This window comes from Amphibacillus cookii (assembly GCF_016908375.1).
Taxonomy (GTDB): Bacteria; Bacillota; Bacilli; order Bacillales; family Amphibacillaceae; genus Amphibacillus_C; species Amphibacillus_C cookii.
Genome location: NZ_JAFBDS010000005.1, coordinates 230,685 through 312,532 on the forward strand (window position 1 = coordinate 230,685; position 81,848 = coordinate 312,532).

The following is an 81,848-nucleotide window of genomic DNA, read 5'->3' on the forward strand; positions in this document are numbered from 1 at the left end:
TTAACCATCCATGTAATTCTGCCTTGACTAGCAACGGCTTGTTGGTACCATTCTTCTTCAGTAAGCTCCTTACTCGCATGGATAAAATGAGAGTTGGTGATCATTGGACGCTTCATATAAAATTGAATATTATCAATTTCATCATAGTATTTAATGTAATCTTCAACGATCGGATATCTTGAATAAGCATTGTACATGTCTAATGTATTTTCATAGTCTGTATTTAATAAATCATCCATATCACGGCTCAAATAAATCAAATCAGAAATATGGGTGATTCGATTTAATACGTTCTCCAATTGAATTCCCATTTTATCTAGATTGGATTCCGTTTCAAAAATAGCATTATTCAACATGACATCACGCATAGCTAAATTCAAGTAGGCACCAACAAATATTAATGGAATAGCTGTGACAAGCAGGTAAATCCCCATTAGTTTATAGCTAATCTTTGAATCTAATATTTTTCGCCAAAGCCACCTCATGTTGCTTACAACTCCTCATTATTTAGACAAACACAGATGAATTCTTTATGCCATTCCACTTATAACTTGATTTCAATATGATTAGGGTGATTTTTAGCCAATTGGATAACTGCTTCACCGTGCATTCGCCCCTGAATGCTAGCTTCCGAGAATAAGGGTAGCTTTACTTTTAGCTGATGGTCTAGACAACTGACTAGTGTTAGTTTAATCATACGCTTAGTTAAATCCCAAGCTAACTCGACAACCTCGATTTGATCTGGCAGTTTTACGCCCTTAATAACACCTCGATCTAAATCATCTGGCAAGGCTTGTAATAGATATAACGTCTGATGATGATAGTCGACTAACATTTCATGTATCACCTGTGGAAAAGCACCATTACCATCGACATTGAATACTTCCAAGTTATGATAATGACTCATCATTAATGAAGGATAGAAACAATTATTTTTAATCACAAGCATGATCACTTCTTTTATTAATTCTGGCATATGAAATTGAGTCGCACATAATGCTGTATGCATACGTCCATGTGTTGATGTCGTATCGCCATCATCATTTAATAGCCATGCCTCCAACCGTTTTTGAAACGCTTGACGACTTGCCTCAAACATCACTGGATCTGTCTCTGCAGTAAATTCACGACTTTGAAAAATCGGATATAAATGAGAAAAGTGGCGATGATTATAGTTTTCAGCTTTCCCTGGGGTTAACCACTCTTTTAAAGCACCATCTTCATTAATCTGATACGCTGGTAATTTATTAAGTATTTGACGCCATTTTGTTATTTTTTCTGAATCGATTGCTAGTACTTGATATCCCTCAATTAAATGGTTTAACACTTCTTTAGCTACGGCAACATCTTGTGTTGCGTTATCACCACAACCATTCTCAGCAGAATATGAAGGGATAAAGCGGTAGTCACCATCTGGATCTTCAACTAAGAAATCTTCATAAAACTTAGCGACTTCTTCAAGATAAGGGAGTGCCACCTGTTGTAAAAACTGTTGATCACCAGTATAACGATAGTACTGATAATACCAATGTCCAATCCACCCAGCCCCACACGTCCAAAAATGGAGTGGCCACTCCTGATTCCAGTGCAAGTGTTGTCCATAATTACTTGCATGGACAGGTATCATAATACCCTTACAACCATAATAATTCTTGGCATTTTCCTTAAACCCAGGTAGCAACGCGTCAATCAGGTCAAACAAACCATGTAAACCTTCGGAAAGATTACTTGATAAGGCAGAAGCAATTGATAATTGTACATTTGTATCAAAAGTATAATCACCACTCCATGCCGGTTCAAACGTACCACTCCATATTCCTTGCAAATTGGGGGTTGATTCACCTGAACTACATATATACATAAATCGGCTTGCATCATAAACTTTTTCAATAAATACTTTTGATAAATGTGGTTGTTGCTTCGCTTCTTCTAGCAAAGTTGTAAAATTCTTAGCCCTCTCATCGTTATCCGTTAAATCTAATTGAACACGGTCAAATTTTTCTTGATGAATCCGTTGATGTGCTTGATATAAAAGTTGATAAGGTGTTAAATGATCAGCTAACGATTGATCGGATAAATTGGGGATAATTCTTATAAGTAATCGGACTTGATGAGTATTGGTTACCGATATCACTTGACCTTGATTATCAATTAAAGCATTCGGCGCAATAATTTGTCCTAGAACCGTATAACCTCCACTCTTTTTTGTATATTGATATTGCCATTTAAAGTGATTATCTTGAATATCAAAAGTCCCATCCAGTTGTGGTATTTGGTAAATATCCAGTTTAAGCTTTAATTTAAGCTTTCGATTGAAATTTTCAATTTGATAAACGATTATATGATCTGCTTGTGAAACAAATGATCTGCTTTGATATTGATCACCATCACCTCGATAATTAACAATGATTTCACCCGTTTGATAGTTTAAGCTTCTCTGGTAATGATCGACACTTGCAATACCTGTTTCAATAAATAAATGAAAAGCTGGATGGTAAGGATCACTCATGGTTAAACCTTGATATCCTCTTGTGCGTGCTTGTTGATAATGAAAGGCTAATCCTGCTTGATAACCTTGCTCGGTTATGATCTTTCTTAATTCGGGTAACAGGTCACTTAAGTCTGGTACCGCAAACGTATTTCCCATTGGTAAAAATAATTTGCTATGATTACCGATCAATGTCTCCCGAATGGGATGGCCATATGTAATCAAACCCATTGTCCCGTTACCCGTTAGAAAACCTTCTTCCCACTTGTCTGCTGGTTTATCATGCCATATTCCCTTTAACGGAATCTGATTCTGACATTTTATCATTACATCTACTCCTTTATTACAAAAAGCAACACTTAATTGACAGCGTTTTCAAAATTGAGTTTGATGGAGTTTTATCACTCAAATTATAGCAATCCGTATTAACTTTGTCTATATAATAAACAAAGTTAATAGAATTGTTCCGTCGATTATGATACAGTATAAATACACAGATAATTCTATAAAGATAGTGAGTGAATAAAATATGAATCGGACTTGGAATCAGTATGTCGTTAAGCAAGAGAATAAAACATTAGTTTTATCAACGATTATCGATCAAACCCCTATATCTAGAGCAAGTGTTGCTCAAGTTACTGGTTTGAATAAAGGCACAGTCTCATCACTTGTAAGCGAATTAATTGATGAAGAACTTGTCGAGGAATCAGGGCCAGGTGAATCAAATGGTGGTAGAAGGCCTGTTATGCTTTTGTTTAATGGAAAAGCCGGTTATTCTTTAGCGATTGATCTTGGGGTTGATTATTTATTGGGAGCCATTATCGATTTAAATGGTAACATCATTTATGAAGAAAAGCGTCAACTTCAATCAACTGATTTTGATGTGGTCTTCCCGTTTCTTACTCGTTTTATCAACCATTTAATGGAACAAGTGCCAAAAAGTCGATATGGTATTATCGGGATTGGTGTGGGTGTTCCAGCGGTCATCAGTCACCAAGGGGAAATTTTGTTAGCCCCTAACTTAAATTGGAAGAAGATTAAACTCAAGGAGCAACTAGAGCAACAATTTAATATCCCGATCTATATTGAAAATGAGGCTAATGCCGGTGCGTATGGTGAAATGCGTTACGGCTTTGAACAAATGCCAAAACATATGGTTTATGCAAGTATTGGGATTGGGATTGGTGTAGGAATGATTCTTGACGGACAATTGTACAATGGTTTAAATGGCTTTGCAGGTGAAGCAGGTCATATGACGGTAGTAAAGGATGGAAGAACATGTCGTTGTGGCAATCTTGGCTGCTGGGAACGCTATGCTTCTGAGCAAGCACTTATCGATGAAGCAGTTGATCGACAGTTAATTGAACACAATCAAGTCGAACCTTTTCAAAAATTAATTGAATTAGCCAATCAACAAAATCAAGCGGTCATTAATCTTTTTGAGGAAATCGGCACCTACATTGGAATCGGGTTAACGAATACAATTAATATCTTCAACCCAGAACATGTTGTCATTGGCAACCAACTCATTGATGCAGAACAATGGATTTCGCCGGCTATTGGAGCATATATCAATAAGCATGCGATTGGCTTTCATCAAAACGACCTTAAAATCAGCTTTGCTAAACTACAAGCTTATTCAACTGTTCGAGGTATGGCAGCATTCACCATTGAAGGATTCTTACTTAAGCAGCGAAACGCATGACTCGACACAGGCATAACCAAAAGAGAACTGAACACAATTGTTCAGTTCTCTTTTTAATCTATTCTTACTAATATATTCTTTTAGTTTGGCTCAATCAAACCATATTTACCATCATGTCGGCGATAAACAACATTGGTTTCACCTGATTCTGCATTTGTAAAGACATAGAAACTGTGACCTAACATATCCATTTGAAGAACGGCTTCCTCAGAGTCCATCGGTTTAAGATCAAAACGCTTAGTACGTACAATGTCGAGACCCTCATCTTCAAACGTTTCACCGTTTTCATCAAGTAAATCTTTCTCCATTTCAGCAAAAACATGTTTAGGTGCACCTTTTTGACGTGTTCTTCGATTGATCTTTGTTTTATACTTTCGGATTTGACGCTCTAGCTTATCTACTACTAAATCAATTGCTGCATATAAATCCGTGTGCTTCTCCTCTGCTCTAAGTAATAGATTAGGCATTGGGATAGTAACCTCAATCTCTTGTTCGTCATTATAGACACTTAAATTAACATTTACATCTGATGTTGGAGGCGTTTGGAAATAGCGCTCTAATTTGCTAACTTTTTTCTCAATATAGCTTTTTATAGCTCCAGTCACCTCGATGTTTTCTCCACGAATGTTATATTTCATAAAAGTGTCCTCCTTTCTATATCTATAATTCTCTATTACCCTTAAAATGTCCTGCCTAAACCGTAATATGTAACCGGTTTTTAAAATATTTATGAATTGACTGAAAAATTATGCCATGATATGATTAATTCTCATTATTCTGACTAAATAACTCAGAATTGTGCAAGGGCGAAAAATGAAAAAACATTTTCACCAACTGCCTTTGTTAGGTCAGCTCAGTCATTACAAATAAATGACCTTCAACTGATGCGATGCACTATTATTCGCAAGCCACACGTATTGCCTTAACATCCACATTAATATTTTTACGGATATAGCGTAACTCGCTTGTCCATGCACTGCTCTATTCAGTCCGTATTATTGCAGGGCGTACCTATGAAAGTATGACAATGTATATTTCAGCAGCTCTTATTTATCACAGAAACCGTACGTAAACCCCATCTTAAAATAGAGAGTAGAGCGAATCGATTGAGGGGGGATAATGGGCGCTCATGTCCTCATTCACTCAACGACCAAGTGTTTATCTGGATAGAAAAGAGATATAGACATAATAGATTTCCTAACACTATCTTACACAAAAAAGGCTTAAATGTTTGCTTTAATAAACATTTAAGCCCTCTCCTTACTTTTTCTTATCCCAATAAGAGCCATCATTTGTTGCAACATTTCGATAAGGATCAAGATATTGCTTAGTTGATGTTGTCTTCTTTTTATTATTACGAATATCACTTTTAAGCTCTAGAAACAAATGATTAAGTCTTAGTTGAATGGCTTTATCTTGTTCCATAATGTCAATGCCCAGTTGTTGTTCTTCCTTCGTATAAGGAGGTTGAATAGCCTTTAACAATTGTTCACGCCGATCAAGTTTTTCTTGAACCTCAAGGAGAACTTGATCACGATTTTTAGCTGAAACAGGCTGTTCAATTAATGCCGCTAAAGCTTCCGTTACACCTTTCAAATCCGTTAGTGCTTTCATTACGCTTTCGCACCTTGTGTATATTGCTGTGTTCGTGTTTGCTTTAGCACTTCTTTCCATGTATCACGAAATTCTTCTACCACACGATAAGCTTCCATTAATGGCTCTAAATCATTTTTTATGTTTGCTTGAATTAAACAATGATTAACATAATCATAAAGTGACATCATTTCTTTCGCAATAGGTGCACCTTGGTCTAACGTCACCATCAGTTCATTAATAATATCTTGTGCTTTTTGGATATTCGTGTTCTTTAATTGAATATCGCTCTGTTCAATACCTTTTTTGGCATATTTGATAAATTTCAAGCAACCGTTATAGAGCATTAATGTTAATTCCCCAGGCGAGGCTGTATTAACCGAGTTATTCTTGTATGCTTGATAGTGTTGTTGCACCATTAAAAGACACTCCTTATTTTATTGCATCACTTACATTTGATTAAACTGTTGGAACATGTAGTTGGATTGGTCATTCATTTGTTGAATCGCACGTTCCATTGCGGTAAACTGTCTCCAATAACGATCTTCTGTTTGTTGCAAACGTCTTTGAAAATCAACCATACGTGTATCCATTTCCTTCAGTCGACGTCCCAATGAATATTGCTCTAAATTCGATGTACTACGTCCAGCACGCTCATTAATTTGTTTTGTTGTCCGATCGACAGCATCATCTAAGCGATGGGCAATTCCTCTTGATCCATCATCAGAATTATTGACAAATAATTTTTGAACAGATTGAGAGTCTGTTCTAAGTGCTTCACGCAATTTGTTTTCATCGATTTCTAACTTACCGCCATCCATGTAATTAGAGGTAGTGGTAATCCCAATTTGTGATAAGTGCTTAAATGCACCATCTGTTTCAACAACACTATTCAAGCTTGAGCGCATTCGGCTTAAAGAAGTTGTTAAAATCGAACTACTTCTAAGCATACCATTTTTGGCTTGCTCTTCCCATTTTTCAATCTCAGACTCTGACATTTCTCTTCTTTGTTCAGTCGTTAATGGCGGATAATCACGATTACGTTTTTCCGTTGTCTTTCCATTAACGAACTCAACCAACTCATTATATTTCTCAACAAATTTTGTAATCGATTCTACCGATTTATCAACATCATTATCAACAGTAATATAAGCTGGAGAGTCCATGACATTGGTAAAGTTGTAGTTAATCCCGTTTAATGTAGCTGAATTCGTTGTTGATGAGAAACCCGTTACACCATTATAACTATATTCCGCATTTGTCCCGCCTGTTTCCCCATCTTGGGTCAGTCCCAATACTTCTGTGAAAAAACTACTGGATTCATTGCCATCAAAATCAAATTCAATCTCATAACCATCTTGATTATGGTCACCAGTCTTAATGGTTTCCATAACAACTTTATCGGAATTGACATCATAGAATGCACGAACGCCATTATCCTGATCTGTTATTTTCTTCAGAATATCATTAAGTGAATCCCCTTCTTCAATAGCAATCTCATGAGTTTCTTCACCATTGTGATAGGTTTTAAAACTAATCTTTTCAGGAAGCTCAGTTATATCACCATTTAAATTGTCCAGTTGGTTTGCCAAGTCATCATTTGCGTCGATCTTCGTATCACCAGAAATACCTTGTTGAGATGCGTTAATCGCATTTCTCGCTAATTGTGTGACTTGAATACTATAGCTTCCTGGTTCAACACTTGAAGATGCTGTTGCCGAAATCGCATCTGGTTGTGAAGAAATGGCTGTTTTACTATTATACGTGCTTGGTCGCTTCATGACGTCATCTAATAATAAATTTAACTCTGCATATAGTGCATTGACTTCACGATAAGCATCACGTTCCCATTCTAACAGGGTCTTATCCTGTTCCATCTTATCTAATGGTATACGTTCTGCCGCCATTAAATCTGCAACAATACCATCAATATCCATGCCGGTTGCTAATCCACCGATTCTCATACCCATTTTTCAACACCTCTTCTTATATTTTTTCGTCGACAATTAATCCCATAAACTCAGCCATCGCCGCATACATATCTAACATTTGCTCAGGCGGAATTTCTCTAATAATTTCATCTGTTGATGAATCGACAACCCTTACATAATATTTCTCTAATTTTTCATGCATTTCAAACTTAATCGATGTTCTGACAGGCTCTAGAAATTCATTAAGTCCTTCAACCATGCTTTCTAATTCGACACGATCGACAAGCTCTATGTTGCTACTAACAATAGTTGCTCGAACTTGGTGATTTGATTTTTCTCCTGCTTCTGTCGCAAGGTCATTTCGGTCTGATCGTTGTGTTAAAGTCGTTCCAGAAACTATTCTACCGACATCCATCGCAATGCCATCTCCTCTACATGTTTACTTTTCCTTTATATCGACACTTCTTAAAAATTATTAACTTTTTTTATTGATTTTTATGGAAATCGATTGAGAGTAGATGGCCTAATCGAAATCTAGTATCTCGAATTGATAGGCTTTCAGTTAAATATGTTTTAATAGAATCACTTAATTCCTCAGTAAAAAAGTGTCATATGACCATGAACTATCGGTGCACAACGAGGATATGTCGTAAAAGCATATTGATGTTTTTGTTTTTTTAGCACTTGGTGGATCGGTGAAAAGGTTCGGGTGACCTATCGCTCTAGCCACTCAGTTCGCCTTTTGTGTTTACAATTCAAGGACAGAAAGAAAAATGCACAGAATCAAAACCACCAGTGTGAACTGGTGGTTTGCTCTGCGGCTGAAAGCCTTTGTTACCGGCCTCGGCCTAAAAGGCCCACTGAATGGGTTTCCCTTTTGCACCACACTCACTCACTGATTCTAAAAGAATCTCTTAATTCTTCTTATTTTTCTCTCCAGTGAACGGATCAAATTCTTCAAATAAGGTTAACTGATCACTCATGTAATCCTCTCTTAGCTGATTTCTAATATATTCTTGAATTTGATTTTTATTTCTTCCCACTGTATCTACAAAGTAGCCTCTACACCAAAATTTGCGCTTACCATATCTGTACTTTAAATTGGCATGTCAGTCAAAAATCATTAAGCTGCTCTTGCCCTTTAAGTACCCCATGAATTGAGATACACTTAATTTTGGTGGAATGCTTACTAACATATGAATGTGATCTTTGCATGCATTAGCTTCGTGTATTTCGACTCCTTTCCTTTCACATAGTTCTCTCACTATTTCTCCGATACTTCTTTTATATTTTCCATAGATTATTTGCCTTCTATATTTTGGTGCAAAAACGACGTGATACTTACATCTCCACTGTGTATGTGCTAAACTATTCTTGTCCTGCATTGGACATGCCTCCTTCTTTAGTGAGATTTGGTGGTCGGGAAACCAACCTTATCTTACCAGAAGAGAGGCTTTTTTGTGCCCCCACGCTAGAAGCTCTATGGAACCCCAGGCATAGCCAGGGGTTTTCGAAGACCATAACAAAAGCGCTAACGCGCCTAATCACGCCTCAAGTAAGTATTAATCACCTCGTATGTCTCTCGCTTCTATCATGCAATATGTACAATGCAACTCAACTTCTACCTCTTCTGCTTTATCCACACTAAATTTGCCAATGTTGTACTCTGGAACTTCGTCAGTTTTCTTGCAGTCATGACATTTAAAATCACAAGTAAAACAGGCAATTTTCAGGGAGAACTTTTAGCACAAGATACACATTTATAACGCGCAAATCCTAAATCACTAAATCCACAGCGTGTATTCTTCTCAACTGTTTCCTTAATATCGTTACGATAACTTTCTATCCTGTAAATACCAAAAGCCAGCAAAATGATCGTTTAAAACTTGCTTTATGACATCAGTACTTTTATTAAGTGTACCATTTAGAAGGTGTTTTATCATGTCTCATTTAGCTAGATTAGTCTAATTCATTATATTTTTCACCTATCTATATCGACAATATAAATATTCATATATGCTGGATGATCTAACAGTCCACCTCAACAACGGACTGTTAGATTTATGGAATATCATTTAAAAAACCAAAATAGAATAGGAATCATTAATATAATAATTGTTCCTCCAGCAGTTAGGAATATAACTTTAATTAATTTTTTTTTCAAGAAAAAACACCACCTAATAAAGTTTTTGATTATTTTAAATATAATACTATCATTGTTTTTAAAATATTCCTATCTTGGTTTATAAGCCACTTTTGGTCAAACATTAATTTAGACGCAAAGTAAAAGTGAACTTTAGGTAGTATACCCAATAAGAGTAATCCTTCTTTAAAAATCAATGTGTATTTGATTTCTTCTCATATTTTGTCGGAAACGCACGATTTTTTTCCATATTATTACACTCTGAGTTGTGTTACGATTAAAGTGTTACCAAATATATGGATAAGGGAGAGAATTGTATGCGTTCATGGAGAAAAGTGATTTTAATTGTAATGGCTTCAGTATTAGCCTTTTTGGGAGGAGGAGGCTCAACATTTGCATCTAATTTTCAATCAGTGAGTGAAAGTGAAATTGTTTATCAAGATAGCGATGTAGAAAATGCATTCAAAAAAATGAATGATCTTGCTAGTACTACAAATGAAGTTAAAGATACTCAAAGAATTCAAGATATTAAAAATATGTCTAAGGATGTTATTTCGGAAAAAAAAGTAGTTTTAAATAATTCAAATGCTAATTTAGATTTTGATAATGCTAAGTATTTAGATATTACCAAAGATAATATGACATATACATCTATTACAGTTCCTATTACCGGGGAAGGATATAGTTTTACAAGTAATTTTACGTTAGTTTTTGATTCACATAATAAGGTCATAAACTATTCAGAAGCATTAATTACAAAAAGTGATAGCAATAAGTTTGTAATTACTACTTATTCAGATGGAGAATTAGTTCAAAATAAAGAAACTGATTTGGATTACATTAGCGACAGTGAACTTAAAAGAGGTTTAGAAGTTATAAATGAAGATGGTTATCAAATTATGGGTGTTAAAAAAATTGCTGCTTGTATTGCAGCGATTGCTGGAGTGAATGCAGTAGTTGCATACTTAATTGCAGGTACTTGTGTTGCTTCTTGTCCAGCTGTGCCACCAATTTGTGCTGCTTGTATTGGGGGAGTTGCTACTATGGGGGCAGCTGATATTGTTGGTATCATGGGTTGTTTTAAATTATAGAGTATATAGACTAGGAGGAAAAATTATTTCCATAAAAAAAATTATATCGATAATCCTACTTTGCTTCTTAATCATTATGTTATTTATTTATGTTGAATCAAGTAAGGCTTCGGGGTCACTTATCTCTTTAGATAGTCAAGAGATTGAAGAACATATAAAAAATAAAGAGAATTTGTGGATATATATCGGGAGACCGACATGTCCAGAATGTGAGAAACTTTCTCCAGTTTTAAAAGAAGTTCTTGAAGAAAATAACAAACATGTTTATTATTACAATACTGATGAAGCAAGAAAAGAAAATGAACAAGAAATGATTACCTTGCTTGAAAAGTTAGAAGTTAAATTAGTTCCTACCATAATTCACTTAAAAGAAGGTGAAATAATAAAAACGAGTGTCGGTTATCAAGATAAGACTAGTCTGGAAAAATTGTTGATTGAGTAGAAATTCTATCTATAGTTTATTGATATGATAAACTATGGGCGTTGCCAGCAACCTTTCATTACCTTTGCTACTTTTTGATTAGTCATCATTAACGGTGGAGTTTTTTATTGGGCTGGCAAAGCCTTTTTTCTATTACAATAGCAAGATTCTAAAGTTTTCTTTGCAATTCTCACTATTTCTTACTACTCTCTATTTTGAGCTGAGTGTTTTATGGACGGTTATCTATGATAAAAGGCGCTATCTCCCCTTTATTAATTTGCCTTGCTCCATTCGATACACGGTATCACAATACTTCAATAGGCTTTCATCATGAGTAACCATTACTGCAGCCTTATCTTTTTCCTTAACCTCTTTTGCCATCAATGCAACGATTTCATCACTGCGGGCTTGATCAAGATTTGCTGTCGGTTCATCAGCTAAAATAATATCAGGGTTATTCATAAATGCTCGTGCAATCGCAACACGCTGTTTCTCTCCACCAGAAAGTTGGTGTGGATAATAATTTACACGCGCTTTTAAACCCACACTTTCAAGCAGCTGACCTAACCGTTGTTTAGCTTCACGATCCCAGTCACCTTTCATTTGAGCAACAAGCTTTAATTGTTCGTTAACCTTTAAATAAGGAACAAGATTAGCTGCTTGAAAGATATAACCAATTGAGGTTAAGCGGACATTGGCCAATTTCTTATCTTTGTAAGAAGCTATCGATTGACTGTTGACGAACACCTCTCCTTGATCAGGCGTTAACAATGCACCAGCAATTGACAGAAACGTACTTTTCCCCGATCCAGACGGACCAATCACAGCGGTAAACTTTCCTTTCTCAGCTGTGAATGAGATATCTTCGAGTATATTAATGTATTGTTCGCCATCTTTAAATGCTTTCGTCACATTTTCCAGCGCTAATGGTGCTGTTATCATTATTCCGTCCTCCCCATTGCTTGTTGTGGATCAACCTTAACAATTCGTGTACTTGATAATAATGAGCCTAATAACGAAACGATTAAAATTATAATTGAATAGCTTGCGATCAATGATAAATCAAATTCAAACGGCATGCCTTCTGGTAAAATATTTGACACAAATATGGTAAAGCCTGTAGCCAATATTAAACTAATCATAGTTAAGCAGAAAACTTGTAACAATGTCGCCCCGACTAAAAATATATTTTTTGCTCCAATTGCCTTTAATACACCAAATTGATTAAGCTTTTGAATGGTTAATATATAGAAGAAAGCAGCTAAAACAAAAACGGCGATAACAATAAGGAATGCAATCATCATCATAAGAGACATTTGTTCTGAAGAATGGCCTGGTACTGCTTGAATAATAGCATCTTTCTCAACCCAATCCCCGTCATTAAGCACTTGATTAATGTCAGCTTGTAATTCCTGATTCACTTCTTCAATCACAATCGCATTAGCGACTTGATGTGGCGTTAAATCTAAGTTATAAAATGCCGATTCAGCGACATAGATAATCGGTGAATGGCGGTATGTTTGATTTTCAGTGAAACCAACTACGGTAAAAGTTAAGTCTTGATCTGCTTCGTAAAGTGTATCACCAATCTCTACCCCGTCGGCTTTCATGGTTTGGTCAGCAACGATTTCTAGCGCATCCGAATCTGTTAAATTTTGCCCTTCGATGACACCGGGATAGAGAAAAGCTTCAGGATCAATCGGGATAAGTGTGACATCTAATAAGGTCTCACTCGACGCTGCATCAAGACGATACATTTGTGTAAGGAGGGGTTGCCACCCTGCCTCTCGCGGTATTTCTTCTTCTAATTCATCAATAATATAACCCGATTGATCAAGCCTGTTCTCGGCATCTTCCTGTAAATAAAATCGTGCGACTGACATATCCTCCAATGCTGCAATATTATCATTTGATAACCCTTGTGCCAGTCCACTTACAATAAAAACAAGTGAAGCCATTAAAAACAGAATAAAGGCAATTAGACTATATTTCAGTTTAAAAAAACGAATTTCTTTTAATGCTAAGGAAAACATAAATTTACTCCTCTCTTTAAATCAAGTCTAGTTATAACAAAACGGTTTAATTTTAATCCGCACATATTTACATAATTCACCTTACAAACTATTTTAACTTTTATATATAAAAAATGCGAACCAAACTTGATCATCATTAATTTTAACAATAAACCTCCAAACAACCTTAATGGTATCAATTTAAAGACTTATTCTAAACAAACTGACTCAATTTTATCATCCTCTTTCGGTACAAAACGAACCTTCAATCAGTCGGCGTTTTAAGGATGATTATCTGTAGCTTTGCTCCTTTCGCTAAAGAAGAAATTCTATTAATCGTGCGAGCGGTCTGATCACTAAGGTCATGATATGCTTCGTTAGCGGTGTTGATTCAAGCTGATCCGTTGAGTCAGTCTCTCCTTGATTTACTAGCAGACTATTAGAAAGGTACTCTTCGTTTGTCAATGTTATGATCTCATCTGCCAAACCTGGACTATCGATTACAACCATCGATTCGGTATTCAGAAAAGCACTACGCGCATCAAAATTAAAAGAACCCACTGCCGTAATTTGTTGATCAATTACCATTGACTTCATATGTAGTGATTGATCAGGTCTTTGAAATTCATATAAAGATAAATCCGAACCAGCCAAGGTTTGGCGATGATTACGATAACCACTATGCGCCATAATATTAGGTGTAGCCGCTAAGGCATTAGTTAACAGCATACCATCATCAATATCAACTCGAAGTTTATCTAGATCTTCACGGATAAGCCGACTAGGAATGATATACGGGCTTTGCACAAGTGCTTGTTGCTCTGCCTGTTCAATCAGCACTAACATTTCTAGCCAAACATCAGGTTGCTTATAAAATCGCTCGATTGAATTATGGACAAAGAAACCACCATTTATCTGATGGGCTTGATCACGCCAAGGGTTCATCTGCTCAGATTGATCACGTGATGACGCTTGATAGCTTTCGTAACAGGTTTCAAGGTTTATTTTTTCCGCTGTCGCACGTCGTTTGCCCCAGCGAGTCAGGTCTTTATTCGTTTGTAATACTGTAAACTCATGTGACCAAAGATAATCAAAATAATCGCTAATTTCCGAGGTCAAGTTTGACTGTTGCTGATTTTCATTAAAAATTAGAACATCTCGATCTTGAGAAACACCTTGATAATCATCTGGTGCAAAATATTTGTCACCAATATTGCGTCCCCCGATTAATACATATGCTTGATCAGCGACAATAAATTTATCATGGAGGCGATTATGCCACGTCCATGGGCGAGCAAGATCAAGTGGTTCATAAAAGCTCAACTCCATATTAGGATGTTCATTAAAAACACGAATAATATCTCGTTGACCAAACCTCATATTATGAAAAATCCCATCAATTAAAAAGCGCACCTGTACTCCTCGATCGGCTGCTGCAAGGAGATGAGCATGAAAGAGATCCACAGTCTCCCCCCCTTGCATCGCATAATAAGAAATATCAAGTGAATGTTGTGCGGATTCAATCAAATCCATTCGCACCTGCCAAGCATCTCCGCGATCCTCAATCAATGTAACCTGCTCTGTTGTTTCACTGATCCATCGTTGCTGATCGAAATTCAGATCGCGTTCAGGCGGTGTATAAATACCAAAGGCAAGCACAGCGGTTAGCAAGACATAAATAAAATAGCCTAACAAAACGTATTTTGTTAGGCTTTTCAAATGTAAATCCTTCACGATATAATCCCTTTCTGCGCTTTAACGACGGCGCCCGAAGATCATAATAAATTTAAGCAACTGTAACACAGCCATTAATGTGCTTGCTACATAAGTCAATGCTGCTGCATTCAATACTCGGCTAATTCCTGCTTGCTCACTATTAGTAACAAGACCTAGTTCCAATAATTGATTTTTGGCTCGCCGGCTCGCATCATATTCAACAGGTAAAGTAACCAGTTGAAATAACACCGCAGCAGCAAACAAACCAATTCCGATACCAATCACCTGATTTCCTAGAACCGAACCTGCACCAAAAAACAGGAAACCAACTAAGAATAGGAGCGGTGCCATTCTTGACCCCAATTGAGCGGCTGGGAATAGTGCCGTTCTAAATTTAAGCATTGCATAGCCACGACCATGTTGAATCGCATGTCCAACTTCATGGGCGGCAATGGCCAAAGAAGAAATTGAAGAACCACTATAAACCGGACCTGATAACCGAACGGTTTTAGCCCTTGGATCATAATGATCAGATAAATCGCCTCGATTAGAACGTTCAATCATTACATCATGAAGTCCATTTTGATCTAAAATCCGACGAGCGACTTGAAGTCCAGTAATTTGCGCACTCGCTTGGACCCGAGCGTATTTATGAAAGTTATTTTGTACTTTTGACTGTGCCCACATCGCTAAACCTAACGCGATAAATATTAAAATATCCATAGGATGAAAAAACATACTGCACCACTACCTTTACTTATTTTTATTTTTTTTACAAACGACAGCATTAACGCCTTCTTCTTCACATAACCATGCTGCAATTCGTTCCATTAAAGACTTTTCTTCTGTTATTAAGTAACCTTTATTATTACGCTCTAGACTTATCAATAAGTCAAAGTTAGCCAACTCAGTCACCTCATTTTATTGATTTGCTCTTAGTATATACGACAATTATGAACTGAATATGAACTAACGCGTTTTTTTTTCACTCCGAAGGCAGACGTATAAAAAACGTTGTTCCTACGCCTATTTCACTGACTACATTGATAGATCCTCCATGTAATAAAATAATCTTCTTGACAATCGATAAACCTAAACCATTACCTGAATGGTTGTTAGAACGTGCCTGATCGACTTTGTAAAAACGATCAAATAAATAAGGAAGCGACTCTTCTGGAATACCAACACCTGTGTCATTAACTCGAATCACATGATTGTGCTCTTCGATGTAATTAGAGATATGAATGTCCCCACCCTGATGATTATATTTTATCGCATTAACAAGTAAATTCAACCAAACTTGTTCCATCAAATCTTGATCAGCAACAATATCACGATCCATTAAATCAAGATGAATGGTTATATTTTTTTCTTGCCATAGTAGTTCTGTTGATAATACAACACGTCTAATCTGTTCTGCTAATCGATAACGTTCCGGTTGATAAGGATGTTTTTCCGAGTCTAATGAAGCCATTCTTAATAAATTATCTGATAGTCTTGATAAACGATCGGCCTCTTGGTAAATAATTCGCAAATACTCTGTTTGATTTTCCTGATCAATTAGGCCATCTTGTAATGCACGGGTATAGCCTTTAATTGATGTTAACGGTGATTGAATCTCATGAGAAACGTTACTAACAAAGGTTTCACGTACTTCATCCATATTTGCTAATGCTTGAGCCAAATCATTGAAGCTTCTCATTAAACGCCCAACCTCATCTTGCCTATCAGTCGATAATCGAACAGTAAAATCCCCTGTCGCCAACTGTTCTGCAGCCGTTGTCACTGAGCGAATACTCCCCACAAAATAACGTGAGACCCAGATAATAAAACTACTTCCAATTAAAAGTGTCAATAATAATGCATGTAATGTAAGTCGCCTTGAACCTGCTATATTATCAGTAAAGTCAACATTAACAAACAATAAATAAGACTGATCTTGATAATAAATCGTCGTCCCGATAAATCGTTTCATTTGGCGACGATCTGGAATAAATGTCGCGACTTCAGAATCATCGATAGCCTTGACCTGTTCAATCATCTCTTCATTAATAAAATCGATATTCATCTCAGGTAAAAAAGGTTGACCAGCATAATCAAGAATGACGGTTTCAACGCCGGCATCATCTAACAATTGTAACAACCTCGGTAAATCTTGGGTGTCCACTAGTGTTAATAATTCAGCAATATAATCCGAGGTTTGTTCTATTTCTTGTTGATAAATATATTCATCTTGAAAGAAAAGAGCAGTTATTAAATACGAAGCAAGTAAGCTACCTATTACCCCTGTTATAAAAGTGAAAACAAATTTCCAATAAAGACTTCTGCTCATTTAAGTCACATCCTCTAATCGGTAGCCTAATCCTCTAACAGTAGTTATTTTCAATTGCTTAAAAGGCTCCAACTTTTCACGTAACCGTTTAATATGAACATCGACCGTCCGTTCATCACCTTCATAATCAAACCCCCAAATTTTCTCAACAAGTTGAGCCCTTGTGAAAATACGACCGGGCTCATGTGAAAGTTCAAAAAGTAATTCACATTCTTTCCGTTTTAATTCTATCGACTGACTCTGATCAGATACAGTTAGACGATCTAAATCGACTTCTACATCGCCAATGCGATTGCATTTTTCTAAACTTAAATTGTACCTTTTCAATAACGCATTTACACGTAGCACGAGTTCAACTGGATCAAATGGCTTGACTAGGTAATCGTCAGTCCCTGCTTGAAAACCTCTTACCTTATCTTGTGATTCACCTTTTGCCGTTACCATTAAAATTGGTATTTGGTAAAAGCCTCTAATTTCTTTCGTTAATGTAATACCGTCGACTTCAGGCATCATCACATCAATAATAGCAAGATCAATTGGCTCTCGCTCCATTATTGTTAAAGCCACCTCACCATTTACAGCTTCTAACACGCGATGTTGTTTATCGGCTAAGTATAAGGAAATTAATTTGCGGATATGCGGATCATCATCTACTACTAATATAACAGCCACCATTCACACCCCTAAATCGTATCGTCTCTATGTTAGATTATCATGTCTTTCAATAAACTGCTATTGTTAGCCTATCACATTTAATTAAACAGCAAAACTCGCCCGAAACATCCGGACGAGTTGATTAAAATGACATTTATTTTAATAGCCTTTTAGCTTATCTACTTGATTCAAAAGGGGTTGACCGGACTGATAGCGAATGATATTCTCTTTAAACAATGCCATAATTCGATCAATATTTTGCTGAGATAAATAAGCCTGATGCGGTGATATAATAACTTGATCCATATGCCAAAATGGATGGGTAGCAGGTAATGGTTCGACTTGAAAGACATCTAGTGCTGCCCCGCTAATCTGACCATCATATAAAGCATCAACGAGGTCTGATTCAACAATAGCATTTCCCCTACCTACATTAATAATAACCGCTCCCTCTTTTAACTGGTTGATACGCTCACTATTTAAAAAATCATCGGTTTCTGGTGTTGCTGGCAAGGCCAATACAATATAATCCGCTTCTTGAATCACTTCATCTACACGGTCCATCCCAACAATTAAGTCAGTAAAAGGATCAGATTGATCAGTTGGATGACGACGACAGCCACTAACCTTCATTCCAAATGCTTTACAACGTTTAGCAATTTCATAGCCAATTTGACCATAACCGACAATACATACACGTGCATTTAGTAAATCTGTAACTGGAGCTTTTTTCCACAACTGACGTTGCTGATTAATACGGAGCTCTGGGAGACGTTTCGAAAAAGCCAGGATCATTGCCATCGCATGTTCTGCAATTGGCACCGATGTACACCCTTTTGTATTGGTAATCAATAGATCATTATTTTGAGTGTCATCATTTATCAAAGCATCAACGCCCACACTTAGCGATTGCACCCATTTCACGTTAGGCGCCTTGGCCAATATTGATAAATCATCGATAAAACCTAGCGTAAATATAATCTCACAATCCGTTAAATCTGCATTTGAGATCGGTTCTGCTTCTCCAATAGTCCAAGGTTCTACAATGATTTGTTTACACTTTTTTTCAAAATACTTTTGATAATGTTCTGGAATGTTAACACGAAAATAAACGGAGGGCCATTGTTTCGTTGTTTCTGTTACAACACTTTGCATAAGCATTTCCCCCTAACCTATTCTGTTATCCTCTATACTATTATGATAATTTTTCTCGCAAGAATAACAACAGGTTTGTTAAGAAATTTAACAAGGTTTACCCTAATTAGGTCAATTAATCTATACTGTCTGACGTTCAATTAATTTAGGAACAAACTGATGTTCACTAATATGATCAGCTTGTAATGCTTGTTGAAATAATTGTTGTCCCATTTGGAACAATGGGAGTTGAACTGTGGTTATCTCCATAAACTTAGCAATCGGTTGATTATCAAACCCAATTAAAGCTAATTGACGAGGGATATCAATATGATGCTTTTGACAAACGGTTACCATCCCAGCAGCAATTTGATCATTTGCGACTAATAGCGCTTCAGGTCTATTCTTTTGCTCTAACCACTTCAAGGCAACATTTGCACCATCTTCAAATTGATAGCAATCGTAATAGGTATAATCCGGATTGTATTCTAGTGCATTTTCTTCCAAAAAATCTTGATATGCTTGCCACCGCTGTTTACTATTTGCACCGTTTTGGCGTCCTACACAATAACCGATCTTACGATAACCTTTGGCATACAAGAACGATAGTGCCTCACTAAACGCTTGATAATGATCAATATAACTTGCAGAAAACGTTTGTGGATTCGTTTTTTCTGCTAAAACAATTGGACCGTATTCCTGATAATCCAGCAAGAGTTTCCAATCTATTCCTCTAGAACAGAGGATCAAACCATCCAATTGCTTATACTTCAACATATCTAATGCTTCTTGTTCCCGCTCTAGCTGATAATTCGTTTGAAATAAAATAATTTTATAATTGTCCTGACCTGCTTGTTCCATCATACCTTCAACTAATTTACCGAAATAAGGGTGATTAGTAAACGGTACCACTACACCGATAATATTTGTTTTACCCGTACTTAAATGGATAGCATTCATATTCTGATGATAATTCGTTTGGATCATAGCTGTTTCAACAGCGCGACGTTTCTCTTCACTCACATAAGGATGATGATTCAAAACACGCGAGACGGTCGAGACGGACACACCAGCAATTTTAGCAATATCTCTTATGTTTGTCATATTAATCACCTGCTTTTACGGATTCATTAACTATTATAACGGATTTTCATTAATTAAATAATGATAAAATTTGAACTGAAACGCGTTTCATGCGCTATAATGGGAGCTGTGTTGCTAGATAGATGAGCGTTACGTAACCAACGGCGTTATGATCTATCTAGCACCCCTTTTATGGAAAAAAGGGAACTCCTTTTTCAGCTTTCGTGCGATCTCCGCATACTTTCATGCGAATTTTCCTCTTTTCGTGCGATCGCATGAAAACGATAAATAACTAAATCGAAAGTAATTTAGAGCATTTATACGAATACTTCTTCTCATTCATCAGTAGCAACACACAGAGTTCTTGAAGACCGATAACATAAGATAAATCCGGTTTATCATAATATAGTCCTATGTTAAAATTTATCATATTGTAAACAACCGAAGGGGGCGTTGACAATTTCATTTGAGATGGCACCAAAAGGAAAAACTTGCCGGCTCGTGACAACTGTACAAGTAGGAGAGGACATCCAAGTGACTATACTACACAAAGATAACGGTTTTATTTATTTCATGCTATCTGAAATCAAACAGCAAGCTCATGATATTCAAATTTACATCAATAAACTAATACCGAAAATAAAGTCAGGTAAATATCAAGCAGAGTTAGTGGAAATGGAAAAAGAAGAGATCTGTTGTTAAATAAAGTGTAACCTTAAAAGCCATTTGCTTCTTCATAGAGCAAATGGCTTTTATCATTATATCGATTTAATCGCCTGATCAATGGGCTGGGAACCAGATACAACTTGGAACTCTTTATTTATCGTCGTATTATTGATTAAGCTTGCTAAGATAACCTCAGCTATATCTTGACGTGGCACTTCTCCTCGATCAACGGTTTCTGCTAATTGAACTTCTCCTTTGCCGGAATCGTTCGTTAAGCCACCTGGATGGATAATCGTGTAATCTAAATCACTTGCTCTTAACCACTCATCCGCATAATGTTTTGCTACAACATAAGGAGCGAATGATGCCGGCGAAGATTGGATTGCTTCTCTTGTCGTATCAAATGAACTAATCATAATATAACGCTTTACACCAGCCTTTTTAGCTGCTTCTATCGTTTTGACAGCACCATCCAAATCAACCATAATCGTTTTATCTTTCCCTGTATGCGGTCCTGATCCAGCTGTAAAGACAATTGCATCTACATCATCAGCCGCTTGAGCCATCGCATCAATACCACCTTCTAAATCAACCACTACCGTCTCAGCGCCTAATTTTTCAAAGTCATCCGCCTGTTCAGCTTTCCGAATCATTGCTTTGGCTGTAAAATCATCACTACTTTGAATTAAGGAAACAAGGTGTTTTCCAATTTGACCATTCGCTCCAATGACGAGTACTTTACCCATTAAAATCATCCTTTCTAAACATAAGAAACGTTCTCTTGTATTATATATCCATTAAAACAATAGACTAAACATAATCCATCTATCCGTTTAACGGACATCCCCAGCGTTTTCACGTAATGAATGTACCTTGTTGAATCTTTTCCAGACAAGATATAATATCATCAGTTACGTGATAGGTCTTCATTTTTAACATTTCGGCCGGTTCAATATCATTAGTTAACGAATCACCTACCATTAGCGTCTGTTCCGGTTGAAATTGATTAGCTGACATAACATGTTCAAACGCCTGTAAGTCAGGTTTCTCATAGCCAATTGCTTCTGATATATAAATCGGGCAGATATCTGTTAAACCTAATAATTCTACCTTTGCCTGCTGTTCTTCGATTAAACCGTTCGTTAAAATGACTAGATCATAATCCACTTTCAATTCCTTTAAACCATCAATTACCTGTTGATTAGGTTGAAGTTCCGCTAGTAATAACTGAAAAAAATCTTGATAGAAAGCATCACCTTCTAATAAAGTGAAATCCAAATTAAAGGTCTGTAGAGTTAAAGAAATCCGTTGCCTTCTTAGGTCTGCCAAAGTGATTTGTTTTGCTAATAGCTTCTCCCATAACAATGCGTCTATCTTTCGGTAAATCGTCATAAAACCATCATATGTGGTAAATTGATCAAATCCACGTTCAAAAAAAATCTGACGGTGCGCTTTTTCCCAACACGCATTAAAATCAAATAGCGTATTATCTAAATCAAAAATAATATGTTTTACTTCCGTCATCAATAACTCAGCTCCTTTTTTATTAGTTGACGTGCTATAGGTAAAGCAAAGTCTTTAATGCCACTCGCTAGATCATTTCTGTTTCCGCTCTTAATAGCTACCCATTCAAATGCTAAAATTTCATTAGCAACTTCCAATCGTGCCACATGCTCAACCAAGTATAAATGTGTAGTTAATGTTACATCTTCAAATTGTGAAGGTGTAGTAAATGTTTGTAAAAAAGTAAGATTTTCCATGCTAATCCTTAAGTTTAATTCCTCTGCTAGCTCTCGTATTAATGCTCGCTCTGCTGTTTCATTGTTTTTTAATTTTCCACCGGGTAATATAAAGTGAGAGGGGTGCAACTTCTTCTTAACCGCTAAAAGGGATTGATCTTTTATAATAAGAGCTGAAGCTTTAATCACCACATATAACCTCCTCTTCCTCTATCCCCTCAGTTAATAGTGTTATGTACTCATCACATAGATGTATTTTTTCACTCATATATTCGTAAATCATCTTATCGGTCGGTTCAGAAAATGAATCACCAAAAATAGACACACCTTCTAAAGATTTATTTGATATACCAAAGTCTAATAATGCATACTTTACTTGCTTCCTTGTGCCAAAGTGATAAATTGGAGAATCATATGCAATGCCGTATTTATACTCATAATTTTTAAAAAATTGCATGGCTACAGTTTTTTGTTCGACAAGATCATCTTGATATTTAACAACACCATCTACTAAACGATAGATCTGATTTTGCAAGCAATACACGGTAGCAGCTGCGTGAATAGCCATCTTGTCACCTAATAAAACCATATTTACTCCCCATCGCTTTATATCTGATTCAATATCTTTAATGGCTATTCTCCTAAACAAACCACTTGTCATTAAAATAACTCTCGATATAGATACACTCGGAAAACGATCAACGATTTCATTTACTCTAAATTGTGATAATTCACTTTTAATACCAATACCGCTATTACATGTTATTAAATGAACCTCCCTTCCTTTTGTTGCTTCTAAGCATGCTACTAACGATGAATCTTTTCCTCCAGTAAATAAAACAGCAACCTTTTCATCCATGGATAACACGACCCTCTTTCCAATTTTAAACATATCCTTAAATTAACATATGCTCTTTGTGTCAGTCAATTAAAAAGCGAATGAATCTATAAATTAATAATTCAATGTTCATATTTTAATGATTAAACATCAATAAAAGTTAAAAAATATATCAATATGACATTAAAAGTCGAATAATATCGATGGATGCCAATTATTGAATAATCATAAATAAGTGAATATATTCGCCCTTCTCTCACTGATTGTTAGTTAAGTGAACAAGAATACTAGCGGCCGTTAATGCCCGTCTAAATACACGACATCTCCTCCCTATTTTGAAATGAGTATTTTATGGTCACGTATCTGCAATAAATGTATTTTTTCAATTTCTTAACAAGGACTTTACACGTTCTCTAAATTGCTTTGATACGCTAAAAGTAATCCAATCATACATCTATAGAGGAGTGTTCACATGCGCATCGCTATTTTCACTGATACTTATACACCTGAGATTAACGGTGTTGCTCTTACTTTGGAACGTTATGTTAACTATCTAGACAATCAAGGTATTGAATACCGTCTTTTTGCCCCAACCTCCCCTAGCCCTGTCCCAAACGCACCAGAAATTCTACGCTTAACGAGTGTTCCCTTTTTGTTGTATCGTAATTGTCGCCTGGCTCTGCCAAATCCAGCTCCTATCAAACAGGTTTTAGATGATTTCAAACCCAACTTAATTCATATTGCAACACCGTTCACTCTCGGACTATGTGGTCTGCATTATGGAAAAAAACATCAAATACCCATGGTGGCTTCTTATCACACACATTTTGATAACTATTTAGAATACTACCACCTTCATTTCCTTAAATATTACGCCCAGAAATACTTGGATTGGTTCCATCGCCCTTTTGAAAAAATCTATGTCCCATCACAAAGTACCAAAGAGAAATTGATACTGCAAAACTCAAATCAAAGCTATGAAATATGGAGCAGAGGCGTGGATCATCACTTTTTTTCACCATTTAAACGTTGTAAACATTTATTTAAAGAACACTATCAAATCTATGAAAATAACATTATCCTTTATGTAGGACGAATCGCGGCTGAAAAGGATATTGATATTGTACTAGAAACTTTCGAACACCTTCCTGATAAAGTGAAAAAAGATAGCCACTTAGTGATGGTCGGTGACGGTCCATTATTCCCTGCATTATCTAGTGCACATCACGATAAAGTGACATGGACTGGGTTTATTAAAGGAGAAGCTTTAGCACAAATTTATGCATCTAGTGATCTGTTTCTGTTTCCATCTCCTACTGAAACCTTTGGAAATGTTGTACTAGAAGCGCTTGCTTCAGGCTTACCTGTTATTACTGCAAGTACAGGCGGTGTCAAGCATTTAGTAACAGATAAAGTAACTGGCTATTTATGTGAGCCAAAACAGGTAGATATGTTTGTTGAACGAACCACAACATTATTAAGTAACCCTTCACTACGACATCATTTTTCTAAGGCTGCTCGACAGTTTGCTATGACTCAATCATGGGAACATATTTTCCAACAACTAATCGCAAGCTTTAGAGATATTACAAAAGAAAACCAAGAATTCTCGCCTATTGTAAAGAAAATGAGTGTTTAGATTTATAGCATTTCTAGATGAATTTGCACCGATTAGCTATCTTAATTATTTAATAACTTCAATCCATCCTCATAGTGAAAAAAGCCATCTCATCTTTATTCTCTTTTTTAGTCACCCTGCTTTCATTTTTAGTTTTTCCCTATAACACTTAAAACATATTTAAAATTCTAATTTTATTGATATAGTATAAATATAGCGAGTTCCACAAGAGAAAAGAAAGGGCGTGTACCTTATCAAAACTAACGGTTTACTTTTTATTAGCATAACGTTTTTATTAGTTTTGTTCTCCTGTTCTCATCAATCTGTTCAAGAAGAAGTGGTTATTGGTGAAGGATCGGCCTATCCACTGGAAGGTATCTTAACCCTACCTTCAGCTCATGAACCTGTTCCGGCTGTCGTGTTAGTCCATGGATCAGGTCCAAGCGATCGTGATCAATCTGTTTACAGCTACAACATATTTAAAGATTTAGCCCAGGCTCTTACAGAACAAGAAATTGCCGTTTTGCGCTATGACAAACGTACTTATACCTATCAAGATTCGTTCACCGAAGAAGACTTACTCACCTTTACCGTCTATGAAGAGACCGTTGAAGATGCTGTCCGAGCAATCCAACACTTACAAAATGATTCGCGTATAGATAATGAAAAAATCTTTCTTATTGGACACAGTCAAGGAGGAATGCTCGCCCCGCGTATTTATGACGCTAGTGAAAACCTAGCTGGATTAATTATCATGGCTGGTTCACCAAGACCTTTATGGGAAATTATTTACGATCAGAATTTAGCTATACTAGAAGACTTGGATCCGGATAGCACGCTATACGAAACGAATCACCAACAGCTCATTACAGAATACGAAAAAGCACAGCAACTTGCTGACCTAACACTTGAAGAAAGTATTAATGAGACGATCTTTGGCTTACCGGGCTACTATTTAAAAGAAATGGAGAGTTTCAACAGTGAAGCAGTACTACGAGAACAATCCGTTCCCCTTCTTATCCTACAGGGTGAAAAGGATTTTCAAGTCAATGTTGAAAAGGATTTTGAAGCTTATCAATCTCTTTTAGCAGATCGTGATCATGCGCATTTTATTTTATATCCTGATCTCAACCATTTTTTCATCAATTATCAAGGAGAAGGTAAAGGAACGATAGAAGAATACCATCAGGGCGGCCATGTCGAGGATGTTGTAATAGATGATATCGTTAACTGGATAAAACATACCAGCGATTAAACCATTATCATAAAGGGAGGTTGTAAAGTAAATGTTTAAAATTAACATTTATCTGTTCATCATATTTAGCGCTATTGTTATGGTCGGTTGCCAAGAAAATAGTGATCGTCTTGTAGACCATAACGATGAGATCATTAATATAGCCAAGAACTTTATTGAAGCACTTAATAATGAAACATACCATGAAGCCAGAAACGATTTAGATACTACAATGCAGGAAGTCTTACCTGTCGAAACACTTGAAGAATTATGGACTGAACTTACGGCATCAGTTGGTGATTTTATCGAAATTAAAGATAGTAAAATGACAACGGATGGCGATTATCGAATTATTTATTTAGATGGCATGTTTGAAAACGATGTGGTTCGCTTTCAATTAGCTTTCGACCAACAAGATCAAATTGCTGGTTTTTACATTCTTTAACTGATGGTAATCAATCACAAAAAAATCCTTGCTCGAATGTTGATACAAATAAATTTAATTTTACGCTAATTCTTTGCTGTCTGCTTGTAATCAACTTGATTTAAACGATCTTTTTTCTGAATGAATTTTATACAAAATAGCTATCAAACATTTTTATAAAATACACGCAAACACCCTTTATATCTCTCAAATCCTGTGTTAAAATTTAAAGTATTTTAGAGGTACTTATTTACTACTTTTTCACATTAAATTTACGCCGATAATCACTTAAGGGGGAGATGACGATTTCATTCGAGATGGCACCAAAAGGAAAGGCATGTCGACTCGTTGCAACGTCTAAAACAGAAGAAACGACTCAATTAACTGTTCTACACAGAGAACAAGGTTTTATTTATTTCAATCTTGCTGATTTAAGCGAGCAAACACATGATGTTCAGGCTTATATTGAAGCACTAATTCCTAATATTGAAGCTGGTAAATATCAAATGGAATTAGTTGAAATGAATCAAGAAGAAGTTTGCTGTTAAGCACCTATATTTTAGGTGCTTTTTTTCGCAAATTAGAAAAATCACAGAAAATTCTAATTAAAACATCAAAATATAAAAAACGAACATTTAATTTAAAAAGAACGAAAAAGTTAATAAAAAATTATTTTTTTCACAAATTTTCTCACAATTAAATCAACAAAGTTCGGCATTTACAAATTTTTTTGTAAAAAAAGTTCACAAATCTATCGCCTAAATGTTAAAAGTATAGTAACATAGAAAACAACGATAAATAGCACGGATGATTATTATGGGAGAGCGTATAGGTATACCACCGAAGGAGCAAGCTCATAAAAAAACCTTATGAGACAATCTCTCAGGTAAACGAACCATAATAGGACGACACTCTGGAGAGCGCATGTCGATGCCACCAAAGGGGATGCTTTAAACAAAGCGAAAACTCTCAGGTAAAAGGACAGAGAAGGGTAGAAGTAATCAGCCCTTCCCTGTCCTTTTTTGTACGCTCTATTTCACCTGTACATACAAAAAAGAACATTAAGGAGCAAGGGAAAAGCATCATAAAACGAACCTTCAATCAGGGGGGCGTTCTTCTCCCACTAATTGGTCGTTGAGTGAGCCAGGACATTAGCCGGTGTTTTACGGACGGTTATCTATGATAAAAATAGTATTGGAGGTGGTGTCACACATGAGTGACAAGCCATTAAAACAAACACCGCTCTTTAGTCTTTATCAAAGCTATGGAGCTAAAAAAATCATTGATTATGGCGGATGGGCTTTACCTGTTCATTTTTCCAGTATTATCGATGAACATCACGCCGTTAGGCAAAAAGCTGGACTCTTTGATGTCTCACACATGGGTGAAATATGCATTGAAGGTAAGGCTGCTGAAAAGCTTGTCAATTTATTAATGACAAATGACATAACAAGCCTTGAAATAAATCAAGCACGGTATACAGCAATGTGCTATCAAGACGGGGGCACGGTCGATGATTTGTTAGTCTATAAACTAGCAGACCAGAAATTTTTACTTGTTGTCAATGCCGCTAATATTGATAAAGATCTCGATTGGATCCATTCACATCGCATGAATGATGTTACCATCACCAACCTTTCTGAACAGATCGCGCAACTTGCCATTCAAGGTCCAGAAGCGGTTAACATATTACAAAAACTTACGGATACTAATTTGACTGAGATCAAACCATTCCGATTTGTCCAAAATGTTCAACTTGCAGATATCACTAATGTTTTAGTTTCAAGAACCGGTTATACCGGCGAAGATGGTTTTGAATTGTATGCTCCTCACCAACAAGCACAAGTACTTTGGCGAGAACTGTTGCGAGCGGATGATCGACTCCAACCGTGTGGACTTGGCGCTCGTGATACCCTTCGCTTTGAAGCAAAACTCGCTTTATATGGTCAAGAATTATCATCATCAATCACGCCTTTTGAAGCCGGAATTGGCTTTACAGTCAAAATAGACAAGAGTAGCGATTTTATTGGAAAAGCAGCACTAACGCAAGAAAAGCAGAATCAACCGGCTAGAAAGCTCGTTGGCTTAGAAATTATCGACAAAGGGATTCCAAGACATGGATACAAAGTATTTTCATCAAGTGATCAAGAAATTGGTTTTATTACTTCAGGCACCCACTCACCTACTATACAAAAACATCTCGGCCTTGCTTTAGTTCAGGCTGAATATGCAAAACTAGGAACTGAGGTTCAAGTACAAATACGTTCTAGATTAGTGAATGCGGTCGTCGTTGAAACACCGTTTTACAAAAGAAAATAAGCGACTGCGTATCATCAAAACGATTGATTTTAAATGGGAGAGGAAGATAGACATGACAAACACACAATTAAGATTCACTAAGAAACATGAATGGGTTTTACCATTAGATGAAGAACGCGCACGTATCGGCATAACCAATCATGCACAAGAAGAATTAGGCGATATCGTTTTTGTCGAAAATGCAGAAATAAACCAACAAGTTAACGCCCACGATTCACTTGGGGTCATTGAATCAGTCAAAGCCGCTTCAGAGTTCTATGCGCCACTATCGGGAGAAATTGTTGCGATTAACGAGCAGTTAGAAGATGAACCTGAGCGAATTAACGATGATCCTTATCAAGATGGTTGGCTCGTCGAAATTGCCTACAATAAGCCTCAAGAATTAGAAACACTGTTAACTGAAGCAGACTATCAAGCTTTCCTTAGCGAGGAGGAATAAGATGGGATCGACATTTCGCTATTTGCCTGATACAGCGCAAGATCAACAAGCGATGCTGGATGCGCTAAACATCGACTCAATTGCCGACTTGTTTGATGACTTACCCACTTCTATTCGTTTAGATGGTGAGCTCCCAATCGAAAAAGCGATCCCTGAACCGCTTTTAATGAAAAAGATGCAACAGCTGGCTTCAAAAAACACAAATGCAAATCAGCACAGTTATTTTCTTGGCGCAGGTACCTATGACCACTTCATTCCTAGTGTCGTCAATCATGTCATTTCACGTTCAGAATTTTATACAGCTTACACACCTTACCAACCAGAAATTAGTCAAGGTGAACTGCAAGCAATCTTTGAATTTCAAACGATGGTATGTGAATTAACAGGAATGGATGTCGCCAATTCATCTATGTATGATGGCTTTACCTCAGTTGCAGAAGCTGCCGCCCTAGCTGTTTCATCAACCAAACGGTCCAAAGTATTGATTTCTCAGGCCGTTCACCCAGAATCACGCGCGATCCTGACCACCAATGCTAGCGGTTTAGCTTATGCGGTTGAAGAGATTAATTTATTAGATGAAATCACCAATTTAAACGAACTCCAACAAAAGATAGATCAAGATACAGCAGCAATCATCGCCCAATATCCTAACTTTTTCGGATCTGTTGAAGATTTAGCTCAAATCAAACAAATAGCCGAATCACATGGTGCTCTATTGATTGTTAGTGCAAATCCATTAGCTTTAGCATTACTTCAATCCCCAGGACATTTAGGGGCTGACATCGTTGTTGGCGATATGCAACCATTAGGCATACCGATGTCATTCGGTGGCCCACACTGTGGTTATTTTGCCGTTAACAAAAAATTAATGCGTAAAATCCCTGGTCGCATCGTTGGAGAAGCACTAGATGCCAATGGCAAGCGCGGCTTCACCTTAGCTTTACAGGCACGCGAACAACATATTCGTCGAGAAAAAGCATCATCTAATATTTGCTCAAATCAAGCATTGAACGCATTGGCCTCAGCTGTCTGCATGTCTGCTCTCGGCAAACAAGGCATCCGAAAAATGGCTCAATTAAATGTAGAAAAGGCAGACTATATGGCAAAACAACTGTCTAAGAAAGGCTTTAACGTGATTAATCGCGCACCGTTTTTTAATGAATTCGTCATTAAATTACCGGTATCTACTAACACAGCCAACCGCAAATTAATTGAGGCGGGTTTCGTGGGCGGATTTGATTTAAGTATGGATTACGACATGGCGGACCATATGCTCATAGCTGTCACTGAACAACGAACCAAAGCAGAAATCGATCAATTTATAACTGTATTGGAGGCATTATAGATGAAGCCATACCACTCCCTGATTTTTGAAATCAGCCAATCTGATCGATCAGCTGTCGACCTTCCAGAAAGTGACGTCGATACGATCGAGTTAAATGATAAATTTCCAAGCCATTTATTAAGAGAAACAGAAGCTGAACTTCCAGAGGTACCAGAACTTCAGCTTATTCGTCATTACACCGCACTTTCTAACAAAAATTATGGCGTTGATAGTGGCTTTTATCCGCTTGGCTCATGTACAATGAAATACAACCCGAAACTAAACGAAGATGTTGCACGTTTAGAAGGGTTTAGCCGGATTCACCCGTATCAACCAGAAGAAACTATTCAAGGAGCACTTGAGTTATTATATCAACTCCAAGAAGATTTGGCCGTCATATCTGGTATGGATGCCGTAACCTTACAGCCCTCCGCAGGCGCCCAAGGCGAATGGACCGGCTTAATGATTGCAAAGAACTACCATAGACAAAACGGTGAAAACCGATCAAAAGTACTTGTACCAGACTCCGCCCACGGCACCAATCCAGCAAGTGCAGCCGTCGCTGGATTCGAGACGGTCACGATCCCGTCAAATGCCAATGGACGCGTTGATGTCGAAGCCTTAAAAGAACATGTCGATCATGATACAGCAGCTTTAATGCTAACCAATCCAAGTACACTCGGTTTATTTGAAAAAGATATTATTGAAATTGCTGATATTGTCCATCAAGCAGGCGGGTTACTCTATTATGATGGTGCCAACGCGAATGCAATCTTGGGCAAAACAACCCCTGGCAAAATGGGCTTTGATATCGTCCATTTAAACTTGCATAAAACCTTTACCACACCTCATGGAGGTGGTGGACCTGGCGCCGGCCCAGTCGGTGTTGTAAAAGAATTGACGCCTTATTTGCCTGTACCACGAATTACAAAAGAAGGCGATCAGTATCGTTTTGATACAGAGGAACCTTTGTCAATCGGACGCGTAAAAGGCTATTATGGAAACTTTGGCATTCTAGTCCGTGCCTATACTTACATTCGCACAATGGGACCAGAGGGACTCCGACAAGTATCGGAATCAGCGGTGCTTCATGCGAATTACTTAAAGAAGCGACTTGAACCTTATTTTGTAGCACCTTACCCACAAATTTGTAAACACGAGTTTGTTTTATCTGGCATAAACCAGAAAAAGCTTGGTGTCCGAACACTTGATATCGCTAAACGCTTGCTTGATTTCGGCTACCATCCACCAACGATCTATTTTCCTTTAAATGTGGAAGAAGCTTTAATGATTGAGCCAACAGAAACCGAAACAAAAGAAACGTTAGATGCATTTGCCGACACGATGATACAGATTGCTAAAGAAATAGAAGAAAATCCAATGATGGTATTGGAAGCACCACATACGACAGTAATCGGCCGATTAGACGAAACCAAAGCCTCTAGAAAGCCGATTTTACGTTATACGAAACATGAGTAGTAACGTTATTTATCAGTAATCAGGAGGACAATGCCATGATGATTACCATGACGAAAGAAGCTAAAAATCAACTGCAGTCATTAACACTAGCAGAACATCTTTTACCTAGAATCGATGCACATGTAGCTGGTGGTTGTGGGTTGGCGGTTAACTTTTTATTCATCTTTGACCAACCACGAAAGCTTGATACACTCTATTACTCTCATGGCATGGCTATTCAAGTTGACTATGTCACACAACAATACCTTTATAACACAAGTGTAACAGTTGATTATAACGAAGAGGATGGTTTTTGCGCCATCACCGAATTTACATTTGATGGTAATTCGTGTAGTTGAAAGCATACTTCAAATTAAGGCGGCTATAAAATAATCTGTACAATAAAAGTCAGCACAATACTGCTGACTTTTATTGTTATTTTTTTATTATTTTACTTTATTGGTAGTACTACTTTTAATCCTTTGATCAGCGAAGAAGCTCTTTTTATTTTACTTGTAAACATTAACAGCTTTTAAAAAATATCGCTTAAAAGCTATACTATTAAGAATGATATACCCTTTTCAATATAATTTATCATAAAGTTTATTCCATTCATAAAATTTCTCATCATAATAGCTTTTATTTTTTAGTGATGGGTAATATATTTTATTATTTAAGGTTCTATAGTGTTTATAATAAAAATGATTGATTTCTACATTATTTATTGCACAATACCCAATTATGAACGCACCAAAAGCGGTTGATTCACTATCTGAACATTTTTCAACCTTTTTTCCTAACATATCGCTTATCAGTTGGTTAATTCCATCATTATTTGATAACCCGCCAGATACTCTCACTTGTTCTATTTCCTCAGATATAAAACATTGAATAATTTCTATATTATTCCTTAATTCAATAGCTATCCCTTCCAGAACTGCAAGTAAGAGATCTTCTTTTTTCGTTGAATATGAGATACCAAAAAATATTGATTTCGCTTTTAAATTCCAATCAGGTGTACCTCTCCCTTGAAAATGAGGGAAATTAATAATCGGTGTTTTTTTGTCTTTAATAGACGTTGAAATGAAATTATAGAAATCCTTTTCATTCATGCTAGAAAATAATTCAGTTTTAACCCAGTCAATGGCTAAGGCAACAGTTGGCAAGATTGATTCTAACATAAAAAAGTCTTTAGAAGAGTGGCAGTTGATATTTACAGAAGACGTTGTGTTTAAATTATCTGAGGGTGCTAAGATATACCCGCCTGTCCCTAATGAAATAGCAATGTCTCCTTCAGAAACTGCTCCCATACCAATTGCACTACATTGTTGATCTCCTCCAGACGACACATACATAACATCATTATAAATTTCAAACTTGGATAGATAATCTTTTTTTACATAACTTCCTTTTTCCCCTGGGTAATCTACCTTACATAATTTAGTGTTATCAATTGAAAATAACTCTAATAAATCTTCATCCCATTCAAGGGTATAAATATTAAATAATTGGGTACGGCTTGCATAAGTACAGTCTGTAATAAATTCACCTGTTAATTTATATCTTATATAGTCAGCAATTGATAAATATTTTCTTGTTTTTTTCGCAATCTCAGGATATTTATCTTGAACCATATAAATTTTTGATGCTAAATATATAGGGTTTAAATATGAACCCGTTTTTGCTCTTATTAATTCATTCTTAGTATCAAATTTTTCCACCACATAATTCGCATTTGTATCTTGCCACATAATTGCTGGCATTAAAGCTATCCCATTCTTATCTAAACAAATTAGTGAAGATCTTTGAGACGTAACAAATATCCCTTTTAATATAAAATTCTTCTGATTAACAAATAAACTTACTTTTCTTAGTATTTTATCCACTACCTGATCCCAAGTAAAGACATCCTGCATAACTGTATTATTAATAAAATTTGGCTTATTTTTTATTTGTTCTTTTAAAAGTACTTTTGAATCATCATTATATAATATACCTCTAGTGCTACTTGTACCTATATCTATAACCAGATACACATCCATATTATCCACTCCATTTGATCGCTATTTAAAAATCGTCTTATTAACCGAACCGTCAATCCATGAGCATTTTCGTTCTTCACCCATGGATTGGTCCTTGAGTGAATCAGGACATTCGCATCCGTTAACTCCTACTTAAATAGATTGATCTTTGCTCACCATTTCGAAGTGGCGTTTTACGGCCGATTAACCATGATAAAACAACAATAAAAAGATTTTTTTATTTTTGACCATAGTATGCATTTTTTCCATGTTTTCTAAAATAGTGTTTATCTAGCACATATTGCGGTAAAAAATTGTCTGATGTCATTATCGTTTCGGTTAATTGCGCCATAGAACATATTTCATCTAATACTAAACTGTTCTCCACTGCTTCGTTAGGGTTAGCCCCCCATGTAAATGGTCCATGGCCATTCACAAGTATACCTGGAATTGCTAAAGGACTAAGTTGACGCTCTTGAAACGTCTTAACAATCACTTTTCCTGTATTCATCTCGTATTCATTATCAACCTCATCATTATTTAATTGACGCGTCGTAGGAACTGGCCCATAAAAAGTATCCGCATGCGTTGTACCATAAACAGGTAAGTCTCTTCCTGACTGCGACCATGATACTGCATAACGACTATGTGTATGAACAATTGCGCTTATCTCTTCAAAATGTTGATATAATATGACATGAGATTTAAGATCTGAAGACGGCTTTAATCCTCCTTCTAACGGTTCCCCCTCCATGTCAGTTACAACCATCTGACTTGAAGTCATTTGCGAGTAGTCCAATCCACTCGGTTTAATAACAATCACACCAAGTTCGCGATTAATTTCACTAACATTTCCCCACGTCAAAACTACTAAACCTAATTCAGGAAGTTTAAGATTTGCTTTAAAAACACGTTCTTTCATTTCATCAATTATCTGTTTTCGTTGTTTCATAGCTAACCTCTCTCACAATTAAAAGGAAGAAATACCTTTTATTTTTTATACTAAAAAGGAAGAAATACCCACTTCATAGCCTGCTTCATTCATAATCGGAAACAAGAATTCTTTTGCTTCATTTACCCGTTCTTCTGGATTTTCATCAACTTCACTCCACATTTCGATTAAAAATGTACCTTCATAGCCTAGGCGTTTTAATGTCTTAAAACAGCCTAAAAAGTCAACATCACCTCGTCCAAAAGGAACGTTTTTAAATTGCCCAGGAAAATCAGGCGTCATTTTTTTGGTATCTTTAATATGAATGGCAGCAATGGATTCAATTCCGACTTCAAGTTCATATCCAATATCATTTTCAGGCCATGCTGATAAATTTCCGATATCAGGGTAAGCTTGTAACCAAGGGGAAGGTATCTGCTGCTTAATATTATTAAATTTGGTTAACGAGTTTATAAAATAATCATCCATTATTTCTATGGAAAGGGTCATCTGTTTTGCTGCCGCCATTTTTACAGCTTTAGACACGTTTTCAATGAAATATTCACGTGTTAATACATTTTTCTCTTCGTAATATACATCATAACCTGCCAACTGAATATTCCTAACCCCTAATTTACTTGCTAAGTTTATCGCTTTCTCCATAATCTCTAAAGATTTATTTCTCGTTTCAATATTCCTCGAACCTAGAGGAAAGCGTCGGTGGCCACTAAGACATATAGAGTAAATTCCAATCCCTGTCTCATTAATAGCTGTAAGCACTTCGTAAATCTCTTTATCCTCCCAATACAATCTAGATAACCTTTCATCTGTTTCGTCAATTGACATTTCGATGAAATTGAACCCCAGTTTTTTTGCTAGATTTAAACGTTCAAACCAAGAAATATTTTTGGGTAGTGCTTTTTCATAAATTCCAATAACCGTCACATTTAATCCCTCCATACTTCGTTGATTTTATTTTTTAATGCCCTAACCGCTTCAATAGGATTATCCGTCTCAGTTATCCCGCGCCCAACAATAAAAGTATAGATATCCATACCTTTAAATAAAGGTAACGTATCCACATTTAAACCGCCTGTAACAGATACTTTAAATCCCATCTCAATTAACTTATTTACTTTAGTTAAATCTTTTTCTCCCCAAGTTTCACCTGCAAGCAATGCATCTCTACTCTGATGGTAAATCACTTGTCTTATCCCTGCATTTAACCACGTTTGCGCTTCTTCATAAGTCCAATTTCCATAAAGCTCTACCTGAACTTCTTCTATCTCTTTTGTAGCAGATTGCATAGTAGCCAAAGTTGCATTACACATACAGGTCATCCATGTTGCACCTCGGTTAGCAACATTTTTCGCCACTGTCCCACCAGCATCGGCACACTTAGTATCGGCAATAATAATTTTATCAGGGAATATATGTCTTAAAGTCTTGATAACCTCACTACCAATTTCTAATAACAGTACTGTACCCACCTCGATAATATCTATTTCATTCCCCACTATAACTGCTGTTTCTACAGCACTTGAAACATCTGAGTGATCTAAAGCAACTTGCAAATTTGGTATTGGCATTGACTATCGCTCCTTCGCTTTCTAAATTTAAATTTATCTCTAGAATTTTTTATTTTTATAAGAATGAATCAAATGGAAGATCATTTTTATTTTCAAATACGTCATTAAATCCTCGGTCGAACATATAACGGATATGTTTTATATCTTGTGGGTAAGTATAATCTCCACCTACCTGCCAAACAAAGGGTTTAAATTGATAAGATAATCTATCTTTTTTAAATTCCCATAATTTAACGATTTCTTCTGGATCCGCATAAAAGTTTGTCCAAATATCGTGGTGAACCGGTATGACTACCTTAGTTTTTAGAGATTCTGCCATACGCAGAACATCTACTGATGTCATTTTATCTTGAATACCTACTGGGTTTTCACCGAAATTTATTAACGCTACGTCAATGTCATTCTCTTTTCCATGTTTTGCAAACATAACAGAATAATGAGAGTCTGCACCATGATATAAATTGCCACCTGACGTTTCAAATAGAATATTTACCGCAATATCGTCCATATCAATAACTGGATTCTCTGCCAATTTAACTTCAGGATCATTCTCTGTAATTAGGGCTGTACGATCAAAAGATTCTAATGCTTTAATATTTACACTACCAAGTTTAACCTCGTCTCCTGGACGAACGACTACTGTTTTTTCTTTCGGGATTCCCCACTCTAGCCAACTTTGTACAACTTCTTTTGGGCCAATAAATTTAGCGTCTGGACAGTTATTATGAACACAAGCTGCAGTCGTTAGATCTAAATGATCTGAGTGAATGTGCGACACAACTAATGCATCAACATTTTTAATCTCAAAAGGATCAATAACAAACGGAACATTTCTCCTATTAGGTTGTAAGTTTTCGGCTCCTGACATGCGCATCATTTGATGACCTTTTCTCATCTTTCCACTCCCATGGCTCCTTTTCCCTGTTCCATTCCACATATCCATGACAATATTTGTTCCTTCAAAAGTTTTGAGCCAGATCCCTGTACACCCTAACCACCACATCGAAAAAGAATTTTTTGGAACTTCTTTATTAGCGATTTCTTCATTTAACCAAGTTCCCCACTCTGGAAAAGTAGCTTTTAACCATTTTTCTTTTGTAACTTCTGAAATATTATTCATTCTTATTCCTCCTAATATTAATTTGAAATTTAATGTTAATAACAACATATAATGTTGTTATTGCACACGAATAATGATAAAGTTATATTGAAAATATCATTATGGGAGTGTTTTTATGAAAAGTTCGACTAAAGAAATTAATAATAGACGTGATCAAATTGTTGATTTATTATTAAAATCAGAGAATAACTATCAAAGCATTACAGATTTATCAAGAAAACTTAATGTTTCTTCTATGACCATTAGAAGAGATTTAATATCTATTGAAAAAACCGGCTTAGTTAATAGGGTTCATGGCGGAGCTAAACTCGTTCAAAATCAAGTCTCTAATAATAAGATATTACTATCAAGTCGCTTATCTATTGCAAAAAAAGCAGCTCAATATATTTCTAATAATCAGACTATCTATATTAATTCTAGTAATACCGCTATTGAAAGTTTAAATCATTTAGATAGTATTAATAATATTGTAGTAACGAATAATTTAAACGTTGTAAATTATATAAACAATCCTAATCTAACCATTTTAATTCCCGGTGGCGAGCTTAGAAGCCCCAAAAGAGCAGTGGTCGGAGATATGACAATTTATGGAATACAAAACATCCATGCCGATATTTCCATATTGGGTTGTTCAGGTATCAGCGCATCAAAAGGCATAACAACAAACAATATACATGAAGCTAAAGTCAATGAACTAATGATACGAAATGCTGAAAAAAAAGTAATTATTGTAGCAGATAGCTCTAAAGTTGGCATTAATACAAATTTCCCTGTTTGTGATTTAAGTCATATTGACGTACTCATTACAGATTCCAAAATAGACCTTAGAGAGAAAAATGAAATTAGAAAACTTGGTGTCGAAGTAATCGCTGTTGAAAATTAATGTATTAATCATTTTTAATAGATTTGTGATCTATTTTAAGCACTTAGCACTTACCAACACTAAAGAACACGTAACAAGCTCGTTATTTAGGACAGTGTTTTTATGTTTATACAATGTGAATATTAGATGAGATTGAATATTTCAATCCGTATAGAGCGGGCATGTCACCCTAATTAAATAAACGAGCTTTAAGGCGTATAACCATGCCCTTATCGTTTCCATTGTTAATCCACAACGTCCATCCATTATTTCCATCTAAATTCAATTTTAGTTAGTGATTTTTATTCAAAAGCAATTAACGCTCATCTATACTACTTCCTTTAGTCTCAATTACTTTTTTATACCAATAATAACTATCTTTAGGTATTCTCTTTAAATCCTTTAATTCAAAATCCGTTCTATTAATGTAAACGAGCCCATACCTTTTTTTAAAGCCTTGATGAGAACTTAAAATATCTGTAAATGACCATACACAATAACCAAATACATCAACGCCATCATTTATTGCTTCAGAAATTGCACGAATATGAGATTGAATATAGTCAATTCTATAGCCATCATGTATCTTGTTTTCCTTCGTTAACTCATCAGCTGTTCCTAATCCGTTCTCTGTAATGATTAGTGGCTTATGATATTTAGAATAATAGTCATTTAATGCAATTCTTAATCCAACTGGATCTATTTGGGCTCCATATTCAGTCTCTTCAAGATTTTCGTTTTTTATAATTTCCCAATAACCATACATGTTATAATCCACTTCATTAAAGCCTTTGATTTTTGTACCTTTAAGATTTTTATCAGTTGGCTCTAAATATTTTGTTGTTATAGTTCTGTAATAGTTAACAGCAATAAAATCTACTTTAGCTTTTTTCATCACATCGTAATCTTCATCTGTTATTTCCAGATTAAGTCCAACGTCATCCAAGTAGTTTATATAGTAATCTGGGTACGCTCCAAAGACATGCGTGTGAATGCAGTAGTCAGTCTTTAATCTGTTATTCCATATTGCAGACATAACATCTTGCGGTTTATTTGTTGCTGGATAAGTAACTGTCGAAGAAATCGACGGTCCTACTTGACCATTATCAACTAACTCATGACATAAATCAGAAGCCTTTGCATACGCTAAAAACATATTATGATCCATGCGAATTCTTAGTTGTTCAACATTACCTTTATCTTCATATATATTCATTCGCTCATTAACCCGAATCATTAAGTTTTGTTCATTATGAATTTGCCACTTTTTTACTCTATCGCCGAAGTTTTCATAACATGTTTTTGCATATTCGGCAAATGCAGCTACGGTTTCTTTTGATTCCCAACCATTATACTTCTCTACTAAATGATAAGGTAAATCAAAATGATATAAAGTTATAAAAGGCTCAATATCTCTTTCAATTAACAAATCAATAATTTTATTATAGTAATCAATACCTTTTTGATTAATTTTTCCTTCTCCGTCTGGAAAAATTCTAGCCCATGAAATAGAAAATCTATACATTTTTAACCCTAAATCAGCCATTAAATTAATATCAGCTTCAAATTTATGATAAAAGTCACTAGCGACCTTAGTATCAGCTTGATATTCAGATTTCTTAAATGCATTCACATCAGCTACAGTTAAACCCTTACCATCTGCATCCCATCCACCCTCTACTTGAAATGCAGAGGATCCTGCTCCCCAATAAAAATCATTTGAAAATAAGCTTTTACTCATTTGTTCATCCCTCCAAGTACTAAATAGCATTTACTTCTCATTAAACAGTTCTATCTATAAATTAGTCTTTATCCCACCTCTTTTTATATTCTTTTTATTAACTTGCTCTTTTTTCAGTCGTCGGTAAATCTTCAAACCCAAGAATATAAGTAAGTACAGTAGCTCCAAAGAAAGCAATTAAACAGCCAACAATATAATAAATAAAAATTCGCATACCAAAAGCTGCATAAGTAAATATAGTTAGAACTCCATTATTCGCAAATGCATCTCCGTAAACACCGCCAAATCCCATCACGGCTCCTCCCATAGCGCCAGCAATAATTGCTGCTACCATTGGGCGTTTAAGTCTTAAGTTTGCACCATATATTGCAGGCTCAGTTATACCTACAAGTACGGCAGAAATTAATGCTGAAAGAGACACATTTTTCAAAGCAATATTTTTAGTTTTTAACATTACTCCCAAAACAGCTCCACCTTGTGCAAAATTAGCTGCACCAGCAAATGCTAATAAATTTTGTCTACCTAATATGGCTACATCATTTAATCCAACTGGCAATAATGCTCGGTGAGCCCCAAATACAACCAAGACTCCCCATAGTCCACCTACTAAAGCTCCGCCAATTGTTGCATTATAAGAAATAATAGTGTCATAAACAACTTGAATGATATTACCTACATAAATACCGATTGGACCCGTGATAGATAAAATTACTGGCACCATAACGATCAATGATATTCCTGGAACAAGAATAATTTGTACAACTTCAGGTACGACTTTCTTTAGCCATTTTTCTAAAAATGATAGAACAATAATAGAAATTAAAATTGGGATTACCGATTCTACATAATTAAATATTCTTAACGTCTCTCCCGAACCCCATGCTCCTTTAATTACTGGCAGTCCAAAAATTGTAGATTTTGTTGTATAATCAAGCATCATCTCATTTACAGCGGGATATAATAAAAAAGCACCTAATGTCATTGCAATATAAGGACTCGTTTTCATCGCACGGGCAGTTGTATAGGCAAGGAAAACCGGCATAAAGTAGAATATAACCTGACTGGCCGCAAATAAGAGTACATACGTATCGGAAGTTGTTATATCATGACCATAATTTGAAGCGATCATATTTGCTGCAGTAAGTAACCCTTTAATTAGCCCCGCAGCTGCAATTACAGGCACAATTGGTGTAAAAATTTCTGATAATATCCTTAATAGTTTATTAGCAAATTTCTCGTTATTTATTTCATTATTTTCACTTTCTTTACCATCGTCAGTACTTATCCCTAATAAGTTTGCAACTTCACTAAATACTTTTCCAACTTTATTTCCAATGACTACCTGATACTGGCCAGAACTACTTACTGTTGAAATAACCGTCTGAGTTGTTTTAATTTTTTCATCATCTACTAATTTTTCATCTTTCAATACAAACCTGAGTCTAGTAAAACAATGTGTTACATGACTTATATTCGATTCTCCACCAACAGCATCAATAATTTCGTTAGCTATCTCTTTAAAATCCATTTAAAACACCCTCTCTTAATATTTGGTTATGGTTTAATCAGATTGACACAGGTATTATTTTCTAATTATAAGTCTCACCTCTCTTGTTAAGCGCTTTCAATTATTATAACGTTATTGTAACATGAAATGATCGAAAGTAAATATTTTTTGTTAAAAAAACACTAAAAACAGATAAAAAAATTAATTATATGTTTAAGTTAACATATAATTATGTTAATTTTCATTATTTATTTGTTAAATCAATTTGCTGATTAATAAATAACGGTCTAAATATCAGTTTTAACATCGATGATCATTTACCGCTTGACTGGATGAAAAACTTTATTGGAGTGAGCACTCATTTTATACTTATTTGAATCACATCTATACACAAACAAATAACAACGCTATAATAATAATCAGGAAATACATACCTTTATTTACAACATTTAAAAGCTAGATTAAAGGAGATCATGACATATGAATAAGCTATTAAAGTATATAATCATACTTTTCTTTTCTGCCGGATTCGGTTTTTTATTAGGATCCTTTGGAGAGAAGATAGACATACCGCCAGCATTAACGTTACTCCCTTGGTATCTTCAAGTGATTATTTTTATGCTCACTTACACAATAGCTGTGGGTGTACACGAACTTGGCCATGCCTTCAGCTTTTCAAAAAATGATGTGAAAATTCGAGCAATTTTTATTACATGTCTCTTTTTCATTAAAGAAGGTCAACGCTGGAAGCTCAAATTACGACCTAATGCTGCCACTTTAATCGGAGGAATAGTTATACCAGATATAGAAGCAGTGAAAACAGATGCAACATTTAGTAAGCTCCAACAAGCACTTGCCAAAGCGATACTTGCCGGACCTATCTTTACTTTATTATGGTGGCTCTTACTAAGTTGTGTCGGGGTTATTTTTATGCTAATCTCATCAAACCCATTAATCATTTCGCTTTGGTTGACGATCGTCGTGTCACTTACATTTATTACTGCTTTTCTTTTAATCACGTGTTTATTTAAAAATGAAATTGCTATCGGTGATTTTCCAGCTTATAAGCTAGCAAAGCATGATCGTTTTTTTGTTGCGATGCAACTGTATCAATATGCCCTTTTTTCATCGGACCATCAACGTATTCGCTCGGAAAATCAATTTTTAAGAAACATTTTAATAGCTGACCTCCAAGAAAAGCTCGCGCAAAAAGATAGCCATCTCTATACGCTCAGTATCGTTGACTTCTTTATTACTGAATACCTAGCGGGAACGATCGATCAGTTACCGCAAGTGGCTTGGGAATACGTCGAGTTTCTTACTGAAGATTCTGACCGGATCGCTAACTTAAAAAGCAACGAAGCTTTATTAGGCGTGTATATACACATCGTTCGTTTATTGTATTCATCAGATGATTTGAATAAAGAAAAAGCGCTCTCACTTTATCAAACATTTAAAGATGAGATTAAACCTTCGACCCCGATGCGAACATATTTATTAAAGCAAACTGATCATGCTTTTGGTTTTGCCGATAATCGTGCTTTTTTAAGTGATAAAGACCATATTTGTATTTCACCTGCCCACGGGATATTCAAAAACTTCCCTGGGTATTATGCAGATGAAATCAAGCTTAATCAGAACCTCGATCATCCCGTTTTAACTCAGTAATCGAGTAAATATTACGAGTTCTAACAAAAATGGACCTCCAGACGTGCTTTTGGTGGTCCATTTTTTCTACTTCTCCACTTGTCTAATCTTTCACTGATTATCCTCTTCACGTTTTAACTTACATTTACCGTATAAAATCTTTTGGTCTAGAAACCAATCAAAATTTACTTTTCTACCCTTTTTAAATTTTTCATTTATGGAAACTAACAATAGTTATTTACTTTTAAAAATGTTAGTGCTAATATAAAACTATAAAATTAGTTTAATAATAATGAATGGAGGAATCTTTAGTGAATTATTCATATACCGTTAAACCTGAAGCTGAAATTAATAAGATGCTTAGACAAGCAGAGCAGAGCTTCCCAATCATTAACGATCAACAACAATTATTCGAGCAGGCTGATTTTTACAAAGCATTAGCAGATCCGGTTCGTTTAAAAATTATCGCTATCTTATTAGAAGCACCGTGTTGTTTGTGTGAACTAGCTTCTGCTTTTAAAATACCAAATTCAACGCTAACACATCACCTAAAATTGTTAGAGCGCGGTCGAGTTATTGTGGCAAAGAAAATGGGTCGTTACACGATTTACGAATTAACAGATGAAAATGCCGCTAACTTTCTTAGTTGAATGGAGGGATTTATGTGGAATGGTTTCAGTGGTTAAGTGATCAGTTATTAAGAATGGAATGGCTTTATCAACTGGTTACACAATTAGTCGAAAATGTGTTTCAGCTCGATTCTGCAAGTCCGGTTGGTGCAAGCATTCATTTTTTCATTTATGACACGATTAAGTTATTTATTTTATTGACTGTCGTGATCTTTTTTATATCTTATATTCAAAGCTATTTTCCACCTGAACGAACGAAACGCATTTTAGGTGGGATGTCAGGCTTTAAAGGAACGATTGCCGGTGCTTTTTTAGGTGTCTTGACACCTTTTTGTAGTTGTTCGAGCATTCCAATCTTTATTGGATTTACATCAGCTGGACTTCCGTTCGGGGTTACATTTTCATTCTTAATTGCATCACCAATGGTTGATCTGGCTTCATTTTTAATGTTGAGCTCGTATTTTGGTATGGAACTAGCCATACTTTATTTAATTTTTGGTGTATTACTTGCCATTGCTAGTGGTTTTATACTTGAAGCATTGCCATTATCTGACCAAGTCGAGTCGTTTGCTATGAAAGCACCGCTTCAAGCTCAAGATGACGCACAACTACGTTTTAAAGATCGTATCCATTTTTCTATTGAGCAAGTTAAAGAAATTGTTTCAAAGGTTTGGTTGTATGTGTTAATTGGTGTTGGTATTGGAGCCATTATTCATAACTGGATTCCACAATCATCGATTGAAGCCGTTATTGGAGAAAGTAATCCATTTGCTGTCGTGATTGCTACTATAATTGGCGTTCCGATTTATGCGGATATATTTGGAACATTGCCTATTGCAGATGCATTATTTGCTAAAGGGGTTGAAGCAGGTACAATTGTCGCATTTATGATGTCTGTAGTTGCCTTATCATTACCATCATTAATTATGTTGTCAAAAGTCATTAAAAGAAAATTGTTGTTTAGTTTTATCACGATTATCGTTGTTGGTATATTACTAATTGGATACTTATTTAATATGATTCATACCCTATTTTAAAAAAAGGAGAGGTTAAGCATGGAAATAAAAGTATTGGGACCAGGGTGTTCAAATTGCAAACGGGTTGAAAAGGTTGTAACAAAAGCCTTGAATGAGTTGAATATAGAAGCCAAAATTTCAAAAGTAACGGATTTTAAAGATATTGCAAGTTTTGGTGTTATGTCTACACCAGGATTGGTCGTTAATGGTGAAGTGAAGCTTTCTGGGAAAGTTCCTTCTTTAGAAGAAGTAAAAACATTGTTGCAATAAGACACTAAATGATTTTGGTAGCATTTACTCAAAATAAGTCACATTAACGCTATATTTAAAAGAGAATTATTAAATAAGAATACGACCAAACTTTTGTTGCTTTTATATTACAAAACATTGATCAGCTCCTGTATTGGGGGCTGATCGTTTCATTTTATGGAACGATATCCTATTCTAGCGTTTTCTGAAAGTATCATATCCCTGCTACGATTGATTTATTATTTGCTTTTCTTAAGGTTTAGCCACAAATGATTCAACACATATTGTTTCATAGTATGAAAAAGAACCTCCATTGCCGTTCCGATAGTGCACCAATTGAATGGCTAAGAAAATTCACTTATGAATTAGAACACAAGAAGAATTTTTAAAAAATCTCTTCATTTCTTAAATCCTTTTAGCCAAAATTTCGTTAATATAAGTAGAGGTGGTGAGAAGATGCAATCAGATCAATCATTAATCGAAGAAATTAAAAGTGGTAGTCAAGCAGCAATGGAAGTACTCGTAAAAAAACACTATCGCATGATATTTGCCTATACATATAGGAAAGTTGGCGACTATCACTTGGCATACGATTTGACTCAAGAAATATTTATTAAAATGATCAAATCGATTAAAAATTACAGTGGACAAGGAAAATTTCAACATTGGCTTCTAAAAATTGCGGTGAACCACTGTCGTGATTATTATCGAAGTCGTGCTTATAAATACAAGGACAAAATAACCAAAATTGATCATCAAGTCGTCGATGAACGAAAAAATGTAGAAGACCTTCTGAGCAAAAAGCAAAGAAGCGTCAAAGTGAAAGCAGCCATTGATCAGTTGCCACCTTATCAACGAGAAGTCATTATATTAAAATTTTATCAAGGTCTTAAAATAAAACAAATTGCTCAACTAACAGAAGTCAAAGAAGCCACGGTTAAGTCAAGGCTCAAGCAAGGAAAGGATAAATTAAAATCTTTACTAAAAGGAGTAGATCATGATGAGTCGGTTCAATCCAATCAACAAAACCGATAACGATGAGCTTGAAGAACGCTTCGATTACAACGAGTATCAAGCGCTTGAACAAGAATTAACAGATTACCTTGTCAAATTCCCTGACGAAGATGACATAAATGCTACCATAGACACCATGCGTCAATACGTGCCAGCACAAACAACAAAGTCAGCAAATGGCATAGAACGATTGATCACGCTATGCAAAGGCTCAGCTACAGAGGTAACTATAGTAAGTAAAATATACTGGATCACTTGTACGATGCTCTTTATTATCGGCTATCTAATCACTCATCAAGCGAATGCGAACCCTTTATTGACCCTTATTTTCTTAGCACCACTTCCATTTGTCATTGGGTTGCTAGAGGTGTTTAAGGGACGGGAACATGGACTGCTTGAAATCGAACTTACCTGCAAGTTCACTACAGACCAAATCATGTTATCTCGGCTATTTTTAATTGGGATCACAAATGTGACCTTAAACACAGTGCTGACATTAACTATATCACCAGTCACTGGTAAGCCTATACTAGAAATACTGCTCACATGGTTGACGCCATTTACTTTTTTTATCGCCATCGCCTTATGGTTAAGTATCAAATTTAAAGGCCAAGTATTTGTGACAACTTTCTTATCCTTATGGCTGGTGTTCATTGGACTAACCATTAGCAATAACCATTGGATCGAAGCATTGCTCAATATCAATATTGTTATTCACTTGATTTGTCTAGGGTTTGGAAGTTTGTTGATTAGCTTCCAAGTTAAACAATTGATAAACAAGTATCAAACCTATGAGGGAGGACAACGTGTTGAAATTAACTATTGAAAACATTTCAAAAACATTTAAAGATAAGCAAGCAGTAACAGGGTTCTCTGCAGAACTTTCAGAAGGCGTTTATGCCCTCCTCGGCCCAAACGGTGCCGGAAAAACAACATTGATGCGGATGTTAGCAGATATTTTGAATCCTTCGTCAGGAAGAATCTTGTTAGATGGCAACGACATCTCGATCATGGGCAATCGTTATCGTGATATCTTAGGCTATCTCCCTCAAGAGTTCGGGCTTTATAGAAATTTCACTGCTATTCGTTTTTTATCTTATTTTGCGCGTTTAAAAGGATTAAATAAACAAGAAACCACCACTCGGGTAGACGAAGTCCTTGAGCTTGTAAACTTACAAAAGGATCGCAAGCGAAAATTAAAAACGTATTCTGGAGGAATGAAACGAAGACTCGGTATTGCTCAAGCTCTCCTTAACGATCCTAAACTACTAATAGTTGATGAGCCAACAGCAGGATTAGATCCGCAAGAACGCGTTCGATTTCGGAATCTACTCTCAGAAATTGCTGGCGATCGAATCGTGTTGTTGTCTACTCATATCGTGTCAGATATTGAATATATCGCAAAAGAAGTCCTTCTCATGCGCCAAGGAACACTCATTCAACGCAGTACAAGTGAGCAACTCTTAGACAATGTTAAGGATAAAGTATGGAAATGCACAGTAGAGCAAAACGCATTATCCCAACTACAAAAGCGTTATAAGGTTGGAAATATCCAACGGGCTGAAACAGGGATTGAGGTTCGAATAGTTAGTGATCAACAACCTTTAGCTGATGCAGTTAACGTTACACCTACCTTAGAAGATGTGTATCTATATTTCTTCAATGAGGAGGTCACAGACGATGTACAAACAGGAATGCTATAAAATTTTTACAAGAAAAAGTTTATATTTAACCTTCCTTCTCTTTATTTTTTTCATGTTGTTACCGGATGGCTCTCACTCGATTCGCCAAACAAGCACGTATCAATCTCTATATGATGAATGGCGTGGACCATTAACAGCAACAGAGATTGACATGGCTAACGAAAGATTAATGAAACTTGAAGAGCAAGTTGACCGAGAGATGGCAGAAGCTGATGAGCTTGAAGGTGTTTTCCCCAAAAGCATTGAGGATCAGGCTGCCCATTCTGTTTATGTTTCTGTGATTCAAGCTGGAGAAAATATCAATTGGTTTGAAGCCCGGAAAGAGAACTTACGCGATAAGGCTTTCCATCCCACAGAAACCGCTTATCAAGCGGAAGTTGCACAAATGGAATTTGAGCTTCTTCAACAGTTAAATGAGCCGATTGGTTTCTATCAAACGACGACATGGAGCAGTACGGTAGACTTTATCAATACATTGGGTTTTATTTTTTTAACCGTCCTTATCATCTTGGGGTTAGCACCCGTTTTCGCTGATGAACATAGCCAGAAGGTCGCTTCATTAATTGTTAGTACCAAATTTGGTAAAACCAAAGTTGCGTTTGCAAAAATTTTCGCCTCGATTACCTATATTGGTGTGTTATTTGTCAGCTTACATGTCATTAATGTTCTTATAGAAATTAGTAAATTTGGTAGGTTTGTAGATGGAACTGTACCATTACAAAATTTATATTTATTTATTCAATCACCTTTTTCACTAACAATTTGGCAGTACTATGCCCTTGCACTTGGTATTCAATTATTGGCATCGTTAATGATTGGATTGCTGGTATTATTTTTATCAATCATCACACGGCATGCAATGCTAACTTTCTTTATTAGCGGAACGATTATTGGAACACCAGTTTTGTTCCGGCAATTAGGTCTTGATCAACAACTGATTCAGCATATGACACAATTTAGCTATGCAGAGCTAATGAGAGTAAAAGGTTTGGTTGATCAATTCATCGTGTTTAGGTTATTGGGTCAACCGATCCTGTATCCTTATCTTCTTATTGCCGTCTTCCTCTTGATCGCCAGTTTAAATGTCTTACTCATTTACTGGCAATACAGAAACCAACAGATAGTAAATTAAGGAAAGGCGGAGAAAACAATGTATCTTCAGGAATGCTATAAGATTTTTTCAAAAAAGAGTATCTATCTCGTGTTTATAACCATTGTTTTATTATTGGTCTATATCAATCAACTACCTACAGATATGACGATGAGAGAATTGGTTTTTGAAGAACTCGAAGGAACATGGGGGGGACCTGTAACAGAAGAGAAAGTAGAACTTGCTAGAGAATCGATGCACGCCTCTGATACTGGTGAGATCTCAAATCACACCTTTGAATCAAAAGCAACGGATTATGTGCAATTTTTAATTGTGGGTGCAGCGATGCAAAAACAAGACCAAAATGAACGACTCACCATACTTGAGGCAGAAATGAACGATTTTGATGAAAGCACGTACAAACATCGAAAAGCTTCAATGGAACGTGATATGTTACAAGAATTAGATGATGCTCACGGCTTTTACTTGATTCGGTCATGGCGTGAAATGTTTGAATTTATAGAGCCAGTGACTCATGTGCTTTTACTATCAATTTTGATATTTTTAGGTTTATCCCCTGTTTTTGCTGAGGAGTATACCCATCGGACGACGGATTTGATCCTAGCAACAAAACATGGAAAAACAAAGCTCGTCACTGCGAAAATATTGGCTGCCTTAAGCTATATCGTGATTATTTTTCTATCATTACAGATTATTAATAGTTTCCTTAACCTATTGAAATTTGGTGGCATAGCTGGGTGGGACGCACCGATACAAGGGATATCTTCTGGGTTAGACTCCCTTTCACGTCTCAGTTATGACGGTTCACCTTATAACTTTGAAGTTTGGCAATTCTTCTTGCTGACGATGGGACTTCAATTGTTATCCTGTATAGTCATAGCAGCCCTTGTCTTGCTTTTATCTTTTTTAACGAAAAATACGATGATCACCTTTTTTATCAGTAGTATCATCATAGCTATACCGGCACTATTACAACAACTTGGTATAACAGACGGCTTCTTAGGCTATCTCACAGATTTTAGCTTTCTAAAATTAATGCAAGTGTCAAGCCTATTTACACAGTTTCAAGCCTACAATGTATTTGGCTATCCTGTGTTATATCCAAGTTTGCTCTTCACTCTATTCGCTTTAGTAACAGGTCTGTTGATTATGCTTATTTACCGGCTGTTTAGAAACCAGCAGGTCAGTCATTAGACATATTATCAATCGATAAAATACGAGTCGCGCCCTTAAATCTTACCCCCTTTACCATAGCTAAGTATAAAAGCTAATGAAGCTAAAAATGCCGCTATTAATAAAACGAACATTAGCGTCCGTTATCACCCCCTCAATCGATTGACCTCTGTTGTCTATTTTGAGGGGGTGTTTCACGGACGGTCATCTGTGATAAAATCAAGATCATCACACCTCATCTAATACTTCTTCCATTCTTTTTAACTTTCGATAAATAACTGAGCGATGGACGCCTAATTGGTTTGCCGTTTTAGTGGCATTTCCATTATACGTTTCCAATACTTTTTGTATATAGCGCCCTTCAACGATTGCCGTATAATCCTTCAGATTAGTAAAACGATCTTTATTTTGTTTAATAAAATAATCTAATGTAAACCAATCTGTTCCTTTTTCTTCATTATATTCATCTATACCCATTTGACCTGTTACCACAAGTCTCTCAATGAAGTTCTTTAATTCTCTAGCATTTCCAGGCCAATTATGCCATAAAAGTTGTTGAAAATCTTCTGCACTTAAGATAAAGTTTTTTTTATACTTTTTATTTAAATCTTCGATAAAGGTGGATGCTAATCCTACTATATCCGATCTTCTACTTCGTAATGGTGGTATATGAATGGGAATGACATTGATTCTGTAAAACAAATCTTCTCTAAACATCCCTTTTTTAACCCTTTTCCATAAATCTCTGTTCGATGCTGAAATAATTCGACAGGTAATGGGTACGGTTTCAATACCTCCAATTCTTCTTAACTGACTGCTTTCCATTACATGAAGTAATTTAGCCTGCATATCCAAAGGAATTTCTGAAATCTCATCCAAAAATAAGGTTCCGTCATTCGCCGCTTCAATCATCCCAATCTTCTCTTCAGTTGCCCCAACAAAACTTCCTTTTTCATAACCAAACAATTCGTGTTCAAATAAGGATGGTGCAATAGCCGCACAATTAATCGAAATAAACGGACCATTTTTCTTATCACTTTTTTTATGAATGTATTTAGCTACTACCTCTTTACCAGTCCCAGATTCCCCATAAATAAAAACTTTACTGTCAAAAGTAGCAATTTGATTACAAACACTTACTATATTTTTCATCGCTAAACTTTCTGCAACAAGCTCTACATCTTTATCCACAGTAGCAATTTGCTGATCATTAGTATGATGATGAGCGTTAACCTTATCACTCGGCAACTTTTCTTTATAATCATTAGAAGTGGTTATAACAAGACGAACCTCACCATTTTCATACATTAATGGTGTGGCTGTTGATAAGACACTATAACCTTTATTCGTATTAATTGTACGACAAACTCTTTGTTTTGTTTTAATCGCCTCCATGGTAATGGAACTATTATAATAACCTAAGCGAACTAAGTCTTTTACATTATATTTTATTATTTCATCTAAAGTCATGCCTATTGTTAATGCAGTAAATTCATTTGACATTAAAATATTTCCTTCTGAATCTGTAACAAATAAAGCTGAGGGAAGATCATTGATATTTTCCTGAGTATAGAAATAATTGGATTGGGGACTAACACGGCTTTGCATCTATTTACCTCCTCTTTTCTGAAGTAATTATCTGTTTCTATTATATTAAGAAAACTATTCTTTACAAATCCTGTGTTTACATTTTTGTTTTTTCAATCAGACAAACAGGTCCTTTTTTTATCAAAGACAAAAAAGGACCCGGTTGTATCTTTCTTACTACTTTAGTAAGCGGTTCATTATATCATCGGGATGATAGTAAGAACATCCATGGTGAAATTTCATTGCATTAAATCCATTCTTTTTCAACTAGTGACAAGCTCGCCATTCGATCTAAAACGTGTTGAGCTTCTTGAAACATAGTAGTAATCATTTCCTCCGCAGTGGTAATTTTATTACACAAACCAGCAATCTGTCCTGCCATAACAGATCCTTGTTCCACATTTCCTTCATGAACGGCTTTTCTTAGAGAACCTAAAGACAGCTGTTCTAATTCCTCACGTGAAGCTTTTTTATTTTCTAATTCAAGATAAGCTTTAATCATCTCGTTTTTTATACTACGGACTGGCCCGCCTAAACTACGCCCCGTAACTGTTGTACTCGTATCATTAGCATCAATAACCGCTTGTTTGAAGTTAGGATGTGTCGGACACTCTATCGTCGTTAAAAAACGCGTGCCTATTTGAACACCTTGTGCACCAAGTGCAAATGCGGCTGCAATCCCTCTTCCATCTGCAATTCCACCTGCTCCAATAACCGGTATTGACACAGCATCTACAACTTGTGGTAATAATGCCATTGTTGTCGTCTCACCGACGTGCCCACCAGCTTCTGTTCCTTCTGCTACAATGGCATCTGCCCCTAATGTCTCCATTTTCTTAGCAATTTTGACTGAAGGTACGACTGGAATAACCAATATTTGATGGTTTTTAAAAGTTTCCATATACGGGGCAGGTGTACCAGCACCAGTAGTAACGATCTTTACATCCTCTTCTATGACAACATCAATGAGTTCTGGAATATTTGGCATCATTAACATTAAATTCACAGCAAAAGGTTTGTCTGTTATTTCCCTCGTTTTACGAATCTCTTCTCGCAATTGATTTGCTGAGAGGCCTCCTGATGCGATAATTCCAAGGCCTCCTGCATTAGAAACAGCACCTACAAGTGGGGCTAGAGCTATTTGTGCCATCGCTCCTTGAAAGATAGGATACTTAATGCCTAGTAATCTTGTAATACTCATTTTAATAACCTCCTAGATTTTCAATCTCTATACCGCCGGCTCTGTGCTTGCAGTATCTATTTGTTGTTTATTTTCAATTCCTTTGAATATAATTGCTAACACTAGACCCACTAATGAGATAGCTAAGGCAACGTAAAAAGCATTTGTAAACATACCATTGTTTGCTTCTGCAAAACGATTTGCAATTCTTGGTCCAAAGAATGCTGCCCCAGAATAACCAATAAAAGTGACACCATAATTTACTCCGTAATATTTCATTCCAAACTTTTCCCCAACAATAGATGGGAAAATACCCATTGTTCCACCGAAACATAATCCAATCCCAATAATTGCAATTGCAAATCCAACAACTGAATTTGATAACGCAATTACCAACATCATGGTAGACACCACCAAGTAAATGGCCATTAAGCAGTACGCGCGACCAATTCTATCAGATACTGCCCCCCAAAAAATACGTCCCATACAATTGCTAAATGAATATAAACTAACGTAAATGGCTGCGGTTGCTGCGGTTAAACCAAACATCGTCTGCCCAATTACGGAAGCATTTGCAGTCACCATCATTCCAGACAAAGCGCCAATTAAAAACATCGATGCAATAATGTAAAATAAAGGTCTCTTAATCATCTCATGCCAAGAGACATCGACAGTACCTTTGTTTCCTGAAATAACTGGCGGTGTCCATCCTTGTGGAATATAGTTAGTTGGACTTGATTTCACAAACAATCCACAACTTAGGATGACTATTAAGAATGAGATTCCTAACGTAACCAATGCTTGATTTACCCCAAAGTTATCAATTAATGCATTTGCAATAGGTGCAATCACAATGGTTCCTCCACCATAACCAGCTGTTACAATTCCTGTACCTAATCCACGTTTATCAGGAAATAATTTCACCGTATTTCCAATCGTAGAGGAGTAAACAATTCCTTGACCGACTCCAGCAAGTAAACCATAAGTAATGTAGAGCATCCAGGCGGCCGTTGCAAGACCGGATAATAAAAATCCAACCCCAAACATCGTTCCACCGATAAATATTGCTTTTTTCGCCCCACCTTTATCTACTAATCTCCCTCCTAAAATCATCGGTATTGGAGATATTGCTGCATTAATTGTGAATGCCAGCATGATCTCCCCCATAGAAGCATCAAATACATTCGTAAGTGGTAGTGCAAAAATACTAAAGGCATACACTGCTCCGACACATAAGTTAATAATGGTAGATGCAACTAAAATTATCCATCTATTTAACTTGACATTATCATTCATAAAACCGCACCTTTCTATTAAGTAGTAATCAATTAAGCCTTATTTTTAGGCAGTTACTACTTTATTGTTTTTATTTTCTACTAATTCCTTTAGTTTCCCCCATGTTTCATTAAATATAGATGGATCCATTTCCTTAAGGTCAGGTGAAACTGATGGAGAAAAATCCATTTGATCTAAAATGTGTTCTTGTAAATCGATGCCCGGAGCAATCTCAGTTAGAGTTAATTCTCCGTTTATCAATTCAAACACCGCACGCTCTGTAACATAAATAACTGGTTGATTGATTTCTGTAGCATATGCACCACTAAAAGTGATTTGTTGTACATTTTTTAAGAATTTCTTTGCTTTTCCCTCTTGAATAATGGTTAATTTGCCATCAGCAACCTTTACTTTTAAGCCTCCTGCAGTAAATGTACCAGCAAAAACTAGTTTTTTAGCTGATTGTGATATGTTGATAAAACCACCACACCCTGCAACACGTGTGCCAAACTTACTAACATTTACGTTACCAAATTGATCTGTTTGTGCTAATCCAAGTACAGATAAATCAATGCCCCCACCATCATAAAAGTCAAACTGTGCATCATGACTCAAAATCGCTTCCGCGTTATAAGCATGACCAAAATCTTTTAACCCAGCTGGGACACCACCAATCGAACCAGCTTCTGTCGTAAGCACTAATTGATCACTAACACCTTCCTCTGCTGCAATTGTTGCTACGTTTACTGGAATACCTACCCCAAGGTTTAATACTGTTTTCGGTTCAAGCTCTGCTGCCGAACGTCTGGCAATAATCTTTCTTTCATCAAGTGGTAAAGTTTCTAAACCTTCTTCTGGAACCTTTACATGACCAGAAAAAGCCGGATTATAGTAAGTGTTTTCTGTTTGATAATGATTTTCCGGTTCGGAAACGACAATGTGATCAACCAATATTCCTGGAACGTGAATATCCTTTGGATTCAATGTTCCATTTTTTGCCACCGTTTCTACCTGCGCTATGACTATCCCTCCCGAATTCCGTACGGCCTGGGCAATTGGGAGAACTTCCATATGTAAACCCTCTTTTTCAAGTGTTAAATTCCCTTTTTCATCAGCGACAGTTCCTCTAATTAGACCAACTTGGATCGGAAATGATTTATAGAACAGCCATGATTCACCTTCAATTTCAATGCGTTTAACAATGTCTTCTTTTGTTGACGGGGACATTTTCCCACCTTCAATGCGGGGATCAACAAAGGTTCCCATCCCAACCTTTGTAATCACACCAGGTCGTTTTGCTGCAATTTCTCTGTATAGTTGTGTAATGACACCCTGGGGCAGGTTATAGGCCTCACATTCATCATTTTCAATCAATTTAGCCATACCTGGAGATGCTATCGCAATTCCTCCTATCCAACGTTTAACTAATCCTTTATATCCTAAATGACTCATCCCTTTGTCACGTCGATTACCTACAGCACTTGCATGCATGACAGTTAAATTTTGTGGATGACCTGTTTGCACAAATCTTTCTTCAATCGATATTCCTAACTCCTCAGCCCAGCAGGACAATCCAAATCCACTAGCCGCTAGTGTATCCCCATCCTTTATTAATGTTGCAGCCTTCTCAGCAGAAATAATCTTTGTCATATTCAACACCTCTAATTGTGAATTAGTTCACATTATTTTTCAAAAAATAGCTCGTAGTCATGACCACGATTTGATTGTGAAACGTTTCACTTTGTACTATAGCAGATTTTCAAACCACGTCAACACAAGAAAATCGAGATCATTTCACCTCATTTTTTTGTTTCTTTTTTGCAACAATTAACGAACGCGAATTCTAATGATACGGATTCAGCAACCCTAATTTGAGCTAATCTTGTTGTATTTAGAACACGTTATATCTTCCATTTCACTCAAGTTTTTTGCGAGAGATACTCCTGCATTGTCTTAGCATTTGATATAACTTATAAAATGAACCTTCAATCAGTGGGCGTTTTTAGAGTGAACCCGAACATTCGCTTCCGTTTCACCCACCTCAATCGATTTGCTCTACTTTCTTTTTGAGGGGGAGTTACGGACGGTTGTCTGTGATAAAAAAGCATGAATTACACGTTAAAATATTCGATCATTCTTTCTTTTAATGTCGCTTTTCAACGACACTAAACCCTAGCAACCATCTATTCCTGCTCCAATTGATATTTTTTATTTCATAATGAGTCATTCGTTATCCATTTTAGTAAAAAATCGCACAACAATCTGGCATAGGAATTTATATTTAAAATCCCTCAGCTCAATAAAAAATTTAAAAATTTTTTAATTCGCATTTTTACCACACGTTAAAATCACCATTTTATTTACCTAAAAAATGGTGATTTTAACGTGTGGTGGGATGATTCTCTATTTTCTTACCATCATGATCATTAAGGCAGACAACAATTTTTACTACCATTACAATTGCTATATTTTTTATATTACACTATCATTATTCTGTTGGAATATAAAGCGAACCTCCAATCCGTCGGCGTTTTCGTTCTTTACCCACGGATGGGTCGTTGAATCAACCAGGCCGTTCGCTTCCGTTAGCTCCCGCCTAAATCGAGTGATCTCTACTCTCTATTTTGTCGCCGACTTATCTGTGTTAAACAAGTAGCTTTATAGTAAAATAAGGTCTAGAGCTTATTTTCTACAGATTAGAAGTTGCTGCCTTTCCTATGTTCCTTTTTAAGTACACAAAGGTTAATGTCGTATACTTAGCTCGATTGTTTTTCTGTTTGATAGAACCCGATCTTACCTTGATTATCAATCGGTGTTTCTTTTGGCAAACTTATAAAAATAACACCTCCAATTAAAAACAACGGAATAATCGCCAAAATACTAAATTGAGCATTACCCGTCAAACTCGTAGTTAGGGACATAATGAAAGGACCTAAAATCGCAGCAAATTTACCAAAGATATTATAAAAACCAAAAAACTCATTAGTGTCACATCGACTAAAAAAGAATCGTAAAAGATATTAGCGCCGGAAAAGCCGATTGCCGATAAAACATAGAAGAAAACTAAAAGCTGCCAGTGTCCGCTCGCAGGAGATATAAAAGCCAAATTTTTGAAGTTTGTGAGTGAGTACCCTTAAAGTAACAGGTGCGTTAGTTCAATTAGACAATAAAACCAAACAAAACTTCCATTAAATTGGAAGTTTTGTTTTTTCTATCAATATTAAACTTTAACAGAGCCATTTTTTAATTACTCAACTGCTTTTTGAAAAAACATCAACATGTGCAGCTTGGTCTTCCTGATCCGTTAAAGCTACATCTTTTTTCAAGTAAACAAGCCAATAAGCACCGCCGACAAATAATACGCCCCCGACAACATTACCTAAAAATACGGGAACAAAGTTATCAAAATAAGCACCCCAGCTAAAGTAATCAGCAAATATAGCTGCTGGAATAAGAAACATATTTGCTACTACATGTTGAAAGCCAATGGCGACGAACGCCATGGTTGGAAACCAAATCCCTAATATCTTCCCAGCCATATCTTTCGCTCCATAACTTAACCAAACAGCTGAAGCGACTAACCAATTGCAACCAATTCCTGACAGGAAAGCTTGTAAAAAGCTCGCTTCAAGCTTATGCTCTGCTAACGTGACGGTTGTCAATAAATAGGCATTTTCAGTTAGCCCAACGACATGACCAAAAAAGTACGCAACAAAAAGCGATCCAGCAAAATTGCTTAATGTGATCACAATAATATTTTTTAATACTTGAATTGATCGTACCTTATTCTCCATTCTTGATAATGGAACAGCTAGTAAATTTCCGGTTAGTAATTCACCACCTGCTAATAGCGTTAAAATAAGACCCAGTGGAAATAGCGCCGCTCCAATAAATGTAGTGAACCCTCCCCACGCTACAGGCATATTAGCCGTGACATGAATATAAAGTAAATAGCTTAAAGCAATAAATGCACCAGCTTCAAAGCCTAATACAGAAGATTGCAACACATTGTAATTCGCTTTTTTACGGCCTGATAAAACCGTATAATTTGCAATTTCTTGTGGACTATAAAAGCCCATATCAATCAGATCCTTCCTCGTAGTATGTGATACAATACACATATTATAGCACTTTAAACTGCTTGTTTTTGTGAAAAATTTGTAACGATTTTGCAGGGCGCTTACAATCATAAAACAAACCTTCCATCAGTGGACCTTCTTGTTCTGCCCACTGATTATTAGCTGAATGAAGCAGGACATTAGCGTCCGTTCGTTCCCGCCCAAAATAGATGATCTCTAACCTCTACTTTGAGGCGGACGTTTTACGGACGGTTATGAAATAAAAGCAGTGATGCTATTTCTCCTTTGACAGCTTAACTAACGGTGGAACAATTGTCACTGTAATAAACGCCGCTAATACTGCTTCAGCCAGACCATTTGTTAAAAACACAGTAAAAACAGCGATAATAATCGCCCCGATACCGTCCGCATCAATAGCTAAAGCATAGGCATCATGAAATAATAAAGCGATAAGCCCCATTACTAAAAAGGTATGAATAATGGTTGCAATTAGTCCTGATAAAAATAAAGCGGTTTTTTGATTAGCTTGTTTTTTTGTAACTCTATCGATCGATTTAAAAAGATAATAAGGGATGACACCAATAATCAGTCTAGGAACAATTGCAATAAATAATGCCCAAAAACTTCCTTGGCTTGTCCCCAATACTGGAATAACTGGAGTAAATGCAAACGACAATAATGACGGTGTCAGCGTATTTGTTATCATACTTGTCATACCAAATGAAAATCCAAGTATAGCGCCAATTTTCGGCCCTAATACAATGGAGCCAATAATAACCGGAATATGAATAATCGTTGCTTTAATAACCCCTAAATGAATAAAACCAACAGGTGTAAAAGCAAATAACAATATAATGGATATGAATATAGCAGTTAACGTAAATTCTTTTATCTTCACTTCAAACTCTCCTAACTATAAAATTAAGTCTATAAAATTAAGCCGTCATGGTTGACACATTTAAACACTATCAAAATAAAATCAACCTTCAATCAGTGGCATTTTCGTCCTTCACCCACTAATTGCAGGTTCGCTGAGTGCATCAGGGGGACATTAGCGTCCACCCAACTATAGATTTACTCTACTCTCTATTTTGAGAGGGGCGTCTTGCGGACGATGCTCTGTGATAAAGTCATAACATTATTCATTTTATTACAAAATCTCAATTAATCAATCTATTTCTCTGCTTATGTTAGAAAGTTTAAGCTGATGTATAGCTTTTTGACACTTGAAGCTTCAGTGCACATCATTTTTACTGTTAAGAACGTAACAAGTAGTTTTGCCAACTTGTACTCATAAAAATGCAAGTCAAGTCATAAAGAATATAACAAAATAGATTGTAAAATGGCTTTCTACACAGAGAATGATTGCTATCTATTTGATTCAAATTCACACAATACGACGCTTTAACTACCATTTCTTAAATTAAATCTTTTAACAATGCTCTAGCTTACGTTTAAAAAGCTAACATTTTCTGTTAGTGAGATAATGAGTTTCTATTGAAAATAATGTTAATTTCCATTAAAATAAAACTACTTTATTTAGTAATCTAAGAAAATTGTGTCTTTTTGAGATCTATCAGTCACTTTATCTGTTTTTCATTTCCATCTCATTAAGATTATTTATAGTCCAATTATCTTTATACTTATATTTAAGTCAATTTTTTATTAAACATTGAAAAATATAGTTAGATCTATTATTAGGTTCGCTAAGTGAATCAGGATATTAGCGTCCGCTATCACCCACCTTAATCGATTTGCTCTACGCTCTATTTTTAGGGGGGGATTTTACGGACGGTTAGCTATGATTAAAGATCACAGCAACTTTTTAAGCGATTACATTTAAAATTATGCTTTTTAGATAGTGGAGGTAATGATATGAAACAAAATTACATGTTAAATGAAACATTTGGGAGTGGAAGTTTAAACAATATGTTAGAGTGGCGATGTGAGCCTCGCAAATGGTTTATAGACAAAACATCTTCCAAGCTTGTTTTAGAAACTGATAAAAACACTGATTATTGGCAAAAAACACATTATGGTTTTCAAGCTGATAATGGACATTTCTTGTATACAGAAACTAAAAAAAATTTCCGAATGGAAACAAAAGTTGAATCATTACCAAAATCAAAATATGATCAAGCTGGTCTGATGATTCGCTTTTCAAAAGATATATGGGTAAAGACTTCACTGGAGTACATCCCATCTAAATTAAGTAAACTTGGAGCGGTCGTTACAAATAGAGGTTATTCTGATTGGTCAACGCAATATGTTGAGGTTAAAGATTTACAAATATACTATCGAATCTCCAAAATAGAACAAAATTGCTATGTTGATTTTTCGTGGGACGGAAATAATTGGAACCAAATTAGGATTGCTCACTTAGACATTCCAAAAGACTCAAATATGTTAGTAGGTGTTTATGCCTGCAGTCCACAAGGGGAAAAACAAGAAGTTCGTTTTGATTTTCTTAAAATAGAAGAGCTTGCTAATAATCCAAAAGAAGCGTACTTATAACACTCAAACAATAAGTTAACTTGTTTATATCAGCACGTCTATTATTTTCAGTTATTGAATCAATTACAATTGTTGCAACTACAATGACTTGAAATGTTTCAAGTTGGAAATAGAATTGTAAAATTCCGATAGAGGTACGCAATACGGGGAAGTATAGAGATTCCTATATCACAGTAAGGTAATTTATTATACTTTACATGGAAGATGAATGCTCCCCTCATTCTGAAGTGTTATCAGATTCTTCTTTAATATATAAAAAGAATTTTGAAACCATTGCTAATATCAAAAATATCGCATATAACAAAGTAACCGTTTTATTGTTAAAATTAAAAATATTATGCGTAATCATGACGATAGCAATATAACAAATAAGGATCAAATAAACGCTTTTTTTCACCACTAAAGACACCTTCTCTCTATTTTAATCCTATTAAAATTATAGCATATACTACAATCAACATAGTATATTCGCCGTAAAAAAACATGTAGAATAGCGGTTAGGGAAAAGTACATTCTTAAATTCCGCACTTTTTCAATTACTCTTGTCCATGCACCCTGCTCTTAGCATACATATTGTATGCCATAAGTGACTTTCTTTTTAAAAGAAAGGGGGGCAAAGTGATGACTGAAAAGAATAAGAATTATCAGATGACTGTCAGTTTAGCTAAGGAACTATTAAAGGATAAGCATATGTATTTGACGAGAGAAGGAAAAAAACGACTTGAAGCGTTAGTTAATAAAAAGTAAAACAAACCTTCAATCAGTAGAGGAAGGATGAAAGCGCCCACTGATTGAAGGTTCATTTTATTCTAAAATAGCGTTGTCATTAGTATTAAAGATTATCCAAAAAGCCAACAAGCACTGTTCTTTAACAATGGTTGTTGGCTTTTCAATACTTACGAAACATTCATAGTCAGTTATTTTAACTTTAACCAAATATACCCATCAATGATCATCTATATTACAGCACTGATCTTTTTACCTGTTTAACATAGAAGACTCGAACAATCAAGAAGTAAATAATTTGAATCAATGCAAAACTACCTAATACAATAGATGATTCTATTATTAAATTGAAATCAAACAAACGTGATAAAGCAGTCAGTGCAACAGCACCGTGAATTAATGCGACAACAATTGGCATGAAAAATAGTAGAGCAACCTGACGGCTTACGACTTTCTTTAACTCAGATTGTGTCAATCCGATTTTTGCAATGGAACGGAACTTGCGCTTTTCTTCATCTAAGTCTGTAAACAATCGGAAGTAAAGAAAGCTTCCAGCTGAAACAAAGAACACAATTCCAATAAACAAGCCAATGAATAAAATCGGTCCAAATTCTTTATTGATTTCATAAATAGTATAGTCGATCGATGTCACTTTAAAGTCTAATTGTTCGGCTAGCTTTCTTCCTGCTTCAACGGTTTGTTTATTTCCTGCCCCGATGGCTTCCCATACGATACTCATCTGACTGCTTGTTGGCGTTCCAAGCAACTCATAGGCCTTATCATTCACGACATAATAGCCTTCAATTTCTGATAGCACTTCTGACTCGATAACATCACCAGGTTGAATGACTTGACCGTTTTCTAGATGAATAGTAGATTCTTTCAACTTCTCGCTTGCTTTGGCACCCATCATCAACATGGCATCACTCTGTTCTACTACAATCGCCTCATTTTCCTCTGGATGTAGTTCTTCTTCCTCGATTAATGCTGCGAAACGATTGTAATCAGAGGATTTAGCTATTAACACGCCATTAGTTCGTAAGAGTTCATCAACATAGCGTATCGGTGTATCAAAATAGGTTAACTCTAGCTGCTCCATTTTTGCCTCAATTTGTTCTTCCAGTAAAATAGCATTAATTTTACTGATGTCATTTGCAATCACTTCTTCAGTGTCATCGCTCCATGACTTATACATGAAGGTATATGGATTAATCGCCTTAACCTCTTTGGTAAGATAAGATTGAAGTCCATATAACGTCCCAATTGCACTAAAAGCAACGGTAGAGATAATCGCTACCATAAAAAATGTTCTAGCATTATCCTTCATACGAAAGGATAGATCAGCGAATAGTAGCATGTTGGTTTTTCGCCAGAAAACAGATTGATTATTTTTCAACTTGCGTATCAAATATACACTTAATTGAGTGAATAAGAGATAGGTTCCTAGTGTAACAACGAGAATAACTGGAATCATCGCATAAATAACATAAGCACCTTTAACGTATAGAGCAATACCATACCCAGCGATAAGGAGTAACGCAGCAAAAACAGAGAGGATAACCGAAGCTTTCGGCTCGCCTTTCGATTGTTGGTCTCCCTTAATTAAATCAATCAGCTTCTTCGTACGAAGAATAAACGAAACCAAAACAGAGATACAGAAAAACAAGATGACAAAGCTAATAAACGTAAGCACAATCGCCATTGTTGGAAAATAAAAATTAAGCGACTCACTGATGATCAGTACATTTTCGGCAATTAAGAGAATACCTTTAGAAAAGATTAGACCAGCCAAAATTCCACTTATTGTAGCAAAAAAGCCAATTAAGATATTCTCCAAAAAAACTAAGAGTCGAATTTGTCCATTGGACGCTCCTAGCATTATTAACAAACCAAACTCTTTCTTTCGTGACTGTAAGAAAGAACTCATCGAATATAAGATAAAAAAGAAAGAAAAGACATAAATGATCCCACCAGCGACAGTCATACCAAATAGTACATTATTATTAATCGATTCTCTTGAAAATGATGGATGAAAGGCAAAGATTGCAAAGGTGAAGAATATCATCACCGTGAACATGCTACTAAGGAAATAAGCAATATAAAGTCGTTTGTTGCGTAGGACATTATTAAATGCGAACTGACGAAAAGTCACTGCCGTTGCCTCCCATCAACGAAAGCATGTCAATAATTTTCTGGAAAAAGGCTTGCCTATTTTCTCCACGGTAGATTTCGGAGTGAAGTCTACCATCACGGATAAAAATAACACGGTCTGAATAGCTTGCTGCTTGTGGATCATGTGTCACCATTAACAGACTTGTTTTTTCCTTTTGATTAATAGACACGAGCATTTCCATGACATCCTTTGAAGCTTTCGAATCGAGGTTTCCAGTTGGCTCATCAGCTAATAATAGCTTAGGTTCATGGATCATTGCCCTAGCAATTGCAACCCGCTGTGTTTGTCCTCCAGATATCTCGTATGTCCGTTTATTCATAATTTGGGAAATGCCAAGACTCTCAGCTATACTATGCGCTTTTCTCTTCATTTCTTTCACACGAGTACCTTCTAATGTGAGTGGTAAGACGATATTTTCTTCAACAGTTAAGGTGTGTAGTAAGTTGAAATCTTGAAAAATAAAGCCTAATTCATTTCTGCGAAATTTAGCTAAAGCATTTTTCTTTAGCCGGTGAGGATTTTCCCCTTCAATTTCAACTTGTCCAGTAGTCGGTAGATCGTTCGTTGAAATAATATTTAATAATGTGGTTTTCCCACTTCCAGAGGGACCCATGATTGCTACAAACTCACCTTTATCAACTTCTAAATCGATGTCGGTTAGCGCACGGTGAGCTACTTTACCTTCGTAAATTTTACTTACTTTTGAAATTTTAAGCATAATTTTTCTCCTCTCAGGCACTTCTAACCAAAGTATAGCCTAAGCAACTAAATTTTAACTATCGATTATGCTTTCAGAAACCTTACAATCATGTAAGATTTTGAGTTTCGCTAAAAATAATCCGAATCGTCGTTCCTTCTCCAACCGTTGACTCCAACTCAAGACGATGTTCTAGCTTTTCAGCAACTTCTTTTACTAGATAAAGTCCCATCCCTGTTGATTCTCGGTATTTCCGGCCATTTTCCCCTGTATAAAATTTGTTGAAGACTCGCTTTTTATCCACAACTGGAATACCGACGCCAAAGTCTTTCACTTCAAGTACCGCTTCCCCTAACCTTTCATAAATGGAAATGACAAGATGATTCGTTTTTTCAGTAGAATATTTGACTGCATTATGTACTAATTGTGTTAATAAGAAGAAGATCCACTTCTCATCGGTCTCTACTAATATGCTCGGCCTTTCTTCCTTTAATTGTGGATATACTTCATTTCGGATGTAAAACCGCTTATTCTCTCGATTTACTTCATGTACAAGTTTAGAAAGCATGACCGGTTTAATCTGAAAATCCTCAGTAATGGTACGCAACCTTGCCATATATAGTACAGTATTCAAGCCATTTCGCATTCGATCCGTCTCCTCTCGAATACTAGATGACTCTGGCTCATCAAGTGTTTGTGCTGTCAACTCTATAACAGATAATGGTGTCTTCATTTGATGAACCCAACGATCCATAAATAGTAAATGCTCGTCCTGTCTGCTCACCGCTTTTTGGAGTTCTTCTTGATATAAACGATATTGTGAAATAAGCAATTGATCGAGTGCTTCTGATATTGGTGCTCGTTCAGTCGTTTCCAGTGATTCATCTAGCGTTTGCAACGGATTCTGTAATCTTCGGTAAAGTTTTTTTCTGCTCATATAGCGATAAATGAGAAATACAGTTAATAAAACCAGTGATAGAAAAATAGCGTAAATAGTTACACCTAAACCTCGGTAGCCGTCTAACCAAAACAAGGTAATTATCAGGGCACATTGAATAAGTTGGATGATAATCAATAACAAATGTTCGCGAAGAAATAATTTCATTCTTTCCCCTCTTTCCAAGTAACTTTAAGCCGATATCCTGCTCCTCTCACAGTTTCAACAGGATCTTCAATCCCTAGCTCTTGAAACTTCTTTCGAACACGCGTAATATTCACATTCAATGTATTTTCATCAACGTATGCTTGATCATCCCAAAGTTTGGCTAACAGATCCTGACGACCAGCCACACGAGGATAGCGCTCAAGCAGACTTTCAATAATATCTGTCTCTTTTTTTGTTAAGGTGGTCACTTTATCTTTAAAACGGAGCTCTAATCGCTCAGGGTATAAACTTAAGCCGTCTTGAATAAGCATCCTTTCATCATAATTTGCCGAGTATTCCCCATATGCACGGCGGAGCTGACTTCTAATTTTCGCCATGACAATATCAGGGTGAAATGGCTTTGTAATAAAATCATCTCCGCCATTTTCTAATGCCATCACTTGATCCATCTCGCCGGTTCGAGCTGAAATGAAAATGACCGGACAAATCGACTCTTTACGAAATTGTCTACACCAATAATAGCCATCATAGCTAGGTAGATTGATGTCAAGTAATATAAGATTAGGTTGTGCACGACGAAATGTATCGATAATCGTTTCAAAATCTTCAGTCATAATAATTTCATACCCATATTTTTCAATATAGGAACATAGATGCTTGGCAATTTTTATATCATCTTCGACAATCATAATTTTTTCCATAAATTGATTCTCCTAGCCTAGTATTTAACCCAAGTTTAATTTAACATAAGCATTTGATCAATTATCATTTTTAGATACTGTGGAGTGTAGGAATTAAAACATAGTGTATAAGATCGGAAGGGATTAATGAGGGAGTGAAGCTAAATCAAACGTGACTTGGCATATTTATGTACAGATATTATCGAGCTTCATTCGATAATTTCCCGTTGAAAATCTGTCATCACACCACTAATAAAAAGGGGAGACTTCTAATGAAAGAAGTTAAATCGTCTATACCTTGGACATGCTATCGCTAGCGTGAAAAGTTTAAGACGTCAGCCCAGCATGTCAGTTTCATTTGTTTGCAAAACGATTTTTAGCATTAGTCAATCATAGCAATGAGCAAGTTAGACACAGCTGACGACCGAACGGGCTATTGGCAATATCAAAATGATCTTTTCCAGAACAATCATACTTGTTATTGAAAAAAGCGGTTTAAAAAAAGGGGTAAATCGATTAAGGTCTTTGCTAGCCCTTAAGCATTCATCTCTGAAAAATACAACAACCTTGATAGATAACTAAAATAATTATCATAAAACTTGCCCCCAGCAATTGTTAAATGAATTTGCCTATGAGAGCTTTACGTACCCGCTTAAACTATAATGAACTTAAAAAACAGCCTCCCAATTCACGAGGCTATTTAAGGTAATGTAATTATACCAAATAAATATAAAGCATACAGAATACATACAAAATAACATATTAATTCATAAATCACTTTCTTTTCAAACTTCTTTTTTTTGGTGAAGAACTCAAATCCAATAAATCCCAAACCAAACACAGTCAATGCTAATAGTACCGATCCTTGTACAAACTTAGTGCTATATACAGTCAAAAACACATAAAAAATAAGAAAAAGGTAGAGGAAAATACTTTTTACCTTATCAAAATCCATTCTCTCTAGCAAACTATTTTTTTTCATATTTTTATCCTTTCGTCACTTTTTAATTATACAACAATTTATCATTTAAAAGTGAGAATAAAAATGAGGAAAAATCCTCATTTTTATTGTACTATCGGAATTTCTCATAGCCTTTTATCATTGTAATTTGTGTAATTGGATTATTTTTCACAGGTACTTTGTTTTTACGATAAGAATCTGTGTATAAAGTCGTGACTCTTCGCTCTCCAATTTTTACATTACCTAAATGCTTATAATACACTTTGATTTTGTACCAAACTCTCTCTATTCCTTCAGATACAAGGTTTGATGCAAGAGCCGAAATACTAGCTGTTACAATTGTAGATCCAGGTACTAAAGCCGCTGCCAAAGTTGCCGCTACTACTGCAACTGTTATTTTCTTGAATTTATTACTTGTTTTTATTGTATGCGAATATTCCCATCTTACTCCAGATCCACCTGGGTTGTGCGCAAATATGGTAAAGTTATTATCCTGATGTGATTCATCACTTAAAGTACTTTCGTTTTCAATTTCAATTTCTTCTTTAATCACTTCGTCAAAGCTTAATATTTCGTTAGTTACCTTCTCATTTTCTGTGGTCATAATATTTAATTCTTGTTTTTGACTATTTATAACTGTTGTAATCTCTTTTTCTAAACTATATACACCTTCATCATTTAACTTAAAAAATTCACTACTAACTATGGTTTCATCTTCATGAATATCAAATTCTTCTCTAGCCTTGTATTTACTTCCTTCATGATTAAATTCATATTCTATATAATCATCAGTTGATTCATTTAATTGAAAATCCGTGTAATCATAGTTAAACACATTTTGATCTTGTGCAAAAACTTGAATTGGTAAAGGTGCCAAACCAACCAATACTGCAGTTAAAACAACTAAAAATTTTATTATTTTCATTTTCATTCTCATTCTCCTTTTTCGCATATGTACTTCTGACTATCCTCCTTCTTCTATATTATGTTAATAATATACAATATTTTCAGTAATTATTGAAGATAAAAATTATTATTCTACAAAAATAGAAGTAAAACGACAAATATAGACATTGCGTGATTATCCTACTAAACGATGAGGGCTATTTTTCATCCTCTTAACTGACGCAGCAACAATGTGTTTTGCAGAACCGGTAATTGTTAATACATTATTGATCTGTAAAACGTTTTCGGTTAGCAGATTTTGAATCGAACTTAATACTTTTGGGGATACAATTACAAAATGCCTGAAGGATTTGGACCCGCAGAAATAAAGAATTAGAGCGTCTTATTAGCGTGATGAAATTGTTTAAGAAGGATATCACTTGTATATTTACTCATTTAAAAACTGCACCTCCAATTGTTAGATCGCGTCTAATAATTGGGGTGCAGTTCACTAAGAGTGCTTAAAAAATTAATTTTTTAGTTATTAAAATTAATAATTACGTCAACTTCATCTTTGACTTCATAATCATCGCTTGAATAAACAGACAAAATAAATTCTAAGTTTTCCTCCATTGATGGAAGATCACCATCATAATTTTGAATTTTCATGGTTGCATCTGAGATTTTTCCACCAGAAACAGTCTCACTGAAAAATACCATGTCATCAATCATTCTACCATCCGCTGATATCTCTTTAGTTTGAACCTCTAATGTTTCTTCTTGTTTGTTTTCTATCTCAATGTTAACGCCATAGTACTCTTCTTCAAAAGTAGTGTCTGTTACTTTTTCAATACTCACAAGTGTTGCTTTTATATTGTCAGTATCAGCAATAACCTGATCAAATTCTTCTGCGTCACTTTCTGAGTCTTCTACGGCTTCATCTTCACCTTCATCGGTATCTGTAACTTCATCAGCTTTTCCTGATGTTTCTACAGAATTGACATCCTTCTCCTCGGCTCCTGATTCTCCACAGGCTGCTAAAACGAATACAACAAATAATGATAAGATTAAAACTAAAAACTTTTTCAATTGAAAACCCCCTATAAAAATATAAACATATTATCTTATATTTTGTAATATTATGCAATAGTAAATCCGTTCTATGACAAATGTTTGGGTAGGAGAACTTGCTTCTATCCCTTAATCGATACGAAAATCTAGTGATTTATATTGCTGATGAAGTCATACACGCAGCCTTAATCGATCATACCCTTTAAAGCCAAAGGCATGACGTTTACTAACCTTAGTTTGGTTATTTAATCCTTTTTACAAATCCAATTTTTTAGTATTAAATTCAATAATTACGTTAGTATCATCTCTGAAATCAAAATGATCGGATGAAGAAACTGACAAGATAAATTCTAAGTTCTCCTCCATTACTGGAAGATCGCCATCATAATTTTGAATTTTCAAGGTTGCATCTAAAATTTTTCCACCAGCAACAGTATCACTGAGAAATGCCATGTCATCAATCATTCTACCATCCGCTGATACCTCACGAGATCGAATCGTTATTGTATCTTCTCGTTTGTTTTCTATTTCAATGTTAACATTATAGGCGTCTCCGGACCAACCAGCATCTGTTACTTTCTCAATACTCACAAGCGTCGCTTTTATATGGTCGGTATCAGCAATAACCTGATCAAATTCTTTTGAATCACTTTCTGCATCTTCTGTGGTTTCGTCTTCATCGTTACCGGAATCTGCAACTTCAAAATCTTTACTTGATGTTTCTACAGAACCGATCCCCTTCTTCTCGGCTGATGTTTCTACAGAACCGATATCCTTCTCCTCGGTAGAACGGATATCCTTCTGCTCGGCTTCTGATTTTTCGCAGGCTGTTAAACCTAATACAACAAATAATGATAAGATTAAAAATAATAACTTTTTCAATTGTAAACCCCCTATAAAAATATAAGCACATTATCTTACATTTTGTAATATTATGCAATAGTGAAACGGTTCTGCGTCAAATGTCGGGGGAGGGGAACTTGATTTTGGAGTAAATCTATTTAGAAAACACCATTACAAATAGGTATTCAGATTATCGGATAGAATAATGACCTGATATTTAAAAGACTGCCTCCTCTAAAGAGAGCGTTTTAGGGCGTCTTTTTTCCATTTCATTCTATGACAAGTGTAGCTAGGAAAATCAGATTGAAATCGGTTTCAGAACGGATTGATAGCTTGTTTGACCAACCATATATGATTACCCCCCACACCAATCTCTTTGAGGTGTGGGGGGTAATACGTTATTTAGACTTTAGATGACTTATCATTCATTTTCTTTCTCCAAATGCCATACAATAACATTGTAATACCAAGGACCAGCAGGATTAGGCTAATCAGTATAATATTGTAATACGATGTCGCTGTATTTGGAAGCGTTTCTTCCATTCCAGAGGTTTCTGAAGGCTCTGAACCAGCTGATCGATTCTTTTCCGCAGTTCCAGATACCTCTCCGGATTCAGAGCCTCCTTCTTCCTTCGAATCTTTTTCTGGTATTTCTTCTTCCTCTGTAACATCCATCGTTTCAACCGTGAGCGTTCGCTGACTTGTGTTACCCAGCGGATCAACAGCAATCAGTTTGTAAGTATAGGACATGTCCTCTCTCAAGCCTTCATCGACGTATTCCTTGGCATCGCCATCCAAGGTGTCTATGCGGGTGCCACCCCGTTCAATGTGATAGGCGGTGATACCGGAGGCATCTGACGCATCAAAGTTTAACGTGACACGATCGGTATCGTCCACCGCATCAAAGGTGTGAATGTCCGGTCCCTCAGTGTCTTCGAACACACCATATGTTGAAAAGTGTGAGACGTTGATGGTCATCGTCTGATTCGCTACATCCACCTCGCCACCTCTATACTCCCATACTGACGATTGATCTGATTCGTTCAAATAATACACCCCGACTTGATTCTCACTCACATGTTCATCATACGCCATGGTCAATGTGAACGGATCGGAACTATCTGGCGCATCACCACTGCCATAGTCAAAGGTGAACGTCAGCACCGGTCCTGCTTGATTTAAGCCATGGCTGTTGTCTTCATTAACGTCATATGTTTCAACACGCACGGATGTATGCTCTGGCAAGTGGCTTGGCATCGTGATGACCACATCACGCTCTAAACCACGAATACGATAGGTTAATCCACCTATAACACCCCGACTTTCCCCAGTATTTATAATCGGATAATCGACAGCGAATATAACCTTTTCTTCAAGCGGACCATAGGAGACGGTGATCTCCACATCCCCTCGGTTATGAAATTTGATGTGACCCTCGCCATCAACCGTTGCAATAGTGTCATCACTACTTTCATAGTGCATGGAATAGGTGATATCCGGTGTGATATGGTCAGCATAGATCGGTTCGGCTACAAGTGCCACCGTCTCACCGATGGCCACATTGCGAGTATGCTCATCGATGTCTAAACCGAGAATGTCTACAACATGGATCGTACGTTCTTGCACCGTGGTATTACCAGCATCATCGGTCACTGTATAAGTAATTGTGTATTCACCTGGTGTATCTGGATCAACACTTCCGTTTACGTGGACGGCATCGGTCAAATCCATCGTTTCCCCTTCACGCTCATCAAATGCAGTATAGCCGGGTTCATCATATCTAGTTCCAACCTCCATCACGATCTCTTTTGCACCTGCAAGTGCAAGGGCGGGTGGGGTTTGATCAATTTGGATCGGTCCAAAAACCGCTTCAACAACCTCGCCATCACCATTGGTTATGCGAACGTGCAAATCTAAGACACCATCGCCTTCAATGCTATCCATGACCTCAAGCCGCTCCCCGTTCCATCCTGATTGCCAGTCGCTAACGCTTTCTCCTTGGGGAACAAACGCATATTCATACGTATCGTCTTCATGACCGTCTACAGTAACATCAACATACAAATCCTGAGTAAACCACACTTCATCCAATGAGGTATCTTGCAATAAGTTATTACCTTCGTGGTCTTGCAGTTCAAAGTCTATATTATTTGGTATTGGATATCGCGTTTGTTGATCAACTACCGATGCATCACTTGTGCCACTGTCGTTCACCGCCACTAAGCTATAATTATATGTTGTGCCAGGGTCTAACCCCATATCATCATATGATGTCGATGTGCCTCTATACACTTCCACACCATCACGTACGAGGATGTATTCTTCAGCAAACGGGATACTGTTCCAAGATAGTACCACTTCGGTTTCTCCGATACTCTCTACACTTAAATGGGGCGTACTCGGTACAGGAGGGATAATAGTGATCTCCACAGATGCCTCACCAACTGCTCCGTATTCGGTTTCAACGTGTAATTCGATAGCCAATGATTGCACGGTCGATGTATAATCGGATATATCCAATGCCTTATTCGTACTTGCTTCTGATCCATCGACTATCCAAGTTAACTGTTTAATATCAGCAAATGGATGATTATAATTAGCTTCTATTTGTCCTGTTTCCTCATAATTAAGTGATAACTCGTTGCCAACTTCTTCCTCATCATACATGATAGTGACATCAGGTACAGAATCCAAGGCAACGAAGGTATACCCTCGATTGTTAGCATAGCCTTCTGTTGTAGACCCATCCCATCCGTATAGGTTGAGAGAAGAAGCGTTGTCCCGGAATACATCAGATCCAAAATCGATCGTATTATTAAGAATGGTGACTGATGTCAAGTTGTTCTCTTGAAAAGCATAATTCCTAATCCTCTTCACACTTTCAGGAATAGTGACGGACTCAAGGCTATTCAATCTAAAAGCATTTTGCCTAATTTCTGTCACACTTTCAGGAATTTCTATCGATTTTAAATTATTTCTATAAAAAACAGTCGGTTCAATCACTGTTATACTATCAGGGATGTCTACGGATGTCAGGTTGTTAGATGAAAAAGCTGCATTCCCGATATCTGTCACACTACTTGGAATCGTTAATGATTCTAAGTTATTATTTTGAAAAGCACTCGCTCCAATAGTCGTTACACTATCAGGAATTATTAAAGATTCTAAGCTGTTGTTAGCAAAAGTACTACCGATAATTTCTTTCAAACCATCAGGGAGGATCAATGATCTTATCTCGTTATCCATAAATGCCCTCAAACCAATATAGGTTACATTATCAGGAATTTCTACTGACTCTAGCTCATTATCCATAAAAGCGTAACTTCCGATATATTCTAGGGTATCGGGAAGCGTTAACGTTTTGATTGAAAGACTGTGAAATGCACTGTTAAGATAAGTGCCATCCCTTATACTCGTCACCGTCAATCCACTTAATTCGGAGGGAATGACAATATCTGCGCTCTCAGAGCCGTTATACCCAGTAATCGCCGCTGTCCCATCCCCATTGTCGATGTATTCAAAATGCTCATCATTGGCATCCACTGTTACCTTTGGGATCATTAATCCCAGTAACGCAATAATCATAATGATCGCAATAGTCGAGTGTCCTTTAAATTTCATTACTTTTCCCCTTTCTCTTAAATAAAAATAAAATTTCTGTTATTTTAAAAGATTCATTATGGCTTTTGTCATATCATCCGGATCAACCTGATTGCCGCACATATGGTAATGAATGATAGCACCTGTAATGATATCGTAACACCGGACAGCCAATCTATTAGCATCCGTCCCCGACGCTATCCAACCTTTCTGTTGCATCCCCTGAATAATACGTGAGACATCCTTAATCCATTTCTGATGATAGCCATGAAAAAATGCTTGGACTTTTTCATCATTCCGATTTTGTATATAGAAATCATAAAACACCAATGTCCAAGTCGAAGCGATATAGCGATTCAATACTGCACGACTCCAATAACTGATGGTGCTTTCAAAATCAGAACCAATAATTTCAAGTTCATCCTCGGTGTGATCTTCTGTAAAAAAGAAGCCTTGATCGTTTAGAAGGTGAAAAAAGAAATCCTGTTTGTTTTTGAAATGCACGTAAAACGCACCTTTGGTATAACCTGCTTCATTAGTGATATCTTCAAGGCTAGTCGATGCATAGCCATTCTCACAAAATACTTTCATTCCTGCATTCAATAGATTCTGATAAGTTTTTTCTCGTTTTAGTTGGAATTTATTCTTTTTCACTGCTTCCACCTTCCTTTAATTAAATACTAACCCATTAGTATGTATTTAGCAAGATGCTTATTGTTTATTGCATACTGTAGCCATCGGCATTTAATTTAGGTTCTGGGTCAAATGTTGAGGATGAGCTACACGCTTGCTCCAACATTCACTTCTTTAAAACATCAAATAGCTCCCACCTATTATTCAGGTCTGGGCTATTTGACGCTTACCTATGAAAGTTTAATTATTGATCGTCATTTCGTCATAAAACTATTATTTATAACACTTGTCTATCCCTAGAACGAAAAATCTAGCTGTATCGTTTAGGTAAGAAATAATTCAACAACTTAGTACCCTGATACCTCTAGCTTTTCTTTGAAATATTAAGCTTTTAGTTTTTGATTCTTCTCCATCAAGTAAGGCCTAAATAAGATGAGTGTTCTTCACGCTTTTATCTAGAATTCTTTCTGTCGATCTCACTCTTCAAATCAGAGACCATCTGATCCACCAGTGCTTCTTGAAGGCTGGTTATATTTAGCCTATATTATGGACCTTTATTCACAGCGTCTCATGGGTTGGACTATGGGAGAACGAATAACAAAGGAATTTGTCATAACAGCTTTTTATTCGAAATGATAACATTAACAAATTGTTTCCAAATTGATAGAAGTACGTCCTCATCTTCATGAAGAATACAATGTACAAGAAAACCTATAATAATGATGTCAAACATATATAGCCACTCTATATCGACTTGAAACATTTTCTGTAGCTCCCTTGACACCGTATTCTCCTCAATAATTTGTTTTCGCATTGCTTGAAACTGGTTTTTATAGTTTTCATCTTGGAAGCATTTTGATATCCATAAAAACATGATTGCATGTTCTGATGACTTTTTCTTTGATGTTTTAATTAGATAATGCCCAAATAGGTTGATATTTTCTTCAAACGACTGTTCCTTACAGTAAGAAAACTCTACAAGGCAAAGGTATATAAAAACGTTTCTTTCAGCAAGTCGTCAATATTTGAAAAGTAGTAATAAAAGGAGCCTTTACTGCTTTGCGCCTGTTCAATCACCTTATTAATCGTTAGTTTTTCCAGACCATAATCCATAATTAGATCGATGGTTGCTTGTATGAGGTTTCGCTTTGTTTGACTACTCTTCATTATTTTCCCTCTTGTTCATTAATACTTTCAAAATATGACTTTAAACCCATCTTACCGTGGGGTTCAGCAACAACATCATGAGTCATCATATAAAAGAAAAATAGAAACAAATTATATTGCTTTTTATTGATAATTCTTAAAAATGGTAAGCTAAATTTAACTAATCGCTCAGGAACTGTAGTTACTTTTTCATTTTTACTTACTACTTTTAAAGCTAATTCAGCTATCTCATGATAAGTGTAAACATTCGGTCCTCCAACCTTAATGGTGGAATTTTCTTTAGCAAATGCAGAAACACATACATTAGCTAGGTCAGCTCCGTGAATGGGATTCATTTTATTCAAACCTTTACCAAGTAGAAAAACTCTTCCCTTTCTAGCCATGGCTAAAAATTCAGTCATGTCAGAGTAGTAGCCTGTTGGATTAATTATAATATGCGGAATAGAACTATGCTTCAGTTCATTTGTAAATCTCTGCTTTGCTTTAATCAAAGTAGACGGACATCGCTCAGCTCCATGGACATTAATATACATAAAGCGTTGAACTTTACTTCGTTCTGCCTCTCTTAACAAATGAAGATTCCCTTTAAAATCTACATCCATGAAAGTTAAATTATCCTTTTGTTTTGTTATGCCTACTGAAGAAAAAACGAAATCAACATCTGAGCATACATCTTGAATCGTTTCTGGTCTAGTAACATCTCCGACAACAACTTCATCAACAAAATCATAGACAGAAGGAGAAGAATAGGGACCTTCTTGATTTAACTTATTTTTTGATCTCACCAATACTTTTACATAATACTCTTTTTGTTTTAATGCTTTTACAACATATCTCCCCAGATAACCAGTGGCACCCGCAACTAATACTCGCTCCATTACTTATCTACTCCTTTCCATAGACTATTTGCATTTATTACCTGTACAGAATATATTACTAGATTTCAAACAATATCATTTAGAATAAATATCAAGTCTCAGAAAAGAATAGTTACTCACAATCCGGTCCGTTTATTGCATAGTAAGCGTCAAAAATGATCCTCTTTAATGAAGGATATTGGTTACCATTAGGTTGTTCTGAACAGCAAGCAGATCTGCAATCGCGCTTTAGTTGCTGTATGGCGGTATAAAATTCTTTTGTACTGCTTCCCTATTAATATAATTTGGCGTAGTTCGCAAGTGTTTTGTCGCTACTTGCTATTTACAAAGTATCGTTGGAAAACTAATATTAAACTGTACATTAGCAAATCAGGATACGCTTAAACTACTAATACTAATAGATAAAGGAGGACCATTGCATGACAGTTTATACCTCTGGACTTGTCCAAATTCCTGCAGGATTTTGGACAGGTCTACGTCGATTGGGTATAGCACCCCACGACGTACTTAGGAAAGCACAATTGCCAATCTCCATTGTTTCTGATTCCAATGTTACCACATCTCACTATTTTGCGATTTGGCAGGCTTATGCTGAGCTCATTTCTGACACTGCCAAGGGAATCATCAAACTGGTGACATCCTTTGAAACAGATCATTTCCCTCCGACTGTTTTAGCAACTTACCATGCTCGTGACTACCGTGATGCTTTAAAGCGAATGGCCAAATACAAACAACTGTGTCCACCTGAAAGCTTACATATCACCGAGGAAGGTGAACTCTGTGCAATTGAAATAAAAACATTGCATAGTGAAGAACCCGGTCTGTCCCTACTAACTGGCATTACGTTGGCATTTCTTCTCGAACTAGGACGCCGTGGCACCGGACAACCTTTGACAGCAAAGTACGTGGAATTTTCCACCCATTCAATTGGGGATCTGAAGATACTCGAAGATTACTTCGGCTGTCCAATTCAGATTGGTACGAGTTGTAACAAGTTGACTATACATCGAGCAAGTCTGGATCTTCCCTTTGTCTCGTACAATACAGAATTACTAGAGATACTGACCCCTATTCTGGAACAGTCGTTGAACGGGCAGCAACGTAGCCCTTCAATGACTGAGACAGTCAAGTGGATCTTGAAACGCAGCTTAGCAGGAGGTCGCCCTGACATTCGGACTATTGCAAGCGAGTTAGGGGTAAGCGATCGTACCTTGCAGCGGCGGCTTACTGAAGAGGGCACAAGTTTCAAGCATTTGTTAGGTAACGTTCGACATGAACAGGCAAGAGAGTACCTTGGAGACCCGTCACTAAATATTAAAGAGATTGCCTTTTTGATTGGATATGAAGACCAAAACTCATTCTTTCGTGCCTTTCGTATATGGGAAGGTGTTACCCCTTTAAAATGGCGTAATGAACATCTTAGTCCAAACTTGATAAATTGACTAGTTTACTTTGCAATACTGTATTATCAACAAGATGACTTCAACAGAACTAAAAAAGAATATTTCAAAAATGAAAAGGAGTAATGTATCGTGGATATGGAATTAAAAAATAAAACGGCTTTAATCACCGGTTCAACAAGAGGGATTGGTAAAGCAATTGCAAAGGAACTTGCAAAAGAGGGTGTTAATGTTCTAATTAATGGACGAAATGACGAAGAGGTAGAACGAACTGTAAATGAAATTAAGTTAGAGTTTCCTCATACCTTCCCTCAAAATGCTACTGCCGATCTTGTAGATAATCAACAAAGGGAAGCATTATTAAAAAAATATTCCCAAATTGATATTTTAGTCAACAATATGGGGATTTATGAAATTATGAAGTATGAAGACATTGACGATGAAGTATGGGAAAAGTATATCCACACAAATGTTCTTGCCGCAAATGGTTTATCCAAATTTTACTTACCTAAAATGGTTAAAAATAATTTTGGACGAATCATCTTTATAGCGAGCGAAGAAGCAGTTATGCCATCGGGGCAAATGCCTCAATATTGTATGACAAAATCAATGCTATTATCGTTATCAAAAAGCCTATCAAAATTAACAATAGGAAAAGAAGTTACAGTCAATACCATCTTGCCAGGACCATCACTTTCTGAAAATGTCCATCAAATAATTGAAGGCATGTATCCAAATGAAGATATGACCTTTTCAGCAAAAGAGAAGGAATTTATGACTAAAAATCTACCTCAATCTGAAATTCAACGATTTATCAAGCCAGCTGAAATAGGTAGATTAACTACTTTTTTATGTAGCCCTTATGCTTCCGCTTTTAAAGGTTCTCCCATTCGTATGGATGGAGGCATGGTACCAACTATTTTCTAGAAAAATTCTCCTTACTCACCTCACAAGGTGAGTAAGGTTTTTTAAAAGACTCTAAAATATATGTTGAGGAAAAAAATTCAGAGATATAAAAACACGCAATCTACTAATTTTGTTACACTTTGTTTAGACTAAAAGGAGATGCGTGTAGTTGCATTCTAGCATTTCTTTACTAAGGTTAGAAGCGTTTATCGTGACGAAATCAATCGAGGAGAAGGGTGCTATCAACTTCATGTGGAATTGAAGCGCGGACCGCTCAGTAAACTTGGTGCATAAAATGAAAACGATCGACAATTGATAAAAGGGTCTCCAAGTACGTCACAAACGGCTTTTTTGAACCACTTCGATAAATCCATGACGACGATTTCGACACTACCCATAACACAGTTTAATCGTATATACCTTCCGATCTGGAAGAATATCAATGATCTCCTTGTTTTCCACATCGACAATGATCATCTGGAATCGTTCACCTCCAGCATCTCCTTTGAATTCATTAATGCCAATGGCTCTTGGAAGCACAAGATTTGTTTTGGACTGTCTTTAATTCCTAAGAAACGATTTTGCATACGTTCTCTCTCTTTTGCCTTTTGGTTCGTAGCTTTAGGATAACAAAAGAGATAGAACGGTGCATTTTTCATGTGTAAAAACGACTGTCACTGAAACAAGTACCACCACATTCATTATAGAGCCAAAACTAACGTATTTTAAACATAAAAAAACGCTTCTCCACAATGAAGAAACGTTGACTTGACGGTATATTCACGTTCAATTACCGATTATTAAAATTTGAAAATAAGTACCGGTGGTCGGGGTCGAACCGACACTCCAGAAGGAACACGATTTTGAGTCGTGCGCGTCTGCCAATTCCGCCACACCGGCACAATATGGAGGCGGTAACCGGATTTGAACCGGTGATAAAGGTTTTGCAGACCTCTGCCTTACCACTTGGCTATACCGCCATCTTTTTATTATATGCTTAAATAAAAAAATGGAGCGAAAGACGGGATTCGAACCCGCGACCCCCACCTTGGCAAGGTGGTGTTCTACCACTGAACTACTTTCGCATTGAATGGCTGGGCTAGCTGGATTCGAACCAGCGCATGACGGTACCAAAAACCGTTGCCTTACCGCTTGGCTATAGCCCAATAATATAACAATAATTAAAATAACTAATGGGGCGGCCGATGGGGATCGAACCCACGCATGTCGGAACCACAATCCGATGTGTTAACCACTTCACCACGACCGCCATAAAATCAAAAGCAGGGGTAGTAGGAATCGAACCCACACCGGAGGTTTTGGAGACCTCTGTTCTACCGTTAAACTATACCCCTATGTGAGAATTGAAATTTAATAAAGAAAATGGTGGAGGGAGTAGGACTCGAACCTACGAACCCGATGGGAGCGGATTTACAGTCCGCCGCGTTTGGCCAACTTCGCTATCCCTCCAAATAAATGGTGGCTCGGGACGGAATCGAACCGCCGACACACGGATTTTCAGTCCGTTGCTCTACCGACTGAGCTACCGAGCCATAAAATGATGATGTATAATATAAGTGGCGGTCCGGACGGGACTCGAACCCGCGACCTCCTGCGTGACAGGCAGGCATTCTAACCAACTGAACTACCGGACCATATTTAGATAAAATGATTTTTGATATTCGAATGGTTTCAATATCGTTTAAAAAATTGATTGGTTGCGGGGGTAGGATTTGAACCTACGACCTTCGGGTTATGAGCCCGACGAGCTACCAGACTGCTCCACCCCGCGACAATAAAAATATAAGGTACTTCATGGTGGAGGATGCAGGGCTCGAACCTGCGACCCCCTGCTTGTAAGGCAGGTGCTCTCCCAGCTGAGCTAATCCTCCAAGATTAAAGTTTTTAGTGCATGGTTTTGACAAAGTAACATAAAACCTTATCACTAATAAATATGGTGACCCGTACGGGATTCGAACCCGTGTTACCGCCGTGAAAGGGCGGTGTCTTAACCGCTTGACCAACGGGCCTAAGTATAAAATAAAAATAAATATGATAAGGTGGCGGAGAGCGAGGGATTTGAACCCTCGAGACGGTTTTACACCGCCTACACGATTTCCAATCGTGCTCCTTCGGCCACTCGGACAGCTCTCCATTATGGCTCCACAGGTAGGATTCGAACCTACGACCGATCGGTTAACAGCCGATTGCTCTACCACTGAGCTACTGTGGAATGGATTTATTACCTAGCGACGTCCTACTCTTGCAGGGGAATCCCCAACTACCATCGGCGCTGAAGAGCTTAACGGCTGTGTTCGGCATGGGAACAGGTGTGACCTCTTCGCTATTGTCACTAGATCATAATGCTATTTCCAAGTGTTACTTTTTTTCAAGGACAAGATATATTATATTCATTTTCCAGCTCAAAAGCAAGGGTTTTTAAATAAAAAATATTTATTATTTAAAATTGCTTTTTATGTAACAGAGTATAAAGCAATATCATTAAACTATACCCTGAAAACTAGATAAGATGTCTGACAAGACCATCAAACGGTGTTGCTTTTTGTTTTAATCTAGCTCAACCGTCCAACAACTGGGTGTCTTCGGCAATCGCCCTACGATAAGTCATCATCGATTCGCTTTGCTTATCGTGATTCCTTTATCTCCTGCGGTTCAGTCCAGTGCGTACGTTGCTAAACGGTCGCATACGCCTTTTGTTTTTAGTTAAGTCCTCGATCGATTAGTATTCGTCAGCTGCACATGTTGCCATGCTTCCACCTCGAACCTATCTACCTCATCGTCTCTGAGGGATC

The 81,848-nt window shown here is 36.4% G+C and carries 73 protein-coding genes, 14 tRNA genes, 2 rRNA genes, 4 pseudogenes and 2 riboswitches (1 of these 95 only partly in view); of the genes and pseudogenes, 27 read left to right on the forward strand and 66 right to left on the reverse strand.

Annotated elements, in window-relative coordinates; translation table 11 throughout:
* Window positions 1–485: the beginning of a cache domain-containing sensor histidine kinase gene (locus JOE23_RS09075; RefSeq protein ID WP_204437819.1), read on the reverse strand. The gene continues 1,288 nt to the left of window position 1, outside the view; only the first 485 of its 1,773 coding nucleotides appear in the window; the start codon lies at window positions 483–485; the stop codon falls past the left edge of the window.
* Between the two features lie 59 nt (window positions 486–544).
* Window positions 545–2,815 (reverse strand): glycosyl hydrolase family 95 catalytic domain-containing protein, encoded by a 2,271-nt coding sequence (locus JOE23_RS09080; protein WP_204437821.1) that lies wholly within the window; start codon window positions 2,813–2,815, stop codon window positions 545–547.
* A 202-nt stretch (window positions 2,816–3,017) separates the two neighbouring features.
* On the opposite strand from JOE23_RS09080, the gene JOE23_RS09085 reads away from it, so the two are divergent.
* Window positions 3,018–4,193, forward strand: a complete 1,176-nt coding sequence (locus JOE23_RS09085) for an ROK family transcriptional regulator (RefSeq protein ID WP_204437822.1) — start codon at window positions 3,018–3,020, stop codon at window positions 4,191–4,193.
* 80 nt (window positions 4,194–4,273) lie between these two features.
* Here the strand turns inward: JOE23_RS09085 and hpf are convergent, their stop codons facing one another.
* The 6 genes and pseudogenes from hpf to tnpA form a co-directional block, all read right to left on the reverse strand.
* On the reverse strand, window positions 4,274–4,831 hold the full coding sequence (gene hpf / locus JOE23_RS09090) for a ribosome hibernation-promoting factor, HPF/YfiA family (protein WP_204437823.1): 558 nt from the start codon (window positions 4,829–4,831) through the stop codon (window positions 4,274–4,276).
* 622 nt (window positions 4,832–5,453) lie between these two features.
* Complete coding sequence (fliT, locus tag JOE23_RS09095; protein WP_204437824.1) at window positions 5,454–5,807, reverse strand: flagellar protein FliT; 354 nt, start codon at window positions 5,805–5,807, stop codon at window positions 5,454–5,456.
* On the reverse strand, window positions 5,807–6,205 hold the full coding sequence (fliS, locus tag JOE23_RS09100) for a flagellar export chaperone FliS (protein ID WP_204437825.1): 399 nt from the start codon (window positions 6,203–6,205) through the stop codon (window positions 5,807–5,809). Before fliS ends, fliT begins: the two co-directional genes overlap by 1 nt.
* Window positions 6,206–6,235: 30 nt before the next feature.
* Window positions 6,236–7,756: a flagellar hook-associated protein 2 gene (locus tag JOE23_RS09105; RefSeq protein ID WP_204437826.1), complete on the reverse strand. Its 1,521-nt coding sequence runs from the start codon at window positions 7,754–7,756 to the stop codon at window positions 6,236–6,238.
* A 16-nt stretch (window positions 7,757–7,772) separates the two neighbouring features.
* The gene (gene flaG, locus JOE23_RS09110; RefSeq protein ID WP_204437829.1) at window positions 7,773–8,132 is read right to left on the reverse strand and encodes a flagellar protein FlaG; all 360 of its coding nucleotides are present in this window, start codon (window positions 8,130–8,132) and stop codon (window positions 7,773–7,775) included.
* Between the two features lie 499 nt (window positions 8,133–8,631).
* Window positions 8,632–9,102 (reverse strand): annotated as a pseudogene (gene tnpA, locus JOE23_RS09115) (IS200/IS605 family transposase).
* A 1,075-nt stretch (window positions 9,103–10,177) separates the two neighbouring features.
* Between tnpA and JOE23_RS09120 the strand changes: the two are divergent.
* Together JOE23_RS09120 and JOE23_RS09125 are read left to right on the forward strand one after the other, a co-directional pair.
* A complete protein-coding gene (locus tag JOE23_RS09120; protein ID WP_204437831.1) occupies window positions 10,178–10,951 on the forward strand; it encodes a hypothetical protein in 774 nt (257 codons plus the stop codon).
* Window positions 10,920–11,393: a thioredoxin family protein gene (locus JOE23_RS09125; RefSeq protein WP_239585336.1), complete on the forward strand. Its 474-nt coding sequence runs from the start codon at window positions 10,920–10,922 to the stop codon at window positions 11,391–11,393. The genes JOE23_RS09120 and JOE23_RS09125 overlap by 32 nt, the downstream gene beginning before the upstream one ends.
* Before the next feature lie 237 nt (window positions 11,394–11,630).
* Here the strand turns inward: JOE23_RS09125 and JOE23_RS09130 are convergent, their stop codons facing one another.
* The 9 genes from JOE23_RS09130 to JOE23_RS09170 form a co-directional block, all read right to left on the reverse strand.
* On the reverse strand, window positions 11,631–12,314 hold the full coding sequence (locus tag JOE23_RS09130; protein ID WP_204437833.1) for an ABC transporter ATP-binding protein: 684 nt from the start codon (window positions 12,312–12,314) through the stop codon (window positions 11,631–11,633).
* Window positions 12,314–13,405, reverse strand: coding sequence for an ABC transporter permease (locus JOE23_RS09135; RefSeq protein WP_204437835.1), 1,092 nt, complete (start codon window positions 13,403–13,405; stop codon window positions 12,314–12,316). The genes JOE23_RS09130 and JOE23_RS09135 overlap by 1 nt, the downstream gene beginning before the upstream one ends.
* 294 nt (window positions 13,406–13,699) lie before the next feature.
* Window positions 13,700–15,118, reverse strand: a complete 1,419-nt coding sequence (locus JOE23_RS09140; RefSeq protein WP_204437836.1) for a phospholipase D-like domain-containing protein — start codon at window positions 15,116–15,118, stop codon at window positions 13,700–13,702.
* Between the two features lie 21 nt (window positions 15,119–15,139).
* Window positions 15,140–15,838 carry a zinc metallopeptidase gene (locus JOE23_RS09145; RefSeq protein ID WP_204437837.1) on the reverse strand — a complete coding sequence of 233 codons (699 nt, stop codon included), beginning with the start codon at window positions 15,836–15,838 and terminating at the stop codon, window positions 15,140–15,142.
* Window positions 15,839–15,853: 15 nt separating this feature from the next.
* Complete coding sequence (locus JOE23_RS09150; RefSeq protein WP_204437838.1) at window positions 15,854–16,006, reverse strand: hypothetical protein; 153 nt, start codon at window positions 16,004–16,006, stop codon at window positions 15,854–15,856.
* A 79-nt stretch (window positions 16,007–16,085) separates the two neighbouring features.
* The gene (locus JOE23_RS09155) at window positions 16,086–17,432 is read right to left on the reverse strand and encodes a sensor histidine kinase (RefSeq protein ID WP_204437840.1); all 1,347 of its coding nucleotides are present in this window, start codon (window positions 17,430–17,432) and stop codon (window positions 16,086–16,088) included.
* Window positions 17,433–18,104 carry a response regulator gene (locus JOE23_RS09160; protein ID WP_204437842.1) on the reverse strand — a complete coding sequence of 224 codons (672 nt, stop codon included), beginning with the start codon at window positions 18,102–18,104 and terminating at the stop codon, window positions 17,433–17,435.
* A gap of 141 nt (window positions 18,105–18,245) precedes the next feature.
* Window positions 18,246–19,241: a D-2-hydroxyacid dehydrogenase gene (locus tag JOE23_RS09165; RefSeq protein WP_204437844.1), complete on the reverse strand. Its 996-nt coding sequence runs from the start codon at window positions 19,239–19,241 to the stop codon at window positions 18,246–18,248.
* 120 nt (window positions 19,242–19,361) lie between these two features.
* Window positions 19,362–20,324, reverse strand: coding sequence for a LacI family DNA-binding transcriptional regulator (locus JOE23_RS09170; protein WP_204437846.1), 963 nt, complete (start codon window positions 20,322–20,324; stop codon window positions 19,362–19,364).
* Window positions 20,325–20,756: 432 nt separating this feature from the next.
* Between JOE23_RS09170 and JOE23_RS09175 the strand changes: the two genes are divergently transcribed.
* Window positions 20,757–21,005, forward strand: a complete 249-nt coding sequence (locus JOE23_RS09175) for a hypothetical protein (protein WP_204437849.1) — start codon at window positions 20,757–20,759, stop codon at window positions 21,003–21,005.
* Between the two features lie 56 nt (window positions 21,006–21,061).
* Here JOE23_RS09175 and JOE23_RS09180 read toward each other — a convergent pair whose 3' ends face one another.
* From JOE23_RS09180 to JOE23_RS09195, 4 genes are all read right to left on the reverse strand, one after another.
* A complete protein-coding gene (locus JOE23_RS09180) occupies window positions 21,062–21,715 on the reverse strand; it encodes an SDR family oxidoreductase (RefSeq protein ID WP_204437851.1) in 654 nt (217 codons plus the stop codon).
* A gap of 109 nt (window positions 21,716–21,824) precedes the next feature.
* On the reverse strand, window positions 21,825–22,493 hold the full coding sequence (locus JOE23_RS09185; RefSeq protein ID WP_204437853.1) for an HAD family hydrolase: 669 nt from the start codon (window positions 22,491–22,493) through the stop codon (window positions 21,825–21,827).
* Entirely contained in the window at window positions 22,493–22,897 is a 405-nt protein-coding gene (locus tag JOE23_RS09190) for an NUDIX domain-containing protein (RefSeq protein WP_204437855.1), read from the reverse strand. The genes JOE23_RS09185 and JOE23_RS09190 overlap by 1 nt, the downstream gene beginning before the upstream one ends.
* Window positions 22,890–23,567, reverse strand: coding sequence for a hypothetical protein (locus JOE23_RS09195; RefSeq protein ID WP_204437857.1), 678 nt, complete (start codon window positions 23,565–23,567; stop codon window positions 22,890–22,892). The genes JOE23_RS09190 and JOE23_RS09195 overlap by 8 nt, the downstream gene beginning before the upstream one ends.
* Window positions 23,568–24,018: 451 nt before the next feature.
* On the opposite strand from JOE23_RS09195, the gene JOE23_RS09200 reads away from it, so the two are divergent.
* The 9 genes from JOE23_RS09200 to JOE23_RS09240 all read left to right on the forward strand — a co-directional run bounded on the left by JOE23_RS09200 (window position 24,019) and on the right by JOE23_RS09240 (window position 32,721).
* Window positions 24,019–25,185, forward strand: a complete 1,167-nt coding sequence (locus tag JOE23_RS09200) for a glycosyltransferase family 4 protein (RefSeq protein WP_204437858.1) — start codon at window positions 24,019–24,021, stop codon at window positions 25,183–25,185.
* A 223-nt stretch (window positions 25,186–25,408) separates the two neighbouring features.
* Entirely contained in the window at window positions 25,409–26,419 is a 1,011-nt protein-coding gene (locus JOE23_RS09205; protein ID WP_204437862.1) for an alpha/beta fold hydrolase, read from the forward strand.
* Between the two features lie 31 nt (window positions 26,420–26,450).
* Window positions 26,451–26,843, forward strand: a complete 393-nt coding sequence (locus JOE23_RS09210; RefSeq protein ID WP_204437863.1) for a DUF3887 domain-containing protein — start codon at window positions 26,451–26,453, stop codon at window positions 26,841–26,843.
* Between the two features lie 278 nt (window positions 26,844–27,121).
* A complete protein-coding gene (locus JOE23_RS09215) occupies window positions 27,122–27,370 on the forward strand; it encodes a hypothetical protein (protein WP_204437865.1) in 249 nt (82 codons plus the stop codon).
* A gap of 259 nt (window positions 27,371–27,629) precedes the next feature.
* Window positions 27,630–27,730: riboswitch (glycine riboswitch) on the forward strand.
* Window positions 27,731–27,733: 3 nt separating this feature from the next.
* Window positions 27,734–27,809: riboswitch (glycine riboswitch) on the forward strand.
* Window positions 27,810–28,034: 225 nt separating this feature from the next.
* On the forward strand, window positions 28,035–29,141 hold the full coding sequence (gcvT, locus tag JOE23_RS09220) for a glycine cleavage system aminomethyltransferase GcvT (protein WP_204437866.1): 1,107 nt from the start codon (window positions 28,035–28,037) through the stop codon (window positions 29,139–29,141).
* Between the two features lie 52 nt (window positions 29,142–29,193).
* Window positions 29,194–29,580 (forward strand): glycine cleavage system protein GcvH, encoded by a 387-nt coding sequence (gene gcvH / locus JOE23_RS09225; protein ID WP_204437868.1) that lies wholly within the window; start codon window positions 29,194–29,196, stop codon window positions 29,578–29,580.
* Window position 29,581: 1 nt separating this feature from the next.
* Window positions 29,582–30,925: an aminomethyl-transferring glycine dehydrogenase subunit GcvPA gene (gene gcvPA / locus JOE23_RS09230; RefSeq protein WP_204437869.1), complete on the forward strand. Its 1,344-nt coding sequence runs from the start codon at window positions 29,582–29,584 to the stop codon at window positions 30,923–30,925.
* A complete protein-coding gene (gene gcvPB, locus JOE23_RS09235) occupies window positions 30,926–32,383 on the forward strand; it encodes an aminomethyl-transferring glycine dehydrogenase subunit GcvPB (RefSeq protein WP_204437872.1) in 1,458 nt (485 codons plus the stop codon). It abuts the gene before it with no gap.
* Window positions 32,384–32,418: 35 nt separating this feature from the next.
* Window positions 32,419–32,721 carry an iron-sulfur cluster biosynthesis family protein gene (locus tag JOE23_RS09240; protein WP_204437873.1) on the forward strand — a complete coding sequence of 101 codons (303 nt, stop codon included), beginning with the start codon at window positions 32,419–32,421 and terminating at the stop codon, window positions 32,719–32,721.
* A 222-nt stretch (window positions 32,722–32,943) separates the two neighbouring features.
* Here JOE23_RS09240 and JOE23_RS09245 read toward each other — a convergent pair whose 3' ends face one another.
* The 5 genes from JOE23_RS09245 to ulaG form a co-directional block, all read right to left on the reverse strand.
* Complete coding sequence (locus JOE23_RS09245) at window positions 32,944–34,404, reverse strand: FGGY-family carbohydrate kinase (RefSeq protein WP_204437874.1); 1,461 nt, start codon at window positions 34,402–34,404, stop codon at window positions 32,944–32,946.
* A gap of 217 nt (window positions 34,405–34,621) precedes the next feature.
* Window positions 34,622–35,317, reverse strand: a complete 696-nt coding sequence (locus JOE23_RS09250) for an L-ribulose-5-phosphate 4-epimerase AraD (RefSeq protein WP_204437939.1) — start codon at window positions 35,315–35,317, stop codon at window positions 34,622–34,624.
* 63 nt (window positions 35,318–35,380) lie between these two features.
* Window positions 35,381–36,259 (reverse strand): L-ribulose-5-phosphate 3-epimerase, encoded by an 879-nt coding sequence (locus JOE23_RS09255; RefSeq protein ID WP_338021907.1) that lies wholly within the window; start codon window positions 36,257–36,259, stop codon window positions 35,381–35,383.
* A 2-nt stretch (window positions 36,260–36,261) separates the two neighbouring features.
* A complete protein-coding gene (locus JOE23_RS09260) occupies window positions 36,262–36,903 on the reverse strand; it encodes a 3-keto-L-gulonate-6-phosphate decarboxylase UlaD (RefSeq protein WP_204437876.1) in 642 nt (213 codons plus the stop codon).
* Between the two features lie 55 nt (window positions 36,904–36,958).
* Window positions 36,959–38,023 (reverse strand): L-ascorbate 6-phosphate lactonase, encoded by a 1,065-nt coding sequence (ulaG, locus tag JOE23_RS09265; protein ID WP_204437877.1) that lies wholly within the window; start codon window positions 38,021–38,023, stop codon window positions 36,959–36,961.
* A 115-nt stretch (window positions 38,024–38,138) separates the two neighbouring features.
* Here ulaG and JOE23_RS09270 point away from each other — a divergent pair, with 115 nt between their 5' ends.
* Entirely contained in the window at window positions 38,139–38,906 is a 768-nt protein-coding gene (locus tag JOE23_RS09270) for a DeoR/GlpR family DNA-binding transcription regulator (protein ID WP_204437879.1), read from the forward strand.
* Window positions 38,907–39,201: 295 nt separating this feature from the next.
* On the opposite strand, the gene JOE23_RS09275 is transcribed toward JOE23_RS09270, so the two are convergent.
* Window positions 39,202–40,626 carry a glycoside hydrolase family 1 protein gene (locus JOE23_RS09275; RefSeq protein ID WP_204437881.1) on the reverse strand — a complete coding sequence of 475 codons (1,425 nt, stop codon included), beginning with the start codon at window positions 40,624–40,626 and terminating at the stop codon, window positions 39,202–39,204.
* A gap of 97 nt (window positions 40,627–40,723) precedes the next feature.
* Complete coding sequence (locus JOE23_RS09280; protein ID WP_204437883.1) at window positions 40,724–42,154, reverse strand: PTS transporter subunit EIIC; 1,431 nt, start codon at window positions 42,152–42,154, stop codon at window positions 40,724–40,726.
* Between the two features lie 459 nt (window positions 42,155–42,613).
* Here JOE23_RS09280 and JOE23_RS09285 point away from each other — a divergent pair, with 459 nt between their 5' ends.
* From JOE23_RS09285 to JOE23_RS09300, 4 genes are all read left to right on the forward strand, one after another.
* On the forward strand, window positions 42,614–43,801 hold the full coding sequence (locus JOE23_RS09285) for a site-2 protease family protein (protein ID WP_204437884.1): 1,188 nt from the start codon (window positions 42,614–42,616) through the stop codon (window positions 43,799–43,801).
* A gap of 290 nt (window positions 43,802–44,091) precedes the next feature.
* Complete coding sequence (locus tag JOE23_RS09290) at window positions 44,092–44,430, forward strand: metalloregulator ArsR/SmtB family transcription factor (RefSeq protein WP_204437886.1); 339 nt, start codon at window positions 44,092–44,094, stop codon at window positions 44,428–44,430.
* A 14-nt stretch (window positions 44,431–44,444) separates the two neighbouring features.
* Entirely contained in the window at window positions 44,445–45,446 is a 1,002-nt protein-coding gene (locus JOE23_RS09295) for a permease (protein ID WP_204437887.1), read from the forward strand.
* 18 nt (window positions 45,447–45,464) lie between these two features.
* Window positions 45,465–45,695: a thioredoxin family protein gene (locus JOE23_RS09300; RefSeq protein WP_204437890.1), complete on the forward strand. Its 231-nt coding sequence runs from the start codon at window positions 45,465–45,467 to the stop codon at window positions 45,693–45,695.
* Between the two features lie 218 nt (window positions 45,696–45,913).
* Here the strand turns inward: JOE23_RS09300 and JOE23_RS18275 are convergent.
* A pseudogene (locus JOE23_RS18275) lies at window positions 45,914–46,014 on the reverse strand (23S rRNA (adenine(2058)-N(6))-methyltransferase Erm(K)); the annotation flags it as partial.
* A 116-nt stretch (window positions 46,015–46,130) separates the two neighbouring features.
* Between JOE23_RS18275 and JOE23_RS09305 the strand changes: the two are divergent.
* From JOE23_RS09305 to JOE23_RS09325, 5 genes are all read left to right on the forward strand, one after another.
* Window positions 46,131–46,709 (forward strand): RNA polymerase sigma factor, encoded by a 579-nt coding sequence (locus JOE23_RS09305; RefSeq protein WP_204437891.1) that lies wholly within the window; start codon window positions 46,131–46,133, stop codon window positions 46,707–46,709.
* On the forward strand, window positions 46,675–47,514 hold the full coding sequence (locus JOE23_RS09310; protein WP_204437893.1) for a hypothetical protein: 840 nt from the start codon (window positions 46,675–46,677) through the stop codon (window positions 47,512–47,514). Before JOE23_RS09305 ends, JOE23_RS09310 begins: the two co-directional genes overlap by 35 nt.
* A complete protein-coding gene (locus JOE23_RS09315; RefSeq protein WP_204437894.1) occupies window positions 47,498–48,391 on the forward strand; it encodes an ABC transporter ATP-binding protein in 894 nt (297 codons plus the stop codon). Before JOE23_RS09310 ends, JOE23_RS09315 begins: the two co-directional genes overlap by 17 nt.
* Entirely contained in the window at window positions 48,369–49,523 is a 1,155-nt protein-coding gene (locus JOE23_RS09320) for a hypothetical protein (RefSeq protein ID WP_204437896.1), read from the forward strand. The genes JOE23_RS09315 and JOE23_RS09320 overlap by 23 nt, the downstream gene beginning before the upstream one ends.
* Before the next feature lie 69 nt (window positions 49,524–49,592).
* Complete coding sequence (locus tag JOE23_RS09325; RefSeq protein ID WP_204437897.1) at window positions 49,593–50,696, forward strand: hypothetical protein; 1,104 nt, start codon at window positions 49,593–49,595, stop codon at window positions 50,694–50,696.
* 207 nt (window positions 50,697–50,903) lie between these two features.
* Here JOE23_RS09325 and JOE23_RS09330 read toward each other — a convergent pair whose 3' ends face one another.
* The 8 genes and pseudogenes from JOE23_RS09330 to JOE23_RS09360 form a co-directional block, all read right to left on the reverse strand.
* The gene (locus JOE23_RS09330; RefSeq protein WP_204437900.1) at window positions 50,904–52,283 is read right to left on the reverse strand and encodes a sigma-54 interaction domain-containing protein; all 1,380 of its coding nucleotides are present in this window, start codon (window positions 52,281–52,283) and stop codon (window positions 50,904–50,906) included.
* A gap of 226 nt (window positions 52,284–52,509) precedes the next feature.
* Window positions 52,510–53,463: a DUF561 domain-containing protein gene (locus JOE23_RS09335; protein ID WP_204437902.1), complete on the reverse strand. Its 954-nt coding sequence runs from the start codon at window positions 53,461–53,463 to the stop codon at window positions 52,510–52,512.
* A gap of 27 nt (window positions 53,464–53,490) precedes the next feature.
* Window positions 53,491–54,738, reverse strand: a complete 1,248-nt coding sequence (locus JOE23_RS09340) for an L-lactate MFS transporter (RefSeq protein WP_204437903.1) — start codon at window positions 54,736–54,738, stop codon at window positions 53,491–53,493.
* A gap of 45 nt (window positions 54,739–54,783) precedes the next feature.
* On the reverse strand, window positions 54,784–56,367 hold the full coding sequence (locus JOE23_RS09345; RefSeq protein ID WP_204437905.1) for an acyl CoA:acetate/3-ketoacid CoA transferase: 1,584 nt from the start codon (window positions 56,365–56,367) through the stop codon (window positions 54,784–54,786).
* Between the two features lie 1,106 nt (window positions 56,368–57,473).
* Complete coding sequence (locus tag JOE23_RS09350) at window positions 57,474–57,677, reverse strand: hypothetical protein (protein WP_204437941.1); 204 nt, start codon at window positions 57,675–57,677, stop codon at window positions 57,474–57,476.
* 26 nt (window positions 57,678–57,703) lie between these two features.
* A pseudogene (locus JOE23_RS18280) lies at window positions 57,704–57,823 on the reverse strand (MFS transporter); the annotation flags it as partial.
* A 145-nt stretch (window positions 57,824–57,968) separates the two neighbouring features.
* Window positions 57,969–58,796 carry a formate/nitrite transporter family protein gene (locus JOE23_RS09355; protein WP_204437907.1) on the reverse strand — a complete coding sequence of 276 codons (828 nt, stop codon included), beginning with the start codon at window positions 58,794–58,796 and terminating at the stop codon, window positions 57,969–57,971.
* A gap of 274 nt (window positions 58,797–59,070) precedes the next feature.
* Window positions 59,071–59,694, reverse strand: coding sequence for an ECF transporter S component (locus tag JOE23_RS09360; RefSeq protein WP_204437911.1), 624 nt, complete (start codon window positions 59,692–59,694; stop codon window positions 59,071–59,073).
* Window positions 59,695–60,671: 977 nt separating this feature from the next.
* On the opposite strand from JOE23_RS09360, the gene JOE23_RS09365 reads away from it, so the two are divergent.
* Window positions 60,672–61,310: a DUF1349 domain-containing protein gene (locus JOE23_RS09365; protein WP_204437912.1), complete on the forward strand. Its 639-nt coding sequence runs from the start codon at window positions 60,672–60,674 to the stop codon at window positions 61,308–61,310.
* Between the two features lie 621 nt (window positions 61,311–61,931).
* Window positions 61,932–62,057, forward strand: coding sequence for a hypothetical protein (locus JOE23_RS18085; RefSeq protein ID WP_275581468.1), 126 nt, complete (start codon window positions 61,932–61,934; stop codon window positions 62,055–62,057).
* Between the two features lie 214 nt (window positions 62,058–62,271).
* On the opposite strand, the gene JOE23_RS09370 is transcribed toward JOE23_RS18085, so the two are convergent.
* The 12 genes from JOE23_RS09370 to JOE23_RS09425 form a co-directional block, all read right to left on the reverse strand.
* The gene (locus JOE23_RS09370) at window positions 62,272–64,188 is read right to left on the reverse strand and encodes an FtsX-like permease family protein (RefSeq protein ID WP_204437914.1); all 1,917 of its coding nucleotides are present in this window, start codon (window positions 64,186–64,188) and stop codon (window positions 62,272–62,274) included.
* Window positions 64,163–64,927: an ABC transporter ATP-binding protein gene (locus tag JOE23_RS09375; RefSeq protein ID WP_204437915.1), complete on the reverse strand. Its 765-nt coding sequence runs from the start codon at window positions 64,925–64,927 to the stop codon at window positions 64,163–64,165. The genes JOE23_RS09370 and JOE23_RS09375 overlap by 26 nt, the downstream gene beginning before the upstream one ends.
* Window positions 64,928–65,015: 88 nt before the next feature.
* A complete protein-coding gene (locus tag JOE23_RS09380) occupies window positions 65,016–66,011 on the reverse strand; it encodes a sensor histidine kinase (RefSeq protein WP_204437916.1) in 996 nt (331 codons plus the stop codon).
* The gene (locus JOE23_RS09385) at window positions 66,008–66,712 is read right to left on the reverse strand and encodes a response regulator transcription factor (protein WP_204437918.1); all 705 of its coding nucleotides are present in this window, start codon (window positions 66,710–66,712) and stop codon (window positions 66,008–66,010) included. Before JOE23_RS09385 ends, JOE23_RS09380 begins: the two co-directional genes overlap by 4 nt.
* A 1,052-nt stretch (window positions 66,713–67,764) precedes the next feature.
* Window positions 67,765–68,583 (reverse strand): hypothetical protein, encoded by an 819-nt coding sequence (locus JOE23_RS09390; RefSeq protein WP_204437919.1) that lies wholly within the window; start codon window positions 68,581–68,583, stop codon window positions 67,765–67,767.
* Between the two features lie 491 nt (window positions 68,584–69,074).
* A complete protein-coding gene (locus tag JOE23_RS09395; RefSeq protein WP_204437920.1) occupies window positions 69,075–69,626 on the reverse strand; it encodes a hypothetical protein in 552 nt (183 codons plus the stop codon).
* A 237-nt stretch (window positions 69,627–69,863) separates the two neighbouring features.
* Window positions 69,864–70,490 carry a hypothetical protein gene (locus JOE23_RS09400; RefSeq protein ID WP_204437921.1) on the reverse strand — a complete coding sequence of 209 codons (627 nt, stop codon included), beginning with the start codon at window positions 70,488–70,490 and terminating at the stop codon, window positions 69,864–69,866.
* Between the two features lie 363 nt (window positions 70,491–70,853).
* Window positions 70,854–74,072 (reverse strand): leucine-rich repeat protein, encoded by a 3,219-nt coding sequence (locus JOE23_RS09405; protein ID WP_204437923.1) that lies wholly within the window; start codon window positions 74,070–74,072, stop codon window positions 70,854–70,856.
* A gap of 39 nt (window positions 74,073–74,111) precedes the next feature.
* Window positions 74,112–74,705 carry a TetR family transcriptional regulator gene (locus JOE23_RS09410; protein WP_204437924.1) on the reverse strand — a complete coding sequence of 198 codons (594 nt, stop codon included), beginning with the start codon at window positions 74,703–74,705 and terminating at the stop codon, window positions 74,112–74,114.
* Window positions 74,706–75,294: 589 nt separating this feature from the next.
* Window positions 75,295–75,447, reverse strand: a complete 153-nt coding sequence (locus tag JOE23_RS09415; RefSeq protein WP_204437925.1) for a hypothetical protein — start codon at window positions 75,445–75,447, stop codon at window positions 75,295–75,297.
* 212 nt (window positions 75,448–75,659) lie between these two features.
* Entirely contained in the window at window positions 75,660–75,851 is a 192-nt protein-coding gene (locus JOE23_RS09420; protein WP_204437926.1) for a TetR/AcrR family transcriptional regulator, read from the reverse strand.
* Window positions 75,851–76,729, reverse strand: coding sequence for an SDR family oxidoreductase (locus JOE23_RS09425; protein ID WP_204437927.1), 879 nt, complete (start codon window positions 76,727–76,729; stop codon window positions 75,851–75,853). Before JOE23_RS09425 ends, JOE23_RS09420 begins: the two co-directional genes overlap by 1 nt.
* Before the next feature lie 419 nt (window positions 76,730–77,148).
* Here JOE23_RS09425 and JOE23_RS09430 point away from each other — a divergent pair, with 419 nt between their 5' ends.
* The gene (locus tag JOE23_RS09430) at window positions 77,149–78,171 is read left to right on the forward strand and encodes an AraC family transcriptional regulator (protein WP_204437929.1); all 1,023 of its coding nucleotides are present in this window, start codon (window positions 77,149–77,151) and stop codon (window positions 78,169–78,171) included.
* A gap of 90 nt (window positions 78,172–78,261) precedes the next feature.
* Window positions 78,262–79,056: an SDR family NAD(P)-dependent oxidoreductase gene (locus JOE23_RS09435; protein ID WP_204437930.1), complete on the forward strand. Its 795-nt coding sequence runs from the start codon at window positions 78,262–78,264 to the stop codon at window positions 79,054–79,056.
* A 256-nt stretch (window positions 79,057–79,312) separates the two neighbouring features.
* On the opposite strand, the pseudogene JOE23_RS18285 reads toward JOE23_RS09435, so the two are convergent.
* From JOE23_RS18285 to JOE23_RS09515, 17 genes and pseudogenes are all read right to left on the reverse strand, one after another.
* Window positions 79,313–79,596 (reverse strand): annotated as a pseudogene (locus JOE23_RS18285) (transposase); the annotation flags it as partial.
* Between the two features lie 257 nt (window positions 79,597–79,853).
* Window positions 79,854–79,935, reverse strand: a tRNA-Leu gene (locus tag JOE23_RS09440).
* A 6-nt stretch (window positions 79,936–79,941) separates the two neighbouring features.
* Window positions 79,942–80,015: transfer RNA gene (locus JOE23_RS09445), tRNA-Cys, on the reverse strand.
* 30 nt (window positions 80,016–80,045) lie between these two features.
* Window positions 80,046–80,120, reverse strand: a tRNA-Gly gene (locus tag JOE23_RS09450).
* 6 nt (window positions 80,121–80,126) lie between these two features.
* Window positions 80,127–80,201: transfer RNA gene (locus tag JOE23_RS09455), tRNA-Gln, on the reverse strand.
* Between the two features lie 28 nt (window positions 80,202–80,229).
* Window positions 80,230–80,305, reverse strand: a tRNA-His gene (locus tag JOE23_RS09460).
* A 14-nt stretch (window positions 80,306–80,319) separates the two neighbouring features.
* Window positions 80,320–80,390, reverse strand: a tRNA-Trp gene (locus JOE23_RS09465).
* Between the two features lie 29 nt (window positions 80,391–80,419).
* A tRNA-Tyr gene (locus tag JOE23_RS09470) sits at window positions 80,420–80,505 on the reverse strand.
* A gap of 7 nt (window positions 80,506–80,512) precedes the next feature.
* Window positions 80,513–80,588 (reverse strand) — tRNA-Phe (locus JOE23_RS09475).
* A gap of 25 nt (window positions 80,589–80,613) precedes the next feature.
* Window positions 80,614–80,690: transfer RNA gene (locus JOE23_RS09480), tRNA-Asp, on the reverse strand.
* Between the two features lie 60 nt (window positions 80,691–80,750).
* Window positions 80,751–80,827 (reverse strand) — tRNA-Met (locus tag JOE23_RS09485).
* Window positions 80,828–80,851: 24 nt separating this feature from the next.
* Window positions 80,852–80,927 (reverse strand) — tRNA-Val (locus JOE23_RS09490).
* A gap of 63 nt (window positions 80,928–80,990) precedes the next feature.
* Window positions 80,991–81,065 (reverse strand) — tRNA-Glu (locus JOE23_RS09495).
* Between the two features lie 31 nt (window positions 81,066–81,096).
* Window positions 81,097–81,189 (reverse strand) — tRNA-Ser (locus tag JOE23_RS09500).
* Window positions 81,190–81,193: 4 nt separating this feature from the next.
* A tRNA-Asn gene (locus JOE23_RS09505) sits at window positions 81,194–81,268 on the reverse strand.
* A gap of 11 nt (window positions 81,269–81,279) precedes the next feature.
* Window positions 81,280–81,393: ribosomal RNA gene (gene rrf / locus JOE23_RS09510) — 5S ribosomal RNA — on the reverse strand.
* 362 nt (window positions 81,394–81,755) lie between these two features.
* Window positions 81,756–81,848, reverse strand: a 23S ribosomal RNA gene (locus JOE23_RS09515); the annotation flags it as partial.

Coding starts and splice junctions, on each gene's coding strand:
- JOE23_RS09240 (WP_204437873.1), top strand. CDS start 32,419: ATGATGATTACCATGACGAAAGAAGCTAAAAATCAACTGCAGTCATTA.
- JOE23_RS09275 (WP_204437881.1), bottom strand. CDS start 40,626: ATGAGTAAAAGCTTATTTTCAAATGATTTTTATTGGGGAGCAGGATCC.
- JOE23_RS09080 (WP_204437821.1), bottom strand. CDS start 2,815: ATGATAAAATGTCAGAATCAGATTCCGTTAAAGGGAATATGGCATGAT.
- JOE23_RS09270 (WP_204437879.1), top strand. CDS start 38,139: ATGAAAAGTTCGACTAAAGAAATTAATAATAGACGTGATCAAATTGTT.
- JOE23_RS09245 (WP_204437874.1), bottom strand. CDS start 34,404: ATGGATGTGTATCTGGTTATAGATATAGGTACAAGTAGCACTAGAGGT.
- JOE23_RS09215 (WP_204437865.1), top strand. CDS start 27,122: ATGACGATTTCATTCGAGATGGCACCAAAAGGAAAGGCATGTCGACTC.
- JOE23_RS09380 (WP_204437916.1), bottom strand. CDS start 66,011: ATGAAATTATTTCTTCGCGAACATTTGTTATTGATTATCATCCAACTT.
- JOE23_RS09145 (WP_204437837.1), bottom strand. CDS start 15,838: ATGTTTTTTCATCCTATGGATATTTTAATATTTATCGCGTTAGGTTTA.
- hpf (WP_204437823.1), bottom strand. CDS start 4,831: ATGAAATATAACATTCGTGGAGAAAACATCGAGGTGACTGGAGCTATA.
- JOE23_RS09105 (WP_204437826.1), bottom strand. CDS start 7,756: ATGGGTATGAGAATCGGTGGATTAGCAACCGGCATGGATATTGATGGT.
- JOE23_RS09180 (WP_204437851.1), bottom strand. CDS start 21,715: ATGGGTAAAGTACTCGTCATTGGAGCGAATGGTCAAATTGGAAAACAC.
- fliT (WP_204437824.1), bottom strand. CDS start 5,807: ATGAAAGCACTAACGGATTTGAAAGGTGTAACGGAAGCTTTAGCGGCA.
- JOE23_RS09165 (WP_204437844.1), bottom strand. CDS start 19,241: ATGCAAAGTGTTGTAACAGAAACAACGAAACAATGGCCCTCCGTTTAT.
- JOE23_RS09285 (WP_204437884.1), top strand. CDS start 42,614: ATGAATAAGCTATTAAAGTATATAATCATACTTTTCTTTTCTGCCGGA.
- JOE23_RS09335 (WP_204437902.1), bottom strand. CDS start 53,463: ATGAGTATTACAAGATTACTAGGCATTAAGTATCCTATCTTTCAAGGA.
- gcvT (WP_204437866.1), top strand. CDS start 28,035: ATGAGTGACAAGCCATTAAAACAAACACCGCTCTTTAGTCTTTATCAA.
- flaG (WP_204437829.1), bottom strand. CDS start 8,132: ATGGATGTCGGTAGAATAGTTTCTGGAACGACTTTAACACAACGATCA.
- JOE23_RS09340 (WP_204437903.1), bottom strand. CDS start 54,738: ATGAATGATAATGTCAAGTTAAATAGATGGATAATTTTAGTTGCATCT.
- JOE23_RS09260 (WP_204437876.1), bottom strand. CDS start 36,903: ATGCCAATACCAAATTTGCAAGTTGCTTTAGATCACTCAGATGTTTCA.
- fliS (WP_204437825.1), bottom strand. CDS start 6,205: ATGGTGCAACAACACTATCAAGCATACAAGAATAACTCGGTTAATACA.
- JOE23_RS09300 (WP_204437890.1), top strand. CDS start 45,465: ATGGAAATAAAAGTATTGGGACCAGGGTGTTCAAATTGCAAACGGGTT.
- JOE23_RS09200 (WP_204437858.1), top strand. CDS start 24,019: ATGCGCATCGCTATTTTCACTGATACTTATACACCTGAGATTAACGGT.
- JOE23_RS09310 (WP_204437893.1), top strand. CDS start 46,675: ATGAGTCGGTTCAATCCAATCAACAAAACCGATAACGATGAGCTTGAA.
- gcvPB (WP_204437872.1), top strand. CDS start 30,926: ATGAAGCCATACCACTCCCTGATTTTTGAAATCAGCCAATCTGATCGA.
- JOE23_RS09420 (WP_204437926.1), bottom strand. CDS start 75,851: ATGAAGAGTAGTCAAACAAAGCGAAACCTCATACAAGCAACCATCGAT.
- JOE23_RS09430 (WP_204437929.1), top strand. CDS start 77,149: ATGACAGTTTATACCTCTGGACTTGTCCAAATTCCTGCAGGATTTTGG.
- JOE23_RS09170 (WP_204437846.1), bottom strand. CDS start 20,324: ATGACAAACATAAGAGATATTGCTAAAATTGCTGGTGTGTCCGTCTCG.
- JOE23_RS09355 (WP_204437907.1), bottom strand. CDS start 58,796: ATGGGCTTTTATAGTCCACAAGAAATTGCAAATTATACGGTTTTATCA.
- gcvH (WP_204437868.1), top strand. CDS start 29,194: ATGACAAACACACAATTAAGATTCACTAAGAAACATGAATGGGTTTTA.
- JOE23_RS09425 (WP_204437927.1), bottom strand. CDS start 76,729: ATGGAGCGAGTATTAGTTGCGGGTGCCACTGGTTATCTGGGGAGATAT.
- JOE23_RS09185 (WP_204437853.1), bottom strand. CDS start 22,493: ATGACGGAAGTAAAACATATTATTTTTGATTTAGATAATACGCTATTT.
- JOE23_RS09385 (WP_204437918.1), bottom strand. CDS start 66,712: ATGGAAAAAATTATGATTGTCGAAGATGATATAAAAATTGCCAAGCAT.
- JOE23_RS09130 (WP_204437833.1), bottom strand. CDS start 12,314: ATGATAACAGCACCATTAGCGCTGGAAAATGTGACGAAAGCATTTAAA.
- JOE23_RS09120 (WP_204437831.1), top strand. CDS start 10,178: ATGCGTTCATGGAGAAAAGTGATTTTAATTGTAATGGCTTCAGTATTA.
- JOE23_RS09280 (WP_204437883.1), bottom strand. CDS start 42,154: ATGGATTTTAAAGAGATAGCTAACGAAATTATTGATGCTGTTGGTGGA.
- JOE23_RS09390 (WP_204437919.1), bottom strand. CDS start 68,583: ATGAAAATGAAAATAATAAAATTTTTAGTTGTTTTAACTGCAGTATTG.
- JOE23_RS09345 (WP_204437905.1), bottom strand. CDS start 56,367: ATGACAAAGATTATTTCTGCTGAGAAGGCTGCAACATTAATAAAGGAT.
- JOE23_RS09405 (WP_204437923.1), bottom strand. CDS start 74,072: ATGAAATTTAAAGGACACTCGACTATTGCGATCATTATGATTATTGCG.
- JOE23_RS09155 (WP_204437840.1), bottom strand. CDS start 17,432: ATGAGCAGAAGTCTTTATTGGAAATTTGTTTTCACTTTTATAACAGGG.
- JOE23_RS18085 (WP_275581468.1), top strand. CDS start 61,932: ATGACTGAAAAGAATAAGAATTATCAGATGACTGTCAGTTTAGCTAAG.
- gcvPA (WP_204437869.1), top strand. CDS start 29,582: ATGGGATCGACATTTCGCTATTTGCCTGATACAGCGCAAGATCAACAA.
- ulaG (WP_204437877.1), bottom strand. CDS start 38,023: ATGAATAATATTTCAGAAGTTACAAAAGAAAAATGGTTAAAAGCTACT.
- JOE23_RS09365 (WP_204437912.1), top strand. CDS start 60,672: ATGAAACAAAATTACATGTTAAATGAAACATTTGGGAGTGGAAGTTTA.
- JOE23_RS09135 (WP_204437835.1), bottom strand. CDS start 13,405: ATGTTTTCCTTAGCATTAAAAGAAATTCGTTTTTTTAAACTGAAATAT.
- JOE23_RS09195 (WP_204437857.1), bottom strand. CDS start 23,567: ATGGATGAAAAGGTTGCTGTTTTATTTACTGGAGGAAAAGATTCATCG.
- JOE23_RS09415 (WP_204437925.1), bottom strand. CDS start 75,447: ATGTTTCAAGTCGATATAGAGTGGCTATATATGTTTGACATCATTATT.
- JOE23_RS09375 (WP_204437915.1), bottom strand. CDS start 64,927: ATGCTTAAAATTTCAAAAGTAAGTAAAATTTACGAAGGTAAAGTAGCT.
- JOE23_RS09320 (WP_204437896.1), top strand. CDS start 48,369: ATGTACAAACAGGAATGCTATAAAATTTTTACAAGAAAAAGTTTATAT.
- JOE23_RS09305 (WP_204437891.1), top strand. CDS start 46,131: ATGCAATCAGATCAATCATTAATCGAAGAAATTAAAAGTGGTAGTCAA.
- JOE23_RS09330 (WP_204437900.1), bottom strand. CDS start 52,283: ATGCAAAGCCGTGTTAGTCCCCAATCCAATTATTTCTATACTCAGGAA.
- JOE23_RS09210 (WP_204437863.1), top strand. CDS start 26,451: ATGTTTAAAATTAACATTTATCTGTTCATCATATTTAGCGCTATTGTT.
- JOE23_RS09085 (WP_204437822.1), top strand. CDS start 3,018: ATGAATCGGACTTGGAATCAGTATGTCGTTAAGCAAGAGAATAAAACA.